Source organism: Pseudomonas sp. PS01303 (assembly GCF_029959385.1).
Lineage (GTDB): Bacteria > Pseudomonadota > Gammaproteobacteria > Pseudomonadales > Pseudomonadaceae > Aquipseudomonas > Aquipseudomonas rustica.
On the sequence record NZ_JASCPK010000001.1, the window covers coordinates 1 to 113,395 of the forward strand.

Genomic DNA, 113,395 nt, shown 5'->3' on the forward strand with positions numbered 1-113,395 from the left:
GCTCGCGAAAGCGGTGTGTCATTCACGTTGATGTATCTGACACGACGCCTTCGCGAGCAGGCTCGCTCCCACAGGGACTGTGTGGGGGTTAGGGTTTTGGCGGGGCCAGTTTCTGGCCTTGGTCTACGGCCCAGGCCACGACTTTGGCGGTCAGGCGATCACTGGCCTGGCCAAATCCCGCAACCACCGCCGGCACCTGCACATCACTCAGCGGCTGGCGCTCTTCAAAGCGGCGACTGGCGAGAATCCGCTGGTCATAACCGCGCACCAGCAACGCATCGACCCGCACCACAACGCTGGCCTGCGTGCCCTGATACTCGGTCTGAAACGCCTGCAAACTCCCGCCCAATTCCAGATCTGCAGCAAAGTTGCTGTCATCCGTGCTCAGCAACGTCACCCGTCCATCACGCTGAAAGCCGTCGAGCAAGCGATTACGCACCAGCACCGGCGCCGGATCGCTCCAGCGCGAAGCCTTGTAACTGCTGATCACATCGCCCTGCGGAATCACCGCGATGTTCGAGCGGTTCAGCGCTTCGCTGGACTGCAATTTATTCAAGCGTAACGACCAGGTCTGAGCCGCCGCCGAACGGGTCGAGGCGGGCGCCTGTGCGGCTGGCAAGCGATACACATCCGACGGTTCGGACTTGGGCAGGATCGAGCACGCACTGATCAAGGTGAAGCCAACGAGGAGGGCGAGGCGAGTCAGCTTCATGGCGTGAATTCCTTGTTCTTGTCACGGCCCAGCAAATAGCCGCTGGGGTTGGCCTCAAGGCGTTGCGAGATGGCGCGCAGCGAGGTCAGCGTCTCACGCAGTTCGCGGATCGCCGGGGCCAGGCCATTGAGGCCCTGCATGCCGTTGTCGAGGGAGTTTTCGTTTTTGTTGAGCAGGGCGCTGATCGTCGTCGTGCTTTGTTCCAGCGACTTCATCGCCTGCTCGGCGCTACCCAGCGCTTGTTTGCCCTGATCGTTGAGCAAGCCGTTGGCGTTGCGCATCAGCAGCGAAGTTTGCTCAAGCATGCTGCCAGCCTGTTTGCCGACGGTCGCCAGTTGCTGCATCGCCTGTTTGATGTCGCCGCGTTGATCGTTGATCGTCCCAGTAGTTTGCTCAAGGTGGGCGAGGGTTTTGCTGACGCGCTCGACGTTCTCTGGGGAGAACATCTGATTGGCGTTCTGCAGCAGCGAGCTGATGCCGGTCATCAAATCGTTGCTGTCATTGAGCAAGCGCGAGATCGGCGAAGGCGAGGCGACGATCAGCGGCAGCTTACCGTCATGCCCACGCAGTTTCGCGCTCTGCGGCGTGCCACCGCTGAGCTGGATGATCGACGTGCCAGTGATCCCGGCCAGCGCCAGTTTCGCCTGGGTGTCTTCTTTGACCGGGGTGTCACCGGCCAGACGAATTCGCGCCAGCACCCGGCGTGGATCCTGCGGATCGAGGCGCAGGCTGATCACGTCGCCGACCTTGATCCCGCTGTACTGCACCGAACTGCCTTTGGACAAACCGCTGACCGCCTCGTTGAAGACGATTTCGTAATCCTTGAATTCGGTGTCGACGCTGGACTTGGCCAGGAACAGACCGAAGAGCAGGGCGCCTGCCACCACAATCACGGTGAACAGGCCGATCAACACATGATGCGCTCGGGTTTCCATGTCAGACCTCGTTGAGCAATTTGGCGGCGTCCAGCGCCGAGCGGCCGCGCGGGCCGTGGAAGTATTCGTGAATCCAGGCGTCGTCGGTCTCCGAAACGACGTCGATCGGGCCGGCGACCAGCACTTTCTTCTGCGCCAGCACCGCCACGCGATCGGTGATGGTGTAGAGCGTGTCGAGGTCGTGGGTCACCAGAAACACGCTAAGGCCGAGCGCATCGCGCAGGGTCAGGATCAATTGGTCGAATTGCGCCGCGCCAATCGGATCGAGGCCGGCGGTGGGCTCATCGAGAAACAGAATGTCCGGATCCAGCGCCAAGGCCCGGGCCAGAGCGGCGCGTTTGATCATGCCGCCGGACAGCGACGAAGGATATTTATCCGCTGCCGACAATGGCAACCCGGCCAGCGCCAGCTTCACGGCGGCCAAATGTTCGGCGTCGTTACGGCTGAGGCCGGCGTGTTCAATGAGGGGCAGGGCGACGTTCTCGGTCACCGTCAGCGAGGAAAACAGCGCGCCTTTCTGGAACAGCACACCAAAGCGTCGTTCAACCATCGAACGCTCGTGCTCCGACAGACTCGGCAGGTTCTTACCGAACACTTTGACGATACCTTCGCTGGGCCGACGCAAACCGACAATGCTGCGCAACAACACCGATTTGCCGCTGCCGGAACCGCCGACCACGGCGAGGATTTCGCCTTTGTACAAATCCAGATCGAGGTTCTCATGCACGCTCTGGCTGCCGAAGCGATTGCACAGGCCACGGACTTCGATCACCGCCTCCGAGGGCGCGCGGGGTAGACGACTCACCAGCCCATCTCCATGAAGAACAGTGCGGCGACCGCGTCGAGCACGATCACCACGAAAATCGACTGCACCACGGCAGACGTCGTGTGCGCGCCGACCGACTCGGCGCTGCCGCTGACCTTGAAGCCTTCCAGGCAACCAATCGCGGCAATGATGAAGGCGAAGATCGGCGCTTTTACCAAGCCGACCAGAAAGTGCTGCACGCCGATGTCCGACTGCAACAGCGTCAGGAACATCGCCGGCGAGATATCCAGCGACACCGCGCACACCACGCCGCCGCCAATGATCCCGCAGAGCATCGCCAGAAAGGTCAGCATCGGCAGCGCCACCAGCATCGCCAGCACGCGCGGCACCACCAGCAGCTCCATCGGGTCGAGGCCGAGAGTGCGGATCGCGTCGATTTCCTCGTTGGCCTTCATCGAGCCGATCTGCGCGGTGAAGGCACTGGCGGTGCGCCCGGCCATGAGGATCGCGGTGAGCAGCACGCCGAATTCACGCAGGAACGAGAAACCGACCAGATCCACGGTAAAAATCGTCGCGCCGAAACTGGCCAGCACCGTCGCGCCGAGGAACGCCACCACCGCGCCGACCAGAAAGGTCAGCAACGCCACGATCGGTGCGGCGTCGAGGCCGGTCTGTTCGATGTGCGCAATCATTGGCGTGATGCGCCAGCGCTTGGGCCGGAACAGGTTGCGAGCGATGGTTTCCAGAATCAGGCCGACGAAGCCGAGCAGTTGCAGGGTGTCCTGCCAGACCGTATCGACCGCACGACCAATGCGCGTGAGCAATTGCACGCTGACGCTGATTTCCGCTTCCTTGATCGGCACGCAGAAATCAGTCATCGAGCGATACACGGTTTGCAGCAGCGCGCGATCAGCGGTGGAAATCGTGCAATCAGGGTGCTCGGCAGATTTACCGAGGCGCTCGGAGCCGAGCAGTTCGACCAGCAGCGAAGCGCCAGCGGTATCGAGGGCGCCGAGGCTGTTGAGGTCAATCGGGGTGTTGGCGTCGTACTGGCCGTGGAGCTTTTCGCTGAGGGTCTTGAGCTCGGCGTAATGGGCAAGCGTCCAGTCCCCGGTCACGCGCAGGCGGGCAGGGCTGATCGACGTGTCCAGTTGGGCATTGCCGCTGATCGAACTGCTGGTCATAAGCTCCGTGCTTTTCGGCTGATTACGCTGGGATAGGTAATAGCACGAACCGGACTACTTTTCTTTGATCGCTGTGCTGTCGGTGATTTCGAAGCGCAGCACGCCGATCACCTGGCCATCTTCGGTCAACACCCGCACCTGCCATTTGCCCGCCGGGTTACCGGGGAAATTCTGCTTGTGCGTCCACGCCCGGTAGCCTTCCTTGCGCCCGCCATGGATGTCGAGCGGGATGCGATCGACCTCTTTGCCGTTGAACTGCCAGACGTGATAAATCCGCTCATCGAGCCCGCGTGGCGCGTTGATCGCGGTGTAGGCGTAGAGGCCATCGCCACGAATCTGCTCGGCGCTGACCGTGTCGAGGCTGGCGCCGGGGGTGCGATCCTGCAGTTGCGTGCTGATCGCCACGTCGGTCATCCACAGCGTCGCCGGCGGCACCCACGAACGCAGCACCCAACCGACGCCACCGATGCCGACGGTGATGCACAGAATCGCCAGCGCGTTACGCACCGTGCGGATCGGGAAGATCGACGCCAGACTCGGGAACGACAACAGCACGGCAATGCCCAGCGCCCACTTGAAACTCTGCGAGGTGGTCAGGTGCATGATCACCGGCAACGCGGTGAGCAGGGCGGCGAACAGGGTCAGGGTGTGCAACGCGAGGAACGCCCAGCGCCGTGGCGCCAGCCATTTGTAGTAGAGCGGATCGACGATCGAGATCAGTGCCGCGACGCTGAGCAGTCCGGTGAAAACCAACTGACCGCTGTTCCACGTCGTGGTGATGAAGAAGAACGGCAGAACGAAAAACAGGCTTTCCTGATGGATCATTTGCGTTGCGTAACGCAGCAACGGCTGGGGAATTTCGCGTTTGAAGATGCGGGTGAACAGGCCGGTGAGGGTGTTTTCCAGCATCAGCCAGATCCAGCTGAGCAGCATGATCACCGTGATCCAGCTCGCCAGCCCTTGCTGACGATCGACCATGATGAAACTGCCGACCCCGGAGATAAAACCACCGAGCGCAATGACCCCGGGATAGCGCTTCATCAGTTCGAGAATGCGCTGGATCAGGAGCTGTATTTTCGGCATGTCGGGGTTCACAACGCTGTAGGAAAAATCCCGGAAAGGTTACCGCCGCCTAGCCCCTGTGGCGAGGGGATTTATCCCCGATCGGCGGCGCAGCCGTCGCAAACCCGGCGAATGCGGTTTGCCTGAATGAATGGGGTTGCAGGGTTTGGGGCTGCTTCGCAGCCCATCGGGGATAAATCCCCTCGCCACAAGGACCTCACCATCACAACATGGGGTTCCATGTAGGAGCTGCCGAAGGCTGCGATCTTTTGATCTTCAACCCCGCTTACGATGCAAACGCCAGCCGATCAGAATCAGCATCAACACACCGATTCCACCCGCACTCAACCACAACACCTGATCATCACTGATCAACGGCTTTTCAATCCGCAAATATCCCGGCTGCAGCAGCAACTCGCGCATGGCCTTGTTCGCCGCCTCCAGCGTCACCCCTTGCAGCTCGCGCGCCGGGTTGGCGAAGCGGCCGTCCTCGTAGTCGCTCAGGGCACTCCAGTAATAATCCGCCATCGCGCTATTACCTTGCACCGCCCACGCCTGATGGGCGATGGATGCCTGTTTGATCCGCGCAAAGGTCGCCGGGTCGAGACCGTTTTTCAGCAGGTCGGCCTTGAGGTCTTCGAGCACCTGGATGGCTTCGTCGACGTCATCGCGATCCAGATCAGCGTTCAGGCTCATGAAGCCGACACCACCAAACACTTCGCGCTCAGCCCACGGCCCGTACGACAAACCGTGGTTGAGGCGGATCTGCCGGTACAGCGCCCAGTCCAGATAATCCTTGAGGATGTCGAAGGTCTCATCGTACTGATCGTCAATCACCGGCTCCGGCACCAGCCAGTGCAGCTTGGCGCTGTCGCCGATGAAGCCACGGGTGAGGGTGCGTTCATGGGCGGCGCTGGTGCGGATGTCCGGCAGCGGTCGATGCTCGCTCGGTTCAACCGCTTCGAGCGCGCCCCAGGCGCGCTCGAGATAGGCCGGCAGCAGTTTGTCGAGTTCACCGACGACGATCAGGGTCATGTTGTTTGGCGCGTACCAGGCCTTGCGCACCTTCTCCAGCTGCTCTTGGGTCAGGTGGCCGACCTCGGCGCGTTGCGGGCATTTCAGGCCCAGTTCGACGGCGAGCTGATTGCTCGCGGTGTGGCCGAGATCCTGGCGGTCGAGGAAGCGTTGCAGACGCGTGTAATGGCCGCCGTCCTCGCGCTCGACCACGCGTTTGGCGGCGTTGATCGCGTTTTCGTCGATGCGTGTTTGCGTGAGCAGATCGAGCAATAGGTCGAGCACCTTGCGCTGGTTCTTCGCCGGGGCTTCGATAACGAACGTGGTGTCGGCGTTGCTGGTAAAAGCGTTCCAGTCACCGCCCAGTGCCTGCATGCGTTCCTCTAAACCACCTTCGCCGGTGGCGTCGATGCCGCTGAACAGCAGATGCTCGAGCAGGTGCGGCAGCTCTTTGTCGTCGCAATCGAAATCGTCGAGGCCAACGCCGACCACCAGGCGGATCGCCACATGTCCGCGTTCAGTGCCGGGCTTGAGCAGCAACTGCAAACCGTTGGGCAGCGCATAGCCCTCGACCTGAAAGCGATCCAGGGCGAAGACGGGCAGGGAACCGAGCAACAGACAGGCGAACAACAGGCAACGCATAACAGGCTTCCATACGGCTGATTTGGAGATCCGTGTCGTCAGTCAGGGCCCCATCGCGAGCAGGCTCACTCCTACATTTGGAATGCGTCCCCCTGTAGGAGTGAGCCTGCTCGCGATAGCGGCCTGAAGGCTGAATCAATGTTACTGACTAACCCGAGCCCCAGACGTTCAAGGCGAATGCGTGATGTCGGCAATATCATCCGACGCCAGCGCCCCGGTGTCCGCCGTTTCTAGCACCACATACGCACTGCCGCAAAACAGCGAATTCAAACGCTTCATGTCAGCAATCAACTCCAGGTGCAGCGAACTGGTCTCAATACTCTGCACGATCTTGCGTTGCAAACGGCTGACATGCGCGTGAGCCAAACGCCGTTCCTGCGCGCGGAAGCGGCGTTTCTCACGCAGCAATTGCCGGGCGCTTTCGCGATCACCGCTGAGGAATACCGACAGCCCCAAACGCAGGTTGGAGATCAATTGCTGCTGCAGCCCGGCCAGATCTTCCAGGCCTTCTTCGGAGAACGAGCGGCGCTGCGAGGTTTTCTGCTGCTGGATCTTGCGCAGCATGCGTTCGATCAGGTCGCTGGCGAGTTTCAGGTTGATCGCCAGTTCGATGATCTCGGCCCAGCGTCGACTGTCTTGCTCGCCGAGGTCTTCGCGCGGCATCTGCGCCAGATACAACTTGATCGCGCTGTACAGCGATTCGATGTCGTCGGTCTGCCGGCGGATTTCCTGAGTGACGGCGGTTTGCTTGCCGCGCAGCACATCGAGGGTGGCGTCGAGCATGTTTTCCAGCAGATCACCCATGCGCAGGGTTTCCCGCGCGGCGTTGGCCAGCGCCAGACTCGGTGTGACCAGCGCGGTGGCGTCGAGGTGACGCGGTTTGGCGGTGCCGTTGAGCTCCGGCCGCTCCGGCAGCAGCCAGGCGCAGAGTCGCGCCATCGGGCCGACGCTCGGCAACAGAATCAGACAGCGCGCAGTGTTGTAGAGCAGGTGGAAGCCGATGACCATTTCCTGCGGGCTGAAATCGAGGCTGTCGATCCAGTGCACCAGCGGGTCGAGCACCGGGATGATCAGCAGCAGGCCGATCAGTTTGTACAACAGACTGCCCAGCGCCACTTGCCGGCCAGCGGCGTTCTGCATGCTGGTGCTCATGAACGCCAGCACGCCGCTGCCGATGTTGGCGCCGATCACCAGACCGATCGCCACCGGCAGGCTGATCACACTGGCGCCCGCGAGGGTCGCGGTGAGCAGCACAGCGGCGAGGCTGGAGTAGGAAATCATCGCGAACAGCGCGCCGACCAAGGCGTCGAGAAGGATATCGCCGGTCAGCGAGGCGAAAATCACCTTCACGCCCTGAGCGTGGGTGATGGGCGCGGCGGCCTCGACGATCAATTGCAGCGCGAGAATGATCAGGCCGAGACCGATCGACACCCGGCCCATTTGCCCGAGCCGCGTCTGTTTGCGCGACAGAAAGAAAATCACCCCGAGAAAAATCAGCAGCGGCGACAGCCACGACAGGTCGAACGTCAGCACCCGCGCCATTAGCGCGGTACCGACGTCGGCACCGAGCATGGTCGCCAGCGCCGGGGTCAGCGCCATCAGGCCCTGACCGACAAAGGAGGTGACGAGCATGGCGGTGGCGTTGCTGCTCTGCACCATGGCGGTCACGAGGATGCCGGCCACGAACGCGAGCCAGCGCTTGGACATGTTCTGGCCAATCACATGGCGCAGATTGGTGCCGTACACCCGCAGGATGCCGGTTCGAACGATGTGCGTGCCCCAGATCAGCAGGGCGACGGCGGAAAGCAGATTGAGCAGGGTGAGCATGCAGACCCCCTGTAATAGCAGTGCCCCAAAGGAGCAAGTTGACGGTACCGCGCGGTTTCTACGTTTTTGATACTTAAGCTGTAGTTGGCTAACGGACTGGGCGCCAGCATTGCACAGCTAAAGTGTTGATTGAAACAAAAGTGTCATGAAAAGCGCTTCATGCACCCACCCGAATCCACCACAAAACCTTGTAGGAGCATGGCTTGCCAGCGAAGGCGTCTATTCAGCCAACATTGATATTGCTGACACTCCGCTTTCGCTGGCAAGCCATGCTCCTACAGGGGTTGCGGTGTCTGGATATCGCCCAAAACAAATGTGGGAGCGAGCCTGCTCGCGAATGCGGTGGGTCAGCCAACATTGCTGTCGGCTGACACTACGCCTTCGCGAGCAAGCCCGCTCCCACAGGGGTGTTGCGTTTTACTGGCCCGGGATGTCCTTGCGCAGTTTCACCGGATCTTGCTGCTTTTTCTTGCGGGCAATCGCGCCGCGCAGCTTGATGTTGATCGCCTCAACCGCCAGCGAGAAGCCCATCGCGAAGTAGACGTAGCCTTTCGGTACATGCACGTCGAACGACTCTGCAATCAGCACGGTACCGACCACCAGCAGGAACGACAGCGCCAGCATTTTCAGCGACGGGTGCTTGTCGATGAATTCGCTGATCTTGCCCGACGCCAGCATCATCACCAGCACCGCCACAACAATCGCCGCGACCATCACCGGCACGTGAGAAACCATACCGACAGCAGTGATCACCGAATCCAGCGAGAAGACGATGTCGATAATCGCAATCTGAATGATGGTGTAGAGGAAGTTACCGCCCCTGCCGCCGGGGGTGTCGTCGCTTTCGTCTTCACCTTCCAGCGCGTGATACATCTCCTGCGAGCTCTTCCACAGCAGGAACAGACCACCAAAGAACAGGATCAGGTCGCGACCGGAAATGCCCTGGCCGAACACTTCGAACAGGTCGGCGGTGAGGCGCATGACCCAAGTGATCGACAGCAGCAACAGGATCCGCGTGATCATGGCCAGGCCAAGACCGAAGATCCGGGTGCGCTGCTGCATGTGCTTGGGCATGCGGCTGACCAGGATCGAAATCATGATGATGTTATCGATGCCGAGGACGATTTCCAGGGCGGTCAGGGTGAAGAAGGCAACCCAGATTTCGGGGTTGGTCAGCCATTCCATGTGTATTCCTTTGAGCGTGTGTTAAACCAAGACGCCAGCAAGCAGCTGGCGTGTTGGTGAGTTGATGCCGTTACAAAGTGCTGAACAGCGGGAAAGTCCCCAACAGCAATGCCGCCACAAGTATGCACATGCAGACCAGCACTGCCCACTTCAGGGTGAAACGTTGATGGTCACCGAACTCGATACCGGCCAAAGCCACTAGCAGGTAAGTCGACGGCACCAGCGGACTGAGCAAGTGGACGGGCTGACCGACGATCGAGGCACGTGCCATTTCCACCGCGGTGATGCCGTAATGGCTGGCCGCTTCGGACAACACCGGCAACACACCGTAGTAGAACGCGTCGTTCGACATGAAGAACGTGAACGGCATGCTCACCAGCGCCGTGATCACCGCCAGGTACGGGCCGAGGAAATCCGGAATCACTGCCAACAGGCTTTTCGACATGGCGTCGACCATGCCGGTTCCGGAGAGGATACCGGTGAAGATACCCGCAGCGAAAATCAGACTGACCACCGACAGCACGCTACCGGCGTGGGCCGCGACACGATCCTTCTGCATTTGCAGGCAAGGGTAGTTGACGATCATCGCGATACTGAATGCCACCATAAACAGCACCGGCAGCGGCAACAGGCCGGCGATCAGGGTGCACATCAGCACCAGAGTCAGCAGACCGTTGAACCAGATCAGCTTCGGACGACGGGCATCGGGGAACTGCGAGACGCTGATTTCGCTGTGATCCATTTCATCGCCGATCAGGTGCAACTCACCGAGGCGCGCACGCTCACGTTTACCGTAGAAGTAGGCAATGATCAGGATGGCCACCACACCGGCGGCCATGGCCGGGATCATCGGCACGAAAATGTCCGAAGGATCGACATGCAATGCACTCGCCGCACGGGCGGTCGGGCCGCCCCACGGCGTCATGTTCATCACGCCACCGGCAAGAATGATCAGACCGGCCATGATCCGCGGGCTCATGCCGATGCGGCTGTACAGCGGCAGCATGGCGGCCACGCAGATCATGTAAGTGGTCGCGCCGTCACCATCGAGGGAAACCACGAGCGCCAGCACGGCGGTGCCGACCGAGACTTTCAGCGGGTCGCCCTTGACCAGTTTGAGGATCTTGCGCACGGCCGGGTCGAACAGGCCGGAGTCGATCATCAGGGCGAAATACAGAATGGCGAACATCAGCATCACGCCAGTCGGCGCCAGCTTGGTGATGCCTTCGAGCATCATCGGGCCGATCTTCGGTGCAAAACCACCGAACAGAGCGAACAGAATCGGGATCACGATCAGAGCGATCAGCGCGGACAAGCGCTTGGTCATGATCAGGAACATGAACGTGATGACCATGGCGAAGCCAAGGAAAGTCAGCATGGGAATACTCCAGGCGTAGCGCGGCTAGTGAGGTGAGCGGATCGGCGAGGGATCAGCGCAGAACGAGAAGCACGAGACGTACGGGCGGAGTTACAGCGAGGAGGCGGGCTACAGAGGACATCAGAATCACCATTGTTGTTGTTAATTGGGCCGCGCGAGCGAGACATCACACGCATTGGCCAACCGGTCTGTTGCCGGAAGTGGAGGCGATCCTAATCGCGGAAGCTTTCAGCTACCTTTCGCTGGTGAAAGCTTTGAATGAACGGTCGACCGGCCGTCGGATGCGAACTTGAGTCAATAAACCCGGGAGGAGGGCGTTCAACATGAGCCAATTGCACAGCGGCGGCTGCCATTGCGGAAACATTCGTTATCAGTTCAGCGGGCCGTTGCATGACATCGCCCACTGCCATTGTTCGATCTGCCGCAAGGTCAGCGGCGGGATTGTCACGACATGGATCAGCGTGCCGGCGGCGAATTTCCAATGGCTGGCCGGGACGCCGTCGCGGTATGACTCATCGCCAAGTTGCGCGCGATACTTCTGCCCGACCTGTGGCGCGCAACTGGCGTTGGTCACATTGCTCAGCCCCGAGAGCATCGACGTGACCATCGCCACGCTGGATCAGCCGAAGCTGGCGCCGGCCGAGCGGCATATCTGGACGGACAGCCAATTGCCGTGGCTGCATCTGGACGAACATCTACCGGGTGAAGCCGAAGAAACGCTTTGATTAAAAAATAGACAGATCCAGCGGCCGGATCGCGCCCATCCAGATCGCGTGCTCCGTGTGGTCGAGCAAGTCATTCCCCGTGTCCGGGTGCAGAAACACCACCAGGCCTTTGCGGTTCAGCGCCAGCCACGGCAGCACATCGGCAATCAGCTCGGGGCCGAAGGCCAGTTGGCAGCTCCAGTCCGGGTGCGGGCCGACCGGGCGTTCGTGGACGCGGCCCATTTTCAACGGAAACAACTGCGCGGCCTGCTCGCACAATGTCCGCGCTTGCTCAATGGTGCTGGCGTCGAAATAGACGTGGGCGTGATAACCCTTGATCGCTTGCATCTGAAAGCCTCTGAATCGGTTCGAACCCTCGGCGTTACCCGTATGTCACACGCCATACAAGGGATAACAAAAGGGATCAGCCATGAAAAATGCCGAAACCCCGGCGGTAAAAGTGGTGCTCTATGGTGCCATGAGTAGCCTGGGCGGTGCGTTGATGGCTGAGTTGCTGCGTCGCCAGCACGAAGTCATCGCCATTCTCGACGACCTCACCGCGCTTGCGCCGCGTCCGGGTCTACGTACGAAAAGCGGTGATCTGTTCGATTCCGAGCGGGTTAATCAAAGCGTGGCAGGCAGTTCGGCGGTCATCTGTTTATTGGATGCGCCGGGGTTGCCGTTCAGTAGCGACCACGTTGAAAGGTCGGTGGTGCTCGGGCCTGTGGAGCAGGTACTAGCCGTAGATGCTTTGGTCGATGGCCTGCAAGCGGCGAATGTTTCGCGACTGTTTTTGGTAGGAGAGTTTTCGGTGCTCGACGAACCGGAGCTGGACGATCGCCTGCAACGCCACGCCGCCGAGGAAATCCGTGAAGCGCTGCAAAGCAGCCCGCTGCAGTGGACGCTGGTCAATGCGCCGCATGGCGTGGCCGGGCTGACGATTGAGCATTTCAGTCAGGTTGGCGGCAATCTGGAACCGGGATTGGCGGAGCCCCTGGAAAGACTGAATCGCGTGGCGGTGGGCATTGCTGATGAGCTGCGGCTGAATTTTCATGTGGGTCAGCATGTAAATTTTGTGGCGGCTTCAGACTCGTAAAAGATCGCAGCCTTCGGCAGCTCCTACAGTAGTTGACCGCGTTCCAAATGTAGGAGCTGCCGAAGGCTGCGATCTTTTGATCTTCAAACCGCAATCGAAGGCAGCGCCAACCCGTTAAGGGATTCGGCGCTGCTCGCCTGCTCCTCCATCAACCAATCCACAAACTGCTGAATCAACGCCCCACGCCGTTTGCGCTGCGGCAAAACCACGTAATACCCCAACCGCGACAGCGTCGTTTCAGCAATTGGCCGACACAACAAACCCTGACTCAGCAAGTTATCCACAAGGTGCCGCCAGCCAATCGCCACGCCTTGCCCGCCAATCGCCGCTTGAATCAACAGCGTGTAATTGTCGAACCGCAACTGCCCCGGCGCTGGCGGCGTGCTGATGCCTAACTCGCGAAACAGGCCACTCCAGTCAAACCAGTTGCTGCTGTTTTCGCCACGCAAGTGCAACAAAGGCAACTCAAGCAACGCCTGAGCGGGCAAGGGCAGGGCGCGCTCCTTGAGCAATTGCGGGCTGCACACCGGGAACACTTCTTCGCTGAACAACCAATGGCTTTCGCCCTGCTTGAAGCGCCCGTCGCCAAACAGGATCGCCACGTCGATGTCGGTGCGCAGCATGTTGTGGTTGCGTTCGCTGGTGACCAGGCTGACGTCGACGTGGGGATTGGCCTCATGGAAGCGGTGCAGACGCGGCATCAGCCAGTACGCGGCGAAGGCGAAGTCGGTGGCAACTTGCAGTACCTCATGTTGCTGCTGTGCGCTGATCGCGCTCAACCCGGCGTCGATATTCTGCAAACCCAGGCTAACTTGCTCGAAAAGGATTGCACCGACTTCGGTTAACTCGATGCCTCGGTAAATGCGATCAAACAGCCGCGTGCCGAGCTGTTCCTCCAGCCGTTTGATCTGCTGGCTGATTGCCGGTTGCGTGGTGCCCAGTTCGACCGCTGCCGCAGTAAAACTGCGATGACGAGCGGCGGCTTCGAAGGCGCGTAGCAGGTCGAGCGACAGATCGCCCAAGGCTTCATACATAAGCTGTGCTTATCCTAGTCATTGCCCGGCGCGGGCTTTACCCGACAGAGCATGGACTCCATGCTCGATCGCAGCAATGTCGCATAAATATTCACTATGGAATGCCGCGATCACATGAAGCGCAAGAATATTCTTTTCATCATGGCCGATCAGATGGCCGCGCCAATGTTGCCGCTCTACGGCCCGTCGCCAATCAAACTGCCGAATCTTTCCCGCCTCGCCGAACAAGGCGTGGTATTCGATGCCGCGTACTGCAACAGCCCGTTGTGCGCGCCGTCGCGTTTTACTTTGGTCAGCGGCCAGTTGCCGAGCAAGATCGGCGCCTACGACAACGCTGCCGATTTCCCTGCTGATGTGCCGACTTACGCCCACTACTTGCGCCGTCTCGGCTACCGCACGGCGCTGTCGGGCAAGATGCATTTCTGCGGCCCGGATCAGTTGCACGGTTATGAAGAGCGTCTGACCAGCGACATCTACCCGGCCGATTACGGTTGGTCAGTGAACTGGGATGAGCCGGACGTGCGGCCGACCTGGTATCACAACATGTCCTCGGTGTTGCAGGCCGGGCCGTGCGTGCGCACCAATCAGCTCGATTTCGACGAAGAGGTGGTGTTCAAGGCGCAGCAATACCTGTTCGATCACATCCGCGAAGATGGCGATCAGCCGTTCTGCCTGACTGTTTCAATGACTCACCCACACGACCCGTACACAATTCCCAAAGCGTTCTGGGATTTGTACGACGATGCCGATATCCCTTTGCCTACAACCCCGGGTCAACACGAGCTCGATCCGCACTCGCAGCGCCTGCTCAAGGTTTATGACCTGTGGGATAAACCGCTGCCTGCGGATAAGATTCGTGACGCGCGTCGGGCGTACTTCGGGGCGTGCAGTTATATCGACGCCAACGTCGGCAAACTTCTGCAAACCCTCGAGGAAACCGGACTGATCGACGACACGATCATTGTGTTCTCCGGCGACCACGGCGACATGCTCGGCGAGAAAGGCCTCTGGTACAAAATGCACTGGTACGAAATGGCCGCCCGCGTGCCGCTGTTGATCAGTGCGCCGGGCCAATTCGCTTCGGGCCGGGTCAGCGCTGCCGTGTCGACTGCCGATTTGCTGCCAACCTTCGTTGAACTGGCCGGCGGCACCCTGGAGCCGGGCTTGCCACTGGATGGCCGCTCGCTGGTCTCGCATCTGCAAGGGCAGGGCGGTCACGACGAAGTGTTCGGCGAATACATGGCCGAAGGCACCGTCAGCCCGTTGATGATGATCCGTCGCGGCGCCTACAAATTTATCTACAGTGAAAGCGACCCTTGCCTACTCTTCGACGTAAGCAACGACCCGCGCGAACTGGAAGAACTCAGTCAATCGCCGCAACATCGCCAGCTGTTCGACGATTTTCTCGCCGAAGCGCGGGCCAAATGGGACATTCCAGCGATTCACCAAGAGGTGCTCGCCAGCCAGCGCCGCCGCCGTTTTGTCGCCGACGCACTAACGATCGGCAAGCTGAAGAGTTGGGATCACCAGCCGCTGGTTGACGCCAGTCAGCAGTACATGCGCAACCACATCGACCTCGATGATCTGGAACGCAAAGCACGTTATCCACAACCCTGCCAAAACCAATAATGTTAAGGGGAAGTCCATGCGTAAGTTATCCACAGTAGTGACGGTTGGCCTGCTCGCACTGAGCAGCGCCTCGGCGTTCGCCGAGCAGAGTTGCGACACGGTGAAAATGGCCGACCCGGGCTGGAGCGACATCGCCGCGACCAATGCGATCACCGGGTTTCTGCTGGACGGCATGGGCTACAAGGCCAAGGTCGACACCCTCGCGGTGCCTATCACCTTTGGCGGTTTGAAGGATGGCCAGGTGGATGTGTTTCTCGGTAATTGGATGCCGGCGCAGCAGGGCTTCTACGACAAGTTCGTCGCTACCGGTGACGTCACGCAATTGGCGAAAAACCTCGACGGCACCGAATTCACCCTCGCCGTGCCGGACTACGTGTGGGACGCGGGTGTGCATAACTTTGCCGATCTGAATAAGTATGCCGACAAGTTTGATCGCAAGATTTACGGCATCGGCTCGGGTGCGCCGGCGAACATCTCGTTGCAGGAAATCATCAAGAAGAACGACTTCGACATGGGGCAGTGGAAGCTGATCGAGTCCAGCGAACAGGCGATGCTGGCCGAAGTGTCGCGGGCGGTGAAGAAACAGAAATTCGTCACCTTCCTTGGCTGGACGCCGCACCCGATGAACGTGCAGTTGAAGATGCATTACCTGAAAGGAGGCGAGAAGTACTTTGGCGACACCGGCAGCGTGTTTACGTTGACGCGTAAGGGTTATGCCGAGGCGTGTCCGAATGTGGGTAAATTGCTGACCAATCTGTCGTTCACTCAGGAGATGGAGAACAGCATCATGGCTGAGGTGGTGAACAAGAAGGTCACTAATGCCGCGGCGGCGAAGGCGTGGATCAAGGCGAATCCGGCGGTGTTGGACAAGTGGCTGGACGGGGTGAAGACGGTAGACGGGAAGGATGCGTTGGCGGCGGTTAAGGCGAAGCTTTGATTGTGGGGTGATCGTTCCCACGCTCCGCGTGGGAATGCAGCCCGGGACGCTCCGCGTCCCATTCAAAGCCGAACGCGGAGCGTCCGTTGAGGCATTCCCACGCAGAGCGTGGGAACGATCAGCGTAACGGGCTGATACCCTAGCTAAAAATTTCAACCGCGAGGATCCATGGCCTTCCCCAGCCGCCACTCTCTCTTCCCCTTCCTCACCTGGCTCCCGCGGCAATCCCGCGCCAGCGTAGGACGGGATCTGATCGTCGGCCTCAGCGGCGCAATTCTCGCGTTACCCCAGTCGATTGCCTACGCACTGATTGCCGGTCTCCCACCCGAATACGGTCTCTACGCTGCGATCATTCCGGTGTTGATCGCCTGCCTGTGGGGCTCATCGTGGCACCTGATCTGCGGACCGACCGCCGCTATTTCCATCGTGCTGTTCGCCAGCGTCAGCCCTTTGGCCGTGCCGGCGTCGCAGGACTACATCACCCTCATTCTTCTACTGACCTTCCTCGCCGGAATTTTCCAGTGGCTGCTCGGCCTGCTGCGCTTCGGCGCGCTGGTGAATTTCGTCTCGCATTCGGTGGTGCTCGGCTTCACCCTCGGTGCGGCGGTGGTGATCGCCATTGGCCAATTGCCGAACCTGTTGGGGCTGGAGTTACCGGCGAAAGCCACGGCATTGGCGAGTCTGATGGATCTGCTGCAACACCTCAGGGCTGTGGATAAACCTTCACTCGTTCTCGGCGTGGCCACAGTGGTGGTCGGCGTGGTGCTCAAACAACTGCTGCCGCGCTGGCCGACGCTGTTGATCACGCTGGTGCTGGCCAGCCTGCTGGTGTGGTTGTGGCCGGCGATGTTTGGCCATGTGCATCTGGTCAGCGCCTTCGTCGGGCGATTGCCGCCGTTCAGTGCGTTGCCACTGGATCTGGATTTGATCCTGCGCTTGCTGCCGAGCGCCGTGGCGGTGGGCATGCTCGGGCTGGTCACCAGCCTGTCGATTGCCCGCTCGATTTCCGCACGGTCGCAGCAGTTGCTCGACGCCAATCAGGAAGTCCGCGCGCAGGGTCTATCGAATATTGTCGGGGCGTTTTTTTCCGGGTCGTTGTCGGCCGGATCGTTTACCCGCTCGGGATTGAGTTATGAGGCCGGCGCCTGTTCGCCACTGGCCGGGGTATTTTCGGCGATCTGGGTGGCGCTGTTTGCGATTTTCGGTGCGAGGCTGATTTCACACATTCCGATTCCCGCCATGGCCGGCAGCATTCTGTTGATTGCCTGGGGACTGGTCGATCATCGCGGCATCCGCGCATTGCTGCGGGTCAGCCGTGCCGAGTTCGTGGTCATGGCGCTGACCTGCCTCGCGACATTGTTACTGGAATTGCAGACGGCGATTTATGCCGGGGTGCTGGCGTCGCTGTTCTTCTATCTCAAGCGCACCTCGCAGCCGCGCGTGCAGCATTGGCGCGACGGTGAGGATGATGTGCTGCGGGTCGGCGGCTCGATCTTTTTCGGCGCCAGCCATTACCTGCAAGTGCGCTTGCAGCGGATGCACGGCGCGCGGGTGGTGATCGAGGCGCAGCAGATCAACTTCATCGATTATTCGGGGGTGGAGATGCTGCATCAGGAGGCGCGGCGCTTGTTGAGCCAGAATCGTAGTTTGACCTTGCGCCGGGCGCGGCCGCAGGTGGTAGAAGAGTTACGCAAGCTGGAAGGGCCGGAGAAATGTCCGATCCGGTTTGAGGATTGATTTCGAGATCAGCACATACCTTGTGGGAGCGAGCCTGCTCGCGAAGACTGCGGCACATCCAACATTAATGTGTCAGACAGACCGCTTTCGCGAGCAGGCTCACTCCTACAAGGATTATTGCGCTAGTTGGCGGCGTAGCTCGGCCAATACTGGCGCCGTATCGGGCCGCACACCCCGCCACAAAAAGAACGCCTCGGCGGCCTGCTCGGCCAGCATCCCCAACCCATCCATCGACACCGCCGCGCCATGCTCGCTGGCCCAGCGGCAGAACGCCGTCGGTTCCTTGCCGTACATCATGTCGTAGCACAGGGTTTTGCCCGGTTCGATCAGGCTCGGCGCAATCGGCGGTACATCACCGGTCAGGCTCGCTGACGTCGCATTGATGATCACGTCCACCGGCTCACGCAACCAGTCAAACCCGCTCGCCGACACAGGCCCCAGATCGCAGAACAACTCGGCCAGCAACTCAGCCTTGTCCACCGTGCGATTGGCGATGATCACCGAGGCCGGTTTCTCCGCCAACAACGGTTCGAGCGCCCCGCGCACCGCGCCGCCAGCGCCGAGTAACAGGATGCGTTTGCCGGTCAGGCTGAACCCGGCATTCACCGTCAGATCCCGCACCAGCCCGGCGCCGTCGGTGTTGTCGCCGAGCAATGAACCGTCGGCGAGTTTGCTCAAGGTGTTCACCGCGCCAGCACGTTCTGCTCGGGCGGTCAGGCTGTTGGCCAGACGATAGGCGTCTTCCTTGAACGGCACGGTCACATTGGCGCCGCGACCTTGTTCGAAAAAGGCTTTAGCAAAGCCGGAAAAATCGTCGAGCGGCGCCAGCAGGGTGCTGTAGTCGAGGCTCTGACCGGTCTGCTCAGCGAACAATTTGTGAATCATCGGCGATTTACTGTGGCCGATCGGGTTACCGAAAACGACGTAACGATCCATCAGAAATCCTCAGGCTTCGGCCAACCAGTCGCGGTCTTGCAGGAAGTACTCGGTCAGACGCGCTTCTTCGCTGCCCGGTTCAGCCTTCCAGTCATAGCCCCAGCGCACTTGCGGCGGCAGCGACATCAGAATCGACTCGGTACGTCCGCCCGATTGCAGGCCGAACAACGTGCCACGGTCATAAACCAGGTTGAACTCGACGTAACGGCCACGGCGGAATTCCTGGAACTCACGCTGCTGCGCAGTAAACACATCATTTTTGCGGCGCTGCACAATCGGCAGATAAGCATCGATGTAGGCGTCGCCGATGGCGCGCATGAAAGCGAAACTGGTGTCGAAGTCCCACTCGTTCAAGTCATCGAAGAACAGCCCGCCGATGCCGCGCGGTTCGTGGCGGTGCTTGATGTGGAAGTAGGTGTCGCACCAGGCCTTGTAGCGCGGATAAACGTCGGTGCCGAATGGCGCGCAGGCTTGCTCGGCGACGCGATGCCAGTGGATGCAGTCTTCTTCGTTGCCGTAATACGGGGTCAGGTCGAAGCCGCCGCCGAACCACCAGACCGGCTCTTCGCCTTCTTTCTCGGCGATGAAAAATCGCACGTTGGCGTGCGACGTTGGCACATGCGGGTTGTGCGGGTGGATCACCAGCGACACGCCGAGGGCCTCGAAACCGCGACCGGCCAATTCCGGGCGATGGGCGCTGGCCGATGGCGGCAGACCGCTGCCAAAGACGTGGGAAAAGTTGACGCCGCCCTTTTCGATCAGCGTGCCGTTCTCGATCACGCGGGTGCGACCGCCACCGCCGGCAGGCCGGGTCCAGGCGTCTTCGACGAAGCGCGTGCCGCCGTCTTCGCTTTCGAGTGCGGCGCAGATGCGGTCTTGCAGGTCGAGCAGATAGGCCTTTACGGCGTCGGTGCGGGTCGTCATGGCTTCACCTTGAATCGGGCGCCGCCCCGCAGGCGGGCGACGCAAATGGGCGCGTAGCATACCACCGCAGAACAGCGCGCCGCAGTTGACGAAGATCAAGCATGGGAGTTGGATAGGGGGCTCACGAAAGACCCAAGGAGAGCAGGCAGATGGCAAAGCGTATCCAGTTCCGCGCCCACGGCGGCCCCGAAGTGCTCGAATTTGTTGATTACGAACCCGCCGCGCCCGGCCCGAATCAAGTGCGCGTGGCGAACAAGGCGATTGGCCTGAATTTCATCGACACCTATTACCGTAGCGGTCTGTATGCGCCGCCAGCCTTGCCATCCGGCCTCGGCGCCGAAGGTGCGGGCTTGGTTGACGCGGTCGGTAGCGGCGTTACCCGTTTCAAGGTCGGCGATCGCGTGGCCTACGGCAGCGGCCCGTTGGGCGCCTACAGTGAGTTGCACGTTTTGCCTGAAGCCAATCTGGTGAAACTGCCGGATGAAATCAGTTTCGAAACCGCCGCCGGCGTGATGCTCAAGGGCCTCACCGTGCAGTACCTGCTGCGCCAGACCTATGAATTGAAGGGTGGCGAAACCATTTTGTTCCACGCCGCTGCCGGTGGTGTCGGTTCGCTGGCCTGCCAATGGGCCAAGGCGCTGGGCGTGAAGTTGATCGGCACCGTCAGCTCGAAAGAGAAGGCTGAGCTGGCAAAGGCCAATGGCGCTTGGGCGACCATCGATTACAGCCACGAAAACGTTGCCGAACGCGTGCTGGCGCTGACCGATGGCAAGAAAGTCCCGGTGGTTTACGACGGTGTGGGCAAGGACACGTGGCTGACGTCGCTGGACAGCGTTGCACCGCGTGGTTTGCTGGTGAGTTTCGGTAATGCGTCGGGCGCGGTGGACGGCGTGAATCTGGGGATTCTTGCGGCGAAGGGTTCGCTGTACGTGACCCGGCCGACGTTGGCGACTTATGCCAATAACGCGGAGAACTTGCAGCGGATGGCGGATGAGCTGTTTGAGATGATCATCAGCGGCAAGATCAAGGTGGATATCAGCCAGCGTTATTCGTTGGCAGAGGCGGCCAAGGCGCAGACTGAGTTGTCGGCGCGACGCACGACAGGGTCGACAATTCTGTTGCCTTGACCGGCCCCTTCGCGAGCAGGCTCGCTCCCACATTTGCAATGCATTTCAACTGTGGGAGCGAGCCTGCTCGCGAATGAGGCGACGCGGTCTTAAGCCGGGCGCACAATGTTACCCGTGGCCAAATCACGAATCAGGCTCGGGTTCTTGCGTCCACCCAATTCCCCGCCCAACACCAGATCAATCTGCCCACGGAAATACTGTTCAACACGCAACCGCGTGCGCGCTGCCGGGCGCCCTTGCGGGTTGGCCGAGGTCGAAATCAACGGCCCGACCATCGAGCACAGATCCCGCACCTGCGGATGATCGCTAACGCGCAGCGCCACCGTGTCGTGCACACCCGTCACCCATTCCGGCAACAAGCCCTGATGCGGCACCAACCAGGTGTTCGGCCCCGGCCAAGTACTGGCCATGCGGTCGAGCCACTCTTGCGGGAAGTCTTCGAACAGGAAGTCGAACTGGCGAATGTTGTCGGCAACCAGAATCAGGCCCTTGTTGACCGAGCGATTCTTGATCGCCAGCAGCCGATCCACCGCTTCTTCATTCCACGGGTCGCAACCCAGGCCCCAGACGGCTTCGGTTGGATAGGCAATCACCGCCCCGGCGCGAATCTCTCGTGCGGCTTGTTGCACACGCCAACTGTTGACCATGAAAAAACTCTCCACAAACAGGTTTCGCGCAGTTTACCGATCTTCCTTGTAAAACCTAGCTCACCCGCGCAAACCAGCGGCCGTTTTCACTCACCGCGCGGCCATCCATTTCCAGTTCGGTCAGCGCTGCCAGCACTTTCGGTAACGCCCAGCCGCTGCTGTCGGCCAGACCTTCGCTGGTATGCGGCGCGGCGTGCAGCAACATCAGCAGTGGATGATCGACTTGCGGCGTGTCTGTGGACAGCGGCAAACGCTGCCAGCCGCGCAGCGCTTCGAGGATGTGCTCGATAGTTTCCACCAGCACCGCGCCATCGCGAATCAACTGGTGACAGCCCCGTGCGCCGGGGTGATGGATCGAGCCGGGAATCGCATAAACCTCGCGCCCCTGTTCCGCCGCCAGCCTTGCCGTGATCAAGGATCCGCTAGCGACACTGGCCTCAACCACCAGCACACCAAGGGACAAACCGCTGATGATCCGATTGCGCCGGGGGAAGTTGCTCGCGGTCGGCCCGGCGTCCAGCGGAAACTCCGAAAGCACCGCGCTACCGGACGCAATCATCGCGTCGCAGAGGCGTCGATTGCGCTGTGGATAAAAGTTTTCCAGCCCGGTGCCGAGCACCCCGACGGTCAGCCCGCCGACATCCAGCGCGGCTTGATGCGCAGCAGCATCAATGCCCAGCGCCAGGCCGCTGGTGATGACAAAACCGGCCCCGGCGAGGCTGCGGGAAAACGCCGCCGCCGTGTCCATTCCCGGACGCGAAGCGCGGCGGCTGCCGACCATCGCCAACTGCGGTTTCTCCAGAATCAGCGGGTCACCGGCGACAAACAGCAGCGGCGGTGGATCCGGAATCTGTGCCAGCAGTGCCGGGTAATCCGGCTGATCCCACATCAGCAAATGATGCTCCGGCCGCTCTAGCCAGCGCATTGCGTGGCTGGCGCCATCGCGCACTTGCGGGCAACGGCGCGCTTCGGCACTCGCCGTCGGCATTCCCAGCGAACGCCAGGCACTCGCGGGCGCGCTGATGGCTTTTGAGGCCGAGCCAAAGGCTTCGAGCAATTTGCTAAAACGCTTCGGGCCGATTTCCGGCAAGCGGTGCAGGCGCAGGCGCGCTTCCAGTTCTGCGGGGGAAACCGGCGCGGAGGCAGACATCATCATGGATCATCCTTGATCGTTATAAGCTCCGAACTATTCGGAACAAGCTGTGGATAACTCTGTTGGTAACTTGTGAAGCAAGCTTACGGATTTCGCACCTTGTCGAGCACCGCCAGCGAGCGCGATGCGTTGAGGACGAGGCCGTAACTGAGTTTGTCGTAGGTGCGGAACACCATCAGCAACCCGGCGCGTTCGTCGGGAATTTTCAGCGGTTGGCCAGTGATGCGGTCGCGCACGGTTTCGCCGGTTTTCATGACCTCCAGCACGTTGCCTTCGACCAATCCGTCGCGTTTGCCCTTGTTCAGGGTGACCACGTCCATCACGCCGATCTGAGTGACGCCGCGTGGCACGTCGATGATCACGCCGTTGATCTGGGTAGCGGGTGCGCTGGGCATGAACGTCGAGTTGATTGAACGCTCTTCGCCGCTGAACAAACGGTCGCCGAGGCGCACTTCCTGCGTGGTGCGTTGCAGGGCGAGGGTGGCAACGTCACCTTCGGTCGCGACGATTTCACCGCCGCCGATGTCGTCGGCGTTGATGCCGAGGAACTCCTTGGTCTGCGGATCGGTGTAGACCTTGCCCTGGCGGAAGATGCCGTAGACCGGTTGATTCGGGTCGAAATGGCCACGCGCGTAGATGCGGTCGCCGGTGCCGCTGAGCACACGCTCGGCATCGCCGGCGACGATATACGGCGCCTTGTCGAAATCTTCGGCCTTGTCGACGATGCGGTTGCTCAGCAGAAAACTGTTGATCGATTTCAGTGGAATGCTCGGAATCGCTTCGGCCACCGGGCTGGTGCGAATCCGTGGCGAGAGTTTAATGGTGCCGCGCGACTCGCCGCGATTGAGCGTCAGACGCGGCTGGCCATTGACGTAGCTGAGCGTCAGCGTGTCGCCGGGATAGATCAGGTTGGGGTTTTCAATTTGCGGATTGGCCCGCCACAACTGCGGCCATTGCCAAGGCTCGCGCAGGTATTTGCCGGAAATGTCCCAGAGTGTGTCACCCGTAACCACCGTGTATTGCTGTGGAAAACCATCCCTGAGTTGCACTTGCCCTTGCGCTACGCCGGCCGAAGCCAGCAACAGCAGGGCGAGTAGTGTTTTCCTCATGCAGTGAATCCCTTTATCATGTGCGTTCGCGTGAACCGTCAGAGCCCCCGTGGCTCGCTTGAGCAAAATGCACAAGCTACGCTTCACAAACGGTAGCCTGCATCTTCGGACCTGCCAGGCCATCGACCCGACTTTACTCAACACGTGCAGCAATCAAAGCCTATGGCCATTTTAGACATCCTCGAATTTCCGGACCCGCGTCTGCGCACTATCGCCAAACCTGTGGCTGTAGTGGACGACGAAGTGCGTCAGTTGGTCGACGACATGTTTGAAACAATGTATGAAGCGCCGGGCATCGGCCTCGCCGCGACCCAGGTCAACGTGCACAAACGTATCGTCGTGATGGACCTTTCCGAAGACCGTACCGAGCCCCGGGTGTTCATCAACCCCGAGTTCGAATCGCTGACCGAAGAAATGGAGCAATACCAGGAAGGCTGCCTCTCGGTACCGGGTTTCTACGAAAACGTCGACCGCCCGCAGAAGGTCAAGATCAAGGCGCTGGACCGCGACGGCAAGCCCTATGAACTGATCGCCGAAGGCCTGCTCGCGGTGTGCATCCAGCACGAATGCGACCACCTCAACGGCAAATTGTTCGTCGATTACCTGTCCACGCTCAAACGCGACCGGATCAAGAAGAAACTGGAAAAGCTCCACCGCCAGAACGCTTGATGCCCCTCCTTCAAAGGCTTGCTGCGGCAAGCCTTTTTCTTTTCAAGAGACGCCTTCCATGACTGAGCCACTGCGCATCGTTTTTGCCGGTACCCCGGAATTTGCCGCCGAACACCTCAAGGCCCTGCTGAACAGCCCTTACGAGATCGTTGCGGTCTACACCCAACCGGATCGTCCGGCCGGTCGCGGGCAAAAACTGATGCCGAGCCCGGTCAAACAGCTCGCGCTGGAAAATAATATCCAGGTGTTGCAGCCGCCGACGTTGCGCAACGCTGACGCTCAAGCCGAGCTGGCCGCGCTGAAGCCGGATTTGCTGGTGGTGGTCGCCTACGGCCTGATCCTGCCGCAAGTGGTGCTGGATATTCCGCGCCTGGGTTGCATCAACAGTCACGCCTCGTTGCTGCCACGCTGGCGCGGTGCGGCGCCGATTCAGCGCGCCGTCGAACACGGTGATGCCGAAAGCGGCGTGACCGTGATGCGCATGGAAGCTGGCCTCGACACCGGGCCGATGCTGCTCAAGGTCGTCACGCCGATCACGGGCGAAGACACTGGCGGCTCCTTGCATGATCGCCTCGCCGAGATGGGCCCGCCGGCCGTGGTGCAAGCGATTGCCGGTCTGGCCGCAGGCACGCTGGAAGGCGAAGTGCAGAACGATGAACTCGCCACTTACGCGCACAAATTGAACAAAGACGAAGCACGTATCGACTGGAGCCGTCCGGCGGTTGAACTGGAGCGACTGGTGCGCGCCTTCAATCCATGGCCGATCACCCACAGCACCCTTAACGGTGAAGCGCTGAAAGTGCTGGCGGCGACCATTGCCGACGGCAACGGCGCGCCGGGTGAAATCCTCAGCGCCAGCAAGGACGGCCTGGTCGTAGCGTGCGGCGAACAGGCGCTGTGCCTGACCCGCCTGCAGTTGCCCGGCGGTAAAGCGCTGAACTTCAGCGATCTGTTCAACAGCCGTCGCGAGAAATTCGCTGTCGGCACGGTGCTCGGCGCAGCGGTGGACGCGCAATGAACCCGCGTCTGGCCGCCGCCAAGGCACTCGCCGCCGTGCTCAGCGGCAAAGCTTCGCTGAACAGTTCGCTGCCGACACAACTGGACAAGGTCGAGGATCGCGATCGCGGTTTCACTCAGGATCTGGCGTTCGGCACCGCGCGCTGGCAACCACGCCTGTCGGCACTGGCGGAAAAACTTCTGCAGAAGCCGTTCAAAACCGCCGACGCCGATGTCGAGGCGTTGCTGCTGGTCGGCCTCTACCAATTGCTCTACACCCGCGTGCCGGCCCACGCCGCCATCGGCGAAACCGTCGGTTGCGCCGACAAGCTGAAAAAACCGTGGGCCAAAGGCCTGCTCAACGCGGTGCTGCGCAACGCTCAGCGCGAAAGCGAGACGATTTTCGCCGAACTCGAGCGCGATCCAGTGGTGCGCACCGCTCACCCGCGCTGGCTGCAGAAATCCCTCAAGGCTTTCTGGCCGGAACAGTGGGAAGCCATCTGCGAAGCGAACAACGCGCATCCGCCGATGATCCTGCGCGTTAATCGTCGCCATCACAGCCGCGACGCTTACCTCGGCTTGCTGACTGAAGCCGGGATTGCCGCGACGCCCTGCGTTTACAGCCGCGACGGCATCATTCTCGAAGCCGCCGCCGACGTGCGCAGCCTGCCGGGTTTCGCCGAAGGCTGGATCAGCGTGCAGGACGAAGCGGCGCAACTGGCCGCCGACCTGCTCGACCTGGCGCCAGGCCAACGCGTGCTCGACGCCTGCTGCGCGCCGGGTGGGAAGACTTGTCACATCCTCGAAGCCGAAGCGGCGCTGGCCGGCGTGGTCGCGGTGGATCTGGAAGCCAAGCGACTGGTGCGAGTGAAGGAAAACCTTGAGCGCCTCGGCCTCAACGCCGAACTGATCGCCGCTGACGGTCGCGACACCGAAAAATGGTGGGACGGCAAACCGTTCCAGCGCATCCTGCTCGACGCGCCGTGCTCGGCCACCGGCGTGATCCGTCGCCATCCGGACATCAAGCTGACCCGTCAGCCGGACGACATCGTCGCCCTCGCGCAACTGCAAGGCGAGCTGCTCGACGCCATGTGGAAAACCCTCGAAGTCGGCGGCATTCTGCTTTACGCCACCTGCTCGACGCTGCCGACCGAGAACACCGAAGTCATCGCCGCGTTTCTTGAGCGCACACCGGGCGCCCGCGAACTGGATCTGGCCACCACGGCCGGGATCAAACAGCCCCATGGTCGCCAATTGCTGGCCCAGCAGGGCGGGCATGACGGGTTCTACTACGCCAAGCTGATCAAGATCGCTGCCGCACGCGGCTAAATGGATTCAATGGAGTGACTGGATGAAAATCATCATCCTCGGGGCAGGGCAGGTCGGCGGTTCGCTGGCTGAGCACCTCGCCAGCGAAGCCAACGACATCACCGTGGTCGACACCGACGGCGAACGCCTGCGCGACCTCGGCGATCGTCTCGACATCCGCACCATTCAGGGCCGAGGCTCGTTACCGACGGTGCTGCGTCAGGCCGGCGCGGACGACGCCGACATGCTGGTGGCGGTGACCAACAGCGACGAAACCAACATGGTCGCCTGCCAGGTCGCCCACACGTTGTTTCACACGCCGACGAAAATCGCCCGGGTGCGCGAAGCTTCGTACCTGACGCGCGAAGAGCAGTTGTTCCAGAACGAAGCGATTCCGGTCGACGTGCTGATCAGCCCCGAACAAGTGGTGACCAATTACATCAAGCGCCTGATCGAATATCCGGGCGCGTTGCAAGTGATCGACTTCGCCGGAGGTCAGGCGCAACTGGTCGCGGTGCGCGCCTATTACGGCGGGCCGCTGGTCGGTCAGCAACTGCGCCAGTTGCGTGAACACATGCCGAATGTCGAAACCCGCGTCGCAGCGATTTTCCGTCGTGACCGGCCGATCTTGCCGCAGGGCGACACGGTGATCGAGGCCGACGATGAAGTCTTCTTCATCGCCGCCCGTGAGAATATTCGCGCAGTGATGAGCGAAATGCGCCGCCTCGACGAAACCTACAAACGCATCGTCATTGCTGGCGGCGGGCAGATCGGTGAGCGCCTGGCCGAGGCCATCGAAAGCCGCTATCAGGTGAAAATTATCGAGATGAACCCGGCGCGCTGCCGCTACCTCTCCGACACCCTCGACAGCACCGTGGTGCTGCAGGGCAGCGCGTCCGACCGCGACTTGCTGCTGGAAGAGAACATCGCCGACGCCGATATCTTCCTCGCGCTGACCAACGATGACGAAGCCAACATCATGTCGTCGCTGCTGGCGAAACGGCTGGGGGCGAAGAAGGTCATGACGATCATCAACAACCCGGCCTACGTCGACCTGATTCAGGGCGGCGACATCGACATCGCCATCAGCCCGCAACTGGCGACCATCGGCACCTTGCTCGCGCACGTGCGCCGTGGCGATATCGTCAGCGTGCACTCACTGCGTCGCGGCGCGGCGGAAGCGATCGAGGCGATTGCCCACGGTGATGCGAAATCGAGCAAGGTGATCGGCAAACCGATCGAGAAGATCGGCCTGCCGCCGGGCACCACGATTGGCGCAGTGATCCGCAACGAACAAGTGATCATCGCCCACGACGACACGGTGATCGAAGCGGGCGACCATGTGATTCTATTCCTTGTGGATAAAAAGCATATTCGTGATGTGGAGAAGCTGTTTCATGTGGGGCTGAGCTTTTTCTGAGGTTGATCGTTCCCACGCTCCGCGTGGAAATGCAGCCCGGGACGCTCTGTCCCAAGAGCGGACGCAGAGCGTCCATTGAGGCATTCCCACGCGGAGCGTGGGAACGATCACTGAAGCGAGGGTGCAAAAATGCTCGAATCCCTGGAAAAAATGCTCGCCAAGGGTGTGGATAACTCCCTGCTGCGCTTCGGCCTGGGCAAGGGCTATCTGGATCTCGGGGAAAACGCCAAGGCTGCCGAGCATTTCGAGCGCTGCGTTGGATTTGATCCGAAGTATTCCGCCGCGTGGAAACTGTTGGGCAAGGCGCAACTGGCGCTGGGCGACACTGCCGCCGCACGTCAGGCGTGGGAACAAGGTCTGGAAGCCGCCCGCGCCCATGGCGACAAGCAGGCCGAGAAGGAAATGACGGTGTTTTTGAAGAAACTCGATCGTCAGGCGCAGTGACGTTCTACAAGTAGCGCAAACCGATGCCTTCGGCGTCGACCGTTACCACTTCCATTCGCACCCGTGGCGCGCCTGTGGGTAAATCCTGAACCTGGCCATAGACGACCGCGCCTTTGGGCAACGACGCCAGGCTCGGATGCTGCACATAGACCCCGGTCGGCGATAGGTTGCGGGTTTGCCCGAGGCATTCGCCGAAGCTGTCGTGGGTGATTTTGATGCGGAAGGATTTGCGTTGTTCGGACATCTTGGTGCGCCCTTTTTGAACGGGTTGTGGATAACTGAAAGAGAAAGATCAAAAGATCGCAGCCTGCGGCAGTTCCTACAAGTTATCCACAGAGTGTGCCAACTTCGTCAGTACCAGCGTTCTTCACCGGGTGGACGCTTTTTGAAGCGTTTCATGCTCCACATGTACTGGCTCGGATAGGCGGCAACGTAGCGCTCGACGACTTTGCTCATCGCTGCGCAGGATTCGGCGGTATCGGTGCTGTACATGGCTTCGGGCGCGGCTTCGAGGATCACTTTGTAGCCAGAGCCGTCCGGCAGGCGCAGCGCATGCAGGAACACGCCGACCGCTTTACCACCGGCCAACATGTTCGGCACGAATTTGCTGGTCAGCGCCTGCGTGGCGAAGAACGGCACGAAGATCCCGGCGGATTCGGCCGGTTCCGGGTCAGCGGGGATGCCCACTGCACCACCTTTGCGCACTTCCTTGATCACGCTGAGGATGCCTTCCTTGGTGGAGGCGGCGACCTTGTTGCCCAGTTGCACGCGCTGTTTGCGCAGCAATTCGTCCACAGCTTTGAGCTTCGGCGGGCGATAGAAAATGATCGGTTTGCACTGGCTGCAATAGAAGTGGTTGAGCACTTCCCAGTTGCCGAGGTGGCTGGTGATGCCGACCACGCCTTTGCCCGAGGCCAAAGCGTCTTTCAGCACGTCGAGGCCTTCGACTTCGCGCACCAGATCGATCGAACGCTGCGCCGGCCAGATCCACGCGCAGGCGCTTTCGGTCAGCGACTTGCCGATGTCTTTCAGGCTCTGCCCGACCAGACGCTCACGTTCGGCCGGATCCATCTGTGGAAAACATTTGGCGAGGTTGATCCGCACCACGTCGCGGGAGCGGTTGGGGGTTTTCCACATGATCCAGCCGATCGCCGAACCCACGGCCTGCACGGCCCGCCATGGCAGCAGGGCAAACAGCCGCAGAGCGCCTACCAGCAAGGCGCCTTTAAACTTTTCCACAGGTCACTCCTGATCTTGTGCGGTGCGCGAGGCGGCCATTCTAACCGGCGTTGACGAGCTGCGCGTAGCGGTCGCAGTCGCGGGTGTGATCCATGACCATGCCCGAAGCCTGCATCAGCGCGTAGCAAATGGTCGGGCCGACGAACGTGAAACCGGCCTTTTTCAGGGCTTTGCTCATCGCCAGTGCTTCGGGGGTGATCGCCGGGACTTCGCTGCGATCCTTGAAATGATTGATGATCGGTTGGTCGTTGACGAACGACCAGAGGAAGGCCACCGGATCCTCAAGCGCCAGCCAGGCCTGGGCATTGCGCCGGGCGGCGTTGAGTTTAAGGCGGTTGCGGATGATCCCCGGATCGAGCATCAATTCGTCGATTTCGGCGTCGCTCATCTGCGCCACGCGCTGCACGTCGAAGCCGAACAGCACCTCGCGATAACGCTCGCGTTTGCGCAGCACGGTGATCCACGACAGCCCAGCCTGGAACCCTTCGAGCAAAAGCAACTCGAACAAACCCTGCGCATCGCGTAGCGGCGTGCCCCACTCCTGATCGTGATAAGCCATGTACAGCGGATCTTCGGTACACCAAAAGCAGCGTGGCATAAGGCTCCAGGGGGTGGAGGTGCGACTGAATCGGGTATACTCCCGCTCTTTAAATCGCAGCCCAAGAAACAGGTGAATTTCGTGAGCCAGCCTACGCCAGCCGTGCGTACCTTCCAAGACTTGATCCTCGCGCTCCAGCAATACTGGGCCGAGCAAGGTTGCGTGGTACTTCAGCCCTACGATATGGAAGTAGGCGCCGGCACTTTCCACACCGCGACCTTCCTCCGTGCCATCGGCCCGGAAACCTGGAACGCCGCTTACGTGCAGCCAAGCCGTCGTCCGACTGACGGCCGTTACGGCGAAAACCCGAACCGTCTGCAGCACTACTATCAGTTCCAGGTCGTGCTGAAGCCGAACCCGGACAACTTCCAGGAACTGTACCTGGGCTCCCTCAAGCATGTCGGCCTGGACCCACTGGTTCACGACATCCGCTTCGTCGAAGACAACTGGGAATCGCCGACCCTCGGCGCCTGGGGTCTGGGCTGGGAAGTCTGGCTGAACGGTATGGAAGTGACGCAGTTCACTTACTTCCAGCAGGCGGGCGGCATCGAGTGCTACCCGGTGACCGGCGAGATCACATACGGTCTTGAGCGTCTGGCCATGTACCTGCAAGGCGTGGATTCGGTCTACGACCTGGTCTGGGCTGACGGCCCGATGGGCAAAGTCACCTACGGCGACGTGTTCCACCAGAACGAAGTGGAGCAGTCCACTTACAACTTCGAACACGCCAACGTCGACAAGCTGTTCGAACTGTTCGACTTCTATGAAAGCGAAGCCAAGCGCCTGATCGAACTCGACCAGCCGCTGCCGTTGCCGAGCTACGAAATGGTGTTGAAGGCCTCGCACACCTTCAACCTGCTGGATGCGCGCCGGGCGATCTCGGTGACCGCGCGTCAGCAATACATTCTGCGCGTACGCACCCTGGCGCGTTCCGTTGCGCAAGCCTATCTGCTGGCACGCGCCAAGCTGGGCTTCCCGATGGCGACCCCGGATCTGCGTGACGAAGTACTGGCCAAGCTGGAGGCAGCACAATGAGTGCGCAAGATTTTCTGGTTGAACTGGGCACCGAAGAACTGCCACCGAAAGCCCTGAACACCCTGGCTGACGCGTTCCTCGCCGGTATCGACAAGGGCCTGCAAGCCGCTGGCCTGAGCTATGAGACTAAAACCGTCTACGCCGCGCCGCGTCGTCTGGCTGTGCTGATCACCGCGCTGGCTACCCAGCAACCGGATCGCAGCATCAACCTCGACGGCCCGCCACGTCAGGCGGCGTTCGACGCTGAAGGTAATCCGACTCAGGCAGCCCTGGGTTTCGCCAAGAAGTGCGGCGTTGATCTGAGCGAAATCGATCAGAGCGGCCCGAAACTGCGTTACAGCCAGAGCATCGCCGGTAAGCCAACCGCAAGCCTGCTGCCGACCATCGTCGAAGATTCACTGAACGACCTGCCGATCCCGAAACGCATGCGTTGGGGTGCGCGCAAGGAAGAGTTCGTGCGTCCGACCCAATGGCTGGTGATGCTGCTCGGTGACCAGGTCATCGACTGTACCATCCTCGCGCAGAAGGCTGGCCGTGATTCCCGTGGTCACCGCTTCCATCACCCGGAAAGCGTGCGCATCGGTTCGCCGTCGAGCTACCTCGCCGACCTGCGTGCCGCTTACGTGCTGGCCGACGCCAACGAGCGTCGCGAGATCATCAGCAAGCGCACCGAAGAGCTGGCCACCCGTCAGGAAGGCACGGCCATCGTGCCGCCGGCGCTGCTCGACGAAGTCACCGCGCTGGTTGAATGGCCGGTGCCGCTGGTGTGCTCGTTCGAGGAACGTTTCCTCGACGTGCCACAAGAAGCGCTGATCACCACCATGCAGGACAACCAGAAGTACTTCTGCCTGCTGGATGCCGACGGCAAGTTGCTGCCACGTTTCATCACTGTGGCCAACATCGAAAGCAAAGACCCGCAGCAGATCATCGCCGGTAACGAGAAAGTGGTTCGCCCACGCCTGACCGACGCCGAGTTCTTCTTCAAGCAAGACAAGAAGCAGAAGCTCGAAGCTTTCAACGATCGCCTGAAAAACGTGGTGTTCCAGGAAAAACTCGGCAGCGTCTACGACAAGGCCGAGCGCGTTTCCAAGCTGGCCGCGTACATCGCCGCGCGCATTGGCGGCAACGCTTCGTGGGCTGCTCGCGCTGGCCTGCTGTCGAAGTGCGACCTCGCCACGGAAATGGTTGGCGAGTTCCCGGAGATGCAAGGTGTCGCCGGTTACTACTACGCCCTCAATGACGGCGAGCCGGAAGACGTCGCGCTGGCGCTGAACGAGCAATACATGCCACGCGGTGCCGGTGCAGAACTACCGGCGACCCTGACCGGTGCAGCCGTCGCCATCGCTGACAAGCTCGACACTCTGGTCGGTATCTTCGGTATCGGCATGCTGCCAACCGGTAGCAAAGACCCGTACGCCCTGCGCCGTGCGGCACTGGGCGTGCTGCGTATCCTCATCGAGAAGAAGCTCGATCTGGACCTGAACGACGCTGTGGCTTTCGCCGTGAATGCGTTCGGTACCAAGGTCAAGGCTGCCGGCCTCAACGAGTCCGTGCTGGAATTCATCTTCGACCGCCTGCGTGCGCGTTATGAAGACGAAGGCGTTGAAGTCGCCACTTACCTGTCGGTACGTGCCCTGAAGCCGGGTTCGGCGCTGGACTTCGATCAGCGTGTGCAAGCGGTTCAGGCCTTCCGCAAACTGCCGGAAGCGGCAGCGCTGGCGGCGGTGAACAAGCGTGTGTCGAACCTGTTGAGCAAACTCGAAGGCGCAGTACCGACCGAGGTACAAGCGAAGTACTTCGACAACGCCAACGAGTTCTCGCTGTACTCGGCGATCCAACAAGCGGATCAAGCGGTACAGCCGATGGCTGCGGCGCGTCAGTACAACGAATCGCTGGCACGCCTGGCGGCATTGCGTGAGCCGGTGGATGCGTTCTTCGACGCGGTGATGGTCAATGCCGACGACGCCAATGTGCGGGCCAACCGTTACGCGCTGCTGGCGCGTCTGCGTGGTCTGTTCCTCGGCGTTGCCGACATTTCGCTGCTGGGTTGAGGGATTGCTGTTGAAACTGCTGATTCTCGATCGGGACGGAGTGATCAATTACGACTCCGACGCTTACATCAAGTCAGTGGCGGAGTGGATTCCGTTGCCCGGCTCGATCGAAGCGATTGCGCAGTTGAGCAAGGCCGGCTGGACGGTGGCGGTGGCCACCAACCAGTCGGGCATTGCTCGCGGCTATTACGACCTCGCCACCCTCGATGCCATGCACGCGCGCTTGCGTGAGCTGGTCGCGGAGCAGGGCGGTGAAGTCGGGCTGATCGTGTACTGCCCGCATGGGCCGGACGAAGGCTGCGATTGCCGCAAGCCGAAACCGGGGATGTTGAAAACCATCGCGGCGCATTACGACGTCGAGCTGACCAATGTCTGGTTCGTCGGCGACAGCCTTGGTGACCTGGAGGCTGCCAAAGCCGTCGATTCACAGCCAGTTTTGGTAAAGACCGGAAAAGGCGAAAAGACTCAGGGCAAAACCCTGCCGGTTGGCACTCTGATTTTTGACGATCTGGCGGCGATTGCCGCAGAACTTATCCACAACTAGAGTACTTCTGAAGTTCCTGACCAGGGATTGATCGGGAGTGCGCTTGAACACTCGGGCATTGCCCCGTCACGGTAAACGTCACTATGTCGATACTGCGGGCCATCAGGATTTTTCTCTTTTACCTGCTGCTGGGCACCACCTCCCTGCTGTGGTGCAGCTTGAGTTTTTTCATCGCGCCGTTTCTGCCGTTCAAGGCGCGTTATCGTTTTATCAACGTGTACTGGTGCCGTTGCGCCTTGTGGCTGACCAAGGTGTTTCTCGGTATCCGCTACGAAATCAAGGGCGCGGCAAACGTGCCTGACCGGCCCTGCGTGATTCAATCGAACCACCAGAGCACTTGGGAGACGTTCTTTCTCTCCGCTTATTTCTCGCCGTTGAGCCAAGTGCTCAAACGCGAACTGCTTTACGTGCCCTTCTTCGGCTGGGCCATGGCCATGTTGCGGCCTATCGCGATTGACCGTGACAACCCGAAAGCTGCACTGAAACAAGTCGCCGCCAAAGGTGACGAGTTGCTCAAGGACAACGTTTGGGTGCTGATCTTTCCGGAAGGCACACGCGTGCCGTTTGGCACTGTCGGCAAGTTCTCCCGCAGTGGCAGCGCTTTGGCGGTGAATGCGGCGCTTCCGGTACTGCCGATTGCACACAATGCCGGCAAATTCTGGCCGAAAGTCGGCTGGGGTAAAAAGTCCGGCGTGATCACTGTGGTCATCGGCGAACCGATGTACGCCGAAGGTACAGGCCCGCGCGCCATTGCCGAGTTGAACGACCGGGTGCAAGCCTGGAACGAGAAGACTCAACGCGAAATGGGCTCTCTGCCACCGGCCCCGCAGGCACCGGTCGCCAATGATCAGATCGCTGTCTGAGATTTTGTGGATAACCTGTGTACGGTTTGTTTGAAAAGGCTTGAATATTGAGATTAAGTAATTGATTTGCTTATATATTTCTCAAGCTCATAAAAGACCGTAAAAGGTGCATAAGTTTTTTTCCGATGTAAAAAAACCGGCTGATATAGCCGGTTTTTTTGTGGCTGATCATTCGTGAATCAGCGGTAACTCCAGCAGGAACGTGGTGCCTTGATCGACCACGCTGCGGCATTCGATTTTACCGCCATGGTGATCAACCACCGCTTTGACCATCGACAGGCCCAGCCCCACACCATCGATGCCTTGGGCGGAGGAAAAACGGCGGTACTGACTGAACAGATCCGGCAATTCATCGGCGGCGATGCCTTTGCCTTGATCGATCAATTCACAGTGCAACCATTCCTCACGGCAACGGACGCGCAGGGTGATCGTGGTGTCGGCCGGGCTGTACTTGATCGCGTTTTCCAGCAGGTTGAACAGCGCGCGGGTCAGCAAGCCTTGATCGGCATTGATCAAACGTTCCTGCGACTCTTCATCCATGTCATGCAGCAGCTCGATGCGTTTCTGCTGGGCAATGGGCAACGCTTGATCCAGCACGTCGAGCACCAGCATCGCGAACAACGTCGGTTGAAATTGGTAAGTCTCAGACTCGGCTCGCGCCAGCAGAACAAAACCGTCGGTCAGATCCAGCGCGCGGCGCACCTGACGTTCGATCTGTTCGAACAACGGCGCATCAGCCCCGGCCTGATGGCGATGCACATCCAGCAAAGCGAGGATCGCCGAGTGTGGCGCGCGCAGGTCGTGGGATAGAAAGCGCAGCAATACGCTGCGTTGTTCTTCCGCCGCGCGTTCGGCACTGAGGTCAGTGAGGCTCAGCAGCCAGCCGATCGGTGTGTCCCCATCCACCGGCAGCAGGGCGGCACGTTCCAGGCGCAGGCTGCGTTCCTTGTGGTCACGGAATTCCAGCAGCGGAAGGGCGGATAACGCTGGACGTGGCTCTGTGGATAATTCCGGATAGCCGAGGCGGGCGAGTTGATCGAGGACGTCGTCGCCCACTAATGCAGTATCGAACAACGCGCGGGCCTTGCGATTGCCCAGCAGGATCTGCCCCTTGGGATCGCTGATCAGGGTGGCGACCGGCAAGTATTCCAAACCGTCTGCGATGAAGCGTCGAGTATCGCGGGTGCGGCTCATGGCTTGCTCGAGGGCCATGATCTGCCCCTGCAAACGATCGGCGCCGGTGAATTGCGTGCGACGGCGTTCGGGGAAAACCTTCGGCTCTCCATCCAGCCGCGTCAGCTCCCAGCCGAAATAAGTCAGCACCACACTCAGGCGCCGCCAGTTCCAGATCAGATAGCCGAACAACATGCCCAACACCGCCGGCGTCGGCGACCACCAGCGACGCATCTCCGCCAGCCCGGCGCTGGTCAGCAGCACGCCGGCCATGCCAACCAACGTTATCCACAACGCCCAGCGCGGACGCCATAACAGCAAACCAAGTACGCACGCCACCAGCCCAACCGAAAGCATGGCTCCCATGACGGGGGTGATATCGCGCAGGTTGATCTGCGCGCGATACGACAACAGCGCAGTCAGCGGCAACAGCACTAGACTTATCCACAACCACTCGCGCACCAGCTGTCGAAACAAGCGCTGCACCTGGCTGGGCTCGCGGCTTTCGTGCCGGCGATTAGTGTTCATTTGGAAAAACGGCAGGGCAGGGTGAATGGTTTCATGGGCCACAGGTCTGAGACGTAGACCCGAAGAATCATAGCGGACGTCGACCAACGGCGGGCTGCTTACTTTCACTGCGAGGGCCGAGCGACTATGGTTGTCCGCCAACTGCCCAAGCAACAAGGAATGACCGCGAATGCGCGTTGCGATTCTGGACGACGAACCCGCCGAACTGCGCCGGGTCGAGCAAACCCTGCAGCAAATGGCCGATGCCGGCGAACAGCCGTGGTCACTGCACAGCTTCGAACGCGGTGAAGACCTGCTGCGCCAACTGCGTCGGGAAACCTTCGACCTGCTGATCCTCGACTGGCAACTGCCCGACCTCACCGGCCTGGCCCTGCTGCGCTGGACCCGCGAACACATGGAAGCGCCACCAGCGGCAATCATGCTCACCAGCCGTGATGGCGAGAGCGATATCGTTCAGGCGTTGAATGCGGGGGCGGATGATTATGTGAGCAAGCCGTTTCGGCCGAATGAATTGAAGGCGCGGGTGGCTGCAGTATTGCGGCGGCACAGCCAGCAACGTGCGGCGGCGACAGAAGTGCTGAGCTTTAATGATCTGACGTTTGATGACGCTGAACTCACCGTCACTCGCGAGGGAAAGCCGATTGTCATGACCGAGCGCGAGTATCGACTGGCGCGGTGTCTGTTCAGCAACCTGGGGAGGCCGTTATCGCGGGATTATCTGTATGAACGGTTTTGGCCGCATGAGGAGATGGCTTCGTCGCGGCCGCTGGATACGCATATCTATCGCCTGCGGAACAAGCTCGGGCTGACGGCGGATCGAGGGTGGCAGCTGTTGACGATTTATGGGTATGGGTATCGGTTGGAGAGTGTGGCGGCAGCGCCCGAGTAAGATCAAAAGATCGCAGCCTTCGGCAGCTCCTACATTGATCTCCTGTAGGAGCTGCCGAAGGCTGCGATCTTTTGATCTGCCAATAAAAAAGGCCAACGCAATGCGTTGGCCTTTTTGTTTGACGCAAACGAGGATCAGAAATCCAGGTTCGAAACCGCCAATGCATTGCTCTCGATGAAGTCACGGCGAGGTTCGACCGCATCACCCATCAGGGTGTTGAAGATCTGGTCTGCGCCGATGGCGTCTTCGATGGTGACTTTCAGCATGCGGCGCACGCTTGGGTCCATGGTGGTTTCCCACAGCTGATCCGGGTTCATTTCGCCCAGACCTTTGTATCGCTGAATGGTGTGGCGCTTGGTGCTTTCAGCCATCAGCCAGTCCAGTGCTTCCTTGAACTCGGTGACTGCTTTCTTGCGCTCGCCGCGCTGGATGTACGCGCCTTCGTCGAGCAGGGTGCTCAGTTGAGCGCCGAGGGTGACGACGGTTTTGTAGTCGTTGCTGCCGAAGAAGTCGCGGTTGAAGGTGACGTAGTTCGACAGGCCGTGGGAGATCAGTTCGACCTCTGGCAGCCACACGCCGCGTTCGCGGTCTTCACGCAGACTGGCCTTGTAGACCAAACCGGATTTTTCCACGGTACGCAGACGCGCTTCGTACTGGGCCAGCCACTCTTGCATCGCTGCGTGGTCGCCGAGCTTTTCCAGGCTCACGGCCGGCAGGTAGATGAAGTGCTCGGTCAGTTCCTGCGGGTACAGGCGCGACAAACGCTTGAGGGTCTTCATCACCATGCGGAAGTCATTCACCAGACGCTCAAGCGCTTCACCGGAAATGCCCGGGGCTTCTTCGTTCAGGTGCAGGCTCGCATCTTCCAGGGCCGACTGCGTCATGTACTCTTCCATGGCGTCGTCGTCTTTGATGTATTGCTCTTGCTTGCCTTTCTTGACCTTGTACAACGGCGGCTGAGCGATGTAGATGTAGCCACGCTCGATCAGCTCCGGCAACTGACGGAAGAAGAAGGTCAGCAGCAGGGTACGGATGTGCGAACCGTCGACGTCAGCATCGGTCATGATGATGATGTTGTGATAGCGCAGCTTGTCGATGTTGTACTCGTCGCGACCGATGCCGCAGCCCAGTGCGGTGATCAAGGTGCCCACTTCCTGGGAAGAGATCATCTTGTCGAAACGGGCTTTCTCGACGTTGAGGATCTTGCCCTTCAACGGCAGGATCGCCTGGGTCTTGCGGTTACGCCCCTGCTTGGCAGAGCCGCCCGCGGAGTCACCTTCCACGAGGTACAGTTCGGAGAGCGCCGGGTCTTTTTCCTGGCAGTCAGCGAGCTTGCCCGGCAGACCGGCGATGTCCAGCGCGCCTTTGCGGCGGGTCATCTCACGGGCTTTACGCGCGGCTTCACGGGCACGGGCAGCGTCGATCATCTTGCCGACGACCAGCTTGGCTTCGTTCGGGTTTTCCAGGAGGAAGTCGGAGAAGTACTTGCCCATTTCCTGTTCGACCGCGGTCTTCACTTCGGAAGAGACCAGCTTGTCTTTGGTCTGCGAGCTGAACTTCGGATCCGGCACCTTCACCGAGATGATCGCAGTCAGGCCTTCACGGGCATCGTCACCGGTGGTGGCGACTTTGTGCTTCTTCGCCAGGCCTTCGGCTTCGATGTAGGTGTTCAGGTTACGCGTCAGTGCCGAACGGAAGCCCACCAGGTGGGTGCCGCCGTCGCGCTGCGGAATGTTGTTGGTGAAGCACAACAGGTTCTCGTTGAAGCTGTCGTTCCACTGCAGGGCGATTTCCACGCCGATGCCGTCTTCACGCTGGATGTTGAAGTGGAACACCTGGTTGACCGCAGTCTTGTTGGTGTTCAGGTATTCAACGAACGCACGCAGGCCGCCTTCGTATTTGAACAGCTCTTCCTTGCCGCTGCGTTCGTCCTTGAGGACGATGCCGACACCGGAGTTGAGGAAGGACAGTTCACGAATACGCTTGGCCAGGATGTCCCAGCTGAAGTGGATATTCTTGAAGGTGTCCGCCGACGGCTTGAAGTGAATCTGGGTGCCGGTGGTTTCGCTGTCGCCAACGATGGCCATCGGTGCCTGAGGCACGCCGTGGACGTAGGTCTGTTCCCAGATCTTGCCGCTGCGGCGAACGGTCAGTACCAGTTCTTCGGACAGCGCGTTCACTACCGAAACACCTACACCGTGCAGACCGCCGGATACTTTGTAGGAGTTGTCGTCGAACTTACCGCCAGCGTGGAGGACGGTCATGATGACCTCGGCGGCGGAAACGCCTTCCTCTTTGTGCACGTCTACCGGGATGCCACGGCCGTTGTCTTTAACGGTGATGGACTCATCCGGGTGGATGATGATGCTGATGTCGTCGCAGTGGCCGGCGAGGGCTTCGTCGATCGAGTTGTCGACCACCTCGAACACCATGTGGTGCAGACCGCTGCCATCGTCGGTGTCACCAATGTACATACCGGGACGTTTGCGTACGGCATCCAGGCCTTTCAGCACTTTAATGCTCGTTGAGTCGTACGTATTTTCTTCGCTCAATGCCTTCACTCCCGATGGTCGTGGGTCTGGGTGATACGGCCCTGTTCCACGTGGAACAAAGCGACTGGCGTTTCCGTCTGCCAGCCTTCCCTCAATAATTCGTGATCTACACAGGTGATAAACACCTGGCAGCGTAAGTCTTCCAGCAAACGGCACAGCGCGCGGCGGTGGTTCTCGTCCAGTTCGGACGGCAGGTCATCCACCAGATAAATACACTGACCGCGTCGGGCCTGGCTGACCAAGTGCCCTTGGGCAATCCGCAGTGCACAGACCACCAACTTCTGCTGACCCCGGGACAAAATGTCCGCGGCGTTGTGTGCGCCCAATCTAAGACGCAAATCAGCGCGTTGCGGTCCGGCCTGGGTATGACCCATTTGCTGATCCCGTTGCAGGGATCCAGCCAGTACGGCGCTCAATTCCCGGTCTTTGTCCCAGCCTCGGTAATAGCTGAGCGTCAAACCTTCGAGCTCAACCAGTTCGCTCAAGGTTTGTTCAAAGACTGGTTTCAAGGCTTTGATGTAAGCGCGGCGGTATTCATCGATTTCAGCGCTGGCCTGGCACAGTTCCCTGTCCCAAACCGCTTGCGAAACGGCGTCAAGTGTACCATGCCGCAGCCAGGAGTTTCTCTGGCGCAAGGCCTTCTGCAAACGCTGCCAGGTAGCCATGAAACGCGGCTCAACGTGGAACACGCCCCAGTCGAGAAACTGCCGGCGAATCTTCGGCGCGCCTTCAAGCAGGCGGAAGCTGTCGGGGTTGATCAACTGCAGCGGCAGGATCTCCGCAAGTTGCGCAGCGCTGCGGGCGTTCTGCCCGTCGATGCGAATCTGGAACTCGCCCTGACGATCGCGCGAGATGCCCAAAGCGCTATGGCCACCCTCGGCCAATTCGACCTGACCGAACACGGTACAGGCGAGTTGTTCGTACTGGATGACCGGCAACAGACGCGTACTACGAAACGAACGGGCAAGCCCCAGCAGATGAATGGCTTCCAGAACACTGGTTTTGCCGCTGCCGTTAGCGCCGTAAAGAATGTTGATGCGGGGGGAGGGGGAGAAGGTCACCGGGTGCAGATTGCGCACCGCGGTGACCGAAACACGACTTAAGGACATCCAGGGTCAGCTGATTACAGACGCATCGGCATGACAACGTAAGCCGAGTCGTCGTTGTCGGACTCTTGCACCAGCGCACTGCTGTTGGAGTCGGACAAAATCAGGCGAACCTGCTCGGTGGTCATCACGCCCAGCACGTCGAGCAGATAGCTCACGTTAAAGCCGATTTCCAGGGAGCCGCCGTTGTATTCAACGCCCACTTCTTCTTCCGCTTCTTCCTGCTCCGGGTTGTTGGCCTGGATCTTCAACTGCCCGTTGGCCAGTTGCAGACGGATACCGCGGTATTTCTCGTTGGACAGAATCGCGGTACGGCTGAACGCTTCACGCAGCGCTTGGCGATCGCCCAATACCAGCTTGTCGCCGCCCTTCGGCAGAACACGCTCGTAGTCCGGGAATTTACCGTCGACCAGTTTCGAGGTGAAGGTGAATTCGCCGGTGGTCGCGCGAATGTGATGCTGACCCAGGACGATGCTGACGTTGCCGTCCGGCTCGGTGAGCAGACGTGCCAGTTCGAGAATACCTTTGCGCGGCACGATCACCTGATGGCGATCCGGCTGACCGATATCGGCTTTCATCGAGCACATGGCCAGACGGTGACCGTCGGTGGCCACGGCGCGGATGATGCCTTCAGACACTTCCAGCAGCATGCCGTTGAGGTAATAACGCACGTCCTGCTGGGCCATGGCGAAGCTGGTGCGTTCGATCAAGCGACGCAGTTTGCTCTGCTCGAGGCTGCAGGTCAGCGAACCCGGGCCTTCTTCAACGGTCGGGAAGTCGTTGGCAGGCAGGGTCGACAGGGTGAAACGGCTACGGCCGGCCTTGACCACCAGCTTCTGCTCGTCGACTTTAATGTCGATCAGCGCATCGTTGGGCAGGCTTTTGCAGATGTCCATCAGCTTGCGCGCAGGCACGGTGATGGAACCTGTTTCCGCAGGCTCTTCAAGTTGCACACGACCGACCAGCTCGACCTCAAGGTCGGTACCGGTCAGCGACAGTTGCTGGCCTTCGACTACCAACAGCACGTTGGACAGTACCGGCAAGGTCTGTCGACGCTCGACGACGCCTGCGACCAGTTGCAGGGGTTTCAACAGGGCTTCGCGTTGAATGGTGAAATGCATGGTCTAGTCCCTTGCCTTAATAAGCTGCGCTGGTGTTCATCAAGTGGTCAGTGTACGCAGCAGGTTCTTGTAGTCCTCGCGGATGTCCGCGTCGGATTCCTTAAGTTCGTTGATCTTGCGGCAGGCGTGCAACACGGTGGTGTGGTCGCGGCCGCCAAACACATCGCCGATTTCCGGCAGGCTGTGGTTGGTCAATTCCTTGGACAACGCCATCGCCACCTGACGCGGACGTGCGACCGAGCGCGAACGGCGCTTGGACAGCAAGTCGGAGATCTTGATCTTGTAGTACTCGGCGACGGTGCGCTGAATGTTATCCACAGAGACCAGTTTGTCCTGCAACGCCAACAGGTCTTTCAGGGATTCGCGAATCAGCTCGATGGTGATGTCGCGGCCCATGAAGTGCGAGTGGGCGATCACGCGTTTCAGCGCGCCTTCCAGCTCACGGACGTTGGAACGAATACGCTGGGCGATGAAGAACGCGGCGTCGTGCGGCAAGTCGACTTTGGCCTGATCGGCCTTTTTCATCAAGATCGCCACGCGGGTTTCCAGTTCCGGCGGCTCGACGGCAACCGTCAGGCCCCAGCCAAACCGGGATTTAAGGCGCTCTTCAAGGCCTTCGATTTCTTTCGGATAGCGGTCACTGGTGAGAATGACCTGCTGGCCACCTTCAAGCAGCGCGTTGAAGGTGTGGAAAAACTCTTCCTGCGAACGCTCTTTACGGGCGAAGAACTGAATGTCATCGATGAGCAGCGCATCCACCGAACGGTAGAAACGCTTGAACTCGTTGATCGCGTTCAGCTGCAGCGCCTTGACCATGTCGGCCACGAAACGCTCGGAATGCAGGTACACGACCTTGGCATTCGGGTTCTTCTTTAATAGATGGTTACCCACCGCGTGCATCAAGTGAGTTTTACCCAGGCCAACGCCACCATAAAGGAAGAGTGGGTTGTAGCCGTGCTTCGGGTTATCCGCCACTTGCCAGGCCGCCGCGCGGGCGAGCTGGTTGGATTTACCTTCGACGAAATTCTCGAAGGTGAACGTACGGTTCAGGTAGCTGGTGTGCTTGAGCGCACCTTCGACTTGCACAGTGCGTTGCTCGGCGCGAACCGGGGCCTGCTGCGAAGAGGCGCCGGACATCGGATCGAAGCTGTCGCGAGACGGTTCATCGCTGACTTCCGGGCTTTTCTGCGTCGAGCGCTTGGCGCTCGGTGCTGGCGTCTGAGTCGGCGCTGGCGTGTTCACCGGGGCAGCATTCGCTTGCGCCTGGGAAGCTTGCGCTGCCGCCAGTGGCGCATTCGGTGCGGCACGCGGTGCCGAGCTGCGTTTGCTGCCTATTAATAAGGAAAGCGCAGGCGCCATGCCGTTGCCGTGCTCATCCAGCAGTTCAAGGACGCGCCCCAGGTACTTTTCGTTGACCCAGTCCAGAACAAAACGGTTCGGTGCGTAGACGCGCAACTCGTCGCCTTCGGCTTCGACCTGTAGTGGACGGATCCAGGTGTTGAATTGTTGGGCAGGCAGCTCCTCGCGCAAAAGCTCCACGCACTGCTGCCAAAGTTCCACTGACACGGATATCCCCTAAGTTGAAAGCCGGTGAGGCAAAAACAAGCGGCCATTGTAGCGGCGAGCCGCCCACTTATCCACATGCAGGTTGCCCGGTGAACATGATTTATCAATGCGTTAAACCAAAAAAAGGCGACCAACGGTGTGTGAATAAGCTCTGTGGATAACCACCCCTGAGGGCACTGGACAACTGGGGGTTGAACTCGGTGGATAACCTGCCTGTGGATAACAGGCCATTCCACGCACAGGTTATCCGACAGTGCAGCACAGGCTGAACACGGTTTTCCACTGTAGTTGTCATTCTCTGTACATCACGTGAAATAAGGGCTCTTGGCACTTATCCACAGAAGATGACGGCCCTAGCTTTTATAAGCTTTACAAAAAAGCTTTAAATAAGTCCCTTCTTTATTTTTATGTTTGGCAGACAGGCTTTCAGCCACAGAGGCCTCCGAGATCTATTTATAAGGAAACGCTGGTTGGAAATTGACCTGAGGGCTTGCTTTCTCTAGAATCCCCGGTCTCTTAAAACGGGGGCCATTCCGGCCCGTTGTGGACGAACCAGGTAACACGACAATGAAACGTACTTTCCAACCAAGCACTATCAAACGCGCCCGTACTCACGGCTTCCGTGCTCGCATGGCTACCAAGAACGGCCGTGCTGTCCTGTCGCGTCGCCGCGCCAAAGGTCGTGCGCGTCTGGCAGTTTGATAATCCGGTACTGGAGGTGAGTCAGGACTTCAGTCGGGAAAAGCGTCTGCTTACCCCCCGGCATTTCAAGGCAGTCTTTGACTCCCCTACCGGCAAGGTTCCGGGGAAAAATCTCCTGCTCCTTGCACGCAACAACGATCTTGATCACCCCCGTCTCGGGCTGGTTATCGGGAAAAAGAGCGTAAAGCTCTCCGTTGAGCGCAATCGCCTCAAACGTTTGATGCGCGAATCGTTTCGTCTGCACCAGGATTCACTGGTCGGCTGGGACATCGTTATCGTCGCGCGCAAAGGTCTTGGCGATGTAGAAAACCCCGAATTGATTCAGCATTTCGGCAAGCTCTGGAAGCGTCTGGCACGCAGCAAGCCAGTTCCAGAAGTCAAAACCGAAACTGTAGGGGTAGACAGTCCTGATGCGTAAACTGGCCCTCGTTCCGATCCAGTTTTATCGCTATGCCATTAGTCCTTTGATGGCCAGCCACTGTCGTTTCTACCCCAGTTGTTCCTGCTACGCGTATGAAGCCATTGAAAATCATGGCCTTCTGCGCGGTGGCTGGCTGACCTTTCGTCGTTTAGGTCGCTGTCATCCGTGGAATCCCGGTGGTTATGACCCGGTTCCACCTATCCCTACCTCCCGTTCTTCTTCGATGGCCGAGTAATCATGGATATCAAACGCACGATCCTGATCGTCGCCCTGGCAATCGTGGCCTACGTTATGGTTCTTAAATGGAACCAGGACTATGGTCAGGCTGCTTTGCCGACTCAGAATGTTGCTTCCAGTACGACTACATCCGGTTTGCCGGACACCGCCACTGGCAATAATGCTGCCGCCAGTGACGATATTCCGCGCGCCGCTAGCGATACCAGCGCACCTGCCGAAACACCGGTAGCCGCCAGCAAGGATCTGATCCAGATCAAAACCGACGTGCTCGATCTCGCGATCGATCCACAAGGTGGTGATGTTGCTCAACTGACCTTGCCTCTGTATCCACGTCGTCAGGATCGTCCTGATGTTCCGTTCCAGCTGTTCGATAACGGCGGCGAACGTATTTATCTGGCCCAAAGCGGTCTGATCGGCACCAACGGCCCGGACGCAAACCCGGCCGGTCGTCCGGTCTACTCCTCGGAGAAGAAGACTTATCAACTGGCTGACGGTCAGGACCAATTGGTCGTAGACCTGAAGTTCAGCAAGGACGGCGTCAATTACATCAAGCGTTTCACCCTGAAACGCGGCCTGTACGACGTAGCCGTTTCCTACATTGTGGATAACCAGAGCGCTCAGCCCTGGAACGGCGCAATGTTTGCTCAGTTGAAGCGTGATAACAGCGCTGACCCTTCGTCCACCACTGCTACTGGCACCGCGACTTACCTGGGCGCTGCCCTGTGGACAAGTTCGGAGCCGTACAAGAAAGTGTCCATGAAGGACATGGACAAGGCGCAGCTGAAAGAAACCGTCACCGGTGGTTGGGTAGCCTGGCTGCAACACTACTTCGTGACCGCGTGGATTCCGGCGAAGGGCGAAAACAACGTCGTTCAGACCCGTAAAGACAGCAAAGGCAACTACATCATCGGTTACACCGGTCCAACACTGACCGCTGCACCAGGTGCCAAAGTTGAAACCAGCGCTGTGCTGTACGCCGGTCCGAAAAGCCAGGCTGTGCTGAAGCAGTTGTCCCCAGGTCTGGAACTGACCGTCGACTACGGCATTCTGTGGTTCATTGCTCAACCGATCTTCTGGTTGCTGCAACACATCCACGCGATTGTTGGTAACTGGGGCTGGTCGATCATCTTCCTGACCATGCTGATCAAGGGTCTTTTCTTCCCTCTGTCGGCTGCCAGCTACAAATCGATGGCGCGTATGCGTGCCGTTGCACCGAAACTGGCTGCACTGAAAGAACAACATGGCGATGACCGGCAGAAAATGTCGCAAGCCATGATGGAGCTGTACAAGAAAGAGAAGATCAATCCGCTGGGTGGTTGCTTGCCAATCCTCGTGCAGATGCCGGTTTTCCTTTCGCTGTACTGGGTTCTGCTGGAAAGCGTGGAAATGCGCCAGGCGCCGTTCATGCTGTGGATCACTGACCTGTCGATCAAGGATCCGTTCTTCATTCTGCCGATCATCATGGGCGCAACCATGTTTATCCAGCAGCAGTTGAACCCGACTCCTCCGGATCCGATGCAGGCGAAGGTCATGAAAATGATGCCAATCATCTTCACCTTCTTCTTCCTGTGGTTCCCGGCTGGTCTGGTGCTGTACTGGGTTGTGAACAACTGCCTGTCCATCACCCAACAGTGGTACATCACACGTAAGATCGAACGGGCTACCAAAGCAGCCGCTTGATTTACACTGTGGATAACCACTCAAAACGCCCCCTAGTGGGGCGTTTTGCTATCTGTCATTTCTGTCTGGATTCCGGTTAATGAGCGTACCTCGTGAAACCATCGCCGCTGTCGCCACCGCTCAAGGTCGTGGTGGTGTGGGCATCGTCCGTATTTCCGGGCCGTTGGCCAGCGTGGCGGCAAAAGCCATCAGCGGCCGCGAACTGAAACCGCGTTACGCCCATTACGGCCCGTTTTTCACTGACGACAAACAGGTGCTCGACGAAGGTCTGGCGCTGTATTTCCCGGGGCCTAATTCGTTCACCGGTGAAGACGTTCTGGAATTGCAGGGCCACGGCGGCCCCATCGTTCTGGATATGTTGCTCAAACGCTGCCTGGAACTGGGCTGCCGTCTGGCGCGCCCGGGGGAATTCAGCGAACGCGCCTTCCTCAATGACAAACTCGACCTGGCCCAGGCCGAGGCGATTGCCGATTTGATCGAAGCCAGTTCTGCACAGGCTGCACGCAATGCCCTGCGTTCATTGCAGGGTGCGTTTTCCCAGCGTGTGCATAACTTGACCGAACAGTTGATCGGTCTGCGCATCTACGTCGAAGCCGCCATCGACTTCCCGGAAGAAGAAATCGACTTCCTCGCCGATGGCCATGTGCTGAGCATGCTCGACAAAGTGCGCGATGAATTATCCACAGTGCTGCGCGAAGCCGGGCAGGGCGCGTTGCTGCGCGATGGCATGACCGTAGTGATCGCCGGCCGTCCGAATGCTGGCAAATCCAGCCTGTTGAATGCGTTGGCCGGTCGCGAAGCGGCAATCGTGACCGAGATCGCCGGCACCACTCGCGACATCCTCCGTGAACATATCCACATCGACGGCATGCCGTTGCACGTTGTCGATACCGCTGGCCTGCGTGATACCGATGATCAGGTGGAAAAGATCGGCGTCGAGCGCGCATTGAAAGCGATTGGCGAAGCTGATCGGGTGTTGCTGGTGGTCGATGCAACCGCTCCGGAAGCGCTGGATCCGTTTGCCTTGTGGCCGGAATTCCTCGAAACCCGGCCAGACCCGGCCAAAGTAACGTTGATCCGCAACAAGGCCGATCTGACCGGCGAAGCCATTGTTCTGGAAACCAGCGAAGACGGGCACGTGACGATCAGTCTCAGCGCCAAATCCGCCGGTGAAGGTCTGGATCTGTTGCGCGATCATCTCAAAGCCTGCATGGGTTACGAGCAGACGTCGGAAAGCAGTTTCAGTGCACGTCGCCGGCATCTGGAGGCCTTGCGCCACGCCAGTGCGGCACTGGAACACGGCCGCGCCCAGCTGACCTTGGCTGGCGCCGGAGAGTTGCTCGCCGAAGATTTGCGCCAGGCACAGCATTCTCTCGGCGAAATCACCGGGGCTTTCAGCTCTGATGATCTGTTGGGACGAATCTTTTCCAGTTTCTGTATCGGCAAATGACAAAAGGGACTGTGGACAATTTATCCACAGCCCCTTTTTCGTTTTACCAGTTGTAGGAAACTGTACCGAGCAGAGTGCGATCCTCACCCCAATAGCAACGACCCGCGTCGTTGCAACCCGACACATATTCCTTGTCGAACAGGTTCTTTGCATTCAGGTCGACGCTCCAGTGCGTATCGATCTGATAACCGATGGCTGCATCCACCAAGGTGACATCGCCGGCATCCAGCTTTCCGTAGAGAGAAGGCGAGGTGTAAGCGAAGGCACTGTCGAAGTAACGCACACCGCCGCCTAAGTACAAACCTTTCAAGTCGCCATCGAGGAAACGGTATTTCGCCCATACCGAAGCCTGATTACGCGGCACGCCGGTCATTTGATGGCCTTTGACCAAAGAAGTCGCGGCATCCTTGGTGATTCGCGCGTCGGTGTAGGTATAAGCCGCAGTGACGTTGAGGTTCTGGGTCAGGTTGCTGTTGAGTTCCAGTTCCACACCCTTGGAACGGCTTTCGCCCACTTGGCGATAACTCGACGTGGTGGCGTCGAAGTAGGTGTCGTCCTTTTTGCGCAGGTCATACACCGATGCAGTGAAAGCAGTGTCCCAGCCGATCGGTTCGTACTTCAGGCCCACTTCGTATTGGCTGCTGGTGATCGGATCGAGCGGCGCGCCGGCATTGGAAATCTGCTGAACCGGCACGAAAGAGGTCGAGTAGCTGACATACGGCGTCATGCCGTTGTCGAACTGGTACATCACCCCGCCCTGATAGGTGAATTTCTTATCCTCGGAGCTGATGTCGCTCGACTGGGCCACCTTGTCGCGAAAATCACTGTCGACCCAATCCTGACGACCACCGAGCAGGAACAGCCAGTGGTCGTACTTGCTCTGGATCTGTGCATAAACCCCTTTCATCTGCTGTTCCAGCAAGGTGTTTTGCACCGCAATCGGCGTGGTCGGATCGCGCAAGTACACCGGGTTATACACATCGATCGGCCCGACGATGCCGGCGTTCCAGTCCTGATTAAAGGAGGTGCGATCGTAGCTGGCGCCGAACAACACGGTGTTCTCCAGACCGCCGACCTGGAATTTGCCTTCCAGCTGGTTATCCAGCGAGTACACCATCGATTTGTTGAAGCGATCGTACGCCGTCATGTTCAGACGCGTACCGAACCCGGCGTTATTGAGGTTGCCCGGCCAGGTTTCGTGACGGGTGATGCGCGACTGCATGTAGCGCGAGTTCTGGCGGAACTGCCAGTCGTCGTTGAACGAGTGGCTGAACTCGTAGCCGGTGCTCCAGGTTTCCCGTTCGAAAGTGTTCCAGTCTGGGTCGCCGAGCATGGTGCCTTTGGATAACTTGCCGTTGGGGTTGGTCAGCAAAGTCCCGGCGGCCGGTAGGCCAAGTTCCATGTTGGTGTGATCCTTCTGGTAGTTGGCCAGCAGGGTCAGCGTGTTGTAATCGTCGAAATTCAGGGTCAGCGATGGCGCGATGTAAATGCGGTCGTCCGGAACGTGATCGGTCTGGGTGTCGGACTTGCGGCCAAGCATCACCACGCGTCCGAGTACGTTGCCGCTGTCATTGAGCGGGCCGGAGACATCGACGCCGATCTGCCGGCGATTGTTCGAGCCATAACCCAATTGCACTTCGCCTTGCGGTGCGGCGGTTGGGCGTTTGCTCACCAGATTGACCAGGCCGCCCGGTGCGTTCTCCCCATACAGCAGAGAAGACGGGCCGCGGAAAATCTCGACCCGCTCAAGTCCGTAAGGCTCGGTGCTGGTGTCATACCGATTGCCCTGGACGCGTAGTCCATCGCGCAACAGACCGTAGCCGTAATCGGTGGCGTTGAAACCGCGAATATAGAACAGGTCTCCAGCCAGACTGTCGCCGGCGGCGAACGGTGGGGCAAAGATCCCCGGCACGTAGCCGAGCACCTCGGTGAGTGTCTGAGATTTCTGATCTTTCATGCGCTGGGCGGTGACGACTGACACCGAGCGCGGCGTTTCCGACAACGGCGTACTGGTTTTCGTACCGATTCGACTGTTCTGCGCCTTGTATCCGACGTCCGCCGCGTAATCCAGATTCATCGGGTTGGCCAACTGACCATTGATGTTGGTCGGGGCCAATTCCAATGAGTCGCCGTTTGGCAGCGCCTGCAGAATGTAACTGCCCGGCGCCTGCGGTACGGCTTGCAAACCTGAGCCTTGCAGCAGTTGGGCAAAACCTTGGTCGACGGTGAAGTTGCCGTTCAACCCGACACTGCGCAAACGGCTGGTCTGTTGCGGCGAGAACGACAGAATCACGTTGGCGGCCGAGGCGAACTGGCTCAGTGCATTGTCCAGAGGGCCCGCTGCAATCGCATAACGCTGAGTGGCCGATGCAGCGACGGCGTTATGGCTAATCACCAGGCAGGACGCGGCGCTGGTCATCAGTAGGCTGTAAGCAATGCAGTGGTAGGAAAAACGCTGACGAAACGTGGGAAGACGCATGGGTGGATAAGCCCTGAAGGTGGCAAAGAGCCGCGTTTATCGCGATTACCTGTAGGGCCGGGTCAGGGCGAAAAAAGATAACCCTGTTTGCGATTTATTTTGCCCAGGCGAAATTTCGTTCAAACGTTGTGGCTGATCGAGACCCAGTAACGAGTGAAATAGCGCACGTTGATCGGCAGCGACGCCTGTAGATTGGCCAGGACAGCGTCAGTTGAATTGAGGCGGAATGTCCCGGAAACCCGCAGCTCCCGGGCACGCGCATCGCAATGCAAAACCCCACTGCGATAACGGCCCAATTCTTCAATCACATCGCCCAAGCGTGCATCGAGAACGATCAATTGGCCGTTGATCCACGCCACTTCCGAGGGTTTGAACGGATGAATGAGGCCTATGTGCTGACGATCAAAATCAGCGCCTTCGCCTGCCTGCAAGATTGTTGCGGCCGTTGAAGTATCACCGGGCTGAACACTGACCCGGTCTTCCAGCACTCCAACTCGGGTAGAACTCGATAGCTGGTGAACGGAGAAACGAGTGCCGAGTGCTTGAATCCGGCCATCCCGGGTTTCGACGAAAAAGGGCCGATGATCACCAAGCTTGCCGGTTTGAATGAGGATCTCGCCGGAGCGCAGGCGAATCAGCCGCTGCGCCGGGTCGAAAGACACATCAATCGCAGTGTCGGCGTTGAGTTGAATCTGGCTGCCATCCGCCAATGTGATATTGCGACGCTGGCCAACGCCGGTTTTATAGTCGGCCCAGACATTTCCCAAGGAAGTGTGTTGCTGAACATTCCAGCCTACAAACCCCGTGCCCGCAACGAGCAGCAACAATTTCAGCACTTGGCGACGTTGCTGACCGTTATTCAGCGCGCGACGTTTCAGATCCTGTGGCAGCGTGCCGAGGTGGCGCTGCAGTTGTTCCATCTGGTTCCACGCCGCCAGATGCGCCGGGTCGCTATCTATCCACAACTGCCAGGCCTTTTGTTCGGCGAGCGTTGGCGGATCCGCCTGAAACTGCACATACCAACTGGCGGCCGCTTCGAAGATCTGGCGATTGGGGGCGATGGCCATCAACGTTGCGCCATGATCAGGGCACATTCCGTCAGCGCGCGGATCATGTGCTTCTTCACCGTGGTCAGCGAAACCTTCAGCTGCAAAGCGATCTGTTGATAAGTCAGGCCATCGATTTGCGAGAGCATGAAGATTTGTTGGCTTCTGGCGCCGAGCCCGGCCAAGGCTTTATCCACAGCGACCAGAGTTTCGATGATCAGCGCCTTGTCTTCCTCGCTGATGGCGGTGGCTTCCGGTCGAGCCGCGAGGGTCTGCAAATACGCGGCTTCGATGGCCTGCCTTCTATAACGATCAATGACCAGACCGCGTGCAATGGTCGCCAGATAATCCCGTGGCTCACGAATCTGTGCGGCATTGCGCGCCGCCAGAATCCGCACGAACGTGTCATGCGCGACATCGGCGGCATCGCAGGCGTCATGCAATTTTCCCTTGAGCCACCCGTATAGCCACGAATGGTGTTGCTCGTAGATTTGCTCGATCGCAGCAGTGTGGGCGGTTAGGGACATGGGGAAAATAGGCGAGTTAATGATAATGCCTATTATTAGCCTCTGTTACGTCCTCTCACAATAGCCCTCGCACTTCCCTCCATCGGCTTCTTTGTCGCCAGCGAACCCTCGTTGGCGATTTTTCTTGCGCCTCGAAAACGCCGTTTTATCGCTTTTCTGTGGATTAAGCCCTGTGAATAACTGCCACTAAGGGCAGTTGATAACAGGGCTTCAAAACTGGATATAAACCCCTCTGTGGATAACCACCCCTTTCATCCACAGGCTTAAACCGGTTATCCAAGGCCCTCATTGGCACATGAACACAGGGTTTTGAATCTCTGTACATATTGAATATAAAGGCCTGTAGCGATCTATCCACAGAAAGTAGGCTCAGTAGAAATAAACATAAAAACAAAGGTTTTATAAATTTCTCTCTTTTTTATTCTTTTAACCTTGAGTTCTCCACAGCTGGTTAAATTTTGTGCAAAGGGTTCTTTAGGAAGGGCGAAGTCCCTATACTTGTCGACCAGGTTCAAAATCCTGATCTCAAACTATTCCTGAATTACCTACTTAAGCAGGCACGAGGTGCGTGGTGGATTTCCCTTCCCGTTTTGAAGTGATCGTCATCGGCGGCGGTCATGCCGGTACCGAGGCAGCACTGGCCTCAGCACGTATGGGGGCAAAAACCCTGTTGCTGACGCATAACGTGGAAACCCTCGGTGCCATGAGTTGCAACCCGGCCATCGGTGGCATTGGCAAAAGCCATCTGGTCAAGGAAATCGACGCCCTCGGCGGCGCGATGGCCATGGCGACCGATAAGGGCGGCATCCAGTTTCGCGTGTTGAACAGCCGCAAAGGCCCGGCCGTACGGGCGACCCGTGCGCAAGCTGACCGGATTTTGTATAAAGCCGCTGTCCGCGAAATTCTGGAAAATCAGCCGAACCTGTGGATATTTCAACAAGCTGCTGATGACCTGATCGTCGAGCAGGAACAAGTCCGCGGTGTTGTCACGCAAATGGGTCTGCGGTTCTTCGCCGATTCCGTGGTGTTGACCACCGGTACGTTCCTCGGCGGACTTATCCACATCGGTTTGCAGAATTTTTCCGGCGGCCGTGCCGGTGATCCGCCGTCGATCGCCCTGGCACACCGTCTGCGTGAAATGCCATTGCGTGTCGGTCGCCTGAAAACCGGCACACCGCCACGTATTGACGGCAAGTCTGTGGATTTCTCGGTAATGACCGAGCAACCCGGTGATACGCCGATCCCGGTGATGTCGTTCATGGGCAACAAAGAACAGCATCCACGCCAGGTCAGCTGCTGGATTACTCACACCAACGCCCGCACCCACGAAATCATCGCCGCGAACCTCGATCGTTCGCCGATGTATTCCGCTGCCGGTGAAATCGAAGGCATCGGCCCGCGCTATTGCCCGTCGATCGAAGACAAGATCCACCGCTTTGCCGACAAGGAAAGCCATCAGGTGTTTATCGAGCCGGAAGGTTTGACCACCCATGAGCTGTATCCGAACGGGATATCCACAAGCTTGCCGTTCGACGTGCAATTGCAGATCGTGCAATCGATTCGCGGCATGGAAAACGCGCACATCGTGCGTCCGGGTTATGCGATCGAGTACGACTACTTCGATCCGCGCGACCTGAAGTACAGCCTGGAAACCAAAGTCATCGGCGGTCTGTTCTTCGCCGGGCAAATCAACGGCACCACCGGTTACGAAGAAGCCGGCGCGCAAGGTTTGCTCGCTGGCGCCAACGCCGCACTGCGCGCCAAGGGCAAAGAAGCCTGGTGCCCGCGTCGCGATGAAGCGTACATCGGTGTTTTGGTCGACGACCTGATCACCCTCGGTACCCAAGAGCCGTACCGCATGTTCACTTCCCGTGCCGAGTACCGCCTGATCCTGCGCGAGGACAACGCCGACCTGCGTCTGACCGAAAAAGGTCGCGAGCTCGGTCTGGTCGATGACGCGCGTTGGGCGGCCTTCTGCAAGAAACGCGAAAGCATCGAACTCGAAGAGCAGCGCCTGAAAAGCACCTGGGTTCGCCCGAATACCCAGCAGGGCGATGCGATTGCCGAAAAATTCGGTACGCCACTGACTCACGAATACAACTTGCTCAACCTCTTGAGCCGTCCGGAAATCGACTACGCTGGTCTGGTCGAAGTGACCGGCAACGGCGCCGAAGATCCACAGGTTGCCGAGCAGGTTGAAATCAAGACCAAATACGCCGGTTACATCGACCGTCAACAGGACGAAATCGCCCGTCTGCGCGCCAGCGAAGACACGAAATTGCCTGTGGATATCGATTACACCAACATTTCCGGTCTCTCCAAGGAGATCCAGAGCAAGCTCGGCGCGACTCGACCAGAGACGCTAGGCCAGGCTTCGCGGATCCCGGGCGTGACCCCGGCAGCGATTTCGCTGTTGATGATTCATTTGAAAAAACGCGGCGCGGGCCGTCAGTTGGAGCAAAGCGCTTGAGTTCTAAGGTCACTTCGCAACACGCCGAAGAGTTATCCACAGGAGCCCGCGAGCTCGGTGTCAACCTCACTGAAACCCAGCAAGAATTGCTGCTGGGTTATTTGGCCCTGTTGATCAAATGGAACCAGGCCTACAACCTGACCGCTGTGCGCGATCCGGACGAAATGGTCTCGCGCCACTTGCTCGATAGTCTCAGCGTGATGTCGTTCATCGAAAACGGTCGTTGGCTCGACGTCGGCAGCGGCGGCGGCATGCCGGGGATCCCGTTGGCGATCCTGTACCCGGACTCGCAAGTGACCTGTCTGGACAGCAACGGCAAGAAAACCCGCTTCCTGACTCAAGTCAAACTCGAACTCAAACTGGATAACCTGCAAGTTATCCACAGTCGTGTCGAAGCGTTCCAGCCTGCGCAGCCATTCAACGGGATCATTTCCCGGGCGTTCAGCAGCATGGAGAACTTCACCAATTGGACTCGCCATCTCGGCGATGCCGATACACGCTGGCTGGCAATGAAGGGCGTTCATCCGGCCGATGAGCTGGTAGCATTGCCGGCAGACTTCAAACTCGATAGCGAACACGCCCTGGCCGTACCCGGTTGCCAAGGCCAACGCCATCTGCTGATACTGCGCCGCACGGCATGATTGGGAACACAAGCAAGAATGGCTAAGGTATTCGCGATAGCGAACCAAAAGGGTGGTGTGGGCAAGACCACCACCTGCATCAACCTCGCAGCATCCCTGGTCGCGACCAAGCGCCGGGTGCTGTTGATCGATCTCGATCCACAGGGCAACGCCACCATGGGTAGCGGTGTGGATAAACACGGCCTGGAAAACTCGGTTTACGACCTGCTGATCGGCGAATGCGATCTGGCCCAGGCCATGCACTATTCCGAGCACGGCGGTTATCAACTGCTGCCGGCCAACCGCGATTTGACCGCGGCAGAAGTGGTGCTGCTGGAAATGCAGATGAAGGAAAGCCGTCTGCGCAGCGCGCTGGCGCCGATCCGTGAAAACTACGATTACATTTTGATCGACTGCCCGCCGTCGCTGTCGATGCTCACGCTGAACGCACTGGTCGCCGCTGACGGGGTGATTATCCCCATGCAGTGCGAGTACTTTGCGCTCGAAGGTCTCAGCGACCTTGTGGATAACATCAAGCGCATCGCCGAATTGCTCAATCCGAACCTGAAAGTCGAAGGTTTGCTGCGCACCATGTACGACCCGCGCCTGAGCCTGATGAACGATGTTTCGGCGCAGCTCAAGGAACACTTTGGCGAGCAGCTTTACGACACGGTGATCCCGCGCAACATCCGTCTGGCCGAAGCGCCAAGCTACGGCATGCCGGCGCTGGCCTACGACAAGCAATCGCGTGGCGCCCTGGCTTATCTGGCCCTGGCCGGCGAGATGGTTCGCCGTCAGCGCAAAAATTCACGCATCGCCGCCGCTCAGGCAACTTAAGGAATCCCCATGGCCGTCAAGAAACGAGGTCTCGGACGTGGACTGGATGCACTGCTGAGTGGTCCGACTGTCAGCGCGCTGGAAGAACAAGCCGCGCAAGCTGACACCCGTGAGCTGCAGCATCTGCCGCTGGATCTGCTCCAGCGCGGCAAATACCAGCCACGTCGGGACATGGATCCGCAGGCGCTGGAAGAACTGGCGCTGTCGATCAAGGCACAAGGCGTGATGCAGCCGATCGTGGTGCGCCCGATTGGCGGTGGCCGTTTTGAAATCATCGCCGGTGAACGTCGCTGGCGCGCGAGCCAGCAAGCCGGGCAGGAAACCATTCCGGCGATGGTGCGCGACGTACCCGATGAAACCGCGATCGCCATTGCGCTGATCGAGAACATCCAGCGCGAAGACCTCAATCCGATCGAAGAAGCGGTGGCCTTGCAGCGTTTGCAGCAGGAATTCCAGCTGACTCAACAGCAGGTTGCCGAGGCTGTGGGTAAATCCCGCGTCACTGTGGCTAACCTGTTGCGACTTATTGCGCTGCCGGAAGTCATCAAGACCATGCTGTCCCACGGCGACCTGGAAATGGGCCATGCCCGTGCTTTACTCGGGTTGCCCGAGAATCAGCAGGTTGAAGGGGCGCGACATGTTGTCGCACGCGGTCTGACCGTGCGCCAAACTGAAGCACTGGTTCGCCATTGGTTGAGTGGCAAACCGGAGCCTGTGGAGGCCAGCAAACCCGACCCGGATATCGCCCGCCTCGAACAGCGTCTGGCCGAGCGCCTAGGCTCTGCGGTGCAGATTCGCCACGGGAAGAAGGGAAAGGGTCAGTTGGTGATCGGTTATAACTCGCTCGATGAGCTTCAAGGTGTGCTCGCACACATCCGCTGAAACATTTCCTCATGTAGCGCGCAGTCGGAAATCACTACCTGACAGTTGAATAGGGGCAGAACCGCCCCTATACTCTGCGCGCATTTTGTCGGCACAAATTATGCCAAGTTATTGAATTCTGGCAGCCGACCATTGGAGAGCAATAGTGATGGAAACCCGCAAGCCAAACCGCCTGCCGTTCCATCGCCTGGCGGTATTTCCGGTGTTAATGGCTCAATTTGTCATTTTGCTCATTGCCGCTTTGGCGCTCTGGCAATGGCACGGAGTCGTTGCCGGATACTCGGGACTTTGCGGAGGCCTGATAGCCTTGCTGCCCAATGTTTATTTCGCTCATAAGGCATTTCGGTTTTCCGGCGCCCGAGCAGCCCAGTCCATCGTCCGGTCTTTTTATGCCGGCGAGGCAGGCAAACTGATTTTGACAGCAGTGCTTTTTGCGCTGGTGTTTGCAGGTGTGAAGCCGCTGGCGCCGATAGCTGTATTCGGCGTGTTCGTGCTGACTCAGTCGGTCAGCTGGTTCGCTCCCCTGCTGATGAGAACAAGACTTTCGAGACCTTAGGGCGTTTGAGGCAACCATGGCAGAAACAACCGCTTCGGGCTATATCCAGCACCACTTGCAGAACCTGACCTTCGGTCAGCTACCTAACGGCGGCTGGGGCTTTGCCCACACCGCAGCAGAAGCCAAAGAAATGGGCTTCTGGGCTTTCCACGTCGATACTCTCGGCTGGTCGGTCGCGTTGGGTCTGATCTTCGTTTTTCTTTTCCGCATGGCGGCCAAGAAAGCGACTTCGGGTCAGCCGGGTGCTTTGCAGAACTTCGTTGAAGTATTGGTCGAATTCGTCGATGGCAGCGTGAAAGACAGCTTCCATGGCCGTAGCCCGGTGATCGCACCGCTGGCACTGACCATCTTCGTTTGGGTGTTCCTGATGAACGCCGTCGACCTGATCCCGGTCGACTGGATTCCTCAGCTGGCCATCCTGATCTCCGGTGACCACCACATCCCGTTCCGCGCCGTGTCGACTACCGACCCGAACGCAACTCTGGGCATGGCGTTGTCGGTTTTCGCACTGATCATTTTCTACAGCATCAAGGTCAAGGGCATCGGCGGCTTCATCGGCGAACTGACCCTGCACCCGTTCGGCAGCAAGAACATCTTCGTTCAAGCCCTGCTGATTCCGGTGAACTTCCTGCTGGAATTCGTGACCCTGATCGCTAAACCGATCTCTCTGGCTCTGCGTCTGTTCGGCAACATGTATGCCGGTGAGCTGGTGTTCATTCTGATCGCTGTGATGTTCGGCAGCGGTCTGCTCTGGCTGAGCGGCCTGGGCGTTGTTCTGCAGTGGGCTTGGGCTGTGTTCCACATCCTGATCATCACCCTGCAGGCGTTCATCTTCATGATGCTGACCATCGTCTACCTGTCGATGGCGCACGAAGAAAACCATTAAGACCAGTCTCGACTAGTCTGATGTCCTTCCCGGTCAAACGGGAAGGGGCTCTTCACAGGGCACCTGAAACGATTTGTTTTACCGCTTTAATCTAAAAAACCTAAACCATACGACGTAAAAGTCGGGAGGAAAGATGGAAACTGTAGTTGGTCTAACCGCTATCGCTGTTGCACTGTTGATCGGCCTGGGCGCACTGGGTACCGCAATTGGTTTCGGCCTGCTGGGCGGCAAGTTCCTGGAAGGCGCAGCGCGTCAGCCAGAAATGGTTCCAATGCTGCAAGTTAAAATGTTCATCGTTGCCGGTCTGCTCGACGCCGTAACCATGATCGGTGTTGGTATCGCGCTGTTCTTCACCTTCGCGAACCCGTTCGTTGGTCAGATCGCTGGCTAATTACTCGGATATTCCGGGTAATTTGGTGTGATGGACAACGTAACTGCGAGGTGTTGGCGTGAACATTAATGCGACCCTGATTGGCCAGTCCGTTGCGTTCCTGATTTTTGTACTGTTCTGCATGAAGTATGTATGGCCTCCGGTCATCGCTGCTCTGCACGAACGTCAAAAGAAGATCGCTGATGGTCTGGACGCTGCCAGCCGTGCAGCTCGCGACCTGGAGTTGGCCCAAGAAAAAGCGGGTCAGCAACTGCGCGAAGCGAAAGCTCAGGCAGCTGAAATCATCGAGCAAGCCAAGAAACGCGGTAACCAGATTGTCGAAGAGGCCGTTGAAAAGGCCCGTGTCGACGCTGACCGTGTGAAGGTTCAGGCTCAAGCCGAGATCGAACAGGAACTGAACAGTGTCAAAGACAAGCTGCGCGCCCAAGTGGGTTTGCTGGCTGTCGGCGGCGCCGAGAAGATCCTGGGTGCCACAATCGATCAAAACGCGCACGCAGAGCTGGTTAACCAACTGGCTGCTGAAATCTAAGCGAGGGCGATCATGGCAGAACTGACCACGTTGGCCCGACCTTACGCTAAGGCGGCCTTCGAGCACGCTCAGGCCCACCAGCAACTGGCCAATTGGTCAGCCATGCTCGGCCTGGCTGCAGCGGTGTCACAAGATGACACCATGCAGCGCGTGCTCAAGGCCCCGCGACTGACGAGCGCAGAAAAGGCCGCCACGTTTATTGACGTGTGCGGCGACAAGTTTGATGCCAAGGCACAGAACTTCATCAACGTCGTTGCCGAAAACGACCGTCTCCCGCTTCTGCCGGAGATTGCCGCTCTTTTCGACCTGTACAAGGCCGAACAAGAGAAGTCGGTAGACGTTGAAGTGACCAGTGCTTTCGCATTGAACCAAGAACAGCAAGACAAACTCGCCAAGGTTCTCAGTGCACGACTCAACCGGGAAGTGCGCCTGCAAGTCGAGGAAGATAAAGCCCTTATTGGGGGTGTTGTCATCCGCGCCGGCGACCTGGTTATCGATGGCTCGATTCGCGGCAAAATCGCGAAACTTGCCGAAGCATTGAAATCTTGAGTTTGAAGGGGCAGCAGAGCAATGCAGCAACTCAATCCTTCCGAAATAAGTGAAATTATCAAGGGCCGCATCGACAAGCTCGATGTGACCTCCCAAGCCCGTAACGAAGGCACTGTCGTCAGCGTATCTGACGGCATCGTGCGGATTCACGGTCTGGCCGACGTAATGTACGGCGAGATGATCGAGTTTCCGGGCGGCGTCTACGGTATGGCCCTCAACCTGGAGCAAGACTCCGTAGGTGCCGTTGTATTGGGCGCTTACCAGTCTCTGGCTGAAGGCATGAGCGCCAAGTGCACCGGCCGCATCCTCGAAGTTCCTGTTGGTAAGGAACTGCTGGGTCGCGTAGTCGACGCACTGGGTAACCCTGTTGACGGCAAAGGTCCACTGGGCAACACCTTGACCGACGCGGTCGAGAAAGTTGCACCGGGCGTGATCTGGCGTAAGTCGGTAGACCAGCCTGTACAGACTGGCTACAAGGCTGTCGATGCCATGATTCCTGTCGGCCGTGGCCAGCGTGAGCTGATCATCGGTGACCGTCAGATCGGTAAAACCGCTCTGGCGATCGACGCGATCATCAACCAGAAAGACAGCGGCATTTTCTGCGTCTACGTAGCTATTGGTCAGAAGCAATCGACCATCGCCAACGTGGTTCGCAAGCTGGAAGAAAACGGCGCCCTGGCCAACACGATCATCGTGGCTGCCAGTGCTTCGGAATCTCCTGCGCTGCAATTCCTGGCACCGTACTCCGGTTGCACCATGGGTGAATTCTTCCGCGACCGCGGTGAAGACGCGCTGATCGTTTATGACGATCTGTCCAAGCAAGCAGTGGCTTACCGCCAGATTTCCCTGCTGCTGCGCCGTCCACCAGGCCGTGAAGCTTACCCAGGCGACGTGTTCTATCTCCACTCCCGTCTGCTGGAGCGCGCATCCCGCGTTTCGGAAGAATACGTAGAGAAGTTCACCAACGGCGCAGTGACCGGCAAAACCGGTTCCCTGACCGCACTGCCGATCATCGAAACCCAGGCTGGCGACGTTTCCGCGTTCGTTCCGACCAACGTGATTTCCATCACCGACGGTCAGATCTTCCTGGAATCGGCCATGTTCAACTCGGGCATCCGCCCTGCAGTGAACGCCGGTGTTTCGGTATCCCGTGTGGGTGGTGCCGCTCAGACCAAGATCATCAAGAAGCTCTCCGGTGGTATCCGTACCGCTCTGGCTCAGTACCGTGAACTGGCGGCATTCGCCCAGTTCGCTTCTGACCTGGACGAAGCGACCCGTAAGCAACTTGAGCATGGTCAGCGCGTTACCGAGCTGATGAAGCAGAAGCAATACGCACCAATGTCGATCGCTGACATGGCGCTGTCGCTGTATGCCGCTGAGCGTGGGTTCCTGACTGACATTGAAATCGCCAAGATCGGCAGCTTCGAACAAGCGCTGATCGCTTTCTTCAACCGCGATCACGCCGATTTGATGGCCAAGATCAACGTTAAAGGTGACTTCAATGACGAAATCGACGCTGGCATGAAAGCCGGTATCGAGAAGTTCAAGGCCACCCAAACCTGGTAAGCCGCAGCGGGAGCCGCGAGGCTCCCGCTTGCTAACCTGATAGGTGTTACATGGCAGGCGCAAAAGAGATTCGCAGTAAGATTGCGAGCATCAAAAGCACGCAAAAGATTACCAGCGCCATGGAAAAAGTGGCGGTCAGCAAAATGCGCAAGGCACAAATGCGCATGGCTGCTAGCCGTCCTTATGCGGAGCGTATCCGCCAGGTTATTGGGCATCTGGCCAACGCCAACCCGGAATACCGCCACCCGTTCATGATCGACCGCGAAATCAAGCGCGTTGGTTATGTCGTAGTGAGCAGTGACCGTGGTCTGTGCGGCGGCTTGAATACCAACCTGTTCAAGGCCCTGGTCAAGGACATGGCGGTAAACCGCGAAAACGGCGTCGAGATTGATCTGTGTGTCGTTGGTAGCAAGGGTGCGGCCTTTTTCCGTAACTTCGGCGGTAACGTCGTTGCAGCTATCAGCCACCTGGGTGAAGAGCCGTCGATCAATGACTTGATCGGCAGCGTCAAGGTGATGCTGGATGCCTACCTGGACGGCCGTATTGACCGCCTGTCCGTGGTGTCCAACAAGTTCATCAACACCATGACGCAACAGCCTACCGTGGAGCAGTTGATTCCACTGGTGGCCACCCCGGATCAGGATCTCAAACACCACTGGGACTATCTCTACGAACCGGATGCCAAAGAGCTGCTTGACGGCTTGATGGTCCGCTACGTTGAGTCGCAGGTCTACCAGGCGGTGGTCGAGAACAACGCGGCTGAACAAGCTGCGCGGATGATCGCGATGAAGAACGCTACCGACAACGCCGGTGATTTGATCAGCGATTTGCAGCTGATCTACAACAAGGCGCGTCAGGCTGCGATCACCCAAGAGATCTCGGAAATCGTCGGCGGCGCTGCCGCGGTTTAACGGTTCAAATATTCAGAGGATCCAGCTATGAGTAGCGGACGTATCGTTCAAATCATCGGCGCCGTTATCGACGTGGAATTTCCACGCGACAGCGTACCGAGCATCTACAACGCTTTGAAAGTCAAAAGCGATGCCGGCACCACTCTGGAAGTTCAGCAGCAGCTGGGCGACGGCGTGGTTCGTACCATTGCGATGGGTTCCACCGAGGGCTTGAAGCGCGGTCTGGAAGTTACCGATTCTGGCGCAGCCATCTCCGTACCGGTCGGTAAAGCGACCCTGGGCCGGATCATGGACGTCCTCGGTAACCCGATCGACGAAGCTGGCCCGATCGACACCGAAGAGCGTTGGGGCATTCACCGTCCAGCGCCTTCGTTCGCTGAACAGGCAGGCGGCAACGACCTGCTGGAAACCGGCATCAAGGTTATCGACCTGGTTTGCCCGTTTGCCAAAGGCGGTAAAGTCGGTCTGTTCGGTGGTGCCGGTGTAGGCAAAACCGTAAACATGATGGAACTGATCCGTAACATCGCCATCGAGCACAGCGGTTATTCCGTGTTCGCCGGTGTGGGTGAGCGTACTCGTGAGGGTAACGACTTCTACCACGAGATGAAGGACTCCAACGTTCTGGACAAAGTGGCACTGGTTTACGGTCAGATGAACGAGCCGCCGGGTAACCGTCTGCGCGTAGCACTGACCGGCCTGACCATGGCCGAGAAGTTCCGTGACGAAGGTAACGACGTTCTGCTGTTCGTCGACAACATCTATCGTTACACCCTGGCCGGTACTGAAGTATCCGCACTGCTGGGCCGTATGCCTTCGGCAGTAGGTTATCAGCCGACCCTGGCTGAAGAGATGGGCGTTCTGCAAGAACGTATCACTTCGACCAAGGAAGGTTCGATCACTTCGATCCAAGCGGTATACGTACCTGCGGATGACTTGACCGACCCGTCGCCAGCGACCACCTTCGCCCACTTGGACGCCACCGTCGTTCTGTCCCGTGACATCGCTTCCCTGGGTATCTACCCAGCGGTAGATCCACTGGATTCGACTTCGCGCCAGCTGGATCCGAACGTAATCGGCCAGGACCACTACGACACCGCTCGCGGCGTTCAGTACGTTCTGCAACGTTACAAAGAGCTGAAGGACATCATCGCGATCCTGGGTATGGACGAGCTGTCGGAAGCCGACAAGCAGTTGGTAAACCGTGCTCGTAAGATCCAGCGCTTCTTGTCGCAGCCGTTCTTCGTGGCTGAAGTCTTCACCGGTGCTTCGGGTAAATACGTTTCCCTGAAAGACACCATTGCTGGCTTCAAAGGCATCCTCAACGGTGACTACGACCACCTGCCAGAACAAGCGTTCTACATGGTTGGCGGCATCGAAGAAGCGATCGAGAAAGCCAAGAAACTGTAATCCCGGCGCCCGGCAACGGGCGCTAATTTAGGTTGAGGCAATCAGATGGCTATGACAGTCCATTGCGATATCGTCAGCGCGGAAGGGGAAATCTTTTCCGGCCTGGTCGAGATGGTGATTGCGCACGGTGCACTGGGTGATCTTGGTATCGCTCTGGGTCACGCGCCGCTGATCACTAATCTGAAGCCAGGTCCGATCCGCCTGATCAAGCAAGGCGGGGAAGCCGAGGTGTTCTACATCTCCGGTGGTTTCCTCGAGGTTCAGCCGAACATGGTCAAAGTGCTTGCCGATACCGTGCAACGTGCTGCCGACCTGGATGAAGCTCAGGCTCAAGCAGCTCTCAAGGCTGCCGAGCATGCTCTGCATGAAAAGGGCGCTGATTTCGACTACAGCGCTGCGTCAGCTCGTCTGGCCGAGGCTGCAGCTCAGCTGCGCACCGTCCAGCAGATCCGCAAGAAGTTTGGCGGTTAATCCGTCAGCCGCTTGTTGTGCGATTGATAAAAAAGGGTAGCCTCGGCTACCCTTTTTTCTTTTTCCGAATTCAAACCCGGTCGCAGTTGCTGACCACCCAGGATTGGTAGCCAGTCATGTCTCTTGAAATCGTTATCCTCGCGGCCGGTCAAGGCACTCGTATGCGTTCGGCCCTGCCGAAGGTTTTGCACCCGATTGCCGGCAATTCCATGCTGGGCCATGTTATCCACAGCGCCCGCCAACTCGATCCACAACGCATCCATGTAGTGATTGGCCATGGCGCCGATGTGGTGCGTGAACGTCTGGCGGCTGATGATCTGAATTTCGTCCTGCAGGACAAGCAACTGGGCACCGGCCACGCCACCGCTCAGGCCGTACCGTTCATTTCCGCGGACACCGTGCTGATCCTTTACGGTGACGTGCCGCTGATCGAAGTCGAAACCCTGCAACGTTTGCTCAAGCACGTAGTGCCGGGGCAGATGGGTTTGCTCACCGTCGAACTCGATGATCCAACCGGTTACGGCCGTATCGTGCGCGACTCTGACGGTAAGGTCGCGGCCATCGTTGAGCACAAAGACGCCAGCGAAGCGCAGCGCGCAATCACCGAAGGCAACACCGGCATTCTCGCCGTCCCGGCCGATCGTCTGGCCGATTGGATGAGCCGCCTGTCGAACAACAACGCTCAGGGCGAGTACTACCTGACCGACGTGATCGAAATGGCGGTCAGCGACGGTCTGGTAGTGGCCACCGAACAACCGCACGACCCGATGGAAGTGCAGGGCGCCAACGATCGCAAACAACTGGCCGAGCTGGAGCGTCATTACCAGTTGCGTGCCGGCCGCCGTTTGATGGCGCAAGGCGTGACCCTGCGTGACCCGGCGCGATTTGATGTGCGCGGTGAAGTGACCGTTGGTCGCGATGTGCTGATCGACATCAACGTGATCCTCGAAGGCAACGTTGTTATCGAAGACGACGTGGTGATCGGCCCGAACTGTGTGATCAAGGACAGCACCCTGCGCAAAGGCGTGGTGATCAAGGCCAACAGTCATATCGAAGGTGCCGTAATGGGCGAGGGCAGCGATGCCGGTCCCTTCGCGCGTCTGCGTCCGGGCACCGTGCTTGAAGCGCGCGCGCATGTGGGTAACTTTGTTGAACTGAAGAATGCGCACATGGGCGAGGGCGCCAAGGCCGGTCACTTGACCTATTTGGGCGATGCCGAAATCGGTGCGCGCACCAACGTGGGTGCTGGCACCATCACCTGCAACTATGACGGCGCCAACAAGTGGAAAACCGTGTTGGGTGCAGATGTGTTCATCGGCTCCAACAATTCGTTGGTCGCGCCTGTGGATATCTCCGACGGTGCAACCACGGCGGCCGGCTCGACGATTACGCAGAATGTGGATAACGCGCAGTTGGCAGTTGGTCGCGCGCGGCAGAAGAATATTGATGGCTGGAAGCGGCCGGTGAAAATCAAAAAGGACTGAGTTATCCACAGCGGCTTTTTGAAGATCAAAAGATCGCAGCCTTCGGCAGCTCCTACGGGGACTGTCGGAGGGCTGCGATTTTTTTATGAGCAATGGGTTGACGATTTATAGCCAATAGGTTTTGATTGCTTCCGTTATCTTTCGAATCGAAACTTAAGCCGCCATGTCGAAACGCAATACGCCCCAACGTCGCCACAACATTCTCGCCTTGCTCAATGAGCAGGGCGAAGTCAGTGTGGATGAGCTAGCCAAGCGCTTCGAAACCTCTGAAGTTACGATTCGCAAGGATCTCGCCGCACTGGAAAGCCATGGCTTGTTGCTGCGCCGTTACGGCGGGGCGATCACCATGCCGCAGGAGCTGGTCGCGGAAACCGCGCAGAGCGTTTCCAAATACAAACAGGCGATTGCCCGCGCGGCGGTGAAACGCATCCGCGAGCACGCGCGCATCATCATCGACAGCGGCAGCACCACCGCTGCGATGATCCCTGAACTCGGCCAGCAGCCGGGTCTGGTGGTGATGACCAATTCCCTGCATGTTGCCAACGCCCTGAGCGAACTCGAACACGAGCCGGTGCTGTTGATGACCGGTGGCACCTGGGACCCGCATTCGGAGTCCTTTCAGGGTCAGGTCGCCGAGCAAGTACTACGCTCTTACGACTTCGACCAGTTGTTCATCGGCGCCGATGGCATCGATCTGGTGCGTGGCACCACGACCTTCAATGAGCTGCTCGGTTTGAGCCGGGTCATGGCTGACGTGGCGCGGGAAGTCATCGTCATGGTCGAGGCCGACAAGATCGGCCGCAAGATTCCCAATCTGGAACTGCCATGGAGCAGCGTCCATACCCTAATTACCGATGATCGCCTGCCCCAAGAGGCACGGGATCAGATACAGGCCCGCGGTATCAACTTGATTTGCGCGGCTGTCAGTCAGGAGAAATAAGCATGTGTGGAATTGTCGGCGCAGTGGCTGAACGTAACATCACCGCCATCCTGCTCGAAGGCCTCAAGCGCCTTGAGTACCGCGGCTATGACAGCGCGGGTGTAGCGGTCTACACCAACGAGGAAACTCTCGAGCGCATGCGCCGTCCGGGCAAGGTCAGTGAACTTGAAGCGGCACTGGCCGAGCATCCACTGGTAGGTCGTCTCGGTATCGCCCACACCCGCTGGGCCACCCACGGCGCACCCTGCGAACGCAACGCCCATCCGCATTTCTCCGGCGACATCGCCGTGGTGCACAACGGCATCATCGAGAACCACGAAGCCCTGCGCGAACAACTGAAATCGCTGGGTTACGTGTTCACCTCGGACACCGACACCGAAGTCATCGCCCATCTGCTCAACCACAAACTCAAGGATCAGCCAGACCTGACCGTCGCCCTCAAAGCGACCGTCAAGGAATTGCACGGTGCTTATGGTCTGGCGGTGATCAACGCCAAGCAGCCGGATCGTCTGGTTGCCGCGCGCAGTGGCAGCCCGCTGGTGATCGGTCTGGGTCTGGGCGAAAACTTCCTCGCTTCCGACCAACTGGCGCTGCGTCAGGTTACCGACCGCTTCATGTACCTGGAAGAAGGTGATATCGCCGAAATTCGCCGCGATAACGTGCAGATCTGGGACGTCGATGGCTACGCGGTCGAGCGCCAGACCGTGCAATACACCGACGGCGCCGAAGCCGCCGACAAAGGCGAATTCCGCCACTACATGCTCAAGGAAATCCACGAGCAACCGGCCGTTGTCCAGCGCACCCTCGAAGGTCGCCTGAGCAATGATCAGGTGCTGGTTCAGGCGTTCGGCCCACAAGCGGCCGAGCTGTTCGCCAAAGTGCGCAACGTGCAGATCGTTGCCTGTGGCACCAGCTATCACGCCGGTATGGTCGCCCGTTACTGGCTAGAAGAACTGGCCGGCATTCCGTGTCAGGTCGAAGTTGCCAGCGAATTCCGCTACCGCAAAGTCGTGGTGCAGCCGGACACCCTGTTCGTGACCATCTCGCAGTCCGGCGAAACCGCCGACACCCTGGCCGCGCTGCGCAACGCCAAGGAGCTGGGTTTCCTCGCCAGCCTGGCGATCTGCAACGTCGGCATCAGTTCGCTGGTGCGCGAATCCGACCTGACGCTGCTGACCCAGGCCGGCCGCGAAATCGGCGTCGCTTCGACCAAAGCCTTCACCACGCAACTGGTCGGCCTATTGTTGTTGACCCTGTCGTTGGGCCAAGTGCGCGGCAGCCTCGCCAAAGGCGTTGAAGCCACTTTGGTCGAAGAATTGCGCCGCCTGCCAACCCGCCTCGGCGAAGCGCTGGCCATGGACAGCACCGTGGAAAAAATCGCCGAGCTGTTCGCCGAGAAAAACCACACCTTGTTCCTTGGCCGTGGCGCGCAATTCCCGGTAGCGATGGAAGGTGCCTTGAAGCTCAAGGAAATCTCCTACATCCACGCCGAAGCCTACCCGGCCGGCGAACTGAAACACGGCCCGCTGGCGCTGGTGGATAACGACATGCCAGTGGTCACCGTTGCGCCAAACAACGAGCTGCTGGAAAAGCTCAAATCCAACCTGCAGGAAGTCCGCGCCCGTGGCGGCGAACTGATCGTGTTCGCCGACGAAAAAGCCGGAATGACCAACGGCGAAGGCACCCACGTGGTGCAAATGCCGCACATCCACGACATCCTCTCGCCGATCCTCTATACGATCCCGCTGCAGTTGCTGTCGTACTACGTTGCGGTGCTGAAGGGCACGGATGTGGATCAGCCGCGTAATCTGGCGAAGTCGGTGACGGTGGAGTAATTGGTCTTACGCGGGGGCGAGAATTTGGCTTTGAACAATAAAGATTGACACAAAACAATAAAGTTTGACACTCATGAACATAGATTGACACAAGGCTCAAACCCCCGTATCTACGGGGGTTTTTCCTTTCCAGGCTTTCCCTTTGGTCTGGATTCATCGCTTCAACTCTCTGCGGGTGTAGTCTAGAAAATGCTTTGAATATGGCCGCTACGGCGGTCGTGTTCTTCTACGACTTTTCTCGGCGTGAGGTGAAGCGGTCCGCATCGACTGAGGAGGCGTGGGTTGCGAGGTCGTAAGTTTGCATCACAGCAGGACATTGAACGGCACATTGCAAATGGATTTGGCGAAGGCGCCGGGGCAAGCTACGTGCCTTGGCTGCGGGTACAAGATGTCCCGTCGATAGGTCGTTCGCACAAAATCCAAGGTGTGAAGATCGAGAGGATTCATCACCTACTGTCAGATCTCGAGCGTTCGTACTTCCTTGTGTGTGAATTTTCTGAAGACGTCGTGGATATCCGTGAGCAATATCCGTTACTACCCACAGAGCGCGCGCAAGCGATAGCGTCGGCAATAGATGTACGTTATCCCAGATACCCTAGAACGACACTGCCCTATGTAATGACAACAGATTTCCTGCTAACCGTTAAGGACTTGAGCGGAAACTTTAAGTCGGTAGCTAGAACGGTGAAGTATCGATCCGACCTAGTTGGCAAAGGAAGTAACCGCACGCTTGAAAAACTTGAGATTGAAAAGCGCTTTTGGCAAAGCCAAGGTGTTGATTGGAAAATCGTCACAGATGAATTTTTTACACGAGATTTGATAAAAAATCTTGGACTAATCAGAAAATACTCGAAGCTCCCTCGCGATTTAATGAAAGTCCCTTTGCATTCGAGTTTTATCGAGTGCCTAGCAAACAGCCGGGAATATTCGTGGACTTTGGCCACCTGTCTAAGAAAAATAGCGTCCCTTCTGTCCATCTCTTATCTAGACGCTCAGGCAATTTTCTTCCATCTGGTTTGGAACAAGGTACTGAAAATAGATTTGATTAACACTCCTCTCCACCTTACTAGTCTAGTTCCTGAATTCGAAGTTTTCCAGATCCCTGTCCAAGGATCGTTGAAGGAGAAAATGTCATGACTGTCCTCGTTAATGAGGTTTTTGAGCCTGTTACCGATCTGTCGGTCATCGCTACGATAGCTAGGCTCATTTACCAAGATGAAACGCATGACTTGGCTGTGGTGATAGATCTAGCAGACCCACCCCGGCAGCCCTACGCCATTGGTCTCGAAGAGTTGCGTCGTTCGTTAGCGTCTGGTCACACGAAACCAGCAGCCATTACCACACCCGAGTTTATGCTTGTGCTTGAGGATCAGCTGGATGAGAGAGCCAAGCAAGGCCGGGACGAAAAGTGGGCGGTCATAGCCCCGCTGCTAGATCCTGAATATCCAGGACAAATATTTGTACGGGGAGAGTTAGGCCGGCTTGTTACCAAACGGGCGTCAGAGCTCGGAATTCAGCGAAAAACGATCTATCGGCTTCTTTACCGATATTGGTTTTATGGTCAAGTTCGAAACTCATTACTTAATAATTACTCGGCGGTAGGAGTTGCCGATAGAAAATATGATCCGAGTAGGCCTCCAGGGCGAAAACCTACGTTTCAAGGCGTTCTCACTGCGCCTTCCAAGATGCTCAGTGCGGTTGATAAACGATGCATACGAGTTGGATATGCCCTTTATGTAAAAGATAAGAAATCTTCTATTTCGAGCGCATATGACGAAATGTTGAGAAGATTCTACTCGGTTCGAGACATCTCTAAAAACAGTGAAGAAGAGCTTCGTTTGCTACCTAGCTTAGAGCTGCCCAGCCTGAGGCAATTCAGATATTGGGGACAGATTTTTTTCGACGAAATTGAAACCGAGCGTGGCCGTAAAGGGTTGAGGAAGTGGTTAAAGGACTGCCGTCCGCTTTCAGGTACCGTTCGCGATTGGCTGCGTGGACCGTGTCATCAGTTTGAAATCGACGCAACTATTGCCGATATTTATTTGGTCAATAGCTACTCTAGACGGATGCTTATTGGCCGGCCCGTAGTTTATATCGTTGTGGATAGTTTCTCCGGAATGATTGTTGGCCTCTATGTAGGATTGGAAGGTCCCAGTTGGAACGGGGCGAGGCAAGCGCTGTTCAACGCGTTTACCCCCAAAGTCGAGTTCTGCGCTCAGAACGGCGTTGAAATCAATTCAGATGATTGGAATTGTCACCACCTGCCCCACCAGATTTACGCCGACAGGGGAGAGATGTTGTCACTGGCAGCAGAGGGGCTATCGTCAGGCTTGGGAATTGAGATGGGCACGGCTCCGCCTTATCGGCCTGATTGGAAGCCTATGGTAGAAAGTCGGTTTGGCATTTTGAATGATTTGACGGGTATCAGATGGCTACCTGGCGGGGTAGCTGCGCGAGACAAAGAGCGAGGCGAGCGAGATTACCGGCTCGATGCCACGCTAAACCTCAAAGAGTTCACCCAGATCCTCATCAATTGCGTGCTCCACTATAACCGGCACCATCGACAGCCTGACCGACTGACTCAGGCGATGATGAATGACGGTGTTGAACCTACGCCCAACGGGATATGGAATTGGGCCTGCGAAAACGACCTGATCGAATCCAACAAACGTCCCGACGAGCTGGTTTACCTCCATCTCTTGCCGCGCGAGCGCGCGACCGTTCAAAAGGGCGGCGTGATGTTTCGCGGCATGCACTACGTTTGTGATATGGCCATAGAGAAAGATTGGTTTGCCAAGGCTCGCAAAGGGGGCGTTTGGTCAATAGAGTGTTGGTTCGATCCGAACTCTGCGGCGCACATCTGGATCCAGGGAGAGGCCAAGCAGTTTATCCGCTGTGATCTTCGACGATCGGATGCCGGTTACGCGAATTACCGCTCGGACGAGATTTTTGATCTGCTCGAAGCCTATCGCCAAAAACCGCCTACTCACCGGCGAGCCGAGCTGGAAAGCCGTGTGCAGCTTAGCGATCAGGTCCACCAGATCATCAGCCATGCGCTCGCAGAACGAAAATTGGAACCTGCTCCGCCCACCAAGGCGGAGGCCACTGGAAACATCCGCGAGAACCGCGCAGAAGAACGTCTCCGTGAGCGTGAAAATGCGGCTGTTCCTGAAGGCGTCAGGGCGGAGCCAGCTTCACTTCAATCTGAATCGACACCGAAAGCGCATGACTCATATGCCGGCGAGCGCACTGCGCAAGTTATCGATTTGCTCAAAAGAATTCGGCCAGGACAGGCAAAATGAAAGGTGCGCAGACGTTTGCCAATTACGTCAAACAGGACATAAGTGAGTATGCGGGCAATCCGCTTATCGAAGCTTTGCCTCCTATATTGTCGGAGGCGGCGGCTATTGAGCTGATCTCGAATTTTCCTCAGCCGGTGGATCCGAAAGAGCTGACCCTCGAAGGATCCACTCGAATTCACTGTATCGACCGATTAAGAACCGTGGTACAGCCGTTTTTGTTACACCTGGAACTGGAGGCCCTGTTTTCACTGCTCATCCGTCGAGGGTATGTTGGGCGTAACCCGATGTCGCCCGCTACCGTCCGGCATTTGCATTCTTTATCGGGGGCTCAGCGTTACCACGATGCGTTCAAGTCCACTGCTGAAACGTTTACCGTCGTCGGCCTGAGCGGTATTGGCAAGTCGACGGCACTCCACGCCATTTTGAGCCTTTATCCACAGACAATCCGTCATGAGCGCTATGAGGGAAAGCAGTTTGTTCATACCCAAATCACTTGGCTGAAGCTTGACTGCCCTCGGGATGGATCGCTGGCTGGATTTTGCCAGCAGTTTTTTTATGCGGTTGGTGACGCTCTAGGAGACAAGGACTATCACAAGCGCTACAGGCATCGAAATATCAATGATGCGCTGCAACAGATGGAGCAGGTGGCCAGCACGTTTTTCATCGGCGCCTTGTTAATCGACGAGCTGCAAAACCTCCACCTGGCGAAAACCGGTGGTAAGGAGAGCATGCTGAATTTCTTTCTGCACTTGGTTAACAACATTGGTATCCCGGTCGTTTTCAGTGGCACGAACTCTACGATTAGCCTGTTCTCAGAAGCCATGCGGACTGCCCGCCGAGTCTGTGGTGCCGGTACGCTGGAATTCAAACGATTCGAAAAAGAGGATGAGGAGTGGCGGTTGTTAGTCGAAAATCTCTGGAGCTATCAGTGGTGCAAGCAGACTGCTGAGCTGACTGACGAGATTTTCGACACGCTGTATGAGCACACTCAAGGCGTCACAGATTTCCTGGTCAAGCTGCTGGTATTGAGTCAGCGTTATGCGGTCCAGAGTGGCTCGGAGTGTTTGACTGCCGAGGTCCTGGTGAAGGTAAGCAACTCAAAAATGCAGATTCTAAAGCCAGCCCTTTCAGCTCTGCGTAGCCGAGATCCGAAGCGGATGCGGCAGTTCGACGATTTGCTGCCGATTGAGGATCAACTGAGCGAAATGATGGTCTTCGACGGTTTGGCACGAGAGGATCGCCTCGCCTTGCTTCGAAGCGTTGTGTCCCGTGAGAAGCCGGCAGACCAATCTCCAACCATTCTTGCGAAGGATCACCCATCGCCTATTGCAACTGGTGTGGAAAACTCAGAGGCTAAAGCCCTAAGCGAACAGGACGCTCCCCTCGATGCTCTGCGAGCTGCGGGCTGGCTCAACGAGGACTTGTTTGAGTTCTCACCGATGTATCACAAAGCGTGAGTCGGGGGGTGGCGAAGTGCACCTTAAACTCCATTTCTCCCGCTTCACGAAATAGCGTTGCGCTCACTTCAGGTCATCGAGTCTGAAGTCAGTGCTTTGTCAGCGGAGGCGGTGCGCTACACGTTTTTACAAAGGGCAACGCAGCTTAACCTTGCCTCTGATAACCATCGCTTGCACATGCACATGCTGGCGCAGCACATGGCCGATTTTTTTGCCGCACTCCCGCAAGAATGGGAATTTTCCATACTCGGAGAAGTTCGTGCAGGTACACCCGCCTCGTGGGTCACGAAGCTGCTTCGTACGCCAATAACCTCCCACCACCCGCTCAAATACATTTTATTGGCCGGTGCTCTGGGCATTGACATGGTGAACTTGCTGCATGGTCAACGCCCGGTGAAACAGGCGGTGGCGTGTGGTCCGATAGCTCACATTCAACTTCACACGCGCCTTTCTCCGGTGATGCCCGGTGAAGGCATGGACTGTTCGTCAGCCGCTGTGTGGAAACATGCTCTTGAGGGCGCTGATGCCAAAAAGATCGCTGCCGTTCTAGGCGTTTCATTGGCGTATGTCTATCGTCACATCCGAAATGTAGCCGGCGGGCAAGGTGCTTGGAGTGAGGCAAGATTTCACATTGAGCTATGCGCAAGACGCACGGCTTTCGAGGCTGATTATCGTTTTTACAAAGCACATGCATGCAGGGGGTATGCGTGGCTGTATCGCCACGATAGGCGGTGGCTTTCGGAGTCAACTGTAAACCCAAGCCCCCATCGTACGCCCCGTCTAAATAGCGCCGAAATGTTCGCTGCCCTCGATGCGAGACTGGCCGGCGAAGTCCGTCAGTGTGCTGAAGCGCTTTATGCTCTTGCGGGTAAGCCTGTCCGCATCTCGCGTACCAGAATTGGCCGGGAGCTTCATGTTCTGTCTCGCTTCGAAAAGCAGCTCTGCAAGCTTCCTCTCTGTGCAGCAATGCTCGACAAAGTATGTGAATCAATCGAAGGCTTCCACGATAGGCGTCTGCGATGGGCTAGAAGCAAATTGCTCTCGGAGGGCAAGCCTATATCACGTTCTTCGCTTTACAGGGTCGCGAGCATTCGGCCCACGCTGTAATCCAGCCAGCCATTCCCTCGATCTAAAAAAGTTCTGAATTTAATTCAACGTAAACACATTATTTTTCTGTTAATGAATATTTGCACCTTCCAGAATAGCTACGGCATACGCTGGATGACCACGATCAGCAAGTAAAACGTACTAACCCGCGATCAACAGAAATAGTTTTGCAATTGCCATGGGCTGACCTGCGCAGGTTATCGATACGTGTTTTGTATTCAAGAGTACGATCGCGGCAGGGCTTAGATGAATTCACTACGGTTAAAAGTTGAGCGGCTGGGTATCATTTCCAAATCGATACCGGATACAGAATTTGACGGGTTGCATATATACTGCCCCCGGATGCATATTCTCTTCGAGCCCTACCTTTAATCGGTAAATGATGTCTGATCTATTGTTTTTCCCCGTGTCGATGCCGGATGAAATGCTGCACTCTCGTGTCACCCGATATCACTATCTGTCAGGCAACAGAACCGCGACAGAAACCTACCGCGATTTGTTCGCATCGAAACCCTTTTGCATTGGTGGCATCGTACCCAATCAGATCGAGAGGCTCGCCCACAGACTGCCGGGGCAATCGGAGAGCAATCTCGCAGAGCTGATCAGTAGCAATACCACTTTTCCTGCTTACCGGCCTTTTCTTGGGGTTAAGCAGGGTCCGGAGAACAACGTAGGTCCGCTGGGTTATGACGGGGTGGTACGGGTGCCCCGCAGAGAGGAGTCCACCCATGGCAAGGCTAAGCTTTGTCCTACCTGCGTTCAGGAGGATTTGATTGATCGGGGTTCTGCCTACTGGCATCGATCTCACCAAATACCCGGTGTTGCCGTCTGTTGGCGTCATGGCGACACATTGATCCATGCCTGCCCCGAGTGCTCTCGCCCGTTCTACCGAAAATTGAAGCTACTTCCCAATCTGACTGAGCCATGCGCATGCGGTTGGAGCCCCTTAAACAGCGCAGCGACTCACAAGGGCTCAAAACTGGAACAGAAAGTCGCCCTGTTCGCACACGATATCTTGCAACGCAATATTCCTCCGATAGGCAGTACGGTATTAAGTTCTTGCTACGTCCGCCAATGCAAGAAACGCGGATATATTTTCGGAAAAAATGCAGGTATCGCAAAACTATTCGACAGCATCCAAAGCGCTTACGGTGATGAGCTTTTGTCGCAGATTGATCCAGCCTATAACACCGGGAAACATGAGCAATGGATCCGGCTCAAATCAGACAAAGGTCAGCTAAATATGCCGCTCGCGAGGCATTTGATCATTGCTCTTCATTTGTTTTCCAGTGCAGATGACTTTGAAGAGGCTCTGAAGAATGAGTCTATTCTGCTGAGTGCCTCTGTTTCTCCGCGAGCGTCCAAAGTTGAAGAATCGCATCCTAGCCAAAAAACTAGGTATCGCCAAAAAATTGAGTTGCTTTTAGCGCTACGTAACGACGCCGATGTCGAGTACCTCTGGAAGAAGGCGTACAAACCTACGCAATGGATTCTAGAACATGATAACGCATGGTTAATGGCAAAACTCCGTGCACCTAAAAAAATTGCAGTTACGGTCGAAAAGTCTGTCGACTCAAGAGACGGCGCGTATGCGGCCCTTATCGAAGCGGGCGTAGATGAGCTATATAAAGTTACGAAAGATCCGAAGAGAGTGAATATTCGGAATTTGCAATCGCTACTCCCAGGTTCGTTACCTCATGAGCTGGATCTACGCAAGCAGAGGTTTCCCCTTACTTATCAACAGATAAAGATTCATCAAGAGTCAGTATGGCATTTCCGTCTAAGAACTTTGATATGGACTGTCTCTGAACTCATCCGGATGAAGCTCCCGGTGAATTACTCGACGGTAAGATTGACTTCAGCGGTAGCAAGCAAGGTTTTCCTGGTATTTTCCAGTTTCTTCGAGTGGGATCTGACAAGCCTGGAAAAAACCGGAGTCGACGCGGAGGCCTTGCTCAGATCTACCGGCGTATCGAGGAATTGGGAGGGGCCACCGGTTCCAATAAGCTTTTGAGGTCATCTGTGTTCCGTCAGCGTCTGCCAACCTTTGGTGATAACAAAAATGCCATCTGGCTTGAAAGCGTAAACGCGGAGTAGGGTTCACCTTTCACATTAGTAACCTTCGCGGCAGCTTTCTGAAAGCTTTCACTTGTTACTCTTTAACTCAGAAAATTGAGCTTAGGAGAAAATCATGAAAGCAATGACAGCAGTGAAAGCGTTTTGCGCCGCTTCGGTTTTGACCTTATCTTCATTAGCCATGGCTGAAGGAGGCGGTGACCGCGTGTATGGTCGGATGATGCAAGAAAACCAACAGGCGATGGAGCAATATGCCTTAAGAAATGGTAAGGCCGTCCCTGAAGTTGTTCATTATGAATATGGTATGAACCTCGATATTCAGAAGGTGATCAGTGTCACACAGGCCAACAAAAACTGTAGTGTTGCGCCTTCGCGCATGACCTATGAAGATTCGGCGGGCAAGCTTAATACCGTGGAATACAAGATTATGGGTACCGACTGCCCACATGGGAGTTAGCCCCTTAAGGTCATGTCTACATCAAATCATTCATTTACGCTTTTTAAGCATGCTTGCTGGTCGCTGACATAGAAGTAATTTTCAGGTCACGCTGAAGTTATCTTTTGTATGAAATTATGTCTGTCGGCACGTAGAGGGAATCCCTATGTGCCGGTGGCTTTTTATAATGATAAAAATATTTCATAAAGAAACTCTGCCAAGCAAAAGCCTGGAGTGTTAAATGAACAATAAAAGCTTTTATGGTCTTTCTCTCATTGCCCTTGGCATGAGCATGGGGCAAGTTGCAGTGGCCGTTGAGCAAAAACCTGAGGGGTTCATTGAAGGGAGCTCCCTTAGTCTTCTCAATCGTAATCTCTACTTCAATCGTGACAATCGAAAGGGCCAGTCAAGTCCCACAGGCAATGGTTACGCTGAAGAATGGGCTCATGGGATTATCGGGCGATTTGAGTCTGGCTTCACCCAAGGCACCGTCGGGTTCGGCATAGATGCATTTGCAATGGTAGGACTCAAGCTTGATTCGGGTGATGGGCGCTCGGGGGCTCGAAGCTCAGTGGATGTCATGCCCTACAACAGCAAAGGCCAACCTGAAGACTCTTACTCAAAAGTAGGCGGAGCCGCGAAGGCTCGCTTTATGGATACGGTGGTCAAAGTAGGAGATGTCTTTCCATCCACGCCTGTCGTGGCATATGGCGATTCTCGACTGCTGCCAGAGAGCTTTAAGGGGGCAACGTTCACCAACACCACCATTAAAGACCTGACCATTCAGGGGGGGCGGCTGCATGCGATGAGCCAACCCAACTCCAGCAGCATGCGTGACGGCTTTTCGACTTTCTATGCCGGTGCTGTTGATGCTCCATGGATTGCTTACCTTGGGGGCGATTACACCGTTAATGAGCATGTTGGTGTGAGTCTTTACGCCAGCCAATTTAAGGATGTTTGGAATCAGTATTACGCAGGCACTTCCCTGAGCTACCCGCTCTCAGAGAGCGTCGCGTTGATCGGTGGATTTAATTACTACCGCGCGGTCGACGAGGGTAAAAAACTCCTGGACAGCTTTGATAACAATATCTGGAGTGGCAAAGCCGGGGTTAAATTCGGCGTCCACACGGTGACCGTTGGCTATCAGCGCAGCAACGGCAATGACGACTTTGATTACCTGCGCCAATCGGACTCGATTTTTCTGGATAACTCCATCCAGTACAGCGACTTCAACTCACCGAAAGAGCAATCCTTGCAGCTTCGCTACGACCTGGATATGCAAGCGTTCGGCATCCCAGGCCTTAGCTTCATGACCCGCTACGCGAAGGGGTGGGACGCTGATTATTCCAACGCGAACAGCGTGTATATGCGTCGCGGAGCAGATGGAGCGCCATTGCAAGACCAAAAGCGTTGGGAGCGAGACATTGAGGCTAAGTACATCATCCAGTCAGGCTCTCTGAAGGACATGTCGCTGCGTGTTCGCCAAGCAACCACGCGTGCTACCGATTTCGAATCTGATTTGGATGAGGTCCGACTGATTGTCGAGTACCCACTGCAACTGCTTTAACGAGCGCTAACCTGCGGCACCAATTGTTCGACTACCAGGTACACCCCGTCTCCTTGTTTCTCCTTTGGTTTGGGAGGCGGCTTAGGCGCCCTAGTGGCGCCTTTTTTTGTGTGGATTGACATAAGTGCGGGACGTCCTGTTGTCAGTACCTGTGTTCGCCCCGCTTGGCAAACCTGCTGTCTAGGAGCTTTTGATCCGTTGACAGGCAATCTCCATTCATAACTGAGACTGAAGGTGCAGAGTCATCGTCGATATTCACTTCGACTGCGTGCGCATCGTTTAGCTGAGGGCGTTATAGAGTGGGGCTGGGGGGAACAGCAGGAGAGACGGCCAACAGTAGCTCATTGTCTTTGCGTGTTACTTGAGCGCGGAATGGACAGTATGTGTCCCGCTGCATGGCTATGTCGCTAACCACGCAGGGACAGGATTGAGGGGCCAGATTAGTTTCCGGGGTATTCAGCAATGACCTGGTCTGCGCCTGCTTTGGACAAACCGATTACCTGGTAAGCATCATGTTTTCCGTTGACTTCCATGCCCGGGGATCCAGCCGGCATGCCAGGAACGGCGATCCCGAGAAGGTCGTCACGTTTGCTCATCGCAATGATTTGCTCGGCGGGCACGTGACCTTCAACAAACTTTCCATTGATCATTGCTGTGTGGCAGGACGAGAGTCGTGGAGCAACACCGAGATCCTGCTTGACCGCGCTCATGTTGGTTTCTACATGATCAACGACGGTGAAGCCGTTAGCTTCAAGGTGCTGGATCCACTTCTTGCAGCATCCACAGTTAGCGTCACGATGGACGTCGATCGTCAGCGACTCTGCTGCATGACCAGCTGAACTGATAAACAGAGCCGCAAATGCAGCGAGGCGAAGTGCCCGACCGGGACGAAGAAAGTTATTTCGCATGGGTATGTTCCTTCCCATCAGCGTGGGTATGAGTTTTTGGCTGAGTGGCCGGAGTTGCAGGGGCGTCATGTGAAGCCTCCACAACCTGAGGATGGGCGTGTTCGGTACTTTCATCCTGAGAAGGCGCTTCGGCCGCCTCATGGGCATGAGCGCTGTTTCTCTCGCCATGATGGTCGCCTGCTTCGGCTATTTCTTCGCCTGTACCCGCATCATGATGCCCCGCGACAGCGCCTTTTTGGCCCTCATGCTGGCCTTCATGGTTATGCATTTTGCTCTCGCCGCCACCGTGTTGATGACCACCGCTGCTGGTTGCGAGAGCTTTGTATTGCTCTGCATCCATTGAAGGCAGCTGCTGGAGAAATGCGACCATTCCCCATATGTAGGGATCGGCCATGCTTTTACCCCAAGCGGGCATGCCTGTGGATTTGATTCCATGCTTGATGATCCAGAAAGCTGCGGCAGGGTTTCCATCAACGCCCAGTTTTGAAAGATTCGGAGGTGCGGGGTAAAGGCTATTACTTAACTCGGTTCCTTCAATACCCGGAGCGAGATGGCAACCGATGCACATAGAGTTGTAGTTGCCAGCACCTGCGCGGATTAGAGCTTCTTCGCTCAGGTCGGGGACTTTAATGTCGCGTGAGCGCACTTCGATCGAGCGATCCCGAGCGGTGGAAAGTAGCGCGTAAACGGGATCGGAGTGTGGTTCATCCGCCCCAACATTGATCACACCAAAATAAACCACGCCGGCACCTGTTATTGCGGCAACCACCCCGGCAGCAGTCAATGTTTTCAACGTTCTTTTCATGTCAGGCTCTTAAAACCACATCCGAATACCGGCGACAAATCGCGCCTCGTTCGCATGCTCTCCTTCATCGCTGGCCAGGTCTGCCGTATTGCCGTAGGAGCGGCTCCAGCTAACCCCAATGTAAGGGGCAAATTGGCGAACAATCTCATAACGCAATCGGAGCCCTACTTCGGTGTTTGCCAATCCAGACCCAATGCCGCGTTGAGGATCATTTTTTCCGTAAAAATTGGCTTCGGCCGTTGGCTGCAAGATCAGGCGATTGGTCAGCAGAATGTCGTAGTCGCCTTCCAATCTAGCAGCGGTTTGACCGTTCTCACCGATATAGGCAGTCGCTTCGGCTTCAAAGTTATAGAGGGCCATGCCCTGAATACCGAGCGCTCCCCAAGTTTGTGGTGATCCGGGCTTGAAGTCTTGTCGTACGCCGGTGACGACATCCCACCATGGACCGATGGAGTGCCCCCAAAGGGCTGAGAGTTCAGCGTTTTCCGTTACGCCATTGGTACGTTCGCCTTCCGAACGCAACCACAGTCGGTCAACGTCACCGCCGATCCATCCTTTTGCATCCCAGGCCAACGCACTACCGTTGTCAGCATCCTGGTACTCAAACTTATCCAGCAGCATGAAGGAGTTGACCTTCTTGTCGTGAACGCCATGACCAGCCACATCAGGGAACGCGGCTGCACGGTCAGCGTCGGTCAGTACAGGGATTGGAGTTCGGCTGGTGGTGGTAGCCCCTCCATCCATACTTTCCATACCGTCCATTGCTCCATTGTCCATGCTCATCTTGCTGTGATCCATTGCCCCCATCTTGCTATGGTCCATAGCTCCCATCGAGCCGCGATCCATCTTGGAGTGATCCATCTCTTCTGCCGCCTGGGCCATGAAAGAGAAAGCAGGACTGGTAGAGACTGCCAGTGCCATCAACGTTGGACGTAAAAACTTACTGGTCATGATCTCAATCTGCCTTTTTGGTTTTTTGGTCATGACCCATCGACTCATGGCTCATCTTGCTGTGATCCATTGATCCGTGATCGGGCTTTGATTCTTTTGTCGCAGTTGCAGGCTTGCTCGTTGGCTCCGCAGGAGTAGCAGGTGAATGAACACTACTATCCTCGACTGCCAGCGCCACGGACGAGAGTCCACCCATCAAGCCGACGGCAAAGAGGCAACCGACCAGCGATTTACGATTTAGGTATGTGCTCACAGATCGTCTCCTTTACTCATCAACCCGTACTTCACGGAACATGCCCATTTCCATATGGAAAAGCAGGTGGCAGTGATAGGCCCAGCGACCTAAGGCATCGGCGGTGACTCGATAGCTGCGCTTGGTACCTGGTGGCATGTCGATTGTGTGCTTGCGCACCATGAACTTGCCGTTTTCATCTTCAAGGTCGCTCCACATTCCGTGAAGGTGAATGGGGTGCGTCATCATGGTGTCGTTTACCAAGGTGATGCGAAGACGCTCCCCATACTTGAGACGAAGGGGCTCAGCGTCAGAAAATTTGATGCCGTTGAAGGACCAGGAAAACTTTTCCATGTGACCGGTCAGATGTAGCTCAATGGTGCGATTGGGCTCGCGGCCATCAGGGTCCTCGAAAGTGCTTTTCAGGTCTGAATAGGTGAGGACTCGACGACCATTGTTCCGCAAACCGATGCCTGGATCGTTTAGCTTTGGCGTCGGGGTCATGGCTTGCATATCAACCAAGGGGTTGTTGGTTTCGGAGGCTGGGTGAGTCTGCATTTCTCCACCCATACCGCCCATGCCAGCCATCTTGCTGTGGTCCATACCGGCCATGTTGGACATATCGCCTTTGTCCATGCCCGCCATCTTGCTATGGTCCATGCCAGCCATGTTGGCCATGTCGCCTTTGTCCATACCAGCCATCTTGCTGTGATCCATACCAGCCATGCTAGTCATATCACCGCCGTCCATGCCGGTCATCCCGGTCATGTCACTTTGGTCCATGCCCGCCATCTTGCTGTGATCCATGCCAGCCATGCCGGACATGTCGCCGCTGCCCATACCAGCCATGCTGCCATGGTTCATACCAGCCATACCGCCCATTCCCATGTCATCCATGGACAAAAGAGGCCTAGGGTCGATCGCAGGCACTTGTGCCTTTAATCCTTCGCGAACTGCGAGGGTTCCGCGTGCATACCCGGTTCTGTCCATAGACTGGGCGAAGATGGTGTAAGCCTCTTCACTGGCGGGCTCAACTATCACGTCATACGTTTCAGCTACGGCGATGCGGAATTCGTCGACGCTGACCGGTTTGACGTGTTGGCCGTCGGCGGCCACAACGGTCATTTTCAAGCCAGGAATTCGAACGTCGAAATAGCTCATCGCCGAGCCGTTAATAAAACGAAGGCGCAGCTTCTCACCTGGTTTGAAAATACCGGTCCAGTTACCGTTGGGCGCCTGGCCATTCATGAGGTAGGTGTAAGTATCTCCACTGACGTCTGCGAGGTCAGTGGGGTTCATTTTCATTTCTGCCCACATCTTTCGGTCGGCTACGGTAGATGACCAGCCTTGCTTGCTGACATCGTCGATGAAATCGCCAACGGTACGTTTGTGGTGGTTGTAGTAGTCAGATTGCTTCTTAAGCTTCGCCATGACGCGACTAGGATCTTCATCGGTCCAGTCAGTCAACATCACCACGTAGTCGCGGTTGTATTGAAAAGGTTCAGGTTCTTTCGAGTCGATAACGATTGGCCCGTAAACGCCTGCCTGCTCCTGTAAGCCCGAGTGGCTGTGATACCAATACGTACCGTTCTGATGGATCTTGAATTTGTACTCGTACATACCGTCGGGTGCGATGCCATGGAAGCTTAATCCGGGTACGCCGTCCATATTGGCCGGCAGGATGATCCCGTGCCAATGGATGGAAGTGTCCTGGTCCAAACGATTTTTCACACGCAGTGTGACTGTCTCTCCTTCGCGCCAACGCAGCAAGGGTCCTGGCAATGATCCATTGATGGTCATGGCCGTGCGCGGCGAGCCGGTGATGTTTACAGGGGTTTCACCAATAAACAGATCAAATTCGTTGCCGGTGAGGACGCTCGGCAAGCCTGGACTGGTCACTGCCCATACAGGAGTGCGCCACAGACCAAGGCCGCCAAGGATGCCACCGGCGGCCAGGCCTTTAACGAATGTCCGTCTAGAGGTTTTGGAATGCATGCCGTTTATTTCCAATCAGTCAAAAGGGAGCCGTTCAAAACAACCCGTGAGTTGGCAAGATGAGCTTCGCTTACCGTTAAAAAGACGAATTTTTACAGCAAGCGAGCTCAGAAATTGCCACATCTAAACCACCTTAGTGATTACATTTCTGTCAGGTTGGCCGCGTGCCTAATCGTTCAGCAGTTTTTATGATCCATCGCTTTCGCTTTGCTCTCAGCGACAGGCGGTTGAGAGCTCTGCGTTTGAGCTACCTGGTACGATTCCATCGAATTATTTTTGGCCAATTCCATACGTGCGAAAGTCCGATCACCACCGCCCTCAGCCATAGCCAAAGATGAAATGCTCAGAGCAGCGATGACGAACAAGGATTTGATAGTGTTCATTTGGGGTTTCCTCAGATCAGTACTGGCCGCCCCTGAATCCAATCGTGCATTGATTCGTAGCGGGTGAGCATTAGGCTCAATAGGACTATAAGGGTCACCCGCTGTCGGGAAGCTTAGGCCAATATTACAGTTGCGTCAGGTTGTGATATTTCTCTTGAAGAACATCGTATTTAGTCCTTAAGGTCTCGGTCTTCCAGCGCGCATCGATATTACTCACCAATAATATCAACGGGCGAACCTTTGTAGGTTTTCGTTACTCAAGGTGACTATGTCTTTGAACCTCTATTGGTCGGAGATGTGAATCCGGAGGTATCGCGTAGTAAATAAGTGAGCTTGTTGAGGATTATTGCTTGAGTATTAGTTTCGAAAAAGCGGTCGGCGTAGCGGAAAGAGCTTTGAATCTTCGTAGCCAAAGAGCCGAAATCCTGAGTAACAACATCGCAAATGCTGATACGCCGAACTACAAGGCCCGAGATTTAGATTTTTCTACTGTGCTCGCCCGCGAAATAGAAAAAACACCTGCCACTCTATTTTCTTTGGAAACAACAAATGTAAAACACATTGCCGGAATAGAATCCGTAAGCGATATTTATGGAATTAGTTTGCTTTACAGTACACCGGCTCAACCTGCCATTGACCAAAATACTGTCGATCAGCAGGTTGAGGTCGCAAAGTACACAGAAAATGGAATACGTTTCGACGCCGCTTTTACTCGGTTGAATGGAGCATTCAAAGGTTTGCTCAAAGCTCTGCGAGGTGATTAGTAGCGCAGGGGCTTGCGAGCGGTAATTGTGGTCGACGCTGCTATGGTATCCCTGAATGTTCACCAAGTGGATCCCCCCTGCAACGGGCGTCTGACCAGGGGCAGCTGTCAGCGCTTCAAGCGCTGATCTGGCAAGGAAAACCTACCGCCTCGACAGCTTTACGAATCTGCTCTGGGCTTTCGCTGCTTTCAACTCTCACCTTACCGGCTGACCGATCCACGGAAACCGTAGCTTCGTTATCCATTGACTGAATCGCCTTGGTGATTTTGCTGACGCAACTGCCGCAACCAATGCCGGAAACATTTAAAACGAACATGGTTTTTTACCTCTCAAGCTGAGCGGTTTCTTTTCGCCGCACCAACAGCATCGACGTTGACACGATGGCAAGGTCAACAGTTATCTGTTTCGGGTTGTGACCGTCATTGTGATGGGTAGTTGGGCAGACTTGACCACTCGTTTGCATTTGACCTGACCAACCATTTGCAGCGTATTCGACTTTGGCCATCGCCGGCAGAGAACGGTTAGAGGCGGACATTACAGCTCCTCTCGCTCCTCGCTCGCACTTGAGGCCTCTTTTCTGCCAGGGACTGTAGATGCTCTCTCCGCTCTATGATCTTGCATAGGCATAGGGGGTATGCCTATCATGCGCAATACATAGGTAGGGGGGGTATCCCATGGGCCATATTGCAGCAAACAAAGAAAATCTTCTCAAACGCGTAAAACGCATAGCCGGACAAATCCAAGCCGTTGAACGAGCATTGGAATCGGATCTCGATTGCGCAAAAACATTACACCTTGTTGCTGCCACTCGCGGAGCAATCAACGGCTTAATGGAGGAAATCATCGAGGACCACGCGCGGGAGCATGTCGCGAACCCTGCGCTCAGCGAAGAAGAGCGTAACAGGGGCGTCGAAGAGCTTCTTGAAGCCATTCGCCGTTACGCTAAGTGAACGCATCTAGGTACACACTCATGAGCAACACCAACATCAATTACACACACGACCACGTGTTCCTTGGCTCAGCGCACGACGAAAATGCCAAGCGTACGCTTTGGGTTGTGGCACTGACGGTGCTGATGATGGTCGGCGAGATCACCGCCGGCTATATTACGGGTTCGATGGCGTTACTGGCCGATGGCTTCCACATGGCAACCCATGCCGGCGCATTAGGCATCGCGGCGGCCGCTTACGGATATGCAAAACGCCATGCTTCCAGCGAGCGCTACAGTTTCGGTACCGGAAAGGTTGGAGACTTGGGCGGATTCGCCTCGGCACTGGTTCTCGGTATGGTCTCCCTGGGAATTGGCATTGAGTCTGTCATGCGCCTCTTGCAGCCAACGGAAGTTCAGTTCGGCACCGCTACGCTCATCGCGATTACCGGTTTGATTGTCAACATTGTCAGTGCGTTGTTGCTGGGCCACGGGCACAGTCATGAGCACGACCATGATGATCATGCCCATGCCCATGCCCATGCCCGTCACGGGAACGACAACAACCTGAAATCTGCGTACGTCCACGTTATCGCGGACGCGCTCACTTCAGTTCTGGCCATTGCGGCACTGCTCGCCGGGCGTTATCTCGGTTGGGTTTGGCTGGATCCGGTCATGGGTATCATCGGCGCCATTGTTATCGCGCGTTGGGCCTGGACCTTGATGGGGGGCACCGCAGGTGTGCTGCTGGATCAGACAGATGCGCACGTTGCCGAGGAAATCCGCGAACTGGTTGAGAAGCCGGGGGATGCCATCATCACTGACTTGCATGTCTGGCGGATTGGGCCGCAAGCCCATGCGGCCATCGTCAGCGTCGTTGGTAAGGCCACTGCGAACGCCGACAGCATTCGTGAACGTCTCAAGCCGGTTCACGAAGTCAGCCATCTGACGGTCGAGTTTCGACCGGCCTGATTCAGAGCCTGCCCTCCATTGTCTCCAAAGGAACCCGCAATGCCACCAGGGAAACGCGAACTGGCGCGGATAGAACGCCGGTTGATTACCAGGCTCACCGAAGCGTGTGAAACAGCAAAAGGTGAAATCAAAGGCTTTATCTGGCTCACCCATACCGCTGACCTCAACGCGCTGGCTGAAACCCTGAAGGTCATCTGGGTATTCGAAACCTTGGCGGATAGAAAGCTCGCCTTGTTTGACGCGAAGGCGCGCATCTTTGAGCTGACGGCTATCGCGTTGAAGGAGGCCGACATCGTCCTGACCCCTTCAGACCACAGCGTCCACTTCGACTCTGAGGAGGAGTGTCAGCGAACTCACGGAGGTTACTGGAACACCCGCCTGACTCAATACGTGTGTCCAAAGGTGGCTGACAATGGCTAAAGAAATCGAGAATCCCTGCATCTCAGTTTGTCAACTCAGTGGTGATCTGTGTATGAGCTGTGGGCGAAGCAAGGAAGACATCAGAAAATGGAAACGCATGAAGCGGCCTGAAAAAATGGCCGCTGTGCAAAGGGCGAGTGTGCGCTTGAAGGACTGAAGAAAACACATGGGTAGTCCCTTGCCCAGATTTACCGCTTTGGGTCGTTATGAGCCCCTCAGCTTTGATGTCTGGTTGGTCAAATTCTCAATCACAGATCAGTCAAATGCGAATGACTGGTCAGGTTCTATGCAAACGCATGGCAAGTGCGCTGCAATTTTGAAGTTCAGTCAATTCGGGTATTCCTCAGTCTCAATGCATTGAAAACTACAGATGCAGAACTGACGCTCATGGCTATGGCAGCGATCATTGGCGACAAGAGGTGTCCCGTCAGTGGATAGAGCAAGCCTGCGGCAAGGGGGATACCCATCGAGTTGTAAAGAAAGGCGAAACCCAAGTTTTGCCGCATGTTTTTTACTGTTGCGACCGAAAGAGCCCTTGCTCGCAAAATCCCCATCAGGTCGCCTTTTACTAGCGTGAGTTGCGCGCTATTCATCGCAACGTCAGTCCCTGTCCCCATGGCAATGCCCACATCTGCTCGCGCCAGGGCTGGTGCATCGTTGATACCGTCACCGGCCATGGCGACCTTCCGGCCGTTTTGCTGAAGGTCTGCGACCAGACGCTCCTTGTCCTGAGGTTTCACTTCACCGTGGACTTCTTCAATCCCCATCTCCCTGGCGACAGCCCGAGCGGTGGTGAGCCCGTCGCCAGTAGCCATGATGATTTTGATGTCATCAGCCTTGAGCTTGGTGACTGCTTCTTTGGAGGTCGGCTTAATCGGATCTGATACTGCCAACAACCCTGCCAATACCCCGTCGACTGCGAGGTAGATGATGCTGATGCCGTCAAGTCGCAACAACTCTGCACGCTTTTGTAGGGGCTTGGTGCTGACACCTGCGGCTTCCATCAACGCGGTGTTCCCCAGTTGGATCTTCTTGCCATCAACGATGCCACTGACCCCGATACCTGAACCAGACTCAAAGGATCCTGGCTTGGTGAGCTTAATGTTCTCGGTTCGGGCGTGATCGACGATTGCATGAGCCAAGGGATGTTCGCTGCCCTGATCAAGGCTGGCAGCAAGCTGAAGAACATCGTGGGGATTGAAACTGGGTGTGGCCTCCACACTGTGAAACACTGGCCGTCCCTCTGTCAGGGTGCCTGTCTTATCGACAATCAGTGTGTCGATCTTGCATAGGTTTTCGATGGCACTGGCATCCCTGAACAGCACGCCCATGCTGGCTGCTTTACCTGTCGAAACCATGATCGACATGGGCGTAGCAAGACCCAACGCACAGGGGCAAGCGATGATCAGCACGGCGACAGCGTTGATCAGACCAAACACCCAGCTGGGCTCAGGGCCAAAAAGCCCCCAACCAACAAATGTCAGTATCGCAATCGCGATAACACCCATCACAAAGTAGCCGGCAATCGAGTCGGCCATTCGTTGCATTGGTGCTTTGGATCGCTGAGCCCGAGCGACCATCTGTACGATCTGTGACAGCATGGTCTCGGCGCCGACCTTCTGCGCCTCCATTACTAAGCTCCCATGTGTATTGAGCGTGGCACCGATCAGACTATCTCCAGCTCTCTTCATTACCGGCACTGGTTCGCCAGTAAGCATGGACTCATCCACCGCACTTTCACCTTCCAGTACTGAGCCATCAACTGGAACCTTTTCACCGGGTCTGACCCGTAGATGGTCTCCAAGGTGGACATGGGTGAGAGGAATGTCTTCTTCCTGTCCATCGGTATTGATCCGGCGTGCTGTCTTGGGCGACAGGCCGAGAAGGGACTTGATGGCGGCGGAGGTTTGCGATCGTGCTTTGAGCTCAAGAATCTGCCCAAGCAAGGTGAGTGAGATGATGACCGCTGCGGCTTCGAAGTAGACGCCGATGCGTCCATCTTGCATGAAGGTGGCCGGAAAGCTTTGAGGTAAGAGCGTTGCCATGACGCTGTAAAGGTATGCTGCGGCGGTACCCAACCCAATCAGTGTCCACATATTTGGGCTGCGATTTCTAATAGATGCTATGCCTCTGACAAAAAAAGGCCAACCTGCCCACAAGGTCACCGGTGTCGCCAGAGCCAGCTCGATCCAGTTTTGGATCGGGCCATGGAAAAGTTGTAACGTGTGTCCCGCCATGGCGAGCAAGGTCACTATCACGGTTAATGGCAGCGACCACCAAAAGCGGCGGGCGAAATCCCGGAGTTCAGGATTTTCTTCTTCATCGAGCGCGGGTATGACCGGCTCTAATGTCATGCCACATTTAGGGCAGTTGCCGGGTCCGGGCTGGCGTATTTCCGGGTGCATCGGACAGGTAAACTCAGTGCCTGTTTGTACCGCAGGCTCTGGAGTGGTGACGCGGGACTCGGCGCTCGAAACATTACTGCTGAAGCGTTCAGGATCAGCTCGAAACTTCTCCTGGCATTTCAGGCTACAGAATTGATACTTCTGTCCCTGATAAGACTCACCAAATTTACTTGATGAAGTGACTGCCATTCCGCACACCGGGTCACGTAGATCATCGTCATTTAGCGGAGCAGCATGGGCGTGACTGTGGTCGTGGTGGCTCGATATGTTAGGCATGTCTATTTCCCTTCTTTGTCCTTGTGGGTTGCTGCCTGATCGCCATGGCTATGTCCGCCATGGCTATGTCCAAAAAAATGCATTAATGGACAGATCAACAGAATCAGATAAGGCCAAAATGGATAAACGTGGCTGAAATGCTCCCGCAACACGTAGAAGGCACCAATCGCAATGAGCATGATTAGGACAACGCCTGTTTTGCGCCTCCAATATGGTGCGGTGGTGTTTCCATCCAGGCGCTGATGGTTACTCATGATCTAAGCCTCACTGTGTACTCTGCAACAGAGCGTAGCCAACTCCTGTGTCGAAGCGGTGGGAGAAGCCGGCTTAGGCTTATTTCAGGTCAAACTGACCGACCATTCCCGATTGGTAATGTCCGGGCACATTGCAGGCAAACTGAAGGCCTGTGCTGTTGTTGAAGGTCCAGATCAGCTCTTGGGTTGCGCCAGGCTCAATCAGGACGCTGTTCGGGTCGTTGTGCTCCATTCCGACCATCTTCATTCCACCCATGCTGTGGCTCATACCGCTCATCGTTTTTCCGGTACCGGTGGGGTTAAGCGTCCCGTTCTGGAACATGCTTGCCATTTCTTTTTGGTGTGCTGCATGAGCAGAGGCTTTGCCGATGTTGAACTCGTGCAGCAGCGAACCATCATTGCGAAGGACAAATCGAATGGTTTCACCAGGCTTAACGTCGATGCTTTCAGGTTTGAAGAAAATATCGCCCATCTCGACCTCCACCGTACGAGTAACCTGAGAGGCGACTCCAGGCTGGCCGATGTCCTCTTTCCCATGCCCTGCGCTGGCCATAGCCGTAGCACCGAAGAGGAGAGTGATTGCTGCGATGACAGGGGTAACGAGCTTAGCTTTCATAGTGACCTCGAGAGTAAGAGGAGTGGGAGCACTGGCTATGCTAAAGACATGGAGCTGCCAGTTAACTGACCTGAACACTACATTTCTGTCAGTTTTCAAAAAAGCACGGCGTCCAAATGACGCCGTATTTAACGTTACTGTTCAAAAAGCCCATTGGAAGCCGGTTTTCACTGATGATTCTCTGAAAGCATCAATTTGTGCTCGCGCTGCATTTGGTTCAAAACGTCATCGACGATTTTGTCGTGCTTTTCCATCCAGGCGAGGTGCTGCTGAGGAGACATTGAGGCGTCTGGATGATCTTTATGGAGTTGGCTCATGAGCTCTCCCAGCATCTTCATATGCTCAGTCATGTGGACATGACGCTGACCTTCAGGAGCGTTTTCAGCTTGTATCAGGACAGCTTCTGCCTTGTTGCGCAGACCCTCCATACGCTCTATAACCCGGTCTCCGCCACTTTCAGCCCATACAGAAGCTGAGACGAGTATTGAGCTCACAAAAAACAGAATTTTCAGGCGATTCATGGGGCAACTCCTTATGGAATTGTTTTCCGGCTCCTAAACGTTTCATGCTGAAGAGTCGGTCGAGCACTAGGAAGTACTCATGCTTGAACCCTAGACAGCGCTCGCTGACATCTACCTGAAGCCAATATTACTTTTCTGTCAGTTGCTGGTTGGCTGCCGGTTTTCGTTGCAGACTCCGCTTCATCACTATCAGAGAACGACCTCATGAGACTTCTTGTCGCTGAAGACGAACCAAAAATAGGTATCTATTTGCAGCAAGGACTCACCGAGGCGGGGTTCAATGTTGATCGTTTTACTAATGGAAAAGAGGCGCTTCAGCACGCTTTGAGCGAAGCGTATGACCTGTTGATTCTCGACGTCATGATGCCTGGATTGGATGGCTGGGAAGTTCTGCAGAAGGTTCGCGCTTCCGGGAAAGACGTCCCCGTACTCTTTCTCACAGCGAGAGACCGCGTTGAAGATCGAGTTAAAGGACTTGAACTCGGCGCAGATGACTACCTGATCAAACCCTTCGCATTTTCTGAATTGCTTGCTCGAGTCAGAACGTTGCTGCGTCGCGGTAACAGCGCGCCTTCGCAAACCTACATGAAATTGGCTGATCTGGAGGTGGACCTACTCAAGCGTCGGGCCATTCGTGCAGGTAAGCGCATCGACCTTACGGCCAAAGAGTTTGCGTTGCTTGAGCTGTTGCTGCGACGTCGTGGGGAGGTGCTGCCAAAGTCACTTATCGCTTCCCAGGTTTGGGATATGAACTTCGATAGCGACACCAACGTTATCGAGGTTGCGGTTAGACGGTTGAGGGCCAAGATAGATGACGACTTTGAGGTCAAGTTGATTCATACCTCGAGGGGAATGGGTTACATGCTAGACGCGCCTGATTCGGAGTCGGAATGAATCGGATGTCCCTGACAACTCGCATGAGTCTGATGTTCATGCTCGCGGTAACGGCCGTGCTTACGGTCGCCGGACTTAGTTTCAACAACCTCAGTCGGCATCACTTTAAGATGCTGGATCAGCAGGCATTGAACGAAAAGCTCCACTCGACCCAGAGAATTTTGTCCGGGTTGAACACCATCGATCAATTCAGCGAATTTAAGCCTGAGCTGGAAGCGCTGCTGGGTGCTCACCGGGATTTGACGGCCCTAATAATCGATGGTGAAGGCAAGCTGCTGTTCGCAGATCCCGGTCCGGTAGATATTCCGAAGGAGTTCCGCACAACCACAAACAACAACGTCTGGGAGTGGCGGGAGCAAGAGCAGATGTTCCGTGGCGTGACAGCACAAGCCGTTGTGACGGGGCAAGACAAGCCGTTGACAGTCATTTTGATCTTTGACGTTACTCAGCATATGTCCTTTTTCGAGACGCTTGAGCGCTGGTTTTGGATAGGGCTGGTAATTAGCGCGCTGGTCAGTGCGGCGCTTGGCTGGATGGTAGCAAGCAGTGGCATGCGGCCTATTCGCCAGGTCACGCGGGTCGCCGCCTCTATGTCAGCAAAATCACTAAAAGAGCGCATCCCTTTAGCGCCTGTTCCTAAAGAACTTCAGCAAATGGTGCTGTCCTTTAACGCAATGCTGTCCAGACTCGACGATGCATTTGTCCGGTTATCGAATTTTTCCGCAGACATTGCCCACGAACTACGGACTCCTGTAAGCAACTTGATGACCCACACCGAAGTCGTGCTTTCAAGAAAAAGGAATATAGAAGACTACGAAGACAACCTGTACTCAAATCTTGATGACTTGAAGCGTATGAGTCGGATGATTGATGACATGCTATTTCTGGCGAAGTCAGACAATGGTCTGATCACCCACGAGAACAAACCAATAGATTTGGTGGAAGTCGTGGAGAAACTGCTTGAATACTACCGTCTTTTGGCAGATGAGCGAGGGATAGAACTGAAGGTTTCAGGAAGGGGCAGCGTCCGAGGCGATGTCCTTATGCTCCACAGAGCTATATCTAACCTGCTCTCTAATGCGCTTCGCTACACCTCGGAAGGGAAGATGATCAGTGTCGAAATCCTCCAGAAGGAGATGTCGGTATTGGTCGTCGTGGAGAACCAGGGTGAACCCATTGCCCCCGAACATCTTGAAAAGCTCTTCGATCGTTTTTATCGCGTGGACCCAGCGCGCAGGGAAGGAAGCCCAAGCAACGCAGGGCTAGGTTTGTCGATTACCCGATCAATTATTGAGGCGCATGATGGCAAAATCTGGTGTACGTCATGTGACGGTAAAACGGCCTTTCATCTCGAGTTTCCTAGTGTTGACTTGCAGGTCAGCTGAGCAATGCCGCATTTGTGATCAACGGCGTTAGCGCGACTTGGGCCTGCATCCAGTTTCGTAATTTTTTGAATGAGTGAATACCCCAGTATTTGCGGCGTGCGGTCTCGTTTCTAAGACTTGCGACCTTCGCCAATTCGATCCCAAACAGCGTGTCAAGCTGACTGAAATGTAATCGAACAGTTTGCGTTCGTGTGGCATCGTGTTCTTGCACTGTGACGTTGGGGCTTAGCGAGATTTTCGTGTTCAACCTGCACTAGAGATGGAAGCTCCGAGTTAACCATCAGTGGTTTTAAATTGAAAATTACAAACTAGTTCTTCCCAAACAAACCTCAAATCAACAGCTCTTGCTGTGAGGAGTCTTGCATGTCATTCCTTAAAACTACGACCGTAGCTGTTGCACTTACTGCTGGTTTGCTTCTGAGTGCCGTAGCTCAAGCACATCCAAAGCTCCTTTCTTCCACTCCGGCGGAAGGCTCGGATGCGGCGGCCCCTTCGAAAATTGAACTGCACTTTTCCGAGAATCTCACCACTCAGTTTTCCGGTGCAAAACTGATCATGACTGATATGCCTGGCATGCCGAACTCTCCAATGGGTGTAAAGGCCGCCGTCGCTGCTGGCGGTGATCCGAAAACGATGGTGATTACGCCGGCTGCACCTCTGACGACCGGTACCTACAAAGTTGAATGGCGTGCAGTCTCCTCGGACACCCACCCGATCACCGGCAACTTTTCCTTCAAAGTGAAATGATCCATGAGCGACTCAATAAATATTGTGGTTCGCTTTGCTCTCTATTTTGACCTGATGTTGTTATTTGGATTGGCCATATTTGGCTTGTACAGTCTCAGGGGAAAAGAAAGGGTATCGGGCACGGTCTTGAATTTTGAGTCGCTTCTTTACGGTACTTCTGTTGCAGGTGTAGCTCTGTCCCTTGCCTCGATGTTGTTGCTTGCGAAAGCAATGAGCGGTGTATCGGAGCTTATGGAGCTACATCACCACATTTTTGAAATGGTCATCATGGGCACCGACGTTGGGTTGACCTGGATGGTCCGAATAGCCGCCTTGGTTGGGGCAATTATGGGCGTCGCGTTGAACAAACGATTTCCGACACCCAGCCTCTGGATCGTCACCGTGTGTGGAGCAATCGCGTTGGCCACGCTAGCCTGGACAGGGCACGGTGCCATGGACGAAGGCAGCCGCCGCTACTGGCATTTTCTGAGCGATATTTTCCATTTATTAGCGGCAGGTGGCTGGTTGGGTGCTCTAGCGGCCTTCGCTCTACTGCTGCGGTTGAAATCGCTGAAGGGCGAGGAGGAAGCACGAATTCTTGCCCGCGTGCTGACTGGCTTTGAGTCGGCCGGCGGTGTGATTGTTGCGATCATAAGCGTAACGGGAGTCGTGAATTACCTTTTCATCGTCGGTCCAAACCTTGATGAGGTCATGCTGAGTACCTATGGTCAGCTGCTGTTTTTGAAGATCCTGCTCTTTGCCGGGATGATCGTTTTAGCCACACTGAACCGCTTTCACTTAAGCCCGCAGTTGGAGCGCTCAGTTCGCAATGGTCAATACTCTGTAGCGGTTAATGCCTTGCGCCGCAGCATGAAATTCGAATTCCTGATGGCAATCCTCATCATCTGTCTGGTCGCATGGTTAGGCACGCTAAGTCCTGAAATGGAAATGAGCGCGCAATAGAGGTTTCTGGCAGCTAACCAAGAAGCCGGGAACGGGATTGTTAGCACCATTTCTACTGGCTACACTTCAGTCCATGACACGCTATGTACGGTTTTGCCTGATATTCCTGATTAGCTTGGCGCTTCCCCTCAGTGGGATGGCGGGTGTTCAGGCGCCGACAGAGCCGTGTCCCATGCAAACCATGGGCATGGCGATGATGGACGGCATGGGCCAAGACTGCTGCCATGACATGAAAAGTCCCACCGAGCATGGTAAACCCTGCAAGCCGGGCCAGGAGTGTAAGACCGGCGGCATGCTGCAAGTCTCTATCATCAAGCCTCTGGTCCCCCTATCTAGCCCCCTCGAAGCGTCCATCTCCATAGACTCCCATCCTGTCCAAACCCCTTCAGGGGTATGGCGACCGCCCCGCATTTGATTCCTGTACCACACTGAGCCTCATTCCGCGTTAGCGGGATGGCATATCTGCGTGCATGTCTGATGAAGCGCGCAGTGGATCATCACAGGAATCGTGAACATGAACTCCAAGTGCTATTGCACAGGGTGGTCCCTCGTGGCCGGCCTGGCGGCAAGCGTACTGGCATTGCCGAGTCTCGCTGCCGCATTGACACTCGATGAAGCTTTGCAGCTGGCTGAAAACAATGCGCCGTCGCTGACTGCACAAGACGCGAAAATTCAGGCTGCCAGTAGTGCGGCCATCCCCGCTGGTGAACTACCCGATCCCAAGTTGCTGCTAGGCGTACAGAACTACCCCATTGGGGGGCCGGATCGCTGGAGCATCGACCAAGACTTCATGACTATGCGAATGGTCGGAGTCAGTCAGGAGATGCCCAGCAGCGCTAAGCGCAAAGCCCGAATCGAGGTCGCTGATGCGGCCATTGAACGCGCCGCCGCTGAGCGCCGGGTCGAACGTCTAAAGGTTCGTCAGGCCACGGCGTTGGCCTGGATCAACAGCTACTCGGTTGAGCGTAAAGACACTCTGTTTCAGGACCTCTACAAAGAAAACCGTCTGCTGGCCGATACCGTCCGGGCACAAATTGCCGGTGGCCGCGCTCAACCTGCTGATGCAGTAACGCCCAAACAGGAAGCGGCACAACTGGAAGAGCAGCAGGACGATCTGATTCGTCAGAGAGCGCAGGCCCGAGCTGCCCTGAAGCGCTGGATTGGACCAGCCGCCAATGACAAACCTGTGGGCAGCTTGCCTGAATGGCCTGTCGAAGCCTCTGACTACTCTCATAAGCTGCAACATCACCCAGAATTGGCAGCTTTTGCGCCAATGACCCGCGAAGCGCAAGCCAAGGTCCGTGAAGCCGAAGCGGAAAAACAGTCGGATTGGAGCTGGGAAGTCGACTATCAGAATCGCGGCCGACAGTTCGGCGACATGGTCAGCGTGCAATTTTCCTGGGATCTACCACTGTTTCCTGACTCTCGGCAAAACCCCAAAATTGCGGCCAAGCACGCTGAACTCAACCAGCTAGAGGCCGAGCGGGAAGCCCTGTCACGCAAGCATACCCAGCAACTGGAGGACGATCTGGCCGATTATGAACGCTTGAATCGTGCCGTTCGCCGAACCCTGGACAGTCTGCTGCCTCTGGCCAAGGAGAAGGTCGAGCTCAGCATGGCCAGCTACCGCGCCGGCAAAGGCGATTTGAACTCCGTCGTGGCTGCTCGGCGCGAGCTTATCGAAGCCCGTCTCAAGCAGATTGATGTTGAAGAGCAGCGTGCTCTCACCAGCGCTCGCCTGTATTTCGCCTATGGGGAGTCCGCTCAATGATCTCTAGAACACGGAAAGGGGTATTTGTTGTCAGCATCTCAGTTGCTTTGGGGGTTGCCGGTGGTTACTGGTTGGCCCAACCGAGGGTGAGCTCGGTACCGGATGCAGCACCGGAGCAGAAGCCTGAGTCATCAGTCGATCGCAAAGTTCTGTATTGGTACGACCCCATGTACCCACAACAGAAATTCGATAAGCCGGGTAAGTCGCCCTTCATGGACATGCAAATGGTCCCTCAGTACGCGGATAGCAAGGGGGACAGTGACACTGTTCGCATTGATCCAAGCCTGACCCAGAACCTCGGTGTGCGACTGGCTACCGTCAGTCGAGGTGTGTTTGCTTCGAGTCTGGACGTTGTCGGAGTGTTGGCTTTCAACGAACGGGACGTCGCCGTCATTCAAGCCCGTACGGCGGGTTTCGTCGAGCGCGTGTATGCCCATGCTCCTGGCGACGTGATCAAAGCCAATGCCGCCATGGCGGATATCCTTGTACCTGAGTGGGCTGCGGCTCAGGAGGAATTTCTCGCACTCAAGCGCAGTGGCGATACAGGCTTGCTGGCAGTGGCTCGCCAGCGCTTGCGGCTCACCGGGATGCCGGCGGCATCAATTGCTCAAGTAGAGCGCAGTGGCAAAGTCCAACCAAACCTGACCCTCACCAGCCCTATTAGTGGTGTGCTGCAAGAGCTCAATGTGCGCGAGGGTATGACGGTGGCCGCCGGCGAGACACTGGCACGCGTTAATGGTTTGAGTAGCGTCTGGCTGGCCTTGGCCGTTCCGGAGACTGAATCTGGATCGATCCTCATGGGGCAAACGGCAGAGGCGCATTTGCCCGCGTTCCCTGGGGTTGTGCTCAAGGGCGTCGTCAGCGCGATTCTTCCGGAAACCAATCCGGATAGCCGCACCCTTCGCGTACGCGTCGAGTTACCCAACCCAGAAGGCCGTCTCAGGCCGGGTATGACCGCACGAGTGAGCCTCAATCGTTCAACGGAGCAAAGTGTGTTGTGGGTGCCGAGCGAGGCCGTCATTCGCACCGGTCGACGTGCTCTGGTGATGCTTGCTGAAGACGCTGGCCGCTATCGTCCTGTTGAAGTGTTGATCGGGCAGGAAAACGATGACAAGACGGCGATCTTGAAAGGTCTGGAAGAGGGCCAGAAGGTGGTTACCTCTGGCCAGTTCCTGCTCGACTCGGAGGCCAGTCTCAAGGGCATCGTTGCAAGCTCGGAGGAAGAGTCACCACCCAGCGCAGCAGTCTCCAGTTTTCATGAGGCGGATGGGCAGATCGTTGAGATCAACGACAAAGAAGTCACACTCGCCCATGGTCCCTTCAAAACGTTGGGCATGCCTGGCATGACGATGACGTTCCCACTCGCTACTCCGGCGCTGATGCTGGGCCTCAAAACGGGCGATAAGGTTCGGGTTGCGGTGAGTCAGACCGACGATGGCCTGCGTGTTGAGCGTCTAGACAAATCGGGGAGCCAGCCATGATCGCCGCCCTGATTCGCTGGTCAGTGGCCAACCGATTCCTGGTGCTACTGGCGACACTTTTTGTCACGGCTTGGGGCATCTGGTCGGTGCAGAGCACGCCCATTGATGCGCTGCCGGATCTCTCCGATGTTCAGGTGATCATCCGCACCCCGTATCCGGGACAGGCACCGCAGATTGTCGAGAACCAGGTGACCTATCCGTTGGCCACCACCATGCTTTCGGTGCCTGGCGCCAAGACCGTGCGCGGCTACTCCTTCTTTGGTGACAGCTTTGTCTATGTGCTGTTCGAAGACGGTACTGACTTGTATTGGGCCCGCTCGCGGGTGTTGGAGTACCTGAGCCAAATACAAAGTCGCTTGCCGGCCAGCGCCAAACCGGCGTTGGGGCCAGATGCGACAGGCGTTGGCTGGATTTTCCAGTACGCGCTGGTAGATCGCAGTGGCGGACACGATCTGGCGCAACTTCGTGCACTTCAGGACTGGTTCCTCAAGTTCGAACTCAAGACTCTGCCCAATGTTGCCGAGGTGGCCACCGTGGGTGGGATGGTCAAGCAGTACCAGGTGCAGCTTGATCCACTCAAATTGGCCAGCCTCGGTATCACGCAGGCCGAGGTGACCGAAACGATCGGCAAGGCCAATCAGGAAACCGGCGGCGCCGTCCTAGAGATGGCAGAGACCGAGTTCATTGTGCGGGCTTCCGGCTACTTGAAAACGCTCAATGATTTTCGGGCGATCCCACTCAAGCTGGGATCGGGCGGTGTGCCGGTGACCCTTAGCGATGTCGCCACGATCCAGTTGGGTCCGGAAATGCGGCGTGGCATCACCGAACTCGACGGCGAAGGCGAGACGGTTGGCGGTGTGGTAATTCTGCGCAGCGGCAAGAATGCTCGCGAAACCATTGCGGCGGTCAAGACCAAACTCGACGAGTTGAAAAGCAGCTTGCCGGCGGGGGTGGAAATCGTCACCACCTACGACCGCAGCAAGCTGATCGACCGCGCCGTGGAAAATCTCAGCCACAAGCTAATCGAAGAGTTCATCGTCGTCGCGTTGGTCTGCGGGATCTTTCTCTGGCACCTGCGTTCATCTCTGGTGGCAATCATCTCCCTGCCGGTGGGGGTACTGATTGCCTTCATCGTGATGCGCTATCAAGGGATCAACGCCAACATCATGTCCCTGGGCGGGATTGCCATCGCCGTCGGCGCCATGGTCGACGCTGCCGTGGTGATGATTGAAAACGCGCACAAGAAGGTTGAGGCCTGGCACGCGGCCAATCCTGGGGAGGAACTGAAAGGTGAACGTCATTGGCACGTGATGACTGAAGCGGCGGCGGAGGTAGGACCAGCACTGTTCTTCTGTTTGTTGATCATCACGCTGTCGTTCATTCCGGTGTTCACCCTGCAAGCGCAAGAGGGGCGGCTATTCGGCCCGCTGGCTTTCACCAAGACCTACGCCATGGCCGCGGCGGCGGGATTGTCAGTGACCTTGGTGCCGGTGTTGATGGGCTACTGGATTCGGGGACGAATTCCCAGTGAACAACAGAACCCGTTGAACCGCTGGCTCATCCGGATCTACCAGCCGGCTCTGGATGCAGTCTTGCGACGACCGAAGATCACGCTGCTGGTCGCGTTGCTGGTTTTTATCAGCGCATTATGGCCAATGTCGCGCTTGGGTGGCGAGTTTCTTCCACCGTTGGACGAGGGCGACCTGCTCTATATGCCTTCGGCTCTGCCGGGATTGTCGGCGCAGAAAGCGTCGCAACTGCTGCAACAGACCGACCGCCTGATCAAGACCGTGCCGGAGGTCGAACATGTCTTTGGTAAAGCCGGTCGTGCTGAAACTGCCACCGACCCGGCGCCGTTGGAGATGTTCGAAACCACCATCCAGTTCAAGCCGCAGGAGCATTGGCGTCCAGGCATGACTCAGGAAAAGCTAGTGGAAGAGCTGGATCGAGTGGTGCGAGTTCCTGGGCTGACCAATATCTGGATACCGCCGATTCGCAACCGTATCGACATGCTGGCTACGGGGATCAAGAGTCCTGTTGGGGTGAAAGTTGCCGGCACCAATCTGACGGAGATTGATGCCGCGACTCAGGCGGTCGAGCGAGTGGCTAAGGGCGTACCCGGTGTCAGTTCGGCTTTGGCCGAGCGATTAACCGGTGGGCGTTACATCGACGTGGATATCGACCGAAAAGCCGCCGCCCGCTACGGACTGAATATCGCCGATGTGCAGTCGATCGTGGCCGGCGCTATCGGCGGTGAAAATGTCGGCGAGACCATTGAAGGGCTTGCACGCTTCCCAATCAACGTCCGCTACCCTCGGGAGTGGCGGGATTCGCTCGGTGCTTTGGAGCAGTTACCGATCTACACCCCACTAGGCAGCCAGATCACCCTTGGCACCGTGGCGAAGATCAAGGTCAACGACGGGCCGCCAATGCTCAAGAGTGAGAACGCACGGCCTTCAGGCTGGGTGTACATCGACGTGCATGGCCGGGACATTGCCTCCGTGGTGGTCGATCTACGCCGGGTCGTCAGTGAGCAGGTAAAGTTGCAGCCCGGCATGAGCTTAAGCTACTCAGGTCAGTTCGAGTTTCTTGAAAGGGCCAACGCACGACTCAAACTGGTGGTGCCTGCCACGCTGTTGATCATCTTCGTGTTGCTCTACCTGACATTTGCACGCCTTGATGAGGCTTTGCTGATTATGGCCACGCTGCCATTCGCTCTCACGGGCGGGGCATGGTTTCTCTATCTGTTGGGATTCAACCTGTCGGTCGCCACCGGGGTCGGCTTTATCGCCTTGGCCGGTGTTTCTGCAGAATTTGGCGTGATCATGCTGCTCTACCTGAAAAATGCCTGGGCCGAGCGTCAAGACCTCGGTGACAACACAGAACACGGGTTAATGGCCGCGATTCGTGAAGGCGCTGTGCAGCGCGTTCGACCCAAGGCCATGACCGTTGCGGTGGTTATCGCTGGTTTGTTGCCAATACTTTTGGGAAGCGGTACCGGCAGCGAGGTGATGAGCCGCATTGCCGCCCCGATGATTGGAGGTATGGTTACGGCGCCCTTGCTATCGCTGTTTGTGATCCCGGCGGCCTATCACCTCATGCGTCGTCGACACTTGTCCGTTGAGCCTGGCAAGCACTGACGCGTAAAAATGCATACAAAAGGGGCTGCGCTTGCAGCCTCGTTTGAACTGCACAGCCCGTTTTCATCAGTCCTACGCGCGGTATGTATCGAAATTAGCAAGTTTATGTCTTTTGCATAAACTCGCTAATTTCGATACATACGCTGTGGTCAGTGCCGTTACCCACCAGCACTTGCCAGAAAAACGAACGCTGCCCTACTGTGTTTCGATGAGCCACAAACAGCATCCTGCTCAAAGCCGACTCAGCATTCGTCACCCTCAGATCACTCTTGAAATCGAGGCGAATGACCTTAATATGATCTTATCTTGCCATCATCGTTTTCAATCATGGATGTTTCTCTGGGGTAGGTCGGAATGGCAGAACAAGAAGACGCTAAACCCGCAAGCGGGCGCTTCAACACAAATGATGAGACGAAGCGGATCGTATGGACACAGACCGCTGGTCATTGTGAACTGTGCGGCACGGATCTGACGTTCGATTATCGTGCCGGCAAGCCAATGAAATGGGGCGAAGTGGCGCATATCCTGCCCGCCAGTCCCAAAGGCCCTCGGGGACGCGCGGATCATGATGCTGAGGCGCACACAAACAATACCGCTAATCTGATGCTCCTGTGCCCAGGTTGTCATGACAAAATTGATCGTGACGCAGATGGGTATCCTGAAAATGATTTGAGTGGTTTACACCAAGCGTACCTGGAACGCATCCGGCTCGCGGCAACGACCCCCGATGGTGGCAGAGCCATTCCGCTCATCGTCCAGAGTCAGCATTTTCAGACGATCAACGATATCCCCGTTCGCGATCTGTTGACTGCGATGTCCGCCGAGGGATTAACCGCCTTCGATCAAGGCATCAAAATCACCTTCGCTGCGCCCGGACCACGTGGCAGGGACACTACCTATTGGCAGAACGTCAAAGACAGCGTCCAGTATGAGCTGGAGCAGCAACTCAAGCGTCGCGGCGGCACCTATGGCGACTCGCCTGCGCTAGCAGTAGTCGGCTTGGCCGACATTCCGGCTTTGATGATGTTGGGCCAGAGTATCGGCGACCGTTCCAAGCGCTTGATCTTCTCCTTTCACCGCGAGCATCTTTTGCGCTGGCCAGATCAGTCCGCTGAGCCGCCCGCTTTTTTGTTTACACCTCCCCCCGACGGCGACGGGCCACTGGCGCTTGTGCTCTCCATTTCTGCGCAAGTTCCAGTTCGCGACGTGGCCGAAGCTCTGCCCGGTGCACGTATTGCAGAGCTGTCGATCCCAGAGCCAAGCTATGCGATGGTACAAAACCGTCGGGTGATTCATGCCTTTCGTGACGCACTTCAAATACGACTGAGCCAGCTTGAGGCTCTGACTCCTGACCCTATCCACGTCTTCGCCGCCATTCCTGCGGCATTGGCCATCGAGTTTGGCGCGTTGCTCACAACACAGCATCAACATACATACCTGATCTTCGATCGGGACAAAGAAAACCAAGATCGGTTTACGCAAACACTGCAATTGGGCTTGGTGGCCCAGGAGGCTAGGTAAATGCTTTTGAGCAACGAACAGACCAAGCGCAGCAGTTGGGAATATTTTCTGCTTCGCGCTGCGCGGGAAATCTCGCTGTCGGAAGCGCAGTACGAAAAAATTAATGACCGCTACTCCCAACTGGAAAAAATCCTCTCGGCTTCCGACAACCCGCTGCTCGCTGAGGCCCATATCTTTGTGCAAGGCTCGATGCGGCTGAAAACGACCATCAAGCCAATCCCCGGCGCGCCTGCGGATCTGGACACCATTGATGCGGACGCGATTATCTGGCTCCCTCACGCTCAAGGCGCTAGTGCGAAGGAAGTTCTAGAAGCGATTGAGCAGCGTTTTAGGGAAGGCTCCCGCGTCCAAGAAGAAGTTAAGCAATTACGTCGTGGCATCCGGATCGTTTATGCCGACGAAAATCCAGGTTTCCACATCGATGTCACGCCTGCCCGCGCGATCAACGGAAATGGCGAAGCAAACGGCGAAGGTAAGCTGGAGGTTCCGGATCGGGTCACAGGGTGGAAAGCAAGCAGCCCTATCCCTTACTCGAATTGGTTGCAGGTTGCTTCTGCCCAAGAGATCTCTCTGGAAAGCTTGGTAGTTGCCAAAAGCCAGCGGATGCTTGATGCCGCGACACAAGATCCTTTGCCGCATTATCAGGATTACATCGATCAAGATCCCCTGCGTGCAACCATTAAGCTGCTCAAGCGGCATCGCGATGAATGGGCCATTAAGACAAGGAGCGCTGATACTCGCCCAATATCTGCGGTCATCACCACCCTGGCCACGCACGCATACCTGGATGTCGTAAAGGAGTCGCAGGCGAAGCCTCTGGCACCGCTCGATGCAATTTTGGAAATCGTTCGCAGGATGCCGCAGCACATCGGGCAGAGAGGTAGCGACTGCTATGTCTGCAACCCTGCCGATAACGGCGAAAACTTTGCAGAGAAGTGGAATCGACCGGGCGAGGGGCAAGGCTATCGCCAAGCATTTGCCAAATGGCATGCGGACGCCAGTGCATCTGTTTCATTGGGTTTGGAAAGTTTTGAATCCAACGATTCCTTTGCCGAGGCAGTGAAAAAGAATTTCGGTATTGCACCGGCATTCATTACGGCAGTGAACAATGAGATCCCTGCGAATTGGACTATGCCCGGCCGACCGGATGGCACTACTCGAAACTCTGCTTCGATGGGTTCGCTCTTCGGAGGGGCCAGCGGTGGCGGAACCTCTCAGTCGAGCGTAAAGCCAGTTGGACGCCTTGGCTGATCCTCTTAAGACGCCATTGCAGCGCGGAATCGCCGCGCTGCGAAATACCCTAGGTCAGGATGCAGCCGATGCATTGCTCCAGCTCGCACCCATGCGGGCTGACGAAGCGGCGTGCTTTCACTTCCCCTTGCCCATCGATTACACGGGGCAGGAGCGGCGTCTGCGTATTGGTTTCCCCTCCAACTTTCCCCGTGGACTCTTGCGGCTGAACGTCGAACCCTCTCCATGGCTGGTTTGGCCGCATGCCACCAAGTCGGGGCTTTGCCTTCATGGCTTTCAGGAACGCCCCATCATGGGCTCCCCAGAGGTCGTGGTAGAGGACAGCCTTGCTCGCTTGGCCCAGATTGTTTCGTTGTCCAAGATGGGATCAAGCCAGGCAACGCGCGATATCGAATTTCAGAATGAGATCACTACCTACTGGTCGTTTCAGCACGGTCAGTCATTCCAGAACCTCTTACTGTTGGATCGACCTCAGACTGCCTCGCAGTTGTTTGCGCTCAGCGATCCGCGCCGGGCTGTGCCATCCGGTCAGGAAACGGTTTGGTTAGCATCGAATGTAGCAGCACTCAAAGGGCATTACCGGCGGGTTGTCGGGCGCTCCGCTGTCATTCGCGCGGCCGAAACTCCCGGTTTTTACGTCAAGCTTCAGACTTATCCGGATATCCGCACCCCGGATCCAGAAGATTTATTGCTGTGGCTAAAGCCACACCTTCAACCTGACGATGCCGAGCAATTGCTGGCATGGTTTGAGCTGCATGGAACGTTGGCGAGTCGATGGATTGTTCTGGAGCTTCCAGGAGGGGCAGGTGCTCCAACATATTGTCTCAATGTGCGCTCGCTCGGCGTACAGCAGGAGCGGGGGGCAAAATTCGGCTTGCGTACAGCGCGCCGGCGGCCAGCTATCGCAAATGCACATCCTCCGGCACTTGTCCGCGCAACTGCCCTGGACGTGCTTGATCGAGCGTCCATTCTGTCCCGCGATATAAGTGGCACTGCACAGCACCTTGAAAATGCTCGAGTCGTTTGTGTTGGCGTTGGCTCATTAGGCAGTGCGGTGGCAATACAATTGGCACGATCCGGTGTCGGCCACCTTACCCTCATCGATCCTGACACTTTGGTGTCAGCCAATCTGGGGCGGCACGTTCTGGGAGCGGATAGCCTAGGGAGACTGAAAGCCTCAGCGTTGAGGGACAAGATTCTGTTAGATCTTCCGACTACAGAATGCACCGCTTATTCGACTTTCGCCGAAGTAGTTATGAGCAGCAAACCAGAAGTGTTCGATAACGCAGATCTTGTGGTGATTACGACAGCGGACTGGCAGTCGGAGGTCACTGTATGGCGAGCCAAATCCAGCGGCGTTTCTTGGGGACTTTTACAAGCCTGGAGCGAACCGTATACCCAGGTAGGCCACGCGCTATTCGCACCAGCCGGTACCTTTGATGGCCGTCATTTATTCACGGACATCGGCGATTTTCTTCATAAGTTTACCGAGTGGCCGGGAGGAGGTGTGGTTCCACTGCCCGCTTGTGGGGAGAGCTTTATTCCAGGCGGATCGCTGGGGATGACCAATATCGCCTCTATGGTGTCGCACACGGCTTTACGTGCATTGACCTGCAACATCACCACTGCATCTTGGGTCAGCAGTATCTACAGGCCTGAAGATGTGCCGAGCCTAGGAGGCCAATACCATGGGCCCAAACTTCCAGAGGGGGCGCAGCAACTCCTACTCGAGCGCGGATGGCCGGAACATAAGGATGAAATGGTATGACGGATATCGCTTGGCGCTGGAGATGGGCGGAGGTGGATTCCGAGCTATTGGTGTCGCAAGCTGTCGCGGACATCTTGGATAGTCATCGGCAGGGCCTCTTTGGCGTGGAGCGAGGGGGACAGTTATTCGTCAACCCGGTTAATCCGAAAGGGTTGCTGCTGGCCTTGGCCACGTTGCCTCATCGCGCCGATCGGTCAGGCTGGTCTTGGCTAGAGTTGGATGCGGAGCGGTGCCGTCAGGAGATCCAAGCTGCCAACGAACAAGGGTTACGTCTGGTGGGCTATTGGCATACGCATCCCCAATCTGTTCCGGTGATTTCTCCGGCAGACATAGGAAGTTTCTCCAGATTTGCTGCGCGTTACACGCAGGATCTACCGCACCCAATAGCCGTTATCGTTGGCAAGTCCGAAAAACCAGAAGGCATCAAGGCTTGGTCGTTCAGGGGCGGCAGATATGTTGAAGCAACTTGGCTTAGATAAGCTTCAAGTCAGTGCCATGGGAGGCGTCAGCGGTTACCCTTACCCGCCAGCATTAGCGCGAAGAGCTCTGCCTGAAAGCGAGCATCATCCAATGCGTTATGGTTCGGTTCGCTGAGTGGCTTCAGCGCAGCGGTCATCTTGGATGATTTTGTTTCCTGCCAGCTGCAACCTACAGCTCCCATGAAGTAGGCCTTCATGTCGATAGCGGTAAAACCAAAGGGGTTGGTTTCCAAGTATTTGTGGAAGTAGTAGTTGACGAATGACCAGTCAAACGGTGCATTGAGTCCTACGAAAATGACCTTCTGCCCCGTTTGGCAGGATGATTTCAGCCATTCACCAAATGTCAGCATCGCCTGTTGCGGAGTGAGTCCTTCGCGCTCCAGCTTCTCCAGACTCAGCCCCGATACTGCCAGTGCTTCTGGGTCGTGTTTTGGACTGTCAGGTCGTAGTTCAAGATAGATGGACGTGGCAGGTTGATCTACAAGGCAAGCTCCAATGGAAAGCAGGCTGTATTCGCCTGGTATAGGTCCAGAAGTCTCGACGTCGACGGAAACATAAAGCTCATCAGGGTTCATGTCATATCCTTTTCGTGTAGTTGCCAGATCACGCTCAAGCTCGGTAAGCGTCTGCCGAACACATCTTGTACCAGCCCGTTTGGTGTAGACGGACGCTCGAAACACCCTGTCGAGGCTATCGCGCTATTCGGTTTCGATGGCAGCTTGCTCCCCCTATGCTCTTGACTCGTCTAGGAGCAGCAACCAGAGCGAACCCCAGCAGCAGGTTCAAAAAGTGACTCAACAATCGTGCAGTCTGGAGTGTTCAAACCTAGGCATGTTGACTCACACATACCTGCCATTGAGAGCAGCTCTACCCGGATTTGCTGAAGCTTTGCTACCTTCGACTCTACTTCCGCTAGGTGCTTCTTGACCACCGAAAGCGCGTCAGCGCACGGACGATCAGCATCTGCTGCGAGCGCGATGAGTTCTCGGATATCTTCGAGCGGGAAACCCAATTCACGATTCTGCCGGATGAAGACGAGTCTTGATCGATGCTTTTCAGTATAGATTCGATGCCGCCCAGTCGACCGCAGGGCGGGAGGTAAAAGGCCTATTTTCTCGTAGTAGCGAATCGTTTCAATGTGGCAACCCGTTGATTTCGACAGCGCCCCGATTCCTGACATGCAAACTCCCCAAGCATTTTCTTGAACCTGTAGCAGCTACAGATATTAACCTGTCTTCAGAAAATAATTTCACGCGCTTGAAGGGCATTTTGTGGACAGAGAACAGCTAGAGACTAACCAGATTCCCATTTACTTCGTCGCGGTCATTGTCGCGGCCCTCGGAGGCCTGCTCGCCCCCAATGCGTCTGAAGCATTAGGGTCGACGGTGACACCCACCATCGCAGTGCTGATGTACGCCATGTTTCTACAGATCCCGTTCTTGGATCTCCGTAATGGCCTCGCAAATAAGCGTTTCATGGCAGCGCTGCTCACAGCCAACTTCGTGGCCATCCCCTTGCTGGTTTGGGCATTGACGATGGGGATAACCAATCACCCGGCGATTTTGGTGGGTGCCCTGTTGGTCTTGCTGACGCCTTGTATCGACTATGTGGTGGTTTTTACCCATATCGGTAAAGGCGACTCCAAACTCACTCTGGCGGCCACCCCATTGCTTCTTTTGATGCAGCTTGTGCTGCTGCCGGTGTACCTGACCTTCATGCTGGGTAACGACTCAACAGTGGTCATTTCTATAGGCCCATTTGTTGAGGCCTTTGTGATGCTGATCGCTTTGCCTTTGGTCTTAGCGGTAGCAACAGCTGCCGGGGCAAAGAGATCACGCATCGTTGAAAGCTGGAACAACGCATGGGCCTGGATGCCTGTACCGGCTATGGCGGCTGTATTGGTCGTAGTGATCGGCGCTCAGATTTCAACGGTGGTCAGAGACATCGACAAGCTGCTGCCTGTTATTCCCGCCTACATTGGTTTCACGCTCTTGGCACCGGTGGTAGGTGCGCTGGTGGCTCGGGCGTTTAAGTTACCGGCCAGCACGGCAAGATCAGTCGCTTTCAGCAGTTCGACACGAAACTCATTAGTGGTTCTGCCATTGGCATTGGCCTTGCCCGAGGAAATCAGAGGGCTCGCTGCGGCAGCAGTCATTACTCAAACGCTGATTGAGTTGGTCAGCGAACTAATTTACATCCGAGCAATTCCTGCTTTGGTGTGGCGCAAAATGTAGATGCCAGGGCAGACACCCTGCGCGATTAAACAGGCGCCCACATGTGCGGCAGCAGCTTGTTAATCTCACTCGCGCGCTGCGTCGGCAGGCGCATGAGAACATCCTTTAGATAGGCGTACGGATCATGGCCATTCAGCCGTGCTGACTGGATCAAGCTCATGATCGCCGCAGCCCGTTTTCCGCTGCGTAGCGACCCGGCGAAGAGCCAGTTCTTGCGCCCAAGAGCCCATGGCCGGATCTGGTTCTCCGCCCAATTATTATCAATGGGAACCGCCCCGTCATCGAGGTAGCGCGACAGCGCTGCCCAGCGTTTAAGGCTGTAATCGAGTGCTCTGCTGATGGCCGAACCTTCGGGCACAAGATCACGCTGCGCGATCATCCAGGCATGCAGCCTATCCATCACCGGTACGGCTTTTTCTTGCCGTATTCGGCGCCGTAAATCCGGCTCCAGGTCTCTGACTTCTCTTTCGATTTCGTACAACAACTGGATATAGCGCAGGGCTTGCTCGGCGAGCGTGCTTTTATTCGTAGCGTGCAGTTCGAAGAACTTGCGCCGTGTATGGGCCATGCAGCCGATCTCTGTCACGCCGAGTTCAAAGCTGGCCTTGTAGCCGCCAAAATCGTCGCAGACCAACTTGCCCTTCCAGTCCTGAAGGAAGTTGCGAGCATGCTCTCCGGCGCGACTGGAGCTGAAGTCATAAACCACCGCTGCCACATCCGAGAACTGGCTGGTAGCGTAGGCCCACACATAGGAGCGATGGGTTTTCTTTGTTCCCGGCATGAGCATCTGCACCGGTGTTTCATCTGCGTGGATGACTTGTTGCCCAAGCACTACTTCGCGCAGCGCATCGACCAGCGGCTGCAACTGAACTCCGGTCACGCCAACCCATTGAGCCAAGGTTGAACGTGGAATCGCCAGGCCCGCTCGACCGAAGATCGATTCCTGACGGTAAAGCGGCAGATGGTCAGCAAACTTGGCGATCATGACCTGTGCGAGCAGGCCCGAAGTCGGGATGCCCTTATCAATGACCTGCGCCGGAACCGGTGCCTGGATCAGCGTTTCGCAGTTATCGCAGACCCACTTGCCACGGACATGGCGCTCGACGGTGAACACGCCGGGCGTGTAGTCCAGCTTCTCGCTAACGTCCTCACCTATGCGCTTGAGGGCGCAGCCGCATGGGCAGTGAGTGTTGTCCGGTTCGTGATGGATCAACGTTCGCGGAAATTCTGCCGGCAATGCCGTGCGCTTGGGCTTTTGCTTTTCCTCGGTCGCCGTTGGTGCTATTTGCAACGCCTGAAGCTCGGCCTCAATCGCCGCGATATCAGTATCGATCAGGTCATCTAGCAGGCTGGCCTGTTCAGGATTCATCTGCTCGCTGCGCTTGGCAAACTTCAAACGCTTGAGCTGGGCGATCTCATGGGTCAGTTTCTCAATGACTGTTTGATCACGGTTGATTTTCTTGCCCATAGTGTCGACTTGCGAGAGCAACTGCGCTGCGAGGACGCGCAGTTGAGTGGGAGACAGTTGGTCGAGATTGGGCGAAGAAGTCATACGCCGGACTTTGCCAGAGCAGGCGTTTCGCGACGATAGACCGATAGGCTAATGGCAGCCGTTAAAGCAGTATGATCGAGCCTCCAGAACCTGCGCGTTGCCATGGCAGCCCCAGCACCAATGCTTGAAGTTGCTCGGCATCCAGTTCCATCTCAGAACCATGGCGAATGCCAGGCCAGTGGAACTTGCCTTGGTTTAACCGGCGCGCCGCCAGCCATATTCCGAAGCCGTCATGCACCAGCACTTTCATGCGATTGGCGCGACGGTTGGCGAACAGATAAGCGCAGTGCGGCTGCGCCGCACCGAACACCGCGATCACCTTGGCTAGCGCCGTTTCGGTGCCTGCGCGCATGTCCATCGGTTCGGTGGCGAGCCAGATAGAGTCGATGCGAATCATCGCAGAATATCTCGAAGAAAAGCCGCGCAGGCGGCAGCACTTTCAGTGGGCCAGTTCACTTTGATGATGCCGCGCGGGTGCTGTATTTCAACGCAGATATTCGATGATGCTGGATGGGAGTTCGCCCCGGCCAGCGGCATGGCTAACGGAATAAATGCAGGTGGCGGCGCCGGGATTTTCTGCGCTTGCAGCCGAATCCATTTGTGGACGAGGTTTGCGTTGAGGCTATGACCGAGCGCGACGCTGGCAACCGAAGCGCCTGGTTGGGCGCACTCTTGAATGATCTGGGCTTTAAAGGATTTGGAATAGGAACGGCGTGTTGGCTGCATGAAATACCCGCTTAAAAGGCTAGAACTGGTGTCCACTTAATTTAAGTGCACACCATGTCTTCGCTTTGCAGGGCTGGGTAGATGACTTGGCCGGACGGTTACCAAGCTCGTAACCATGTGACGGTGGAAAGGCGGCAAAGCCATTGCCCCATTTTTTGCTGTTGCACTCGCTATCCGGCGTTCGAGCAGCGGCAGTGCATGTCTACTGGAGGAGTGCACGTTCCTTTGGTCAGCTCTGCGCCCGAGCATAATGATGTGTGTCATTCTCTAGTCGCGGATGAGGGCCGGACAATCATGAGCGAGCATTGGATAGTCAAGTGCCAGAATACTGAGGACGGTACTGGCGACATCATCATTGACCTACCTCCAGAGTTGCTTGACCAAATGGGGTTAGGTGTTGGTGATCATTTAGAGCTAACGATAGCGAATGGCACATTAGTGCTGACGCCCATGAACAGTGCAATATCAGTACGGCCGATGTTTGCTGGAGTCCTGCGTGAGGATGCCTATCATGCTTACCGCAAGCGGTTGGCTGCGTATCTCCATATCCCTTCCAACGCTTCGGATCAAGACATTCACGACATGATAGTAGCTGGCTTTTCGGCCGGCCTGATTTCATCGCTTTGTGCTGATGGCACCGTAAATCCGCAAGAACGCGACATAATCATTCACCCCAAAACGCTCAAAACAAAATTGGCAAGCGATCAGCTTTTAACGTCGGATGAGAGCGATCGCCTGTTCCGGTTCGCACACATTACCGCCATGGCCGAGATCATGTTCGGGGACGAAGGGAAGGCCAAACAATGGCTTTCCAAACCCAAAGCCCGTTTTTTGGGAAAAAGCCCACTGGCAATGGTCACTACGTCTCACGGCACACATCTAGTTGAAGAAATGCTGATTCAGGTGTCTGAAGGCATGTCATTTTAATCCTGCCACAGTTAACAGTGTGGACGGAAATAACGGGCAGCAGCATGCCCACTTCTATGACTATCACTGAATCTGAGAGTCAATCACTATGATCAACGCAAACGCTCTAGCCGGTATAGGCATCAAAGCCCAAGCGTTGGTTCATCCCTCAACGGCGTGCGTTACGTCATTGCACCTGCGACTCTTGATACCGCCAAGACGGAGTCGAAACCACCACATAGTCGATATAAATGATCAGTTCATTCAACAGGACTCCCGCCAAAATTGTGGGGTGGCCGGTTAGCATCCTTAACGGGGATTGGACATCGACTCGATAATACGGCACTGCTCGATCACGCCGCCCTCGCAACAAGCAATCAAACGCTCCAACTCCACCTCCAAGCCTTGCAGGTCTCGGATGCGCATTCGAACCTGCTCTAACTGCCCCTCGATTTTTGCGTCCACCCTGGCGCAGGAAGCGTCGCGGTTATCCGCAAAGCCCAGCAACTCTCGAACATCGTCAAGGCTGAAGCCCAGTGTGCGGCTACGTCGGATGAACAATAGACGGTCGCGCTCCTCGTCGGTGTAGAAGCGATAGCCTGATGCTGAACGCCCTGCAGAAGGCAGGAGGCCGACCTGCTCGTAATAGCGGATGGTCACCGCTTTGGTATCAGTCGCCTTCGCCAGATCACCGACTGTGTATTTGGTCGAACTCATTTCGCTTGACCTTATAGTTGCTAGAATCTTCATTCTACGCGCCTTAGGCGATAAGCAAATCTGCGTGCGCTCAATAGAAAAGTGGACTGAATCCTATGGAAGCCCCCTTAAAACAACATCAATCCGGAGCTTGGGCGCTGTTGCTCTGTGCCTGGTTGCTTGCTCTGGTATCAACAATCGCCGTGCTATTCGTTGGTGAAGTCATGGGGCAACTGCCCTGTGTGCTCTGTTGGTTTCAACGAGCCTTCATGTTTCCACTCGTCCTGGTATTGGGCGTCGCCTGCTGTTTATCGGACACCGGTGTTTGGCGCTATGCACTGCCATTAGCAGTCATGGGTTGGCTCATCGCTCTGTATCACAACCTGCTTTATTTCGGACTGATTCCTGAAAGCATCAAACCTTGCGGGGCCGGCCCTTCCTGCTCCGGTGCCGACATGACCATCCTCAGTGGTGTTCCGCTGCCACTTTTATCGCTGGGCGTGTTCAGCCTGCTGATCATTTTTCTCGTTCTTATCCGTCGGAGATTTACCGTATGAGCAGACGCGCCGTCGTCCTCTCCATCAGCGTGCTAGCCATCGTAGGCTTTGCCGTCGCAGCATTTTTCTACAATCGTGCTGCCACTGTGCCCCAGGCTACAGCACCTGTACCGCAAACCAGCGCGCTAGTGCGGTTTAACTCACCAAGCTTCGGCCCTGCCGACGCCCCGGTGACAATCGTAGAATTCTTCGATCCATCTTGTGAAAGCTGCCGTGCCTTCTACCCCATCGTCAAAAAGATGATGTCACAACAC

The 113,395-nt window shown here is 56.8% G+C and carries 109 protein-coding genes (1 of these 109 cut by a window edge); 65 read left to right on the plus strand and 44 right to left on the minus strand.

Translation table 11 applies throughout. From position 1 onward, the window contains the following. Positions 1-88: 88 nt before the first annotated feature. From QMX93_RS00005 to QMX93_RS00045, 9 genes are all read right to left on the minus strand, one after another. Positions 89-712, minus strand: coding sequence for an ABC-type transport auxiliary lipoprotein family protein (locus QMX93_RS00005; RefSeq protein WP_282351148.1), 624 nt, complete (start codon positions 710-712; stop codon positions 89-91). Then, on the minus strand, positions 709-1,647 hold the full coding sequence (locus QMX93_RS00010; RefSeq protein ID WP_282351150.1) for an MlaD family protein: 939 nt from the start codon (positions 1,645-1,647) through the stop codon (positions 709-711). The genes QMX93_RS00005 and QMX93_RS00010 overlap by 4 nt, the downstream gene beginning before the upstream one ends. Before the next feature lies 1 nt (position 1,648). Continuing rightward, positions 1,649-2,452 (minus strand): ABC transporter ATP-binding protein, encoded by an 804-nt coding sequence (locus QMX93_RS00015; RefSeq protein ID WP_053125373.1) that lies wholly within the window; start codon positions 2,450-2,452, stop codon positions 1,649-1,651. Continuing rightward, complete coding sequence (locus QMX93_RS00020; RefSeq protein WP_053125372.1) at positions 2,449-3,597, minus strand: ABC transporter permease; 1,149 nt, start codon at positions 3,595-3,597, stop codon at positions 2,449-2,451. The genes QMX93_RS00015 and QMX93_RS00020 overlap by 4 nt, the downstream gene beginning before the upstream one ends. 54 nt (positions 3,598-3,651) lie before the next feature. After that, positions 3,652-4,680: a DUF5924 family protein gene (locus tag QMX93_RS00025; protein WP_053125370.1), complete on the minus strand. Its 1,029-nt coding sequence runs from the start codon at positions 4,678-4,680 to the stop codon at positions 3,652-3,654. A gap of 255 nt (positions 4,681-4,935) precedes the next feature. Further along, positions 4,936-6,315, minus strand: a complete 1,380-nt coding sequence (locus QMX93_RS00030; protein WP_212550254.1) for an insulinase family protein — start codon at positions 6,313-6,315, stop codon at positions 4,936-4,938. A gap of 168 nt (positions 6,316-6,483) precedes the next feature. Then, a complete protein-coding gene (locus tag QMX93_RS00035) occupies positions 6,484-8,142 on the minus strand; it encodes a Na/Pi cotransporter family protein (RefSeq protein ID WP_159813402.1) in 1,659 nt (552 codons plus the stop codon). A gap of 417 nt (positions 8,143-8,559) precedes the next feature. Then, positions 8,560-9,327, minus strand: coding sequence for a TerC family protein (locus tag QMX93_RS00040; protein ID WP_282351185.1), 768 nt, complete (start codon positions 9,325-9,327; stop codon positions 8,560-8,562). A gap of 70 nt (positions 9,328-9,397) precedes the next feature. Next, the gene (locus QMX93_RS00045) at positions 9,398-10,705 is read right to left on the minus strand and encodes a CitMHS family transporter (RefSeq protein WP_053125357.1); all 1,308 of its coding nucleotides are present in this window, start codon (positions 10,703-10,705) and stop codon (positions 9,398-9,400) included. A gap of 323 nt (positions 10,706-11,028) precedes the next feature. Between QMX93_RS00045 and QMX93_RS00050 the strand changes: the two genes are divergently transcribed. Beyond that, positions 11,029-11,430, plus strand: a complete 402-nt coding sequence (locus QMX93_RS00050; protein ID WP_282351190.1) for a GFA family protein — start codon at positions 11,029-11,031, stop codon at positions 11,428-11,430. On the opposite strand, the gene QMX93_RS00055 is transcribed toward QMX93_RS00050, so the two are convergent. Further along, complete coding sequence (locus QMX93_RS00055) at positions 11,431-11,757, minus strand: DOPA 4,5-dioxygenase family protein (protein WP_159813408.1); 327 nt, start codon at positions 11,755-11,757, stop codon at positions 11,431-11,433. Positions 11,758-11,839: 82 nt separating this feature from the next. Here QMX93_RS00055 and QMX93_RS00060 point away from each other — a divergent pair, with 82 nt between their 5' ends. Beyond that, positions 11,840-12,505 carry an NAD(P)H-binding protein gene (locus QMX93_RS00060; RefSeq protein WP_282351194.1) on the plus strand — a complete coding sequence of 222 codons (666 nt, stop codon included), beginning with the start codon at positions 11,840-11,842 and terminating at the stop codon, positions 12,503-12,505. An 83-nt stretch (positions 12,506-12,588) separates the two neighbouring features. Here the strand turns inward: QMX93_RS00060 and QMX93_RS00065 are convergent, their stop codons facing one another. Continuing rightward, positions 12,589-13,539: a LysR family transcriptional regulator gene (locus tag QMX93_RS00065; protein ID WP_282351196.1), complete on the minus strand. Its 951-nt coding sequence runs from the start codon at positions 13,537-13,539 to the stop codon at positions 12,589-12,591. A gap of 114 nt (positions 13,540-13,653) precedes the next feature. Here QMX93_RS00065 and betC point away from each other — a divergent pair, with 114 nt between their 5' ends. The 3 genes from betC (at position 13,654) to QMX93_RS00080 (ending at position 17,842) form a co-directional block, all read left to right on the plus strand. After that, complete coding sequence (gene betC / locus QMX93_RS00070) at positions 13,654-15,168, plus strand: choline-sulfatase (protein ID WP_282351198.1); 1,515 nt, start codon at positions 13,654-13,656, stop codon at positions 15,166-15,168. A gap of 16 nt (positions 15,169-15,184) precedes the next feature. Beyond that, complete coding sequence (gene choX / locus QMX93_RS00075) at positions 15,185-16,105, plus strand: choline ABC transporter substrate-binding protein (protein WP_282351199.1); 921 nt, start codon at positions 15,185-15,187, stop codon at positions 16,103-16,105. A gap of 168 nt (positions 16,106-16,273) precedes the next feature. After that, positions 16,274-17,842 carry a SulP family inorganic anion transporter gene (locus tag QMX93_RS00080; protein WP_282351201.1) on the plus strand — a complete coding sequence of 523 codons (1,569 nt, stop codon included), beginning with the start codon at positions 16,274-16,276 and terminating at the stop codon, positions 17,840-17,842. 114 nt (positions 17,843-17,956) lie between these two features. Here QMX93_RS00080 and aroE read toward each other — a convergent pair whose 3' ends face one another. Both aroE and hemF read right to left on the minus strand, forming a co-directional pair. Beyond that, positions 17,957-18,778 carry a shikimate dehydrogenase gene (gene aroE / locus QMX93_RS00085; RefSeq protein ID WP_282351204.1) on the minus strand — a complete coding sequence of 274 codons (822 nt, stop codon included), beginning with the start codon at positions 18,776-18,778 and terminating at the stop codon, positions 17,957-17,959. A 9-nt stretch (positions 18,779-18,787) separates the two neighbouring features. Further along, on the minus strand, positions 18,788-19,702 hold the full coding sequence (gene hemF, locus QMX93_RS00090) for an oxygen-dependent coproporphyrinogen oxidase (RefSeq protein ID WP_282351207.1): 915 nt from the start codon (positions 19,700-19,702) through the stop codon (positions 18,788-18,790). Between the two features lie 149 nt (positions 19,703-19,851). Here hemF and QMX93_RS00095 point away from each other — a divergent pair, with 149 nt between their 5' ends. After that, the gene (locus tag QMX93_RS00095; protein ID WP_282351209.1) at positions 19,852-20,829 is read left to right on the plus strand and encodes an NADPH:quinone reductase; all 978 of its coding nucleotides are present in this window, start codon (positions 19,852-19,854) and stop codon (positions 20,827-20,829) included. An 89-nt stretch (positions 20,830-20,918) separates the two neighbouring features. Here the strand turns inward: QMX93_RS00095 and QMX93_RS00100 are convergent, their stop codons facing one another. The 3 genes from QMX93_RS00100 to QMX93_RS00110 all read right to left on the minus strand — a co-directional run bounded on the left by QMX93_RS00100 (position 20,919) and on the right by QMX93_RS00110 (position 23,738). After that, a complete protein-coding gene (locus tag QMX93_RS00100; RefSeq protein ID WP_053125335.1) occupies positions 20,919-21,476 on the minus strand; it encodes an L-threonylcarbamoyladenylate synthase in 558 nt (185 codons plus the stop codon). A 55-nt stretch (positions 21,477-21,531) separates the two neighbouring features. After that, positions 21,532-22,632, minus strand: a complete 1,101-nt coding sequence (dprA, locus tag QMX93_RS00105; RefSeq protein WP_212545439.1) for a DNA-processing protein DprA — start codon at positions 22,630-22,632, stop codon at positions 21,532-21,534. 80 nt (positions 22,633-22,712) lie between these two features. Beyond that, positions 22,713-23,738, minus strand: coding sequence for a LysM domain-containing protein (locus QMX93_RS00110; protein ID WP_053125331.1), 1,026 nt, complete (start codon positions 23,736-23,738; stop codon positions 22,713-22,715). A gap of 162 nt (positions 23,739-23,900) precedes the next feature. Between QMX93_RS00110 and def the strand changes: the two genes are divergently transcribed. From def to QMX93_RS00135, 5 genes are all read left to right on the plus strand, one after another. Continuing rightward, complete coding sequence (def, locus tag QMX93_RS00115; protein ID WP_053125329.1) at positions 23,901-24,407, plus strand: peptide deformylase; 507 nt, start codon at positions 23,901-23,903, stop codon at positions 24,405-24,407. Between the two features lie 58 nt (positions 24,408-24,465). Continuing rightward, positions 24,466-25,425: a methionyl-tRNA formyltransferase gene (gene fmt / locus QMX93_RS00120; protein WP_282351228.1), complete on the plus strand. Its 960-nt coding sequence runs from the start codon at positions 24,466-24,468 to the stop codon at positions 25,423-25,425. Next, positions 25,422-26,732 (plus strand): 16S rRNA (cytosine(967)-C(5))-methyltransferase RsmB, encoded by a 1,311-nt coding sequence (rsmB, locus tag QMX93_RS00125; protein ID WP_212545436.1) that lies wholly within the window; start codon positions 25,422-25,424, stop codon positions 26,730-26,732. The genes fmt and rsmB overlap by 4 nt, the downstream gene beginning before the upstream one ends. A gap of 22 nt (positions 26,733-26,754) precedes the next feature. Then, positions 26,755-28,131 carry a Trk system potassium transporter TrkA gene (gene trkA, locus QMX93_RS00130; RefSeq protein WP_053125322.1) on the plus strand — a complete coding sequence of 459 codons (1,377 nt, stop codon included), beginning with the start codon at positions 26,755-26,757 and terminating at the stop codon, positions 28,129-28,131. Positions 28,132-28,260: 129 nt separating this feature from the next. After that, complete coding sequence (locus tag QMX93_RS00135) at positions 28,261-28,575, plus strand: tetratricopeptide repeat protein (protein WP_282351231.1); 315 nt, start codon at positions 28,261-28,263, stop codon at positions 28,573-28,575. A 4-nt stretch (positions 28,576-28,579) separates the two neighbouring features. Here the strand turns inward: QMX93_RS00135 and QMX93_RS00140 are convergent, their stop codons facing one another. The 3 genes from QMX93_RS00140 to QMX93_RS00150 form a co-directional block, all read right to left on the minus strand. Next, a complete protein-coding gene (locus QMX93_RS00140) occupies positions 28,580-28,819 on the minus strand; it encodes a PilZ domain-containing protein (RefSeq protein ID WP_282351233.1) in 240 nt (79 codons plus the stop codon). 107 nt (positions 28,820-28,926) lie between these two features. Further along, a complete protein-coding gene (locus tag QMX93_RS00145; RefSeq protein ID WP_008084359.1) occupies positions 28,927-29,814 on the minus strand; it encodes a lysophospholipid acyltransferase in 888 nt (295 codons plus the stop codon). Between the two features lie 40 nt (positions 29,815-29,854). Continuing rightward, entirely contained in the window at positions 29,855-30,412 is a 558-nt protein-coding gene (locus QMX93_RS00150; RefSeq protein WP_212545435.1) for a DNA-3-methyladenine glycosylase I, read from the minus strand. Between the two features lie 81 nt (positions 30,413-30,493). Between QMX93_RS00150 and glyQ the strand changes: the two genes are divergently transcribed. From glyQ to QMX93_RS00170, 4 genes are all read left to right on the plus strand, one after another. Next, entirely contained in the window at positions 30,494-31,447 is a 954-nt protein-coding gene (gene glyQ / locus QMX93_RS00155; RefSeq protein ID WP_025112261.1) for a glycine--tRNA ligase subunit alpha, read from the plus strand. After that, the gene (gene glyS / locus QMX93_RS00160) at positions 31,444-33,498 is read left to right on the plus strand and encodes a glycine--tRNA ligase subunit beta (RefSeq protein ID WP_053125315.1); all 2,055 of its coding nucleotides are present in this window, start codon (positions 31,444-31,446) and stop codon (positions 33,496-33,498) included. The genes glyQ and glyS overlap by 4 nt, the downstream gene beginning before the upstream one ends. Before the next feature lie 4 nt (positions 33,499-33,502). Next, positions 33,503-34,042 carry a D-glycero-beta-D-manno-heptose 1,7-bisphosphate 7-phosphatase gene (gmhB, locus tag QMX93_RS00165; RefSeq protein ID WP_282351245.1) on the plus strand — a complete coding sequence of 180 codons (540 nt, stop codon included), beginning with the start codon at positions 33,503-33,505 and terminating at the stop codon, positions 34,040-34,042. An 83-nt stretch (positions 34,043-34,125) separates the two neighbouring features. Further along, on the plus strand, positions 34,126-34,905 hold the full coding sequence (locus tag QMX93_RS00170) for a lysophospholipid acyltransferase family protein (protein WP_282351247.1): 780 nt from the start codon (positions 34,126-34,128) through the stop codon (positions 34,903-34,905). A gap of 168 nt (positions 34,906-35,073) precedes the next feature. Here QMX93_RS00170 and QMX93_RS00175 read toward each other — a convergent pair whose 3' ends face one another. Beyond that, positions 35,074-36,606, minus strand: a complete 1,533-nt coding sequence (locus tag QMX93_RS00175; protein ID WP_282351248.1) for an ATP-binding protein — start codon at positions 36,604-36,606, stop codon at positions 35,074-35,076. Positions 36,607-36,775: 169 nt separating this feature from the next. Here QMX93_RS00175 and QMX93_RS00180 point away from each other — a divergent pair, with 169 nt between their 5' ends. Next, positions 36,776-37,495, plus strand: coding sequence for a response regulator transcription factor (locus QMX93_RS00180; RefSeq protein WP_159813443.1), 720 nt, complete (start codon positions 36,776-36,778; stop codon positions 37,493-37,495). A gap of 134 nt (positions 37,496-37,629) precedes the next feature. On the opposite strand, the gene gyrB is transcribed toward QMX93_RS00180, so the two are convergent. The 4 genes from gyrB to dnaA are packed head-to-tail and all read right to left on the minus strand — an operon-like array spanning position 37,630 to position 43,840. Further along, the gene (gene gyrB, locus QMX93_RS00185; RefSeq protein ID WP_008084382.1) at positions 37,630-40,047 is read right to left on the minus strand and encodes a DNA topoisomerase (ATP-hydrolyzing) subunit B; all 2,418 of its coding nucleotides are present in this window, start codon (positions 40,045-40,047) and stop codon (positions 37,630-37,632) included. A gap of 5 nt (positions 40,048-40,052) precedes the next feature. Next, positions 40,053-41,156 (minus strand): DNA replication/repair protein RecF, encoded by a 1,104-nt coding sequence (gene recF / locus QMX93_RS00190; RefSeq protein ID WP_053125303.1) that lies wholly within the window; start codon positions 41,154-41,156, stop codon positions 40,053-40,055. 14 nt (positions 41,157-41,170) lie between these two features. Continuing rightward, the gene (dnaN, locus tag QMX93_RS00195; RefSeq protein WP_053125301.1) at positions 41,171-42,274 is read right to left on the minus strand and encodes a DNA polymerase III subunit beta; all 1,104 of its coding nucleotides are present in this window, start codon (positions 42,272-42,274) and stop codon (positions 41,171-41,173) included. Positions 42,275-42,313: 39 nt separating this feature from the next. Beyond that, a complete protein-coding gene (gene dnaA / locus QMX93_RS00200; protein ID WP_282351255.1) occupies positions 42,314-43,840 on the minus strand; it encodes a chromosomal replication initiator protein DnaA in 1,527 nt (508 codons plus the stop codon). A gap of 567 nt (positions 43,841-44,407) precedes the next feature. Between dnaA and rpmH the strand changes: the two genes are divergently transcribed. The 5 genes from rpmH to mnmE all read left to right on the plus strand — a co-directional run bounded on the left by rpmH (position 44,408) and on the right by mnmE (position 48,330). Continuing rightward, complete coding sequence (gene rpmH / locus QMX93_RS00205; protein ID WP_003213577.1) at positions 44,408-44,542, plus strand: 50S ribosomal protein L34; 135 nt, start codon at positions 44,408-44,410, stop codon at positions 44,540-44,542. Positions 44,543-44,558: 16 nt separating this feature from the next. Next, positions 44,559-44,960 carry a ribonuclease P protein component gene (gene rnpA / locus QMX93_RS00210; protein ID WP_042704971.1) on the plus strand — a complete coding sequence of 134 codons (402 nt, stop codon included), beginning with the start codon at positions 44,559-44,561 and terminating at the stop codon, positions 44,958-44,960. After that, positions 44,953-45,198 (plus strand): membrane protein insertion efficiency factor YidD, encoded by a 246-nt coding sequence (gene yidD, locus QMX93_RS00215; RefSeq protein WP_010465488.1) that lies wholly within the window; start codon positions 44,953-44,955, stop codon positions 45,196-45,198. The genes rnpA and yidD overlap by 8 nt, the downstream gene beginning before the upstream one ends. A 2-nt stretch (positions 45,199-45,200) precedes the next feature. Then, complete coding sequence (yidC, locus tag QMX93_RS00220; RefSeq protein ID WP_282351257.1) at positions 45,201-46,880, plus strand: membrane protein insertase YidC; 1,680 nt, start codon at positions 45,201-45,203, stop codon at positions 46,878-46,880. Positions 46,881-46,959: 79 nt separating this feature from the next. After that, on the plus strand, positions 46,960-48,330 hold the full coding sequence (gene mnmE, locus QMX93_RS00225) for a tRNA uridine-5-carboxymethylaminomethyl(34) synthesis GTPase MnmE (protein WP_282351260.1): 1,371 nt from the start codon (positions 46,960-46,962) through the stop codon (positions 48,328-48,330). Positions 48,331-48,373: 43 nt separating this feature from the next. On the opposite strand, the gene QMX93_RS00230 is transcribed toward mnmE, so the two are convergent. The 3 genes from QMX93_RS00230 to QMX93_RS00240 all read right to left on the minus strand — a co-directional run bounded on the left by QMX93_RS00230 (position 48,374) and on the right by QMX93_RS00240 (position 52,382). Next, complete coding sequence (locus tag QMX93_RS00230; RefSeq protein WP_282351261.1) at positions 48,374-50,809, minus strand: TonB-dependent siderophore receptor; 2,436 nt, start codon at positions 50,807-50,809, stop codon at positions 48,374-48,376. Positions 50,810-50,928: 119 nt separating this feature from the next. After that, entirely contained in the window at positions 50,929-51,876 is a 948-nt protein-coding gene (locus QMX93_RS00235) for a FecR domain-containing protein (protein WP_282351264.1), read from the minus strand. Then, on the minus strand, positions 51,876-52,382 hold the full coding sequence (locus tag QMX93_RS00240; RefSeq protein WP_282351266.1) for a sigma-70 family RNA polymerase sigma factor: 507 nt from the start codon (positions 52,380-52,382) through the stop codon (positions 51,876-51,878). The genes QMX93_RS00235 and QMX93_RS00240 overlap by 1 nt, the downstream gene beginning before the upstream one ends. Before the next feature lie 571 nt (positions 52,383-52,953). Here QMX93_RS00240 and mnmG point away from each other — a divergent pair. The 23 genes from mnmG to QMX93_RS00355 all read left to right on the plus strand — a co-directional run bounded on the left by mnmG (position 52,954) and on the right by QMX93_RS00355 (position 78,661). Continuing rightward, on the plus strand, positions 52,954-54,852 hold the full coding sequence (mnmG, locus tag QMX93_RS00245; protein ID WP_053125290.1) for a tRNA uridine-5-carboxymethylaminomethyl(34) synthesis enzyme MnmG: 1,899 nt from the start codon (positions 52,954-52,956) through the stop codon (positions 54,850-54,852). Next, entirely contained in the window at positions 54,849-55,493 is a 645-nt protein-coding gene (gene rsmG / locus QMX93_RS00250) for a 16S rRNA (guanine(527)-N(7))-methyltransferase RsmG (RefSeq protein WP_282351270.1), read from the plus strand. The genes mnmG and rsmG overlap by 4 nt, the downstream gene beginning before the upstream one ends. An 18-nt stretch (positions 55,494-55,511) precedes the next feature. Then, complete coding sequence (locus QMX93_RS00255) at positions 55,512-56,309, plus strand: ParA family protein (protein ID WP_007911909.1); 798 nt, start codon at positions 55,512-55,514, stop codon at positions 56,307-56,309. A 9-nt stretch (positions 56,310-56,318) separates the two neighbouring features. Then, positions 56,319-57,191 carry a ParB/RepB/Spo0J family partition protein gene (locus tag QMX93_RS00260; RefSeq protein ID WP_282351272.1) on the plus strand — a complete coding sequence of 291 codons (873 nt, stop codon included), beginning with the start codon at positions 56,319-56,321 and terminating at the stop codon, positions 57,189-57,191. 148 nt (positions 57,192-57,339) lie between these two features. Continuing rightward, a complete protein-coding gene (locus tag QMX93_RS00265) occupies positions 57,340-57,747 on the plus strand; it encodes a F0F1 ATP synthase subunit I (RefSeq protein ID WP_008084411.1) in 408 nt (135 codons plus the stop codon). Positions 57,748-57,763: 16 nt separating this feature from the next. Continuing rightward, positions 57,764-58,633, plus strand: a complete 870-nt coding sequence (gene atpB, locus QMX93_RS00270; protein WP_053125288.1) for a F0F1 ATP synthase subunit A — start codon at positions 57,764-57,766, stop codon at positions 58,631-58,633. A gap of 133 nt (positions 58,634-58,766) precedes the next feature. Beyond that, positions 58,767-59,024 carry a F0F1 ATP synthase subunit C gene (gene atpE, locus QMX93_RS00275; protein WP_003097235.1) on the plus strand — a complete coding sequence of 86 codons (258 nt, stop codon included), beginning with the start codon at positions 58,767-58,769 and terminating at the stop codon, positions 59,022-59,024. 58 nt (positions 59,025-59,082) lie between these two features. Next, positions 59,083-59,553, plus strand: a complete 471-nt coding sequence (locus QMX93_RS00280; RefSeq protein ID WP_003229781.1) for a F0F1 ATP synthase subunit B — start codon at positions 59,083-59,085, stop codon at positions 59,551-59,553. Between the two features lie 12 nt (positions 59,554-59,565). Further along, the gene (locus QMX93_RS00285; RefSeq protein ID WP_053125286.1) at positions 59,566-60,102 is read left to right on the plus strand and encodes a F0F1 ATP synthase subunit delta; all 537 of its coding nucleotides are present in this window, start codon (positions 59,566-59,568) and stop codon (positions 60,100-60,102) included. Positions 60,103-60,123: 21 nt separating this feature from the next. Further along, complete coding sequence (gene atpA, locus QMX93_RS00290; protein ID WP_007911958.1) at positions 60,124-61,668, plus strand: F0F1 ATP synthase subunit alpha; 1,545 nt, start codon at positions 60,124-60,126, stop codon at positions 61,666-61,668. Between the two features lie 50 nt (positions 61,669-61,718). Beyond that, on the plus strand, positions 61,719-62,579 hold the full coding sequence (atpG, locus tag QMX93_RS00295; protein WP_007911960.1) for a F0F1 ATP synthase subunit gamma: 861 nt from the start codon (positions 61,719-61,721) through the stop codon (positions 62,577-62,579). Between the two features lie 27 nt (positions 62,580-62,606). After that, the gene (atpD, locus tag QMX93_RS00300) at positions 62,607-63,986 is read left to right on the plus strand and encodes a F0F1 ATP synthase subunit beta (RefSeq protein WP_016984062.1); all 1,380 of its coding nucleotides are present in this window, start codon (positions 62,607-62,609) and stop codon (positions 63,984-63,986) included. 45 nt (positions 63,987-64,031) lie between these two features. Next, entirely contained in the window at positions 64,032-64,457 is a 426-nt protein-coding gene (locus tag QMX93_RS00305; protein WP_053125284.1) for a F0F1 ATP synthase subunit epsilon, read from the plus strand. A gap of 116 nt (positions 64,458-64,573) precedes the next feature. Then, entirely contained in the window at positions 64,574-65,941 is a 1,368-nt protein-coding gene (gene glmU / locus QMX93_RS00310; RefSeq protein WP_282351287.1) for a bifunctional UDP-N-acetylglucosamine diphosphorylase/glucosamine-1-phosphate N-acetyltransferase GlmU, read from the plus strand. A gap of 163 nt (positions 65,942-66,104) precedes the next feature. Continuing rightward, positions 66,105-66,881, plus strand: coding sequence for a DeoR family transcriptional regulator (locus QMX93_RS00315; RefSeq protein ID WP_282351289.1), 777 nt, complete (start codon positions 66,105-66,107; stop codon positions 66,879-66,881). Positions 66,882-66,883: 2 nt separating this feature from the next. Further along, on the plus strand, positions 66,884-68,716 hold the full coding sequence (glmS, locus tag QMX93_RS00320) for a glutamine--fructose-6-phosphate transaminase (isomerizing) (protein ID WP_282351291.1): 1,833 nt from the start codon (positions 66,884-66,886) through the stop codon (positions 68,714-68,716). 282 nt (positions 68,717-68,998) lie between these two features. After that, complete coding sequence (locus QMX93_RS00325; RefSeq protein ID WP_042556885.1) at positions 68,999-69,853, plus strand: TnsA endonuclease N-terminal domain-containing protein; 855 nt, start codon at positions 68,999-69,001, stop codon at positions 69,851-69,853. After that, positions 69,850-72,018 (plus strand): Mu transposase C-terminal domain-containing protein, encoded by a 2,169-nt coding sequence (locus tag QMX93_RS00330; RefSeq protein WP_042556884.1) that lies wholly within the window; start codon positions 69,850-69,852, stop codon positions 72,016-72,018. Before QMX93_RS00325 ends, QMX93_RS00330 begins: the two co-directional genes overlap by 4 nt. Then, positions 72,015-73,475, plus strand: a complete 1,461-nt coding sequence (locus tag QMX93_RS00335) for an ATP-binding protein (protein WP_042556883.1) — start codon at positions 72,015-72,017, stop codon at positions 73,473-73,475. The genes QMX93_RS00330 and QMX93_RS00335 overlap by 4 nt, the downstream gene beginning before the upstream one ends. Before the next feature lie 57 nt (positions 73,476-73,532). Beyond that, on the plus strand, positions 73,533-74,582 hold the full coding sequence (locus tag QMX93_RS00340) for a TnsD family Tn7-like transposition protein (protein WP_282351302.1): 1,050 nt from the start codon (positions 73,533-73,535) through the stop codon (positions 74,580-74,582). 382 nt (positions 74,583-74,964) lie between these two features. Then, positions 74,965-76,596 carry a TnsD family Tn7-like transposition protein gene (locus QMX93_RS00345; RefSeq protein ID WP_224450881.1) on the plus strand — a complete coding sequence of 544 codons (1,632 nt, stop codon included), beginning with the start codon at positions 74,965-74,967 and terminating at the stop codon, positions 76,594-76,596. A 186-nt stretch (positions 76,597-76,782) separates the two neighbouring features. Then, complete coding sequence (locus QMX93_RS00350) at positions 76,783-77,115, plus strand: DUF2790 domain-containing protein (RefSeq protein ID WP_042561925.1); 333 nt, start codon at positions 76,783-76,785, stop codon at positions 77,113-77,115. A 220-nt stretch (positions 77,116-77,335) separates the two neighbouring features. After that, positions 77,336-78,661 (plus strand): OprD family porin, encoded by a 1,326-nt coding sequence (locus tag QMX93_RS00355; RefSeq protein WP_042556881.1) that lies wholly within the window; start codon positions 77,336-77,338, stop codon positions 78,659-78,661. A gap of 440 nt (positions 78,662-79,101) precedes the next feature. On the opposite strand, the gene QMX93_RS00360 is transcribed toward QMX93_RS00355, so the two are convergent. The 6 genes from QMX93_RS00360 to QMX93_RS00385 all read right to left on the minus strand — a co-directional run bounded on the left by QMX93_RS00360 (position 79,102) and on the right by QMX93_RS00385 (position 83,935). After that, positions 79,102-79,569, minus strand: coding sequence for a DUF411 domain-containing protein (locus tag QMX93_RS00360; RefSeq protein WP_042561924.1), 468 nt, complete (start codon positions 79,567-79,569; stop codon positions 79,102-79,104). Beyond that, positions 79,559-80,374 (minus strand): cytochrome c, encoded by an 816-nt coding sequence (locus tag QMX93_RS00365; RefSeq protein WP_080963326.1) that lies wholly within the window; start codon positions 80,372-80,374, stop codon positions 79,559-79,561. Before QMX93_RS00365 ends, QMX93_RS00360 begins: the two co-directional genes overlap by 11 nt. A gap of 9 nt (positions 80,375-80,383) precedes the next feature. After that, a complete protein-coding gene (locus QMX93_RS00370) occupies positions 80,384-81,358 on the minus strand; it encodes a copper resistance protein B (RefSeq protein ID WP_042556880.1) in 975 nt (324 codons plus the stop codon). Next, on the minus strand, positions 81,330-81,578 hold the full coding sequence (locus QMX93_RS00375) for a hypothetical protein (protein WP_176393382.1): 249 nt from the start codon (positions 81,576-81,578) through the stop codon (positions 81,330-81,332). The genes QMX93_RS00370 and QMX93_RS00375 overlap by 29 nt, the downstream gene beginning before the upstream one ends. A gap of 12 nt (positions 81,579-81,590) precedes the next feature. After that, complete coding sequence (locus QMX93_RS00380; RefSeq protein ID WP_282351338.1) at positions 81,591-83,552, minus strand: copper resistance system multicopper oxidase; 1,962 nt, start codon at positions 83,550-83,552, stop codon at positions 81,591-81,593. 176 nt (positions 83,553-83,728) lie between these two features. Then, complete coding sequence (locus QMX93_RS00385) at positions 83,729-83,935, minus strand: co-regulatory protein PtrA N-terminal domain-containing protein (protein ID WP_042556878.1); 207 nt, start codon at positions 83,933-83,935, stop codon at positions 83,729-83,731. A gap of 350 nt (positions 83,936-84,285) precedes the next feature. On the opposite strand from QMX93_RS00385, the gene flgB reads away from it, so the two are divergent. After that, entirely contained in the window at positions 84,286-84,699 is a 414-nt protein-coding gene (gene flgB / locus QMX93_RS00390; RefSeq protein ID WP_042556877.1) for a flagellar basal body rod protein FlgB, read from the plus strand. A gap of 115 nt (positions 84,700-84,814) precedes the next feature. Here the strand turns inward: flgB and QMX93_RS00395 are convergent, their stop codons facing one another. Both QMX93_RS00395 and QMX93_RS00400 read right to left on the minus strand, forming a co-directional pair. Then, positions 84,815-85,015, minus strand: a complete 201-nt coding sequence (locus QMX93_RS00395; protein ID WP_080895979.1) for a heavy-metal-associated domain-containing protein — start codon at positions 85,013-85,015, stop codon at positions 84,815-84,817. Between the two features lie 6 nt (positions 85,016-85,021). Then, a complete protein-coding gene (locus QMX93_RS00400; protein WP_140396035.1) occupies positions 85,022-85,234 on the minus strand; it encodes a hypothetical protein in 213 nt (70 codons plus the stop codon). 139 nt (positions 85,235-85,373) lie between these two features. On the opposite strand from QMX93_RS00400, the gene QMX93_RS00405 reads away from it, so the two are divergent. Genes QMX93_RS00405 through QMX93_RS00420 form a run of 4 tightly spaced genes read left to right on the plus strand, consistent with a single transcriptional unit; the run spans position 85,374 to position 87,176 of the window. Then, a complete protein-coding gene (locus tag QMX93_RS00405; RefSeq protein ID WP_042556876.1) occupies positions 85,374-85,649 on the plus strand; it encodes a metal/formaldehyde-sensitive transcriptional repressor in 276 nt (91 codons plus the stop codon). A gap of 20 nt (positions 85,650-85,669) precedes the next feature. Beyond that, positions 85,670-86,599 carry a CDF family Co(II)/Ni(II) efflux transporter DmeF gene (gene dmeF, locus QMX93_RS00410; RefSeq protein WP_047297385.1) on the plus strand — a complete coding sequence of 310 codons (930 nt, stop codon included), beginning with the start codon at positions 85,670-85,672 and terminating at the stop codon, positions 86,597-86,599. A 39-nt stretch (positions 86,600-86,638) separates the two neighbouring features. Then, positions 86,639-87,019 (plus strand): hypothetical protein, encoded by a 381-nt coding sequence (locus tag QMX93_RS00415; protein ID WP_042556874.1) that lies wholly within the window; start codon positions 86,639-86,641, stop codon positions 87,017-87,019. Next, positions 87,012-87,176 (plus strand): DUF1289 domain-containing protein, encoded by a 165-nt coding sequence (locus tag QMX93_RS00420; RefSeq protein ID WP_080895978.1) that lies wholly within the window; start codon positions 87,012-87,014, stop codon positions 87,174-87,176. Before QMX93_RS00415 ends, QMX93_RS00420 begins: the two co-directional genes overlap by 8 nt. A gap of 166 nt (positions 87,177-87,342) precedes the next feature. Here the strand turns inward: QMX93_RS00420 and QMX93_RS00425 are convergent, their stop codons facing one another. From QMX93_RS00425 to QMX93_RS00440, 4 genes are all read right to left on the minus strand, one after another. Then, on the minus strand, positions 87,343-89,700 hold the full coding sequence (locus QMX93_RS00425; protein WP_080895977.1) for a heavy metal translocating P-type ATPase: 2,358 nt from the start codon (positions 89,698-89,700) through the stop codon (positions 87,343-87,345). Positions 89,701-89,702: 2 nt separating this feature from the next. Beyond that, entirely contained in the window at positions 89,703-89,954 is a 252-nt protein-coding gene (locus QMX93_RS00430) for a DUF2933 domain-containing protein (RefSeq protein WP_080895976.1), read from the minus strand. 79 nt (positions 89,955-90,033) lie between these two features. Continuing rightward, positions 90,034-90,570, minus strand: a complete 537-nt coding sequence (locus QMX93_RS00435) for a plastocyanin/azurin family copper-binding protein (RefSeq protein WP_042556872.1) — start codon at positions 90,568-90,570, stop codon at positions 90,034-90,036. A 167-nt stretch (positions 90,571-90,737) separates the two neighbouring features. Next, positions 90,738-91,091 (minus strand): co-regulatory protein PtrA N-terminal domain-containing protein, encoded by a 354-nt coding sequence (locus QMX93_RS00440; RefSeq protein ID WP_042556871.1) that lies wholly within the window; start codon positions 91,089-91,091, stop codon positions 90,738-90,740. 204 nt (positions 91,092-91,295) lie between these two features. Between QMX93_RS00440 and QMX93_RS00445 the strand changes: the two genes are divergently transcribed. The 12 genes from QMX93_RS00445 to QMX93_RS00500 all read left to right on the plus strand — a co-directional run bounded on the left by QMX93_RS00445 (position 91,296) and on the right by QMX93_RS00500 (position 106,470). Continuing rightward, entirely contained in the window at positions 91,296-91,985 is a 690-nt protein-coding gene (locus QMX93_RS00445) for a heavy metal response regulator transcription factor (protein WP_042556870.1), read from the plus strand. Beyond that, positions 91,982-93,370 carry a heavy metal sensor histidine kinase gene (locus QMX93_RS00450; RefSeq protein ID WP_042556869.1) on the plus strand — a complete coding sequence of 463 codons (1,389 nt, stop codon included), beginning with the start codon at positions 91,982-91,984 and terminating at the stop codon, positions 93,368-93,370. The genes QMX93_RS00445 and QMX93_RS00450 overlap by 4 nt, the downstream gene beginning before the upstream one ends. A 363-nt stretch (positions 93,371-93,733) precedes the next feature. Continuing rightward, positions 93,734-94,117, plus strand: a complete 384-nt coding sequence (copC, locus tag QMX93_RS00455) for a copper homeostasis periplasmic binding protein CopC (protein ID WP_042556868.1) — start codon at positions 93,734-93,736, stop codon at positions 94,115-94,117. Between the two features lie 3 nt (positions 94,118-94,120). After that, the gene (gene copD, locus QMX93_RS00460) at positions 94,121-95,059 is read left to right on the plus strand and encodes a copper homeostasis membrane protein CopD (RefSeq protein WP_042556867.1); all 939 of its coding nucleotides are present in this window, start codon (positions 94,121-94,123) and stop codon (positions 95,057-95,059) included. A gap of 73 nt (positions 95,060-95,132) precedes the next feature. Next, positions 95,133-95,474 carry a hypothetical protein gene (locus tag QMX93_RS00465; RefSeq protein WP_080896087.1) on the plus strand — a complete coding sequence of 114 codons (342 nt, stop codon included), beginning with the start codon at positions 95,133-95,135 and terminating at the stop codon, positions 95,472-95,474. Positions 95,475-95,573: 99 nt separating this feature from the next. Then, positions 95,574-96,830 carry a TolC family protein gene (locus QMX93_RS00470; RefSeq protein WP_042556865.1) on the plus strand — a complete coding sequence of 419 codons (1,257 nt, stop codon included), beginning with the start codon at positions 95,574-95,576 and terminating at the stop codon, positions 96,828-96,830. Beyond that, a complete protein-coding gene (locus QMX93_RS00475) occupies positions 96,827-98,311 on the plus strand; it encodes an efflux RND transporter periplasmic adaptor subunit (protein ID WP_042556864.1) in 1,485 nt (494 codons plus the stop codon). The genes QMX93_RS00470 and QMX93_RS00475 overlap by 4 nt, the downstream gene beginning before the upstream one ends. Beyond that, on the plus strand, positions 98,308-101,451 hold the full coding sequence (locus QMX93_RS00480) for an efflux RND transporter permease subunit (RefSeq protein WP_282351371.1): 3,144 nt from the start codon (positions 98,308-98,310) through the stop codon (positions 101,449-101,451). Before QMX93_RS00475 ends, QMX93_RS00480 begins: the two co-directional genes overlap by 4 nt. A gap of 354 nt (positions 101,452-101,805) precedes the next feature. Next, positions 101,806-102,972 carry an SAVED domain-containing protein gene (locus QMX93_RS00485; protein ID WP_042556862.1) on the plus strand — a complete coding sequence of 389 codons (1,167 nt, stop codon included), beginning with the start codon at positions 101,806-101,808 and terminating at the stop codon, positions 102,970-102,972. Continuing rightward, complete coding sequence (locus tag QMX93_RS00490) at positions 102,973-104,223, plus strand: nucleotidyltransferase (protein ID WP_047297384.1); 1,251 nt, start codon at positions 102,973-102,975, stop codon at positions 104,221-104,223. Then, positions 104,207-105,991, plus strand: coding sequence for a ThiF family adenylyltransferase (locus tag QMX93_RS00495; RefSeq protein WP_047297383.1), 1,785 nt, complete (start codon positions 104,207-104,209; stop codon positions 105,989-105,991). The genes QMX93_RS00490 and QMX93_RS00495 overlap by 17 nt, the downstream gene beginning before the upstream one ends. Continuing rightward, a complete protein-coding gene (locus QMX93_RS00500; RefSeq protein WP_042556859.1) occupies positions 105,988-106,470 on the plus strand; it encodes a Mov34/MPN/PAD-1 family protein in 483 nt (160 codons plus the stop codon). Before QMX93_RS00495 ends, QMX93_RS00500 begins: the two co-directional genes overlap by 4 nt. 26 nt (positions 106,471-106,496) lie before the next feature. Here the strand turns inward: QMX93_RS00500 and QMX93_RS00505 are convergent, their stop codons facing one another. Then, a complete protein-coding gene (locus QMX93_RS00505; protein ID WP_010565120.1) occupies positions 106,497-107,045 on the minus strand; it encodes a 3'-5' exonuclease in 549 nt (182 codons plus the stop codon). A gap of 696 nt (positions 107,046-107,741) precedes the next feature. Here QMX93_RS00505 and QMX93_RS00515 point away from each other — a divergent pair. Further along, a complete protein-coding gene (locus QMX93_RS00515) occupies positions 107,742-108,704 on the plus strand; it encodes an arsenic resistance protein (RefSeq protein ID WP_108184780.1) in 963 nt (320 codons plus the stop codon). A 25-nt stretch (positions 108,705-108,729) separates the two neighbouring features. Here QMX93_RS00515 and QMX93_RS00520 read toward each other — a convergent pair whose 3' ends face one another. The 3 genes from QMX93_RS00520 to QMX93_RS00530 all read right to left on the minus strand — a co-directional run bounded on the left by QMX93_RS00520 (position 108,730) and on the right by QMX93_RS00530 (position 110,982). Continuing rightward, positions 108,730-110,256 (minus strand): IS66 family transposase, encoded by a 1,527-nt coding sequence (locus tag QMX93_RS00520; RefSeq protein ID WP_042561912.1) that lies wholly within the window; start codon positions 110,254-110,256, stop codon positions 108,730-108,732. 61 nt (positions 110,257-110,317) lie between these two features. Continuing rightward, on the minus strand, positions 110,318-110,653 hold the full coding sequence (gene tnpB / locus QMX93_RS00525) for an IS66 family insertion sequence element accessory protein TnpB (protein ID WP_042561913.1): 336 nt from the start codon (positions 110,651-110,653) through the stop codon (positions 110,318-110,320). Continuing rightward, a complete protein-coding gene (locus QMX93_RS00530; protein ID WP_108184288.1) occupies positions 110,650-110,982 on the minus strand; it encodes a transposase in 333 nt (110 codons plus the stop codon). Before QMX93_RS00530 ends, tnpB begins: the two co-directional genes overlap by 4 nt. A gap of 294 nt (positions 110,983-111,276) precedes the next feature. Between QMX93_RS00530 and QMX93_RS00535 the strand changes: the two genes are divergently transcribed. Further along, positions 111,277-111,909: an antitoxin Xre/MbcA/ParS toxin-binding domain-containing protein gene (locus QMX93_RS00535; protein WP_080963325.1), complete on the plus strand. Its 633-nt coding sequence runs from the start codon at positions 111,277-111,279 to the stop codon at positions 111,907-111,909. A 288-nt stretch (positions 111,910-112,197) separates the two neighbouring features. Here the strand turns inward: QMX93_RS00535 and QMX93_RS00540 are convergent, their stop codons facing one another. Then, entirely contained in the window at positions 112,198-112,605 is a 408-nt protein-coding gene (locus QMX93_RS00540) for a helix-turn-helix domain-containing protein (protein ID WP_042562261.1), read from the minus strand. 95 nt (positions 112,606-112,700) lie between these two features. Between QMX93_RS00540 and QMX93_RS00545 the strand changes: the two genes are divergently transcribed. Together QMX93_RS00545 and QMX93_RS00550 are read left to right on the plus strand one after the other, a co-directional pair. After that, positions 112,701-113,141: a disulfide bond formation protein B gene (locus QMX93_RS00545; protein WP_042561910.1), complete on the plus strand. Its 441-nt coding sequence runs from the start codon at positions 112,701-112,703 to the stop codon at positions 113,139-113,141. Further along, positions 113,138-113,395, plus strand: the 5' portion of a protein-coding gene (locus tag QMX93_RS00550) for a thioredoxin domain-containing protein (protein ID WP_042561909.1). It continues 387 nt past the right edge of the window; only the first 258 of its 645 coding nucleotides appear in the window; the start codon lies at positions 113,138-113,140; the stop codon falls past the right edge of the window. The genes QMX93_RS00545 and QMX93_RS00550 overlap by 4 nt, the downstream gene beginning before the upstream one ends.

What these genes read in the sequence shown, in the direction of transcription:
- QMX93_RS00100 (WP_053125335.1), bottom strand. Translation starts at nt 21,476, where the DNA reads ATGGTCAACAGTTGGCGTGTGCAACAAGCCGCACGAGAGATTCGCGCC.
- QMX93_RS00060 (WP_282351194.1), top strand. Translation starts at nt 11,840, where the DNA reads ATGAAAAATGCCGAAACCCCGGCGGTAAAAGTGGTGCTCTATGGTGCC.
- QMX93_RS00035 (WP_159813402.1), bottom strand. Translation starts at nt 8,142, where the DNA reads ATGCTCACCCTGCTCAATCTGCTTTCCGCCGTCGCCCTGCTGATCTGG.
- QMX93_RS00315 (WP_282351289.1), top strand. Translation starts at nt 66,105, where the DNA reads ATGTCGAAACGCAATACGCCCCAACGTCGCCACAACATTCTCGCCTTG.
- dmeF (WP_047297385.1), top strand. Translation starts at nt 85,670, where the DNA reads ATGAGCAACACCAACATCAATTACACACACGACCACGTGTTCCTTGGC.
- QMX93_RS00240 (WP_282351266.1), bottom strand. Translation starts at nt 52,382, where the DNA reads ATGTCCCTAACCGCCCACACTGCTGCGATCGAGCAAATCTACGAGCAA.
- tnpB (WP_042561913.1), bottom strand. Translation starts at nt 110,653, where the DNA reads ATGATTCGCATCGACTCTATCTGGCTCGCCACCGAACCGATGGACATG.
- QMX93_RS00430 (WP_080895976.1), bottom strand. Translation starts at nt 89,954, where the DNA reads ATGAGTAACCATCAGCGCCTGGATGGAAACACCACCGCACCATATTGG.
- QMX93_RS00355 (WP_042556881.1), top strand. Translation starts at nt 77,336, where the DNA reads ATGAACAATAAAAGCTTTTATGGTCTTTCTCTCATTGCCCTTGGCATG.
- QMX93_RS00465 (WP_080896087.1), top strand. Translation starts at nt 95,133, where the DNA reads ATGACACGCTATGTACGGTTTTGCCTGATATTCCTGATTAGCTTGGCG.
- QMX93_RS00285 (WP_053125286.1), top strand. Translation starts at nt 59,566, where the DNA reads ATGGCAGAACTGACCACGTTGGCCCGACCTTACGCTAAGGCGGCCTTC.
- copC (WP_042556868.1), top strand. Translation starts at nt 93,734, where the DNA reads ATGTCATTCCTTAAAACTACGACCGTAGCTGTTGCACTTACTGCTGGT.
- yidD (WP_010465488.1), top strand. Translation starts at nt 44,953, where the DNA reads ATGCGTAAACTGGCCCTCGTTCCGATCCAGTTTTATCGCTATGCCATT.
- QMX93_RS00520 (WP_042561912.1), bottom strand. Translation starts at nt 110,256, where the DNA reads ATGACTTCTTCGCCCAATCTCGACCAACTGTCTCCCACTCAACTGCGC.
- atpB (WP_053125288.1), top strand. Translation starts at nt 57,764, where the DNA reads ATGGCAGAAACAACCGCTTCGGGCTATATCCAGCACCACTTGCAGAAC.
- QMX93_RS00485 (WP_042556862.1), top strand. Translation starts at nt 101,806, where the DNA reads ATGGCAGAACAAGAAGACGCTAAACCCGCAAGCGGGCGCTTCAACACA.
- mnmE (WP_282351260.1), top strand. Translation starts at nt 46,960, where the DNA reads ATGAGCGTACCTCGTGAAACCATCGCCGCTGTCGCCACCGCTCAAGGT.
- QMX93_RS00255 (WP_007911909.1), top strand. Translation starts at nt 55,512, where the DNA reads ATGGCTAAGGTATTCGCGATAGCGAACCAAAAGGGTGGTGTGGGCAAG.
- hemF (WP_282351207.1), bottom strand. Translation starts at nt 19,702, where the DNA reads ATGACGACCCGCACCGACGCCGTAAAGGCCTATCTGCTCGACCTGCAA.
- QMX93_RS00045 (WP_053125357.1), bottom strand. Translation starts at nt 10,705, where the DNA reads ATGCTGACTTTCCTTGGCTTCGCCATGGTCATCACGTTCATGTTCCTG.
- QMX93_RS00330 (WP_042556884.1), top strand. Translation starts at nt 69,850, where the DNA reads ATGACTGTCCTCGTTAATGAGGTTTTTGAGCCTGTTACCGATCTGTCG.
- QMX93_RS00335 (WP_042556883.1), top strand. Translation starts at nt 72,015, where the DNA reads ATGAAAGGTGCGCAGACGTTTGCCAATTACGTCAAACAGGACATAAGT.
- QMX93_RS00370 (WP_042556880.1), bottom strand. Translation starts at nt 81,358, where the DNA reads ATGACCAAAAAACCAAAAAGGCAGATTGAGATCATGACCAGTAAGTTT.
- QMX93_RS00110 (WP_053125331.1), bottom strand. Translation starts at nt 23,738, where the DNA reads ATGAGGAAAACACTACTCGCCCTGCTGTTGCTGGCTTCGGCCGGCGTA.
- QMX93_RS00135 (WP_282351231.1), top strand. Translation starts at nt 28,261, where the DNA reads ATGCTCGAATCCCTGGAAAAAATGCTCGCCAAGGGTGTGGATAACTCC.
- QMX93_RS00040 (WP_282351185.1), bottom strand. Translation starts at nt 9,327, where the DNA reads ATGGAATGGCTGACCAACCCCGAAATCTGGGTTGCCTTCTTCACCCTG.
- QMX93_RS00175 (WP_282351248.1), bottom strand. Translation starts at nt 36,606, where the DNA reads ATGAACACTAATCGCCGGCACGAAAGCCGCGAGCCCAGCCAGGTGCAG.
- QMX93_RS00425 (WP_080895977.1), bottom strand. Translation starts at nt 89,700, where the DNA reads ATGCCTAACATATCGAGCCACCACGACCACAGTCACGCCCATGCTGCT.
- QMX93_RS00005 (WP_282351148.1), bottom strand. Translation starts at nt 712, where the DNA reads ATGAAGCTGACTCGCCTCGCCCTCCTCGTTGGCTTCACCTTGATCAGT.
- choX (WP_282351199.1), top strand. Translation starts at nt 15,185, where the DNA reads ATGCGTAAGTTATCCACAGTAGTGACGGTTGGCCTGCTCGCACTGAGC.
- QMX93_RS00435 (WP_042556872.1), bottom strand. Translation starts at nt 90,570, where the DNA reads ATGAAAGCTAAGCTCGTTACCCCTGTCATCGCAGCAATCACTCTCCTC.
- QMX93_RS00265 (WP_008084411.1), top strand. Translation starts at nt 57,340, where the DNA reads ATGGAAACCCGCAAGCCAAACCGCCTGCCGTTCCATCGCCTGGCGGTA.
- QMX93_RS00140 (WP_282351233.1), bottom strand. Translation starts at nt 28,819, where the DNA reads ATGTCCGAACAACGCAAATCCTTCCGCATCAAAATCACCCACGACAGC.
- QMX93_RS00470 (WP_042556865.1), top strand. Translation starts at nt 95,574, where the DNA reads ATGAACTCCAAGTGCTATTGCACAGGGTGGTCCCTCGTGGCCGGCCTG.
- QMX93_RS00535 (WP_080963325.1), top strand. Translation starts at nt 111,277, where the DNA reads ATGAGCGAGCATTGGATAGTCAAGTGCCAGAATACTGAGGACGGTACT.
- QMX93_RS00405 (WP_042556876.1), top strand. Translation starts at nt 85,374, where the DNA reads ATGGGCCATATTGCAGCAAACAAAGAAAATCTTCTCAAACGCGTAAAA.
- QMX93_RS00365 (WP_080963326.1), bottom strand. Translation starts at nt 80,374, where the DNA reads ATGAAAAGAACGTTGAAAACATTGACTGCTGCCGGGGTGGTTGCCGCA.
- QMX93_RS00500 (WP_042556859.1), top strand. Translation starts at nt 105,988, where the DNA reads ATGACGGATATCGCTTGGCGCTGGAGATGGGCGGAGGTGGATTCCGAG.
- QMX93_RS00230 (WP_282351261.1), bottom strand. Translation starts at nt 50,809, where the DNA reads ATGCGTCTTCCCACGTTTCGTCAGCGTTTTTCCTACCACTGCATTGCT.
- QMX93_RS00540 (WP_042562261.1), bottom strand. Translation starts at nt 112,605, where the DNA reads ATGAGTTCGACCAAATACACAGTCGGTGATCTGGCGAAGGCGACTGAT.
- QMX93_RS00010 (WP_282351150.1), bottom strand. Translation starts at nt 1,647, where the DNA reads ATGGAAACCCGAGCGCATCATGTGTTGATCGGCCTGTTCACCGTGATT.
- QMX93_RS00395 (WP_080895979.1), bottom strand. Translation starts at nt 85,015, where the DNA reads ATGTTCGTTTTAAATGTTTCCGGCATTGGTTGCGGCAGTTGCGTCAGC.
- QMX93_RS00150 (WP_212545435.1), bottom strand. Translation starts at nt 30,412, where the DNA reads ATGCCACGCTGCTTTTGGTGTACCGAAGATCCGCTGTACATGGCTTAT.
- yidC (WP_282351257.1), top strand. Translation starts at nt 45,201, where the DNA reads ATGGATATCAAACGCACGATCCTGATCGTCGCCCTGGCAATCGTGGCC.
- atpA (WP_007911958.1), top strand. Translation starts at nt 60,124, where the DNA reads ATGCAGCAACTCAATCCTTCCGAAATAAGTGAAATTATCAAGGGCCGC.
- QMX93_RS00305 (WP_053125284.1), top strand. Translation starts at nt 64,032, where the DNA reads ATGGCTATGACAGTCCATTGCGATATCGTCAGCGCGGAAGGGGAAATC.
- QMX93_RS00180 (WP_159813443.1), top strand. Translation starts at nt 36,776, where the DNA reads ATGCGCGTTGCGATTCTGGACGACGAACCCGCCGAACTGCGCCGGGTC.
- QMX93_RS00170 (WP_282351247.1), top strand. Translation starts at nt 34,126, where the DNA reads ATGTCGATACTGCGGGCCATCAGGATTTTTCTCTTTTACCTGCTGCTG.
- QMX93_RS00380 (WP_282351338.1), bottom strand. Translation starts at nt 83,552, where the DNA reads ATGCATTCCAAAACCTCTAGACGGACATTCGTTAAAGGCCTGGCCGCC.
- QMX93_RS00025 (WP_053125370.1), bottom strand. Translation starts at nt 4,680, where the DNA reads ATGCCGAAAATACAGCTCCTGATCCAGCGCATTCTCGAACTGATGAAG.
- QMX93_RS00475 (WP_042556864.1), top strand. Translation starts at nt 96,827, where the DNA reads ATGATCTCTAGAACACGGAAAGGGGTATTTGTTGTCAGCATCTCAGTT.
- QMX93_RS00385 (WP_042556878.1), bottom strand. Translation starts at nt 83,935, where the DNA reads ATGAACACTATCAAATCCTTGTTCGTCATCGCTGCTCTGAGCATTTCA.
- recF (WP_053125303.1), bottom strand. Translation starts at nt 41,156, where the DNA reads ATGTCCTTAAGTCGTGTTTCGGTCACCGCGGTGCGCAATCTGCACCCG.
- fmt (WP_282351228.1), top strand. Translation starts at nt 24,466, where the DNA reads ATGACTGAGCCACTGCGCATCGTTTTTGCCGGTACCCCGGAATTTGCC.
- def (WP_053125329.1), top strand. Translation starts at nt 23,901, where the DNA reads ATGGCCATTTTAGACATCCTCGAATTTCCGGACCCGCGTCTGCGCACT.
- QMX93_RS00505 (WP_010565120.1), bottom strand. Translation starts at nt 107,045, where the DNA reads ATGAACCCTGATGAGCTTTATGTTTCCGTCGACGTCGAGACTTCTGGA.
- glmU (WP_282351287.1), top strand. Translation starts at nt 64,574, where the DNA reads ATGTCTCTTGAAATCGTTATCCTCGCGGCCGGTCAAGGCACTCGTATG.
- copD (WP_042556867.1), top strand. Translation starts at nt 94,121, where the DNA reads ATGAGCGACTCAATAAATATTGTGGTTCGCTTTGCTCTCTATTTTGAC.
- QMX93_RS00055 (WP_159813408.1), bottom strand. Translation starts at nt 11,757, where the DNA reads ATGCAAGCGATCAAGGGTTATCACGCCCACGTCTATTTCGACGCCAGC.
- atpD (WP_016984062.1), top strand. Translation starts at nt 62,607, where the DNA reads ATGAGTAGCGGACGTATCGTTCAAATCATCGGCGCCGTTATCGACGTG.
- QMX93_RS00360 (WP_042561924.1), bottom strand. Translation starts at nt 79,569, where the DNA reads ATGCGAAATAACTTTCTTCGTCCCGGTCGGGCACTTCGCCTCGCTGCA.
- QMX93_RS00530 (WP_108184288.1), bottom strand. Translation starts at nt 110,982, where the DNA reads ATGCAGCCAACACGCCGTTCCTATTCCAAATCCTTTAAAGCCCAGATC.
- QMX93_RS00350 (WP_042561925.1), top strand. Translation starts at nt 76,783, where the DNA reads ATGACAGCAGTGAAAGCGTTTTGCGCCGCTTCGGTTTTGACCTTATCT.
- atpG (WP_007911960.1), top strand. Translation starts at nt 61,719, where the DNA reads ATGGCAGGCGCAAAAGAGATTCGCAGTAAGATTGCGAGCATCAAAAGC.
- QMX93_RS00490 (WP_047297384.1), top strand. Translation starts at nt 102,973, where the DNA reads ATGCTTTTGAGCAACGAACAGACCAAGCGCAGCAGTTGGGAATATTTT.
- glyS (WP_053125315.1), top strand. Translation starts at nt 31,444, where the DNA reads ATGAGTGCGCAAGATTTTCTGGTTGAACTGGGCACCGAAGAACTGCCA.
- QMX93_RS00480 (WP_282351371.1), top strand. Translation starts at nt 98,308, where the DNA reads ATGATCGCCGCCCTGATTCGCTGGTCAGTGGCCAACCGATTCCTGGTG.
- QMX93_RS00415 (WP_042556874.1), top strand. Translation starts at nt 86,639, where the DNA reads ATGCCACCAGGGAAACGCGAACTGGCGCGGATAGAACGCCGGTTGATT.
- betC (WP_282351198.1), top strand. Translation starts at nt 13,654, where the DNA reads ATGAAGCGCAAGAATATTCTTTTCATCATGGCCGATCAGATGGCCGCG.
- QMX93_RS00050 (WP_282351190.1), top strand. Translation starts at nt 11,029, where the DNA reads ATGAGCCAATTGCACAGCGGCGGCTGCCATTGCGGAAACATTCGTTAT.
- dprA (WP_212545439.1), bottom strand. Translation starts at nt 22,632, where the DNA reads ATGATGATGTCTGCCTCCGCGCCGGTTTCCCCCGCAGAACTGGAAGCG.
- QMX93_RS00445 (WP_042556870.1), top strand. Translation starts at nt 91,296, where the DNA reads ATGAGACTTCTTGTCGCTGAAGACGAACCAAAAATAGGTATCTATTTG.
- aroE (WP_282351204.1), bottom strand. Translation starts at nt 18,778, where the DNA reads ATGGATCGTTACGTCGTTTTCGGTAACCCGATCGGCCACAGTAAATCG.
- QMX93_RS00235 (WP_282351264.1), bottom strand. Translation starts at nt 51,876, where the DNA reads ATGGCCATCGCCCCCAATCGCCAGATCTTCGAAGCGGCCGCCAGTTGG.
- QMX93_RS00545 (WP_042561910.1), top strand. Translation starts at nt 112,701, where the DNA reads ATGGAAGCCCCCTTAAAACAACATCAATCCGGAGCTTGGGCGCTGTTG.
- QMX93_RS00400 (WP_140396035.1), bottom strand. Translation starts at nt 85,234, where the DNA reads ATGTCCGCCTCTAACCGTTCTCTGCCGGCGATGGCCAAAGTCGAATAC.
- QMX93_RS00345 (WP_224450881.1), top strand. Translation starts at nt 74,965, where the DNA reads ATGTCTGATCTATTGTTTTTCCCCGTGTCGATGCCGGATGAAATGCTG.
- QMX93_RS00420 (WP_080895978.1), top strand. Translation starts at nt 87,012, where the DNA reads ATGGCTAAAGAAATCGAGAATCCCTGCATCTCAGTTTGTCAACTCAGT.
- glmS (WP_282351291.1), top strand. Translation starts at nt 66,884, where the DNA reads ATGTGTGGAATTGTCGGCGCAGTGGCTGAACGTAACATCACCGCCATC.
- QMX93_RS00440 (WP_042556871.1), bottom strand. Translation starts at nt 91,091, where the DNA reads ATGAATCGCCTGAAAATTCTGTTTTTTGTGAGCTCAATACTCGTCTCA.
- atpE (WP_003097235.1), top strand. Translation starts at nt 58,767, where the DNA reads ATGGAAACTGTAGTTGGTCTAACCGCTATCGCTGTTGCACTGTTGATC.
- QMX93_RS00020 (WP_053125372.1), bottom strand. Translation starts at nt 3,597, where the DNA reads ATGACCAGCAGTTCGATCAGCGGCAATGCCCAACTGGACACGTCGATC.
- QMX93_RS00450 (WP_042556869.1), top strand. Translation starts at nt 91,982, where the DNA reads ATGAATCGGATGTCCCTGACAACTCGCATGAGTCTGATGTTCATGCTC.
- QMX93_RS00080 (WP_282351201.1), top strand. Translation starts at nt 16,274, where the DNA reads ATGGCCTTCCCCAGCCGCCACTCTCTCTTCCCCTTCCTCACCTGGCTC.
- rpmH (WP_003213577.1), top strand. Translation starts at nt 44,408, where the DNA reads ATGAAACGTACTTTCCAACCAAGCACTATCAAACGCGCCCGTACTCAC.
- QMX93_RS00260 (WP_282351272.1), top strand. Translation starts at nt 56,319, where the DNA reads ATGGCCGTCAAGAAACGAGGTCTCGGACGTGGACTGGATGCACTGCTG.
- trkA (WP_053125322.1), top strand. Translation starts at nt 26,755, where the DNA reads ATGAAAATCATCATCCTCGGGGCAGGGCAGGTCGGCGGTTCGCTGGCT.
- QMX93_RS00065 (WP_282351196.1), bottom strand. Translation starts at nt 13,539, where the DNA reads ATGTATGAAGCCTTGGGCGATCTGTCGCTCGACCTGCTACGCGCCTTC.
- dnaN (WP_053125301.1), bottom strand. Translation starts at nt 42,274, where the DNA reads ATGCATTTCACCATTCAACGCGAAGCCCTGTTGAAACCCCTGCAACTG.
- QMX93_RS00095 (WP_282351209.1), top strand. Translation starts at nt 19,852, where the DNA reads ATGGCAAAGCGTATCCAGTTCCGCGCCCACGGCGGCCCCGAAGTGCTC.
- QMX93_RS00030 (WP_212550254.1), bottom strand. Translation starts at nt 6,315, where the DNA reads ATGCGTTGCCTGTTGTTCGCCTGTCTGTTGCTCGGTTCCCTGCCCGTC.
- rsmB (WP_212545436.1), top strand. Translation starts at nt 25,422, where the DNA reads ATGAACCCGCGTCTGGCCGCCGCCAAGGCACTCGCCGCCGTGCTCAGC.